Source organism: Bifidobacterium sp. LH_426, from assembly GCF_056356875.1.
This window is the reverse complement of record NZ_JBKEVB010000005.1, coordinates 115,344-230,686: the sequence shown is the minus strand read 5'-3', so window position 1 is coordinate 230,686 and position 115,343 is coordinate 115,344. Positions and strand designations below refer to the sequence as shown.

Genomic DNA, 115,343 nt, shown 5'->3' with positions numbered 1-115,343 from the left:
CGAAACGGCTTTTCAACCCGCCCAGCCTATCAAACACATCCGCAAACAGGGTCATCAGCGACGGTTAAGTGTCGCTATCAATCGGCTTTATAGCGCCGTTTCCCGACCTTGTTCAACGAGCGCTTGGCAACCGGACGAATACACGAGCGGCGAGTATACGCCGCCCGCGTCGTTCCCGCGCCGCCATGACCATATACCGGTTGCGATACCGGTTGCGATACCGGCCGCGTCCGTCCGTGCCCGCCCCGGCGAGGGCGCTCAGTCGAAGTCGGAGGAGCTCATCACGGCGAGCAGGTCGCCGGAGTGCACCTGCCACTGCTTGAACGGCTTGTCGGAGCCGAAGATCACCACGCCCGCGGTCTGGAGCCCCAGATTGAGCAGGTCGAGACGTTCCGGATCGGATTCGGAGGAGGCGAGCCACTGGCTGGCGATCGAGACGGTGGGCTCATGGCCGAGCACCATGAGCACGCGCGCCTTGTCCTTGACGTGCGTGAGCTCGTCGAACACGGCCTGCATGCCGCCGTCGTAGAGGCTCTGATGGTAGTCGACCTTGGGCTTGTCGCCGAAGGTCTTGAGCATCTTGCCCAGGGTCTGGCGGGCGCGCGTGGCGGCCGAGCAGGCGATGGCGTCGGGCACGAGCTTCATCTCGGCGAGCCCCTTGGCGACCTTCTTCGCCTGCTTGAGCCCCTTCGACGTGAGCTCGCGGCCGTAGTCGCCCTCGGCGCCGAACGGCTCCGCCTTCGCATGCCGCATGACGATCAGGATGTGGTCGTAGCCCTTGGCCCGCTTCGCGACCTTGTTCGGATTGACTCCCATCTTGGGCCTCCCAGCCTCGATGTCCACCGCCTCACGCGTCATATGCACGCGTCATATGCGTCATATGCGTGAGCGCTCACGAATACATCATTCAATTATACGTCCGCGCCCGCGCCCGCGCATCACGTCAGGCGTCGAGCGAGCCCACCTGACGGTCGAGGTCGCGCAGCACCTTGCGCAGCTTGCGGTCGGAGATGTCGCGCAGCTCGAGATCCTCCAGCTGCGCCTCGCGCTCCTCGGCGGTCATCTCGTCCACGTCGGTGACGGTGTCCTTGGCGGGGCGTTCGCGCTTCTTCAGCGCCGTGAAGCCGTCGGCCATGGCCCGCGCGACGACGAGGAATCCGGTGTGGCCGATCATCTGGTGGTCGGGGCGCACGGCGAGGCCGGCGACCTTCCAGCTGCGTTCGAGCGTCTCCTGCACGACCGGCTCCGTCCACCGCCCGGATTCGCGCAGCGCCTCGACCATGCGGCTCATCTGCGTGGTCGTGGTGATGTAGGCGACGAGCACGCCGCCGGGCGCGATCACCCGCCACGCCTGTTCGAGACGGTTCCACGGGTCGAGCATGTCGAGCATGATCCGGTCATAGTGGTGTTCGGGCAGCCCGGCCGCCACCGTGTCGAAGTCGCCGGTCCTCAGGTCCCACCACGCGGGCTTTCCGCCGTAGTAGAGCGTGGCGTTCGCCTCGGCGACGCGCGCGAAGTCGGGTCGCAGCTCGATGGTGGTGAGCCCGCCGGTCTCCCCCACCGCGTCGAGCAGGTTGACGCTCATCGCGCCCGATCCGGCGCCGGATTCGAGCACGCGGTGCCCGGAGCGGATGTCGCCGAGCTGGATGACCTGCGCGATGTCCTTCGGGTACATGATCTGCGCGCCGCGCGGCATGGACAGCACGTAGTCGGCGAGACGCGGGCGCATCACCGCGTACTGCCAGCCGCCGATCGCGCGCGCCGCCTTCCACGGCTTGCCGGCGTCACGTTCCGGGTGGAGGGCGTTGACCTGCGCCTCGCGTTTCGCGGTGACGGTGGTGACGACCACGCCTTCGGTGCGGCCGATCACGTCGTCGTGCAGGATCAGACCGTGCTCGGTCTGTGTGCTGCCTCCGGCGACGATCTGGTCGGTGATCTTCTTGCCCTTGCGGTCGGTGAACTGCACCTTCTCGCCCGCCTGAAGCGGTCCACGTCGCATGAACGGTCTCCTTAGCTGTCTGCTGTCGTTCTCGGGAAACGTCGACGGATCGTCGACGGAATACGGTCATCGTGCCCTATCGCACGGACTACCTACCTCACGGACTACCGCCTACCGCGCCGGCCGCCAACCGGTCGCGTCGGCGAGCGCGTCCAGCGCGGCGCGGTACGAGCCGTCGGCGCGCATGTCGCCGAGCGCCTCGGCGATGTCGGCGGCGAGCGTGACGGCCCCGGCCTGCACGGCGATGCCGTAGCGCACGCTCCCGTAGCGCACGCCCGTCACGCGCTCCGTGAGCGTGCCGCCTTCGTCGCGCGCGAGTCCGGCGAGCGTGACCGCGTCGCCGGCGATCGCGTCGGCGGTGCCGACCATGAGATCGGTGACGCATTGCGGATAGGTGTCGCGTTCGCGCGTCTTCGCCCGCGGCGCGACGGCGAGCAACGCGTCCTTCGCGCCGCTGCCGGCGACCGTGCAAACGGACTTGCCGGCGAGCGCGGCGACGTCGCCGATGCCTCCGGCATCGTCGGGGCGTGCGAGCAGTCCCTGCCGCGTGGTCAGGTACGGTCCGGCGTAGCTGGCGTGACTGTCGGAGACGACGCCGTTCTCGCCCGTACCGCCGTCCTTGCCGCCACTGTCCCGGCCGTCGCCGTCGTCGTTCCCGTCGCCGGCGGGCATCGGCATGCCGGCGACGACCATGTCGACGGTACCGTCGGCGAGCAGTTCGAGGCGGTTGGAGGGTTCGACCTGTTTGAAGACAATCTGCTTGTTCGCGTATCCGAGTCTCTTGGCGACGTATCGGGCGATCTCGACCTCGAATCCGCCGTAGCCGCCGTCATGCCAGCGTGACAGTCCCGGCTCGTCGGCGGCGACGCCGATCGCGATGGTGGGGCCGTCCGGCTGTCTCACCGTGGAGGGGGCGCCGCCGCAGCCCGCCGTCGCGACGAGCGCGAGCGCCGTCAGCGCGGCGGCGAGGCCCCGCGTGACGCACGTGCGCGCGCCCGGCCGGCGGCTCGCATGGTAACGCCGCGGGCGATCGGTTCGGTTGCGGATGGCTGCCATGCGGCGTCTCACTTGAACATGCGCGAACGGGTGAGGAACCAGGTGACGGCGACGGACAGCGCCACGGAGATGAGGATGATGACGGCGAAGCCCCATGATTTGTCGGTCAATGGCATGCCGAGCATGCCGTCCTGGAAGTTCATGCCGTACATGGAGAAGATGAGCGTCGGGATGGACAGCGTGATGGAGATGATCGTGAAGATGCGCATCACGTTGTTCAGGTTGTTGGACACAATCGAGGCGAACGCGTCGGTCATGTTCGCGAGAACGCCGCTGTAGATGTTGGCCATCTCGATGGCCTGCTTGTTCTCGGTGATGACGTCGTCGAGCAGGTCCTCGTCGTCCGGGTACTGCTTGATGCGCTGCAGGGTGGTGAGCTTCTCCATCACGATCTCGTTCGATTTGAGGGAGGTTGTGAAGTAGACCAACGTCTTGGAGAGCTCCATGAGCATCACGATCTCGCGGTTCTGCATGGAGTGGCGCAGTTTGAGTTCGAGCTTGTCGCTTTCGCGGTCGATGATGCGCAGGTAGCGCAGGTACATGGTGGCGTTGCGGTAGAGGATCTGCAGGATGAACCTCGAGCGCATGTACGTGTTGAACCCGCGAATCGTGCCTTCCATGAACGGGTGGAGCACGGGGGTGTCCTGCATGCACACGGTGATGATGAGATGCTCGGTGACGATGATCGACAACGGGATGGTCTCGTACCAGTCGCGTCCGCCGCGTTCCTCGACGGTCGGGATGTCGACGATGACCATCGTGTAGTCGTCCTCGACGTCGACGCGGGAGCGTTCCTCGTCATCGAGCGGCGCGCGCAGGTCGGCGAGGTCGACGCCGGTTTCGGAGGCGACGGTGGCGAGCTCCACGTCGGTGGGTTCGCTCAGGCACAGCCATGAGCCGTTCTCCGGTTTGTCGACCCGCTCCACTTGGCCGTTAATGGTGCTGAACATCCTCAACATCGTCTCTTCACCCGCCTTTCGCCATGTCCGTCCGATCGGGGCCCGCCCCGAAAACCTCGACAAGTCTAGTCCCATGTGCGGGACGTGCGCCAACGGATATCGCCATTGCGGTTGAATTCACGGTGAATTCGCGAGACGTCACGGCCGGCGCCGTCACCAGTTAATCGGCTGCCAGTCGGGCATGTGCGGGCCCCTCAATTCGGCGGGGCCGTTCTCCCAGTCGCCGAGGTTCGCGACGGCGGGACCCTGGTTGTGCTCGACGAGGTCGAACATCGGCTCGGCCGCGGGCCTCCCGTTGACCGTGTGACGTACGGCGAGACGGCTCCAGCAGGCGTTGCGCATCGAGCCGACCGCGTTCATGCCGTCCGGGTCGAGTCCGAGCAGTTCGCTGATCGTCGCGACGATCCACGAGCCGTGGCCGACGAGCATCAGCGTGACTGGCCGCTCGCCCGCATAGGCGGGGTCGGCGATGATGTCGCGCACGGCCTTCGCGCCGCGCTCCCCCACGGCACGGCGGCTTTCCACCCCGTAGGCGGTCTCGCCGCCCTCATGCCGCTTCCATGAGGCGTAGGCTTCGGCGTCCACCGCGCGCACCTCGTCGCGGGTCAGGCCCTCCCACTGGCCGAAGGAGCGTTCGCGCAGACGCGGGTCGGGCGTGACGGGAAGGCCGAGGATGTCGGCGAAGGCGTGCGCGGTCTGCATGGCGCGGAACAGGTCGGAGCTGATGACGGCCATGCGGCGGCGTGCGGCGGGGGCCTCCTCGTATTCGAACGTGCGGGTCCGTTCCCTCGCCTCGGGCCCCGGCTGCGGGATCGACGCGGGGTCGTCGGCGAGGCGGCTCACCTTCGCCCAGTAGTAGCGGGCGGCGAGCGCGAGGCCGGACTGGTCGGCCTGCCATTGGCCGACGATGTCGAGCGGGATGTCGATCTGCCCCTGCAATCGGCGTTGGAGGTTGTAGTTCGTGCGTCCGTGCCTGAGCATCACGATCTCGTCGATCATCGTCGGTCCTTTCCGTCGCCTGCGGCCGTGCCGCCATCCACGTCCCAGCTTCCCACATGCACGCCGCTGCCGCCGCTGCGACGCGCCGGACCGCCGGTACAATGGAGCGGTGTTGATTTCGGATGCCACGCGCGCCTTCGCCCGCGCGCATAGGGATGAGGACGTGCGCGACCTCGCGCTGCACGCGAAGCCGGGGCCGGACGTGGATCTCACGGCCGCGCTGGAGCAGATCGCCGGATTCCGGACGGCGCGCGTGAAGCTGCCCGGTTGGGCGGCGTGCGAGGACGTCGTCTACCCGCCGCACCTGGCGATGGAGCAGTGCTCGTCGGAGGCGACGGCGCGCTACAAGGCGGACGTCGCGCGGCGGATCATCGCGGGCGGTGACGGCGATGCGGCCGCCGGGAACGCCGCGGCGGGCGAGCCGACGACGCTGATCGATTTCACCGGCGGTTTCGGCGTTGATCTCTCGTACATGGCGCGCGCGTTCGACCGCGCGGTCTACGTGGAGCGGCAGGAGCATCTGTGCGAACTGGCCGCGCACAACCTGCCCGCGCTGGGGCTCGCGCACGCGCGCGTCGTGAACGACGACGCGGCCGTCTATCTCGCGACGCTGCCGGACGATGCGGCGACGATGGCGTTCCTCGATCCGGCGCGACGCGACGCGCACGGCGCACGCACGTACGCGATTGCCGACTGCACGCCGGACGTGCTGGGGCTCATCAATCGGCTGCTCGCCGTCGCGCCGCACGTGATGGTGAAGCTCTCCCCGATGCTCGACTGGCATAAGACGGTCGCCGATTTCGCGGGTCTCGTGCATGAGGTGCATATCGTGTCCGTCGCCAACGAATGCAAGGAGCTGCTGCTCGTCATCGGCCGCGACGCGTGCGCCGCGCCGCGGGTCCTCTGCGTGAACGACGGGCGGGTATTGGCGTTCGATGCGGATGATGACGGGAACGACGGGAACGACGCCACGGCCGGCGACGATGCGGCCGGCGACGCGGTATCGGCCGACCCCGCCGACCCCGGTTCGTGGCGGTACCTGTACGAGCCGAACGCGTCGATCATGAAGGCGGGCTGCTTCGCCCTGCTCGCACGCCGGTTCGCCGTCGCCCCGGTCGCACGCGACAGCCACCTGTTCGTCTCCGGGAATCCGGTCGAGGATTTCCCCGGCCGCGCGTTCGAGGTCGACATGGTCGCCACGATGAACAAGAAGGAGCTCAAGCGCCTGACGGACGGACTCACGCACGCGAACATCGCCACACGCAACTTCCCGCTCCCGGTCGCCGCGCTGAGGAAGAAGCTCAAACTCAAGGACGGCGGCGACGCCTACCTGTTCGCCACCACCGACGCCGCCGGCCGCCACATCGTCATCCGTTCGCACAAGCGATGATTCATTGACGCTCCATCTTCTCAATCATGTCTTTTCAATCATGTTTGTGAAGATTCCCGAGGGCTCCGACCACATTCCCCGTACGGTTTGCGTCACGACCGTCACGTTCGCGACGATGTGCATACGTAATGCTCATCATCGCCACGAGGACGGGAGCCGACATGCAAAGCGAGCACTCGGCGGCACAGTTGCCAAACTGTATCCCAAAAGATACAATCAATCATCGCCTATAAAGCAAGGCGCGCTCATGCTGCTGCTTGCCGGCGGTACGAAACGCGGGCAGCAGCGGGACATCGAGCGCGCCAAGAAAATGCTTGCATGACTCAAGGAGGATGGACAATGGTGAACGTCAGCACATGGGATGCGAGCGACTACATCAACGATGAACAGGACGCGATCGACTATCTGGACGCTGTCGCGGAAACGGGGGACCCCGCGCTGATGCAGGCGGCGCTCGGTGACATCGCCCGCGCACGTGGCATGGGACGCATCGCCGCCGAGGCGGGCGTCGGTCGGGAAAGCCTGTACAAGAGCCTGAGTCGGGACGGCAATCCAAGCTTCCAGACCATCGTCAAGGTGGTCCGCGCGCTCGGAGGCCGAATCAGCATACAACCCGTCTGATCGGCTGCGATCGGCTGCGATACGAGACAGGCCCCGGTCCGATGCGCGGAAGCGGTCATCGGCCCGGGGCCCTGCACGGAAAACGTGGGCCGGAAGGCTCAGTCCTTCTCGATGGTCTTGCCGGCGGTGGGGCCGGAGGCGAGGTTCTGGATCTCGGTGACTTCGAGCACCGGGATGACGGCCGGCTTCTTGGTGCCCTTCTCCTCGGCGACCTTCACTTGGCTCTCGTAGATGGCGTCGTCGGAGTGCAGGGTCACGGTGCCGCGGAAGCGGTAGCCCTTCTTCTCGGCGAGGTTCGCGAACGCGATGACCAGCGGGGAGCCGTCCTTGAGGTTCTCGTAGGCCTGGCCGGCGGTGCGCTCGTGGTAGGCGATGTGGTTGTCGTCGAGCACGAACAGGCTCATCTTCGGGCCGAGGTCGAGCTGGCCGTCCTTGGAGACGGTGGAAATCCAGCCCAGATTGTTCTCGATGAAGGTCTTCATCTCGGCGGTGATCGTTGCCATGACAGTGTCCTTTCGTTGCAGCGGACGGTTGTATCCGCCACCCACCTTACCCACTCCCCCGACGCGCCCGGCCGCCGTTCGCTGTGAGGATGCCCACATGGGCATGTCACGGCCGCGCGGGCCGTATCGTATGAGCGTCCGGCAACATTCGGGAAAGGAACGCACGATGGGCATGCGGATGGTCGAACGGTTCAACGCGCTGCGCAGTCGCTGGTCACGCTCGTTCCCGCCGAATCTGGCGCGCATCATGCTGCTCGCGTGCGCGGCGCTGTGGGGCGGTAGCTATCTGCTCGCCAAGGTGGCGATGACCGCGATCCCGCCGCAATGGCTGATGGCGTTGCGCATGGCGGGCGCCTGCGCGTGCATGCTCGCCCTGTTCCACCGTCATATCCTGCCTGCGCTCGACCGGTCGATCATCGTGCCGGCGCTCGTGGTGGGCGTCACCTATTGGGGCACGATGGTCACGCAGATGACGGGCCTGCAGACGATCGACCCGGGGCGCAGCGCGTTCCTGACCGCCGCCTACTGCGTGCTCACGCCGTTCGCCACGTGGATCGTCTCCCAAGTCCGGCCGAAGGCCATCAACCTGGTGGCCGGCGTGATCTGCCTCGTCGGCGTGGGATTCGTCTCGCTCAAAAACGGCATGACGCTCTCCCCGTCCGTCGGCGACTGGCTGACAATCGGCACGGCCGTCGTCTTCTCGTTCAACCTCACCTGCCTCGGCGTGTATACGAAACGCTTCGACCCGATCGCCGTCACCTTCGTGCAGTTCGCCGTGGCCGGTGTGCTGCTCGTCGCGGGCGCCGCGTTCACCGAGCCTGCACCTGACGCCGCCTGGCTCGCCCCGCCGGTGGTGGCGAGCGTCCTCTATCTGTTCCTCGGAGCCACGATGAGCGCGCAGATCATGCAGAACATCGGACTCGCGCACGTGCCCGCCTCGCAGGCGTCGATCATCATGTGCACGGAGAGTCTGTTCGCCGTCTCGTTCTCCGCCCTGTTCTGGGGCGAACGGATCACGTGGAGCTCGCTGGTCGGGTTCGCGCTGATCTTCACGGCCGTGCTGCTGTCCGTCTTCAAGCCGACGCGCCATTCGCTGCACCGCAACTGAACCACGGGCATGCCGGCGCGTCCATGTGACGCCGACATGTCGCTTGTGTGGAGATTCCCGCACACATGTAAGCATTCTGAGTCTTTCGTGGACGCCACAGACTATTCCCAGCGGTTTTGGGTACGTTCTATCTTCGTGAAGAAGTTTTTCCAAGGCATATCGATGTCGCAGATCATCGCGGGATCGCTTGCCGCCGTCACCTCGTTCCTCTTGTCCGCGAAGATCGGCATCGCGGGCTCGGTCATCGGCGCGGCGGCCAGTTACGTGATCTCCACGCTGGCTTCGAACATCTACGGCACGATCCTCAAGGCCTCCGGAGAGAAGCTCCAAGAGGTCAATCCGTTGAGCGGCAATTCCGCCGACAAGAAGGACGGCGACGCCGAGTCCGCCGCCGACTCGGCTGACGACGCCGACGACACCAAGACGAACGGCACGGCCACCGCGGAAGACGCGGACACCGCGGACACCGGCGACGAGACCGTCATCGGGCGCTTCAACGCCACCGATGTGCTCGAAGCGGGCGGGAAGGGCCGTACTCTCGGCATCGGCGACGTGCCGCTGCCGCCGGCGGCCGGCAGGACGGCGCCCGCGACGAACACCAGCACCTACAACGTGGCCGAGCTACGCGGCAAGCGCAAGATCGACCCGAAGCGCATGGCCATCATCGTCTCCGTGGTGAGCGGCCTGGTGGGCGTGGCGATCACCGCCGGCGTGGTCATGCTGTTCACCAACGGCCATGGCACCGACTCCGTGGTGCGTGACATCGTAAGCCCGTCCTCCACGTCCAAGACCACGACGGACACCGACACGACCACGCAGGAGACGCCGACGAAGCCGGAGAAGCCGAGCGACCAGTACGGCTACGACACGACCGACGGCACGGACACCGACACGACCGACGGCACCGGCAGCACGAAGTCCGGCAGCAAGTCCGGCACGTCGGGCTCGTCCTCCGGTTCGGAGTCATCCTCCGGCACGTCCGGCTCCAGCTCGTCCTCGGGCACGAGCGGCTCCTCGTCGTCCGGTTCCTCCTCGTCCGGTTCGTCGTCCTCCTCAGGTTCGAGCAGTTCGAACGGCTCGTCCTCGTCGGGCACGAGCGGCTCCGAATCGTCCGGCGGCACGTCCTCCGGCTCCGGCTCGTCGTCCTCGTCCGGTTCCAGCGGCTCGGGTACGAGCGGCTCCGAATCGTCCGGCGGCACGTCGGGTTCGTCCTCCGGTTCGACCGGATCCGGTTCGACCGACACCGGTTCCGGCGCCACGAACTGACGGTCCGTCGACATCATCGAGCGCCCTCCCAGTCCGACGTGGCCGGACCGGGAGGGCGCTCGGCGTAAGCGCCGCCGATCCTGCGACAGCATCCACACCACGCCCGGGATTTCTAAAACACCACGTTTGGTTCCTATAACCCCGATACACGGATACGCCGAAACAACACGAAGGCCCGCAGGAAACCAATCCTGCGGGCCTTCGCCGTATCTGTGGAGCTAAGGGGATTCGAACCCCTGACCCTCTCCATGCCATGGAGATGCGCTACCAGCTGCGCCATAGCCCCGTATTCATTTATCCGTGAACGCCATCATCGAAGTCATTCGAATCATCGCGTTTCGTGGAGCTAAGGGGATTCGAACCCCTGACCCTCTCCATGCCATGGAGATGCGCTACCAGCTGCGCCATAGCCCCGTATTCATTTATCAGCCCGCCGTGCGAACCTCGTATACATTACGACGAAGAACCGTTTCAGGCAAATACGCGTGTCGTCCGCGTGTCGCGCTTGCGGCACGCGGACGACAATCGCGCCACGTCAGCGTTCCTTCTCCCATTCGGGCGTGTCCGCGATGGCCGGACCATGGTTGTATTCGGCGAGACGCCAACGGAACGTGCCGTCAGGCATGTCCATCAGCGCGAGCCGCACCCAATGCGCGTTGCGCATCGAGACGACCGTGGCGAACGTGGGATCCACCTTGTCCAGCCCGAGCAGGGTCTGCAGGGTCTGCGCGATCCACGCGCCGTGGGAGAACACGAACAGGTCGGTGTCCTCCCCCGCGCGCGTGGCCCAGTCGTTCAGCGCCTCCATGCCGCGCATGCCCACGTGGCTTTTGGGTTCGGCGCCGTACTTGAGTTCGCCGCCGCCATGCATGCGCCATGAGGCGAAGTCCTCCGGGTAGCGTTCGGCGAGTTCGGCGACGGCGTGGCCGTCCCATTCGCCGAAGCTGCGTTCGCGCACGCGCTCGTCGTCATGCACTTCGACGCCCGCCCGGGGGCCGCCGAGCGCGTCGGCGAACGCCTGCGCGGTGGCGTGGGCGCGGCTCAGGTCGGAGGAGACGATGAGACGTCCGGTGACCTCCGGACGCCGGTCGACGTACAGCGACTTCAGCGCGGCCGCGGTCTGGACGACCTGCCACCGGCCGACGGCGTCGAGCGGGATGTCGACCTGCCCCTGCAGCTTGTGCGCCGCATTGTAGGAGGTGCGCCCGTGACGCACGAGGAAGACGGATCGGACGTGGCGGACCATCATTCGGCGCTTTCCGGGTGCGCGAGCTCCAGGTCGATCTGCGGGCAGTCGCGCCACAGACGCTCCAGTCCGTAGAATTCACGGGATTCCTCGTGCATCACGTGAATCACGTAGTCGCCGTAGTCGAGCAGCACCCACTGGCCTTCGGTGAGACCTTCGCGGTCGCGCGGCTTGCGCCCGTCGCACTTGAGGTAGAGATCCTTTTCGATCTCCTCGGCGACGGCGAGCACCTGGCGCTCGTTGGATGCGCCGGCGATCATCATGATGTCGGTGATGCCGAGCGGTCCGGTCACGTCGTAGGCGACGATGTCGGTCGCCTTGACGCGGTCGGCCGCCTCGGCGGCGATGCGGATGTCGTCGATGGATGACTGCAGTGCGGTCATGAATCTCCTCGTGTCTGTTGCGTGATCTGAATGGTCGGAATCGCCGGAATGGCCGGAATGGCCGATACGCCCACGAGCGCCGGTCAGCGCTCCCAGGCGGGCTTCCAGCCTTCGACGTTGTGCTGCGTGTTCTCCGAGTACACCATCGTGTCGTCGGGAACGGCGTGGCGGATGACGGATCCGGCGCCGGAGGTGACGTTGTCGCCGACCTCCACGGGCGCGACGAGCAGGTTGCCGGCGCCGATGTGGCAGCCGGCGCCGATCGTCGTGCGGTTCTTGTGCACGCCGTCGTAGTTGGCGGTGATGGTGCCGCCGCCGACGTTCGTATGGTCGCCGAGCTGCGCGTCGCCCACGTAGCTCAGGTGCGGCACCTTGGTGCCGTTGCCGATGTGCGCCTTCTTCATCTCGACGAAGGCGCCGGCCTTCGCCTCCTCGCCGAAGTCGTTGCCCTGGCGCAGGTACGTCCACGGGCCGATGTTGGTGGCGCGGCCGATGTGGGATTCCTGAACGCGGGAGCGTTCGACGACGGCCTCGGCGTCGATGGTCGCGTCGATGAGCGTCGAGTACGGTCCGACGACCGCCTCCTCGCCGATGACCGTGTGGCCTTGGAGGAACGTGCCGGGCAGGATGGTCGCGTCGCGGCCGATCTCGACGTCGTCCTCGATCCACGTGGTCTCCGGGTCGAGGATGGTGACGCCGGCACGCATCCACGCCTCGCACACGCGGCGGTTGTGCGCCTTGGCGAGCGCGGCGAGCTGCACGCGGTCGTTGACGCCTTCGACGCTCAGGGGGTCGGGGGCGGTGAACGCGCCGACCTTGCCGTCGGCGCGGGCGGTCTCCAGCGCGTCGGTGAGGTAGAACTCGCCCTGCGCGTTGTTGGACTTGAGGTCGGCGATGGCGCGAGCGAGCAGTTCGGCGTCGAACACGTACACGGAGGTGTTCACCTCCTGCACGGCGAGTTCGCTGCGGTTCGCGTCCTTCTGTTCGACGATGCGCAGCACGTTGCCTTCGCGGTCGCGGATGATGCGGCCGTAGCCGGTCGGATCGTCGAGCACGGTGGTCAGGACGGTGGCGCCGTTGCCGGATTCGTTGTGGAACGCGACGAGCTTGGCGAGCGTGTCGGAGTCGAGCAGCGGCATGTCGGAGGCGGCGATGAGCACGGGGCCGGTCAGCGGGCCGTTCTCGGCGAGCTGCGCCATCGCGCACTGCACGGCGCGGCCGGTGCCGGGGATGTCGTCCTGGTTGACGATGGTGACGTCCTCGTCATAGGAGCGGGCCGCGGCGGCGACGCGCTCGGCCTGGAAGTGGACGACCACGGCGAGCGTGTCCGGATCGAGCGCCTTGACGGAGTCCATGACGCGGTTGAGGAAGGTCCTGCCGGCGAAGGCGTGCAGCACCTTCGGCTTCTTGGAGCGCATGCGGGTGCCTTCCCCCGCGGCGAGGATGATTGCGGCGGTCACTGCCGAAGATGCCATATGCGTGTCGTTCCCTTCACTTGGCGTGTCATCTGTTCCAGCACCTAACGATAGACGGCCGCCCGGATGTGCCGGACGGCCGTCTGCGCGGTGTAGGCGTTCCCCCACCTGGATTCGAACCAAGACAAAGGGTTCCAAAGGCCCGTGTGCTGCCATTACACCATGGGGGACCGGCGGCGTTCGCCGCCAAGTGTTTATTTATACCATAAGGTCAGGCGAAAAGGAAACCCTGGCCATGGTGCTCGGGGTACGTGTCGAACAGCTCGGCCACGGAGCCGTCCTCGAACACGGCGCGGATGGCACCGGCGAGCAGCGGGGCGATGGACAGGACGGTCAGTCCGTCCCAGCGCTTCTCCTCGGGGATCGGCACGGTGTCGGTGAGGACGACCTCGCGGGCGCCGCTCTCCTTGAGGCGTTCGACGGCGGGACCGGACAGCACGCCGTGCGTGGCGACCACGGTGACGGACTTCGCACCGGCCTCGCGCAGCACCTTGCATGCGCCGGCGATCGTGCCGGCGGTGTCGATGAGGTCGTCGACGAGCACGCAGTCCTTGCCTTTGACGTCGCCGACGACGCGGTTGGCGACGGCCTGGTTCGGACGGGTGATGTCGCGGGTCTTGTGCACGAAGGCGAGCGGGCCGCCGCCGAGGCGCTGCGCCCACTGCTCGGCGACGCGGATGCGGCCGGCGTCCGGGGAGACGACGGCGACGTTGTCGAGCTGGCCCTGGAAACGGTCGCGGATGTAGTCGACGAGCACCGGCATGGCGATGAGATGGTCGACGGGGCCGTCGAAGAAGCCTTGGGACTGCGCCGCGTGCAGGTCGACGGACATGATGCGGTCGGCGCCGGCGGTCTTGAGCAGGTCGAAGATGAGACGGCAGGAGATGGGCTCGCGGCCGCGGTGCTTCTTGTCCTGGCGGGAGTAGCCGAGCAGCGGGCAGACGGCGGTGATGGAGCGGGCGGAGGCGCGCTTCAACGCGTCGATCATGATGAGCTGCTCCATGATCGCCTTGTTGATCGGCTGGTAATGGCTTTGCAGCACGAACACGTCGGCGCCGCGGACCGATTCGGTGTAGCGCACGTACATCTCGCCGTTCGCGAAGTCGTATGCGGTGGTTTCGAGCACGTCGATGCCGAGCTGGTCGGCGACGTCCTGCGCGAGTTTCGGATGAATCCTTCCCGTGACGAGAATAAGGTTCTTGTCGGGCTTCCCTTCGAGGATTGCGCTCACCGTATCTCCCAAACGTTGTTTGCAGTTATCAATGGACGAAAACCAAGTGTAATGGCCATAGCCGACCTGCTCCGCGGGCACGCGTCGCGCGGGTTCAGTGCCCGGCGGCGATCCATGCGTCGATGGACCGTCGGATGGCCTGCGCGTAGAGGTCGCCGCCGTCGGGGTGGATGCCGTCCGCGGCGAGGTGGTCGGCGTTGGCGGTGGCCATCGCGTCCCAGTCGGCGACGAGCACGTTGCCGGGGTGTCCGGCGGCGAAGTCGGCGAGGAGCTGGTTGTTCGACGGGATCCACGAGCGGTCGCCGTGCGCGTTGACGAGCACGAGCACCCGGTCGGGGCCGATCATGTCGAGGTAGCGGTCGAGCTGTTCGGGCGGGATGGGACCGTTGGTGGCGAGGCCGAGCACGACCCACTGGCGCAGCCCGTCGCCCTTGCCGGACACGATGCCGATGCCGGCGAAGCTGGAGCGCGACACCTGCGCGTCGATGTCGATGCCGGGGAACACCCGCTGCATGCCTTTGGCGCCGGCGAGCATGACGGAGTCGCCGATGGCGGTGATGTCGTCGCCGGCGGGCATGGCGTGCGCCGGTCTGCGCGGCGCGGGGGCCTGGGCGCGGCCGAGCGCCCGTTCGGCGTCGAAGCGCGCGGCCTGCCGTTCGAGCGCGATCTCGACGGAGGTCCTTTCCGGCGCGTCCCGTACGGCGTACACGCCGCCGACGATCACGGACAGGAGGACGACGCAGGAGACGACGATGCGCACGAAGCTCCTCCAGGTGACGAAGCCCAAGGGGACGACGATCGAGACGACGCCGCCGACCGCCGCGGGACGTTCGACGAGGATCCACGAGACGGCGGTGGCGAGGATGGCGACGGCGAGCGTGACCGGCAGCACCCATGGACGCATGTCCCGTCCGGGCGCGAGACGCGGCAGCGCGGCGGAGACGATGAGCCACACCGGCCAATGCCAGAGATACAGGCCGTAGGAGTAACGGCCGAGGAGGGCGAGCGGGCGGAACACGAACTGGGACTGCATCCATGAATCGGTCTGCACGGTGCCGGCGATGAGCAGCACGGCGAGCACGCTGGCGAGCGGGATGCCCCATCGGAACGCGTCGGCGTCCTGGTCGCCGCGGAAGGCCATGTCGATGAGCGCGATCGCGGCGATGAAGGCGACGGCGGGCGCGAGGACGCGCCGGGCGCGCACGATCCACGGCAGACGGTCGCCGATGGCGACGTGGCGGTTCGCGACGATCCAGGCGAGGGCGACGCCCAGCATGAAGCCGGTGGCGTGCGTGTCGGTGCCGAAGTAGACGCGCGTGGGGTCGGCGCCGGGCTCGTACAGGAGGTTCATCGACAGGGCGCTTCCCACGGCGAGGGCGAGGGGGACGAGCACGGAGCAGCGGCTGCGCCGGATGCGGTGCATGATCCATGCGAGGAGCGGCGTGACGAGGTAGAGCTGCATGAGCACGGAGACGAACCACAGGTGCCGCAGCAGCTGCGGGTTCATCTGGCCGAAGTAGCTGTTGCCGCTGGCGATGGCGTACCAGTTGTAGCACCCGAGCGCCACGGTGACGATCTGGTCGCGGATGCGGACGAGCAGGTCCCCGTCGAGCAGCCATGCGGCGGTGCAGACGGCGGGCACCATGAGCACGAGCGCCGGGTAGAGGCGCGCGAAACGTCTGGGCCAGTACTCCTCGAGGCCGAGCCCCTCCCCCGCGTTCAACCGGGTGAACATGCCGCTCACGGCCAGGAATCCGGACACGGTGAGGAACACGTCCACGCCGTAGAATCCTCCCGGCAGCCATGACTGCTCGCAGTGATACAGGATGATGGCGATGAGGGCGAGTCCCTTGATGCCGTCCAATCCGACGAAATGCCGACGTGCCACTGTTCTTCTCTACTTCTCTTGTCTCTCGTTCTTCCCGCGTCCGCCGGGTTGTTCCCGCAAACCGCGACAGTGACAGACTAGTAACACTCCCCCCGCCGACGCGCCTTTCCCGTGTCGTCGTTCACGCCACATTCAAAAAGGCCCGGAACGTCGGAAACGTTCCGGGCCCTCTCACCTCACCGGGGAATCGCAGGATGCGCGCGGAGACCGCCGTCCGAAGGCGAAGGCGTACGACGGTACGTCGAGCCCGAGGAAAGGCGGCATACGCTCCATCCCGCGATTACTCCCATTCGATGGTCGCCGGCGGCTTGGAAGTGCAGTCCAGCACGACGCGGTTGATCTGGCGGCATTCGTTGGTGATGCGGGTGGAGATGGTGGCGAGCACGTCGTAGGGGACGCGGGACCAGTCGGCGGTCATGGCGTCCTCGGAGGAGACGGGCCTGAGGACGATGGGCGAGCCGTAGGTGCGCTCGTCGCCCTGGACGCCGACGGAGTGGACGTCGGCGAGGAGGACGACGGGGCACTGCCAGATGTCGCGGTCGAGGCCGGCCTTGGTGAGCTCCTCGCGGGCGATGGCGTCGGCCTCGCGCAGGACGTCGAGGCGTTCGCGGGTGATCTCGCCGACGATGCGGATGCCGAGGCCGGGGCCGGGGAACGGCTGGCGCCAGACGATCTCGTCAGGCAGGCCGAGCTCGGTGCCGATGGCGCGGACCTCGTCCTTGAAGAGGGTGCGCAGGGGCTCGACGAGCTGGAACTTGATGTCCTTGGGCAGGCCGCCGACGTTGTGGTGGCTCTTGATGTTGGCCGCGCCGTCGCCGCCGCCGGATTCGACGACGTCCGGGTAGAGGGTGCCCTGCACGAGGAACTTCACTTCCTTGCCGCGGGCGCCGGCCTCCTCGAGGACCTGGAGCTGGGCCTTCTCGAAGGTGCGGATGAACTTCTCGCCGATGATCTTGCGCTTGCGCTCGGGCTCGGAGACGCCCTTGAGGGCGTCGAGGAAGTCGTCGGCCGCGTCGACGGTGATGAGGCGGATGCCGGTGGCCTCGACGAAGTCGTGCTTGACCTGCTCGACCTCGCCCTTCCTGAGCAGGCCGTGGTCGACGAACACGCAGGTGAGCTGGTCGCCGATGGCCTTGTGGACGAGGGCGGCGGCGACGGCGGAGTCGACGCCGCCGGACAGGCCGCAGATCACTTCGGCGTCGCCGACCTGCTCGCGGATCTTCGCGACCTGGTCCTCGATGATGGAGGAGGCGTCCCAGTCGGAGCCGAGGCCGGCGCAGTCGTGGAGGAAGGTCTCGATGAGCTGCTGTCCGAGGGGGGTGTGCTTGACCTCGGGGTGCCACTGCACGCCGTAGAGCTTGCGGGACTCGTCGGCCATGGCGGCGACGGGCGCGCCCTCGGTGTGAGCGAGGACCTCGAAGCCGGCGGGCGCGGTCTTGACGGCGACGCCGTGGCTCATCCACGTGCTCTGCTCGGCCGGGGAGCCGGCGAGGATGGCGTCGGCGTGGTCGATCGTGGTCTCGGTCTTGCCGTATTCGCCGAGGGCGGCCTTGTCGACGTCGGCGCCGAGGGCGTAGGCCATGGCCTGGAAGCCGTAGCAGATGCCGAGCACGGGCACGCCCGCCTCGAAGAGCTTCTTGTCGACGCGCGGGGCGCCGGGCTCGAAGACGGAGGCCGGGCCGCCGGAGAGGATGATCGCCTTCGGATCCTTGGCCAGCATCTCGTCGACGGGCATCGAGTGGGGCACGAGTTCGGAGTAGACGTTGGCCTCTCGGACGCGACGGGCGATGAGCTGGGCGTACTGGGCGCCGAAGTCGACGACGAGCACAGGACCTGTTGCCATGGATGTTCCCCTAACGTTTATCGGGATGTAACTTGATGACTTGCCGGACCATTATCCCCGTCCAACGAGACAAGGGGAAAAGGCCGTTTTCATGTGCGGAAAACGCACTTCCTCCACATGCCGGCACGGCCAACACGCCGGGAGTGAACATAACGAAACGAACGTGCCCCATCGCGCGAAAAGCGTTGTTTCCATTGATATTCCAACGTTTTCATTTCGTCTTGCCGCATTTTTGATGCGCACAATCGCACGGGCAATTCACACAAAACCAGCAAAAATCAAAACAATTCCGAACACACCCGCAAGAAATCGTTCAAAAGTCGTGTTGTCCTCGTACCATAACGAGTGATTGGGAGCGGAAACCGCATAACCGCAAGGCTGTACGGCACCGCGACCGAGTGGAAATAATCAATCGCGCGACGATCGCACGATCGGCGCGCAGGAGTACAGGAGTACACATGACGAGTCCTGTTATTGGCACCCCTTGGAAGAAGCTGAACGCTCCGGTTTCCGAGGAGGCCCTCGAAGGCGTTGACAAGTACTGGCGCGTTGCCAACTACCTCTCCATCGGCCAGATCTACCTGCGTAGCAACCCGCTGATGAAGGAGCCCTTCACCCGCGAGGACGTCAAGCACCGTCTGGTCGGCCACTGGGGCACCACCCCGGGCCTGAACTTCCTGATCGGCCACATCAACCGCTTCATCGCCGACCACGGCCAGAACACCGTGATCATCATGGGCCCGGGCCACGGCGGCCCGGCCGGCACCTCGCAGTCCTACCTGGACGGCACCTACACCGAGACCTTCCCGAAGATCACCAAGGACGAAGCCGGTCTTCAGAAGTTCTTCCGCCAGTTCTCCTACCCGGGCGGCATCCCGTCCCACTTCGCTCCGGAGACCCCGGGCTCCATCCACGAGGGTGGCGAGCTGGGTTACGCCCTGTCCCACGCCTACGGCGCCATCATGGACAACCCGAGCCTGTTCGTCCCGGCCATCGTCGGCGACGGTGAGGCCGAGACCGGCCCGCTGGCCACCGGCTGGCAGTCCAACAAGCTCGTGAACCCGCGCACCGACGGCATCGTGCTGCCGATCCTGCACCTCAACGGCTACAAGATCGCCAACCCGACCATCCTGTCCCGCATCTCCGACGAGGAGCTCCACGAGTTCTTCCACGGCATGGGCTACGAGCCGTACGAGTTCGTCGCCGGCTTCGACGATGAGGACCACATGTCCATCCACCGTCGCTTCGCCGAGCTCTTCGAGTCCATCTGGGACGAGATCTGCGACATCAAGTCCGCGGCCAACACCGACAACGTGCACCGTCCGTTCTACCCGATGCTGATCTTCCGCACCCCGAAGGGCTGGACCTGCCCGAAGTACATCGACGGCAAGAAGACCGAGGGCTCCTGGCGTTCCCACCAGGTGCCGCTGGCCTCCGCCCGCGACACCGAGGCCCACTTCGAGGTCCTCAAGAACTGGCTCGAGTCCTACAAGCCGGAGGAGCTGTTCGACGAGAACGGCGCCGTCAAGGACGATGTCCTCGCCTTCATGCCGAAGGGCGAGCTGCGCATCGGCGCCAACCCGAACGCCAACGGTGGTGTCATCCGCGACGACCTGAAGCTCCCGAACCTCGAAGACTACGCCGTCAAGGAAGTCGAGAAGTACGGCCACGGCTGGGGCCAGCTCGAGGCCACCCGTCGTCTGGGCGTCTACACCCGCGACATCATCAAGAACAACCCGCACGACTTCCGCATCTTCGGACCGGATGAGACCGCCTCCAACCGTCTGCAGGCCTCCTACGAGGTCACCAACAAGCAGTGGGACGCCGGCTACATCTCCGACGAGGTCGACGAGCACATGCACGTCTCCGGCCAGGTCGTCGAGCAGCTGTCCGAGCACCAGATGGAAGGCTTCCTGGAGGGCTACCTGCTCACCGGTCGCCACGGCATCTGGAGCTCCTACGAGTCCTTCGTGCACGTGATCGACTCCATGCTCAACCAGCACGCCAAGTGGCTCGAGGCCACCGTTCGTGAGATCCCGTGGCGCAAGCCGATCGCGTCCATGAACCTGCTGGTCTCCTCCCACGTCTGGCGCCAGGACCACAACGGCTTCTCGCACCAGGATCCGGGTGTCACCTCCCTGCTGCTGAACAAGTGCTTCCACAACGACCACGTCATCGGCATCTACTTCGCCACCGATGCGAACATGCTGCTGGCCATCGCCGAGAAGTGCTACAAGTCCACCAACAAGATCAACGCCATCATCGCCGGCAAGCAGCCGGCCGCCACCTGGCTGTCCCTCGACGAGGCTCGCGCCGAGCTCGAGAAGGGTGCCGCCGCTTGGGATTGGGCCTCCACCGCGAAGTCCAACGATGAGGCCGAGATCGTGCTTGCCGCCGCCGGCGATGTCCCGACCCAGGAGATCATGGCCGCCTCCGACAAGCTCAAGGCCATGGGCATCAAGTTCAAGGTCGTCAACGTGGTGGACCTGCTCGCTCTGCAGTCCGCCAAGGAGAACGACGAGGCCCTGTCCGACGAGGAGTTCGCCGACATCTTCACCGCCGACAAGCCGGTGCTGTTCGCGTACCACTCCTACGCCCACGACGTGCGCGGCCTGATCTACGATCGTCCGAACCACGACAACTTCAACGTCCACGGCTACGAGGAGGAAGGCTCCACCACCACGCCGTACGACATGGTTCGCGTGAACGAGATCGATCGTTACGAGCTGACCGCCGAGGCCCTGCGCATGATCGACGCCGACAAGTACGCCGATGAGATCAAGAAGCTCGAGGACTTCCGTCTGGAAGCCTTCCAGTTCGCGGTCGACAACGGCTACGATCACCCGGACTACACCGACTGGGTGTACTCCGGCCTGAACACCTCCGAGAAGGGCGCCATCACCGCCACCGCCGCCACCGCCGGCGACAACGAGTGACGCGCCGCCTCTCCACGAGGTGATCGCATCCCGTAAGGGCTGAATGGGGCCCGGGTTCCATACCCGGGCCCCATTCGTATATTCCGACGCATTCTCCCGCAACTTTCCGCGAATTTCACGGCAACACGTGCGTGAACGATAACAAGCGCCGCTACAATGAAGGGTGGCTACATCCGCACTGAATCATCAAAGGAGACTGACACCAGTGACCGTCACCCGTGTATACATCGCAAGCCCCGAGGGCGCCAATGGCCGCAACGTCGTCGCATACGGCGTCCTCAACGCGCTGACCTCCAAGTACAAGACGATGGTGTTCCGCCCCGCCGTGTCCAACCACGACCACTTCACCCCGGTGCTGCTCGCCGCCTCGAACGCGGGCCTCGGCGTCGCCCTGTCCACCGGACTCGACATCCACAAGGTGCGCGCCGACAAGGAGACCGCCCGCGGCGACATCGTCGGGGCCTTCAACGACGCCCTCGCCGTCTCCCGCGCGGACGCGGCGCTCATCGTCGGCACCGACAAGTCGCACGTCAACGATCCGACCACCTACGAGTTCAACGCGAACGTCGCCGCCGACCTGCAGGCCGGCGTGTTCCTCTCCATCTGCACCATCGACCGTTGGCCGGACGAGCTGGACGAGACCGTGAAGCTGTCCATCGAAGGCATGGAGGCCGCCGGCAACAAGGTGCTCGGCATCTTCGTGACCGGCTGCGAGCCGCGTCACGCGTTCTCCGTCAAGCAGACCCTCGCCAAGTACGGCCTGCCCGTGTGGACGATCCCGCAGGTGCCGTTCACCGACGAGGACAACAAGACGCTGGCGCTCGAGACCTTCCGCGCGAACGCCCCCACCGAGGAGGTGCTCGCCGCGCTCGACGTGGACGACGACTTCCCGATCACCCCCTACGCGTTCCAGTACGGCCTGATCGGCAAGGCCAAGACGAACAAGAAGACGATTGTCCTGCCTGAGGGCGAGGAGGACCGCATCATCAAGGCGGCCGACTTCCTGCTCGAGCGCGAGGCCGTGAACCTCATCATCGTCGGCGAGAAGGACGCCATCCTCGCCCGCGGCAAGGAGCTCGGGCTCAAGTACCTCGACCGCGCCCGTTTCCAGTCCATGGACGACGAGGAGATCCTCAAGCCGATGGTCGAGAAGCTGTGCGAGCTGCGCGCCAAGAAGGGCATGACCGAGGAGCAGGCCCGCAAGCAGCTCAAGGACGCCAGCTACTTCGGCACCATGCTCGTCGTGCTCGGCCAGGCCGACGGCCTGGTCTCCGGTTCCGTCAACTCCACCGCCAACACGGTGCGCCCGGCCCTGCAGGTCATCAAGACCAAGCCCGGCCAGAAGCTCGTCTCCGGCGCGTTCCTCATGTGCTTCAAGGACCACGTGGCCGTGTTCGCCGACTGCGCCATCAACCTGAACCCGACCGCCGAGCAGCTCGCCGAGATCGCCATCCAGTCGGCGGCGACCGCCAAGTCGTTCGGCATCGACCCGAAGGTCGGCATGCTCTCCTACTCCACGCTCGGCTCCGGCAAGGGCCCGGACGTCGACGTCGTCGAGGAGGCCACGAAGCTCGTCAAGGAGAAGGCCCCGGACCTGCCGGTCGTCGGCTCCATCCAGTTCGACGCCGCCTGGTCGCCCACCGTGGCCGCCACGAAGGCCAAGGGCAACGACGTCGCCGGCCACGTCAACGTGTTCGTGTTCCCCGACCTGTGCGCCGGCAACATCGCGTACAAGGCCGTGCAGCGCTCCTCCGGGGCGCTCGCCATCGGCCCGGTGCTGCAGGGCCTCAACAAGCCGGTCAACGATCTGAGCCGCGGCGCGCTGGTGCAGGACATCATCAACACCGTCGCCCTCACCGCCGTCACCGCGCAGTGATCCGATGAACGTCCCCACGGTCTTCCCGTCATTCGGCGGGAGGACCGTGTCTTGTAGCAAGCAGCGAGTAATCTAAACACTTGGAAAGCCGTGTTTCACGGTACGACAACCACAATGGAGGATGCCCACAATGGCGAAAACCGTCCTTGTCATCAATTCCGGCTCCAGCTCGATCAAGTACCAGCTGGTGGACCTCGAGACCGGCGAGGGTCTCGCTTCCGGCCTCGTCGAGAAGATCGGCGAGCCGATCGACGGCCACTACAAGCACGAGTACAACGGCGAGAAGCATGAACTCGAGGAGCCGATCCACGACCACGAGCAGGGTCTGAAGCGCGTCCTCGGCTTCTTCGAGGAGTACGGCCCGAAGCTGTCCGACGCGGGCATCGTCGCCGTCGGCCACCGTGTCGTCCAGGGCGGCTCCCTCTTCCCGAAGCCGGCCCTCGTCACCGACAAGACCATCAACCAGGTCAAGGATCTGGCCGTCCTCGCCCCGCTGCACAACGGCCCTGAGGCCAAGGGCGCCGAGGTCATGCGCTCCCTGCTGCCGGACGTGCCGCAGATCTTCGTCTTCGATTCTTCCTTCTTCTTCCAGCTGCCGAAGGCCGCCAGCACCTACGCGCTGAACAAGGAGATCGCCGACCAGTACCACATCCGCCGCTACGGCGCCCACGGCACCTCCCACGAGTTCATCTCCTCCGTGGTGCCCGAGGTCGTCGGCAAACCGGCCGAGGGTCTCAAGCAGATCGTCCTGCACATCGGCAACGGCGCCTCCGCCTCCGCCGAGGTGTCCGGCAAGCCGGTCGAGACCTCCATGGGTCTCACCCCGCTCGAGGGCCTCGTCATGGGCGGCCGCACCGGCGACATCGACCCGGCCGTGGTCTTCCACCTGATCCGCAACGCCCACATGAACGTGGACGAGCTGGACGCCCTGTTCAACAAGCGCTCCGGCATGACCGGCATGACCGGCTTCGGCGATCTGCGCGAGGTCCACCGTCTGGTGGCCGAGGGCAACGAGGACGCCAAGCTGGCCCTCGACGTCTACGTGCACCGCATCGTGAGCTACATCGGCAACTACACCTACCAGATGGGCGGCTGCGATGTCATCACCTTCACCGCCGGCGTCGGCGAGAACGACGACATCGTGCGCAAGATGGTGTGCGACAAGCTCGCCCCGTTCGGCGTGAAGCTGGACGAGGAGAAGAACGCGACCCGCTCCAAGGAGCCGCGCATCATCTCCACCCCGGATTCCTCCGTGGTCATCGCCGTCATCCCGACGAACGAGGAGCTGGCCATCGCCCGCAAGTCCGCCGCCATCGCCGAGGCCGGCGAGGACACCTACGGCAACAAGTTCGCCAAGTGAGTCCCGTCGCCTAGGCCCGTCCGACCGGTCGCCTAGACCGTGGGACGGATTGATACGGCATACGGGAAGGCCCCTGATCTCCATCATCATGGAGGTCAGGGGCCTTCCCGTATTCGATTCGCTTCCGGGCTGTCTCGACGGCTACTCCCCCAGCAGCCCCCGCCACATACCCGTGAAATCGGGCAGCGTCTTGCGCGTGGTCTCCACGTCGACGACGAGCACGCCGTGCACCGCCAATCCGATCATCGCGGCGAACGTGGCCATGCGATGGTCGGCGTAGGACTCCATCACCGCGCCGTGCAGGTCGCCGCGCGGCACCGGCGTGATCGCGATGCCGTCGGGCAGCTCCTCGGCCTCGCCGCCGATCCGCCTGATCTCGGTGACGAGCGCCTCCAGACGGTTCGTCTCATGGCCGCGCAGATGTCCGATGCCGATCATGCGCGTCGGCGCGTCGGCGAATACGAGAATCGCGGCGAGCGACGGCGCGATCTCGCCGGCCGCCGTCAGATCGAAATCGCCGAGACCGCGGATCGTGCCGTCGGACGTGACCTGGCAGTAGCGCACGCCGTCCTCCTCGGGAAAGGCGACGGTCGCACCCATGCGCTCCAGATAGCCGGGCAGGAGACCGCCCGGCTGCGTGGTCTCGACCGGCCAATGCGGCACGCGCACGGTGCCGCCGGCGATGAGCGCCGCGCCGAGGAACGGCGCCGCGTTCGACAGATCCGGCTCGACGACGACGCGCTCCGGCAGCTGCAGCGCGTGCGGCGCGACGGTCCACACGCGTGCCGCCTCGTCGGCCGAGGCCGCTCCCCCGGCGCCGTTCACGTCGGCGACGGTCATGCGGATGTGCGGCAGGCTCGGCGTCTTCTTCCCCGTATGCGTGAGCGTGAGACCGCCCGGCAGACGCGATCCGACGAGCAGCAGACCGGAGATGAACTGCGACGATCCGGACGCGTCGATGGACACGTGCGCAGCTTCGGCGGGAAGTGCGGCGGGCGGCGTGACGGTGAACGGCAGGAAGCCTTCCTCGCCATGGTATTCGACCGTCGCACCCAACTGCTCCAATCCGTCGAGCACCGGCTTCATCGGGCGTGCATACGCCTGCTCGTCGCCATCGAACCGCACCGGGGCGTCGGCGAACAGGGCGAGTCCGGGCACGAAGCGCATCACCGTGCCGGCGAGTCCGCAATACACGTCCACGTTGCCATGGAAGCGTCCGTCGGCGGGCGGCGTGACGGTGACGGTCGTCTCATTGCCCGGGGCGACGGCGCAGGTCACGCCGAGCGCCTCCAACGCGCCCATCATCAGTTCGGTGTCGCGCGAGCGCAACAGGCCGACGAGCGTGACCGGTTTCTTCCCCAATGCGGCGAGAATCAGATACCGGTTGGACAGGGATTTGCTGCCGGGAATAGTGACGACGGCATGCAACGGGCCGTCCGCCTTCGGCGCGGCCCACAGGTTCTTCTGCGATTCACTCATGCCACCATCGTATCGGCATCATGGCCGAACCGCGTGGATGCGTCCGTCTTACTTGGAGCGCTCCTCTCATACCCCTGTTTGAGCACGTCGTTGAGCTTCTGCAGCAGCGTGGACGGATTCGCGTTCTCACGCGACTGGCGCAGCTTGTCCTGGAAGTCGTTGATCGCGCCCGACGAGGCGTCGAGGTCGACCAGCTGCGCGGACAGCGTCTGGAGCTGCTGCGCCTGGTCCGAACCCGAGCTGATGGCCGAGATGTCGCCGAGCGCCTTGATCTGGTCGACCACGGCGGCCATCTGGTCGAGCGACTGGGTGAGCGTGCCGGAGAATTCGGAGACGACCTTCGCCTTCGCCTTCGCCAACGATTCCGTCGACGTACGGCAGGAGGCGATGTACTGCTCGTATTGGGCGGTGAAGTCGCTGTCGTACACGGTGCCGCTCGGCGTGTTCCCGCAGGCGTCGTTCATCGTGGACAACGCCTGGGCCGAATCCGCGAGATTGGCGGACATGTCGGCGAACCGGTTCGCCTGGCGCACATAGGAGGCGTAGGCGGCGGCGACGTCCGTGTCCCTGTTGGCCCTGAGATCGGCGAACGACGCCGCGGATTCACGCAGCTTCGCGGCCTGCGTCTTGAGTGCGCTCACCTTGTCCGCATCGTAGCCGACACCCTGCGTATAGAGGAATCCGAGCGCGTCGTCGATGGCGGCCGAGGTCTTCTCGTATTGGCGCTGCATCGCCACCGTGCGTTTCGTTCCGGCCGAATAGTCGGAGGCGCGCACCGAACCGAACGGACGGACGACGACGAGCGTGACGATCAGGGCGATGACCACGATGACCACGACGACCGCGACGGCCACGCCGATCATCGCGGCGGCCGGCGGGCGGCGACGCGGCAGTTCGACGGGAGCCACCAGCGTATCGAAATCGGGGGCTTCGAGCGGATCGCGCGGAACGTCGTCGGAAGCAGGTCCGGTGGGTTCCGCATCGCCGGTCACGGCAGGGGCCGTGGCGGGAACATCCGCGGAAACGTCCGCGGAAACGTCCGCAAGATCGCCCGTAGGTGCGTCCGCCGCGGGACCGCCCGCGGTGAAGGAACCGTTATCCGCCGCGTCCGCGCCGAGAGGCGGGATGACCGTCGTCTCCTCACCGTGGTGCTGCATGTCCTCGGAGGAGCCTTCACCCTGCTTGTCGTCGGTCATACCTTCTCCCTCTGTCTGGCGGGTGGCGGGGGACGCCGCGAAGACGCGGCGGCGCGTTCATGCGATTGCGCAAAGCAAGTGTACTGGTGAGAGAAGACGGCCATGTATCATGCGCGCCGTACATACGGACCCGCGCATGCGGCCCGTCGCGCGCCGGCGTCGTCAGCGGTCGGAAGCGATGCGGGACTCCGGCATGTCCGCCCTGCGCGCCGCCTGTTCGGCGGTCTGCGCGTGCACGAGCTCCATGGCGACGCGATCGGCCTCGATGGCGGCGATCTGCCGCGAGAACACGATAAACCAGCCGAGGAACAGCATGCCGGCGAGCGCCTCCACGTTGGTGAGCGTGTTGCGGCCGAGCATCATGTTCCCCCAGAATCCGGCGCACAGGAGCGCGGCCAGATCGGAGCCGACCATGACGACCCTGCTGATGCGGGGGGCGAGCCACGGCAGCAGGAGGAACAGGACGAGCATGACGAACGGCAGGCCCTTCGCGCAGATGTTATGCATGAGGTTGTGCGGCGTGTAGCGGAACGCGCCGATGCCGATGAACGCGAGACCGGAGACGGTGAGCAGCACGGACAGCACGGCGATGCGCACGGTGAAATGCGGGATGTCGTAGCCGCGGTTCGGATCGTCGCGCGTGCGGTCGTGCCATAGTCTCATGAGCCGTTCGGTGGTGACGAGCTCGGACACGGCGAAGTAGCTGACGATGATGACGCACACGCCGGCGAGCATGAGCGTCGAGTTGAACATCGTGGCGGCGAACGTGGTGCGGTCGCCGAGCTGGGAGAAGTTGTTGTGGTACCAGTACGGGTCGTCGGTGGTGAGTCCGGCGACGCACACGCCGGAGACGACGAAGAACGGCAGGAGCGAGGCGAGGGTCTTCGCGCTCATCATCTCCGCCTGCACGAACGTCATGTAGCCGACGACGCCGGCGAACGCGGCGCATACGGACGACATGTAGCCGACGAACAGCGTGCCCATCATCTCGTTGATGGCGCCGAGCAGCGCGAACGTGGAGAGGAACGTGGTGGCCGCGTACACGACGGACAGGGCGAGCGTCTCGAACGTGCGGCGCAGCGGCACGAGCCATCCGGCCTTGAGCGTCATCGACCGCGAATGGCTCATGTATCCGGCGCAGAAGGAGAGGACCGCGCAGGCGGCGACGATGCCGGAGCATACGGAGAAGCGGCGTTGCGTGACCTGCCAGATGGCGGAAGCGTATTCGAGATACAGGTTCATGCCGACGGCGCCGGCGAACGCGCACAGGATGAAGGCGACGAGTCCGCCCGTCTCGGCACGCTGGTGGCGGCCCATGCGCATCGTCTCCATGGCTCCTCCCGTTCGTGTCACGTCCACCTGTATTGTACAATGACTGATTGTGCCTGCTTCGGCAGAGCCACGACGGGCTGTAGCGCAGCTTGGTAGCGCGTCTGCTTTGGGAGCAGAATGTCGCAGGTTCAAATCCTGTCAGCCCGACCCGAAAGCCCTACTCCCGCTTGGGATGTAGGGCTTCTTTGTTTTGCTTCGAGGCTGCTCGTTAACATAATTCCAGTGTTAACGGATTAGCCGAATCCGCTAACACTTTTTGTTAACGTCGGACGATGCCAGTAATCCTTGTGATTCCAAGGGTTTGGGTACGATTGGCGGCATGTCCACGATGATTGACGTGTATCCAACGACGGATTACCTGCCCTTGGTCGAAGAGACGCGAAGCCGCACCCAGAAGCTCTATCAGCGACTGCTCGACCGGTACGGCATCGACAGCACCGTGGAGGTGAAGGCGTTCTATTACTGCAATCCCGACGAAGAATTACGTCGCGTGGATCCGGCCACTCGCTGGCGTACTGAAATGGATCTCTACTTCACATATGCGATTAACGGCGAGTGGCGTTCGGGGTCGTTCCCGACGCTGATGAAGCGCGCTCTGATCGAGCAATACGATATTGATGACTTCATGAACTCCGATGGGGAAAGGGGCTACCCGCCATCACGGTTGGGGGAATGCGAGCCGCTCGATGCCAATGAGTTCGACGTGCCGCTATCGGGGGAAGAAATGGGAGGTTTTTATGGATTAAATAAAAACAAGGAGTCAAGCCCGTCTCGTGTTGTGCGCGAGACGGGCTTAACTTGTGCGAGAGCCCCCGAAAGGCTATTCCGTGCCCATTCCGAATCCCTTGTTCACCGGCCCGTTGGGCTGTGGCTTTCTTCGGCGGGTTGGCGGAATCGGCCCGACGCCGGTGATTTCGGAGGATGGGCCGGTGTTGTCAGTTCCATCCTCCGACGAGTTCGAGACAGCAGTGGCCCGCCACCGAGTGTCCTCGGTAGGTGCCGACCACTTGGCTTGCGCCTTCGTATTTGCGGCCGGAGGGGTTCGGCGAGGCGATTTCCTGTTCGTCCATGATGGATGTGACGGTGAGCTTCGCTTCCCATTCGGGGATGGAGATAGTCCATCCGGTCGGGTATTTCATGCCGGTCACAGGACTTTCCCACACGTTGAAGGAGTCGTCGACCATCGGATCCACGCCGGCGGAAGATTGGGTGCCGTCCTCGTGCAGGACGCTGGCCCAGCAATGTTCGCTGCCGGTGGCCAGTTCGGTTACACCCCATAGGCTGATCACGTCGGGATCGTTGTCGAAGCAGAGGTTCATCCACAGCCATTTGCAGTTGTAGCCGTCCTTGAGGCTTCTGTCTTTGGGCATGCCGGCGAACTGACGGTCCATCCATACCATCCCCTCCACCTCGTGGCGCTGGCCGTCGAGAGTGATGACGCCTTTGGCGGCCATGTGCGGGAACGAGTATTGGTAGTTGGCCACTCCGGCGATCTGGAAGTAGCCGGTACCGAGACTGTAGAGTGGGTATCCGGTGCCGTGCAGGTCGAGGTAGATGGATCCGTCCGGCATGGCCGATGCGATGCGCATGTTGTCGAGGTCGCCTTCGATGACGTCCTTGTCGGTGTGGATGTGCAGTCCCTGGCCTGCGACTTGTCCTCGCCTGACCTTGTAAAAGCGGTCTTCGTGACGGTAGATGCGTCCGGTCTCATCGGTGATGGACAGCACGCTGTTGATCATGCGCACCGGCAGGTATTTGGAGAGCTGCAGGACGCTGACGTGGTACATGAAGTCGAGGGTGTGTCCGTCCGCCTCGAAATGGCCGACCCAGAACCATGAGTTGCCGGCTTTGTCGGTGCGGATGAAGGTGTCCCGGATGGGGTCCACCAGCGGTTCGGTGCCGTGGCGGAAGGTGCGGATGTTGTGGGTCAGCGAGTTGTTCGTGGTGTTCATCATGTCTCGTTTCGTTTTGGTTCCGTGTTGTCTGTTGATGCGCTGTCGGTTCGGTCACTGTCCGGCGAGGGTCCGTTTCGTCGCGCCACGGCGAGTCCGAGTCGTCAAGAGCGCCGTGATGAGGGCGGCCGCGAGGATGACCGCGATGGCGGCGAATGCCAGCGTCGAGCCGAGTATGGATTGCGCGTGTCCGGTGGCGGTGGGCGCGAGTGTGGTGGACAGCGCGGAGATGGACACGATGAGGGCGGTGCCCATCGAGGAGGCGATCTGTCCGACGGTGTTGGTCACGCTTTGCGCGTGTCCGATGTTTTCGTTGTCGAGCGCGTTGATGCCCCAGGTGTTCACCGGGGTCATGGCGAACATGAGTCCCGTGTAGAGCACGGTGTAGGCGCATGCCGTGAGGATAACCGAGGCGTCCGCGCCGAGCAGAGCCATGAGCACGCCGCCGATGGTCATGACCGTCAGGCCGGGCAGGGCGACCTTGCGGATGCCGTATTTGTCGAACATGCGGCCCGAGACGATGCCGCAGCATGCGCCGATGAGGGCGCCGGGAAGCATGGCGAGCCCGCTGGCGGTGGCGGATGCGCCGAGCACGGTCTGGATGAACATCGGCACCATGACGTTGCAACCCATGAGGGCCGCCTGCATGCATGCCACGATGATCACCGAATGCGCATAGGTGCGGTTGGCGAGGATTCCGACGCGCAGCATCGGTTCCTTCGCCTTGAGCTGTCGGCGCACGAACACGGCCACGAGCAGCACGCCGACGACGATCAGCGAGACGGTGAGCATCATGTTGCCGGTGGACGTGAACGTGGACAGCCCGTACAACAGGCATGCCAGACCGACCGAGGAGAGCAGCACGGAGACAAGGTCGAACGCACCCGGTTGGAAGCCGTCGAAGTTACGCAGGTAGACGGCGGCCAACGCGATGACGATCAGCGAGACTGCCGCCATGATGACGAACAGCGTGCGCCAGCCGAACGAGTCGATGATCACGCCGGAGACGGACGGGCCGAGCGCCGGGGCGAAACCGACGACGAGTCCTGTGATACCCATTGCCGTACCGCGGCTTTCCTTGGGGAACACGAGCAGGATCACCGCGGTGACCATCGGCATGATCGCGCCGGTGCACAGGGCCTGCAGCACCCGGCCGACCATGAGCAGGGGGAAGGTCGACGCGAATGCGGCGACGAGACTGCCGGCCGCGAACAATGAGATGCATCCAATGAACAGCCTGCGGGTGGAGAAGCGCCCCATGAGGAACGCGGCGAGCGGGATGACCATCGCCTCGACCAGAGAATAGCCGCTGGACAGCCACTGAACGGTGGTGGAATCCACCCCGAGGTCCTTCATGATGGACGGCAGCGCCGGCGTGACCACCGACATGTTGAGCACGGCCAGCAATGTGCCCATGAGCAGCACGATGACCATGATCCATTGTTTTCTGTTGATGCCAAGTTTCACAATAACACTCCAATAAGCAATAGTTATTGATTATTCAACGGGCATCAATTATTATCGAAACGCAACGGATGACAACCACCGATATGCGACATTTCTCGCTTATTCGACGATTCGCCTGAATCGTCGAACAACCCACGGCTTATGGGACGGAGCGGGAATGACGCTACCGGCAGAACGAAAGGAGCATGGTGACCGATCTGCGCATCATCAAAACCCGCAAGGCAATCCGCGAGGCGTTCCTGCGCCTACGGGCATCAGGAGTTCCGGTCTCGAAGGTCAAGGTCAAGGGCATCTGCGACCTTGCGCTCGTCAACCCGAGCACGTTCTACAAGCATTACCTCGACGTATACGACCTCAACGACAAGCTTGAGGACGAGACCATCGACGCGATGCTGGAGCATTACCCCGACAAGGACAAGATCCTGTCCGATCCACCCGCATTCCTCAATGGCTGGAGACCGGCCATCGACAGCCAGATCGACGATCTGCGCGTCCTGTTCGCAGGCCGCCCCGAAGCCATGTTCCGCAAAATCGAATCGACGCTCGTCGAACGTTACTCCGCCCGAGCAGCGAACGAACGCGAGCGCATCGCCGCCGTCTTCTCCATCGCCGGGGCCCTCCACTCGCTTGGCCTGCTCAAGCTGGAAGGCGGACAAAGCGACGACGAGATCATCGCGGCGGTCGTCGAAAACCTCAACGCCATCGCCGCTCGGATCCCCGACGGGCGATAACGAACACCCCCTATACGAATCAACGGCATCATCACACGGATACTCTTTAATCATCTAGTCGATCATCATGGAACAAATAACAGAACGTCATCCCATCCCCTCGTCGGCATCGAACGCACCGTGCTGGCCGCGATGGTGTTCCTGACGCTCGGCATTGTGATCCGTTCGGCATGCGGCACCATCGGACTGTGGGCCGGCACGTTCGTCATCGGTTGCTCGATCGCGGTGGGCAACGTTCTGGTGCCGGCCATAGTCAAACGCGATTACCCCGGTCACACATCACTTGCCACCGGCATGTACTCCGCATACATGACCGGCATGGCCGCGTTCGCCTCGGCCGTGACATTGCCCCTGTCCGATGCAATCGGGCGGCGGGGCACGCTCGGCATCTGAGCCATTCCCGCCGGAATCGTCACGCTGCTGTAGCTGTGGCGTTCACGGGCGAATGCGCGAAGGACGACCCCGGCTGCGAAGACCACCACCGATGCGCAGCCCCGCAGCCGACGGAGTACGGCATCGGAGACCCGACTCCGAGTCTCCATGTGGAAAAGGCCGGAGGCATGGGCCGTCACCCTGTTCATGGGGCTGCAATCCGTGAACTATTACGTGTGCGCCACCTGGCTGCCCACCATCGAGGTCTCCTTCGGCGTGCCCGCCGACCGGACCGGCTGGCATCTGGCGGTCTTCCAGCTCGTCGGCATCGTCATGGGACTGCTCATCCCCGTGCTGCTGAAGGGCGACAGCCAGGTCGCCGCCGTTGTCGTCGCCAGCGTGCCATTGGCCATCGGCGCGCTCGGACTGGCATTCGCGCCGCGGCTCGATCTGCTGTGGATCATCGTCGCCAGCATCGGCTCGGGATGCTCTCTGGTCATGGCGCTCTCATTGATCGGATTGAAGACCTCGACCACCGAGGAGACGACGCAACTGTCGGACATGGCTCAATGCGTCGGATACCTGCTCGCCGCGGTCGGTCCCATGTTGGCCGGAACAATCTACGACATCACCTCGGGATGGCGGACGGTGCTCATCATGCTGGCCATACTGGCCGTCGCACAGACCGCCATCGGCATCATCATCGGACGGAATACGGAAGCGGGGCGATGACATGCTCGGCGAAACAACCCACGACGCAATGGTACTAGCCCGGTCGGTGGGCTACTATCGCAATCGGCGGCCGATCCTTGCCGACGTGAACCTCACCATTGCCACCGGCGGACTATGGGTGCTGCTCGGACCGAACGGAGTGGGAAAATCCACACTGCTGGAAATGATCGCGATGCGCACCTACCCCAACGTCGGCGAACTGCGCGTCTTCGGGGACCGAACAGTCGCGGGCTCGGACCCGGAGCGTCGTCGCACCCGCGTGGCCATCGTCTCGGCGGCGTTCGGGCACAACATCGGGTCGGGAATGAACCCGCTCACGGTCGTCGTCTCGGGGATTCCACGAGGAACGAAGGATTCGGCCGACGAGGCATACGAGAAGGTGTACGCGATGATGCGCCGGCTCGGCATCGCATATCTGGCCGGCAAACAGTGGCGCAACCTGTCCGAAGGCGAACGCACGAGGGTGATGATCTCACGCGCGCTCGTCTCGCCGGCGGATCTCCTGATCTTCGATGAACCGACCACCGGCCTTGATCTGGGCGGCCGTGAAACGGTGTTGCGAGAACTGTCGGCGCTGGCCTCGCGAGGGGACGAGCGCACGATGCTGCTCGTCACGCATCAGGTGGAGGACATCCCCGCCGGATTCGACCATATCGCGATGATGGGCCGAATGATGGAACACGAGTGCATGACATACCTCGACACGCATCCGCGCATCTACGCCACACTTGACGGCAACACGACACCGGGAACCATCACGTTCACCGGACCACTTGACGAAGGACTTACCGACGAACGTCTCGAATCGATGTTCGGCGTCCCGCTACACGTAGAGCGAACCGGGCAGCGATGGAGGGCCTCGCACCGGCTGCGTTTCGCATGAGCGGTCCGAATGAATGCCTCGTCGCCGGCTCCAGTGCTCCTCAGTCATTATGTCGCATTCGACTGGGGAGCACTGGAACCGATGCAGACACAACCGGGACACAGCGACCGCGGAAAACAACGAAATCAGCAGCGATCAGCGAAATCTCACGAAAGTCGTCCAAACGGCGTCATTGCAACGAAAACGCACCTAATGAAGTCCTCGAAAACCAGCGAATCAACCCTTCAAAATAACAAGGGGTTGCTCATTCGTCATCAGATGAATAGGGAGCACATGTCGCTCTCTTCGACATCGCAACCAGCGAAGCAAGCGAAAGCAGACCGCAAGAGTGCTAACACAGCTTCAGAACGGCATTCGCGACACGCCGCATGATTCCGCCATTTCCAAGCTCCAAGACGCTAACATTTTGCTAACAATGACCGTCACAATTTGCCAATCGCAGCGGCCTGAACAAAGAAACTCGAAACTCAAAAATGGCTTAATTCCAAGGTTTCTGAGGTCAACCAAGACGGCTGACCCGAGCCAAGAACCCTCGAATCCTAACAGGATGTCGCAGGTTCAAATCCTGTCAGCCCGACCCGTAGCCCTTGCTCACCCACCGGTGAGCAAGGGCTTTTTCTTTCTCTCTCCCCCGCCCGCAACTCCCATGGTGCGGCAACACAAAATCTCCATATCGGCGGAAAATGGCCGTTTGCGGCAACCGCACCATGAGGGTTTCACCGCACCATGGGGTCGCGGTCCCGGCACGGCGGCACGGTGGCACGATGCCACGGCGGCACGGGGCCTATGATCCCGGCACGGCAACGTCGACAACGCGGGTATCGGGTATACGGAAAAGACCCCGGGTTCCTTGGGAACCACGGGGTCTTGCCGGTGTCCGGGATGAGACTTGAACTCACACGCCTGTATAAAATAGGCACTAGCACCTCAAGCTAGCGCGTCTACCATTCCGCCACCCGGACAGGTGTTGTCTTGGCAACGAGTGAATACATTACCAGAACATGACGAATCGTCAAATCCGCGACACGCCGGTGGAGCGGAAAGACCGCCCCGCCGGCGCGCCCGTCGGGAACATCCGTCAGAAGTTGCGCGGCTGCTTCGGCTTCTCGGCGCTCATCAGCAGCATGAAGCTACGCGACTGCGCGGTAATCGCGAATCCGGCCTCGTAGTTGAGCACGGGCCCCTTCGGATTGTGCGTGTCGACGATGAGCTTCCACTTGCGCCCATAGCGCTCGTCCGGCAGCGTGAACTGGATGGGCTCGTAGTGGGCGTTGAAGATGAGGATGAAGTCGTTGTCGACCATTGGGTTGCCGTAGTAGTCGAGCTCGGGGATGTTGGAGCCGTTGAGGTACACCATCATCGAGAACGCGTGCGTGTTCTGCCAGTCCTCCATATCCATGATGGAGCCGGTGTGGTCGAACCATTCGACCTGCGGGATCGTCTCCGTGTCCTCCCCCGGCTCACGGCCGGAGAAGAAGCGGCGGCGGTGCAGGACCGGGTGGTCGAGACGTAGGTGGATGAGCTTCGAGACGAACTCGAACATGTCCTCGCGGGTCTCGTCGAGGTCCCAGTCGGTCCACGAGATCTCGTTGTCCTGGCAGTAGGCGTTGTTGTTGCCCTGCTGCGTGCGCTCCACCTCGTCGCCGCCGCAGATCATCGGGATGCCCTGGCTGACGAGCAGCGTGGAGAGCATGTTGCGGATCTGGCGCTGGCGCAGCTCGTTGACGTCGCGGATCGTGGTCGGCCCTTCGACGCCGCAGTTCCACGAGCGGTTGTTGCTTTCGCCGTCGCGGTTGCCCTCGCCGTTCGCCTCGTTGTGCTTGCCGTTGTACGAGACGAGGTCGTTGAGGGTGAAGCCGTCGTGTGCGGTGATGAAGTTCACGGAGGCGACCGGTCGGCGCCCGTTCATCTGGTACAGGTCGGACGAGCCCATGAGTCGCGACGCGAACTCGGGCAACGTAGACGGCTGCGAGCGCCAGAAGTCGCGCACGGTGTCGCGGTAGCGGCCGTTCCATTCGGACCAGCTGGACGGGAAGCCGCCCACCTGATAGCCGCCGGAGCCGAGATCCCACGGTTCGGCGATGAGCTTGACGCGGCTGATGATCGGATCCTGCTCGACGATGTCGAAGAACGCGGACAGCTTGTCGACCTCCTGGAACTGGCGTGCCAGCGTGGCGGCAAGATCGAAGCGGAAGCCGTCGACGTGCATTTCGGACACCCAGTAGCGCAGCGAGTCGGTGATGAGCTGCAGGGCGTGCGGCGAGCGCATGAGCAGCGAGTTGCCGGTACCGGTGGTGTCGAAGTAGTGCCGCTGGTCGTTGTCGACGAGACGGTAGTAGGCGCGGTTGTCGATGCCCTTGAAGCTCAGCGTGGGGCCCATGTGGTTGCCTTCGGCGGTGTGGTTGTACACCACGTCGAGGATGACCTCCATGCCGGCCTGGTGGTACGCCTTGACCATCGACTTGAACTCGTTGACCTGCTGACCGCGCTCCCCCGCCGACGAGTACGCGTTGTGCGGGGCGAAGAAGCCGATCGTGTTGTAGCCCCAGTAGTTCGACAGGCCCTTCTCCTGGAGGAACGAGTCGTTGACGAACTGGTGGATCGGCATGAGTTCGATGGCGGTCACGCCGAGCTTCTTCAGGTATTCGATGACGGTCGGGTAGGCGAGACCCGCGTAGGTGCCGCGGATGTCCGGCGGCACGTCGCGGTTGAGGTTGGTCATGCCGCGCACGTGCGCCTCGTAGATCACGGAATCGTGGTACGGGATGCGCGGGTGCTGGTCGTTGCCCCAGTCGAAGTACGGGTTGACGACCACGGATTTCATGGTGTGGGCGGCGGAGTCCATGTCGTTGAGCACGCCGTCGTTGTCCGGGTCGGAGAAACGGTAGGAGAACAGGCTCTCGTCGCCGTCGATGTTGCCTTCGATGGCCTTGGCGTAGGGGTCGAGGAGCAGCTTGGCGGGGTTGCACCTGAGGCCCTGGCCGGGGTCGTAGGGGCCGTGCACGCGGTAGCCGTAGCGCTGTCCCGGCTGGATGCCCGGGATGTAGTTGTGCCAGACGTACGAGTTCTGCTCGGTCATCGTGATGCGCGTCTCGTTGTCGTCATCGTCGAACAGGCACAGTTCGACGCTGTCGGCCACTTGGGAGAACAGCGCGAAGTTCACGCCGGCGCCGTCGTAGCTCGCGCCGTACGGATAGGTCAAACCTGGTCGTATCTGCATATTCACCAGTATCGCACCTCCATGTGTGGTGAATCGTCACCGTATATGAACAGTCGGTGATGGGTTGGGTCGCCGCCGTCGAATCGTGGCGATCCGCGATTCGGCGGCGCTCGTCGGCGGTCATGGGCCGCCGGAAGTCGTCAGTCGTGTGCGGTCAGTCGCCGTATCGTCTCGTGTTGGATGGCGATGATCGAATTGGACGCGGTGATGCGGGTGGCGAGAAGCTCCTCCCAGCCGACCCACGCGGATTCGACGTGCTCGTCCGGGTCGAAGTGCCGGGGCACGTTCCTCCACGCGTCCAGATGGATGACCATGATGTGGGCGAGTTCGTCGGTCATCCCCTCCGACGAATAGTAGTCGCCGACATGGTCGATGCGCATCGCCTCGTCGGAGGCGGGGGCGACGCCGGTCTCCTCGGCGAGTTCGCGCAGCGCCGCGGCGCGCACGTCCTCGCCCTCGTCCATGAGCCCGGCGGGCAGCCCGTACGCGAAGATGTCGCTGCCCGCGCGGTACTCGCGTTCGATGAGGTAGCGGTCCGTGGTCACGTCGTGCACGAGCATGACGACGCAGGGGGCGTGACGCAATACCTGCCGGCGGATCGGCACGACACCGCCGCCGTTCGTGGTCAGTCCGATGGTCATGTCCTCCACGTGGAAGATGGCGCCGCGGTAGACCTCGCGGCGTTCGATCACCTTCGCCGGCACGTTCATGTCGATGCCGTCGGAGCTGGCGTCGAGCACGGCGCGTTCGTCCGTCATCGTCTCACTCCCCTTCCGTCGTCATGTCCGTCGTCGCGTCAGCGCTCCGGTGGAGCGAAAGCGTCCACGGATCCGTGTCGCGGCGGATCCAGTTCGTTTCAGGGCGTTCGCCGAAACGCCGTTCGAGCGCGTCGGCGATGTCGCCGACGGCGTAACGGAACCACATCGATTCGATGGCCGAGTGCGGCGTGTTGACGAGGCACGGGCGCGCGTGCGCGTCGCCCGTGCCGAGCGTGACGCCCGCCGCGCGCATCGACGCCTCGTATCGCGCCTGTTCGATGGCGTCGGTGGCCGGATGATGGCGCAGGTCGCTGGTCACGTACACGTCGACGCCGGCGGCGCGCACCTCGTCGAACAGGGAGTCGCCGGAGCCGGGCAGCACGGCGACGGTCTCGACGGGCGTATCCGGGTCGCCGCACGCCTGCACGCCGAGCGCGGTGTCGATGGGCAGCGCGTCGCACACGCGTCGCGCGAACTCGCGCAGCGTGACGGGCTCCGGCAGGCGTCCGACGCGGCCGAGTCCGACGGGACCGGCCGCGCCCGGATCGTCGATCGGCACAAGCGCGCGCTGGTCGACGAGGCCGAAGCCGTCGGCCGCGGCCTGTCCGACGCCTCGCACCGCGCAGTCCGCGTTGGTGTGTCCCACCCACAGCGCGCATCCGGAGCGGCTGAGACGGTTCACGATCATGCCGCGCGCGCCCAGCCCGGACACCTGATGCACGGAACGGAAGAACAGCGGATGATGCGCGACGAGCAGGTCCGCGCCCCATTCCAGCGCCTCGTCGATCACGGCCATGGTCGGGTCGCAGGCGAACGCGATACGCGTCACCGGCGCCGTGAGGTCGCCGACGATGAGGCCGGGCGCGTCCCAGCTTTCCGCATATTTGAGCGGATACAGCGTTTCGAGCGTGTCGACGGCCTGGTTGAGGTTCGTCATCCTTCTCTCCTTTCCTTTCCGACGGCGGCCGGCCGGTGCTGGTCGGATGCGGGTCAGTGCGCGGCGAGTTGCCAGTCGTCGCCGATGCCGGTGGACACGTCCAGCGGCACGTCGAGCGCGACGGCGTGCTCCATCGCGTCCCTGACGAGTGCGGTCGCCCGCTCGGCCTCGCCGGGCGCGATCTCGACGACGAGTTCGTCGTGGATCTGCAGGATGATGCGGCTCTTCAGCCCGCCGTCCCGCAACGCCGAATCGGCGCGGATCATCGCGATCTTCATGATGTCGGCGGCCGTGCCCTGGATGGGCGCGTTGAGCGCGGCGCGTTCGGCGGCGTCGCGCACGGTGCGGCTGGTCGACTTCAGTCCCGGGAAGTAGCGGCGGCGGCCGAACATCGTCTCCGTGTAGCCTTTGCGGCGCGCCTCGGCGACGCATGATTCGAGATAGTCGTGCACCTTGCCGAACGTGGCGAAGTACTTGTTCTTGAGGCCCTCCGCCTCGCCGGGGCTGATCTTGAGCTGCTGGGACAGGCCGTACGTGCTCAGTCCGTAGGCGAGGCCGTAGCTCATGGCCTTCACGTGGCTGCGCTGGTCGGCGCTGATCTCGTCGACGGGCAGCTGGTAGACGAGGCTCGCCACGTAGCGGTGGAAGTCGGCGCCGCTGCGGAACGCCTCGATGAGCGCCTCGTCGCCGGACAGATGCGCCATGATGCGCAGTTCGACCTGCGAATAGTCGCAGCTCATCAGCGATTCGAAGCCCTCCCCCGGCACGAACGCGGAGCGGATCTCGCGTCCGGCCGCATTGCGGTTGGGGATGTTCTGCAGGTTCGGGTCGACCGAGCTCAGACGCCCGGTGGCGGCCACGGTCTGCTCGAACGTGGTGTGGATGCGCCCGTCGGCCGGGTTGACCGCGTCGATCAGCGTGGCGACGATCTGCTTCAACTTGTTGGTCTCGCGGTGGCGCAGAAGCGCGCCGAGGAAGCCGCTGGCCCGATCGTCGTCCGCGTTGCGCACGTACAGGGTCTGCAACGCGTCCGCGTTCGTCGTGTACGAACCGGATTTGGTGCGTTTCGTGGGCTTCAGGCCCATGTCCTCGAACAGGACCTTGGCGAGCTGCTTGGGGCTCTGCAGGTTGACGCGCGAACCGGCGTTCTCCCAGGCGATGCGCTGCGCCTGCTCGGCGTCGGCCGCGAAGCCGGCGCGCATGTCCTCCAGGCGGCGTTCGTCGACCTTCGCGCCTTCCGCCTCCAGCCCGTACAGGACGCGGGAGACGGGCAGCTCGATGTCGGTCAGGAGCTTCGACTGGTCGTCCGCGGCGATGCGCGGCCTGAGCTCGCGGGCGAGCGCGGCGACGATGGCCGCGTCGCGCAACGTGCCCTGATCGGGTTCCGCGCCGTCGTTCGCGCCGTCCACCGCGGCGCCGCCGGTCTCGTCGGCGTCGCCCGCGTCAAGGTCGAGCAGACCCTGCGTCGCCTCCTCGTGCTCCTCCAGATGGAGGTCGAGGAACTGGGCGGCGGCCTGTTCGAGCGAATCCGCGTGGAAGTCGGGTTTGACGAGGTAGCCGGCGAGCTTCGTGTCGAACGCGGGGGTCGGCAATGCGACGCCGGCGGCGGCGAGCAGATGCAGATGCTCCTTGTATCCGTGGACGGTCATCGTGCCCGCGTGGGCGGCCACCACGTCGCGCAGTGTGTCGACGATTCCGTCGTCCGCCAGCGCCGGCTTGTCGACGACGATGGCCTCGCCGCCGGCGAGCAGCACGACGGCGTCGACCGCGGCGCGGCCCGGACGCGCGTCTCCGGACGCGTACAGCACCCAATCGGGCTGATCGTCGGCCGTTCCGTCGGACGTTCCGTCGGCTGTTCCGTCGGCCGCGGGCAGATGGCGCTCCGCCCACGCACGCAGGGACGCGGCGTCCGCCGCACGTTCCGCATGCGGCATGTCGAGCGTCGGGGAATCGTCGGCGGCCGTCGACGCGCCGGACGGGAGCACGGGCGCGACGCCGTTGTTGAACGTCTTCATCAGACGGCTCTTGGTGCGCGCGCCGAATTCGAGCTTGGTGAAGAGGGCGTCGAGACGTCCCGCGTCGATGCCGGAGAACGTGAGGTCGTCGACGGTCACGCCGAGGTCGACGTCACGCACGAGCGCGTTGACCTTGCGGTTGAGCATCACCTGGTCGATGTTGGCGCGCAGCGCCTCGCCCTTCTTGCCGCCGATCTCGTCCGCATGCTCGCGGATCGCGTCGAGGGAGCCGTACTGGTTGATCCATTTGGCGGCGAAGCCGTCACCCACGCCGGGCACGCCGGGGATGTTGTCCGCCGTCTCGCCGCGCAGGGCCGCGAGATCCGGGTACTGCTGCGGCGTCACCTTGTATTTGGCGACGACCGCGTCCGGCGTCATGTGCTTGAGGTCCTTGAAATGGTGGCCCGGGTAGAGCACGGTGACGTTGTCGTCGATGAGCTGGAACGCGTCGCGGTCGCCGGACAGGACGAGCGTATGGTAGCCGGCCTTCTCGCCCATCGTGGCGAGCGTGCCGATCACGTCGTCGCCCTCGTAGCCGGGCTTCTCGATGTAGGTGACGCCCAGCGCGGCGAGCATCTCCTGGATGAGCGGCAGCTGGGTGAGCAGCTCCTCGGGGGCCGCGTCGCGCGTGCCCTTGTACTGGGGCAGCAGCTCGTTGCGGAAGGTGCCGCCCTTCACGTCGAAGGCGACGGCGAGATGGTCGGGCTTCTCCGAATCGACGACTTGCGAGAGCATCGAGGCGAAGCCCCAGACGGCGTTCGTGGCCTGTCCGGAGGAGGTGGAGAAGTTGTCGACCGGTAGAGCGAAGAACGCGCGGAACGCCAGCGAATGGCCGTCTACGACCAGCAGCGTTCCGCGCGTCGGCGTGGATTCTTGTTGCGCCATGTATCCGTGAACGTCCGTTCCGTTCGGCCCGTCTCAGCGCTCGTTGCGTTCCGGCTTCGGGTCGCCGTACTTGGCGATGATGGCCATGGCGAGACGCTTCTTCGGGATGCGCTGGTCCATCGAGGTCTTCTGGATCCAACGGAACGCGCCCTGCTCGGAGAAGTCCGCCTTGTCCATGAGCAGACCCTTCGCGCGGTCGACGAGCTTGCGCTCCTCCAGCGTGTCCTGCGCCTTCTGGAGGTCGGCCTGCGCCTTGGCGAGCTCCTCCTTGGTCTCCTTGAGCTTCGCCTCGCTGCGCTCGACGTTGTCGAGTAGGTCGTTGATCTCGGCGAAGCGGCCCATGGCGACCTCGAGGGCCGGGATGAGCTTGGACTCCTCGTACGGCTTGGTCACGTAGGCCATGGCACCGGCGCCCGTGGACTTCTTGACGAGGTCCGGCTGGGAGAAGGCGGTGAGCATGACCACGGGGGCGATGTTCTCGTCGCAGATCAGGCCGGCGGCGGTGATGCCGTCCATGCGCGGCATCTTGACGTCCATGCACACCACGTCCGGGCGCTTGGCACGCGTCAGTTCGACGGCCTCCTCGCCGTTGGCGGCCTCGCCGACGACCTCATAGCCGTTGTCCTCGAGCATGCCGACGAGGTCCATGCGGTTCACGGATTCGTCCTCGGCGACCACGACGGTGCGCTTGCGGTTCTCGTCCGCCTCCGCCGGGGCGGCCTCCTCACGGGGAGCGGCGGCCTCCTGCGCGACGGCCTCCAGCTCCTCCTCGGTCAGCACGGGCTCCATCTTCGGAGTCTGATCATCGGCGTTCTTAGCAGCCATGCCAGTCCTTTCCTCATATGCTTACAAAGTCATCCTTGGCGATTTTAACGCATAATCCCAGTGCCCGCCCGCACGACGTGCCCTCCCCTGAACGAAATCGCCACGCGGGACGCGCATCATGTGCGCCGCATCGCGCCGATGTGCTATATTGTCACGAGTGCCTTACGGCATCGTCGATAACCGGATACGCCCCCGTATCCCAATTGGTAGAGGAAGCAGCCTCAAAATCTGCGCAGTGTGGGTTCGAGTCCCACCGGGGGCACGGCTGAAATCCCCGCAATCTTCATGGTTGCGGGGATTTTCTGTATTCGTTCGGGCACAGTGGGCATACGTGGGCATAAAGGAAGGGTCCCTTATCAGCTATCAGCCGTGACGCTGATAGCTGATAAGGGACCCTTTCGCCGGCTCGTTCCGGCTTACGCCGGGAATTCGCCTATCGGCTCATTTCCGCGCTGATGGAATCAGTCGCAGGCGCCCACGGTGTGGACGTAGATGGAGTCGGTGCTGCCCGGCTGGTGCTCGCCCTGGGCGGAGCTCAGGATGACGATCTTGTCGCCGTCGACGACCTTGCCGGCGTCGCGCAGCAGCTTGTCGGTGAAGACCATGAGGTCCTTGCGGGACTTGTCATGGTAGTCCTCTTCGAGCAGGAAGGCCTCGGTGCCCCAGGAGAGGGCCAGCCAGTGGTAGGTGTGCTCGTTGTTGGTGATGCCGTAGATCGGGGCGGCCGGACGCTCGCGGGAGACGCGGTGCACGGTGTTGCCGGTCTGGGTGTAGGCGACGATGGCCTTGGCATTGAGCTTGTCGGCCAGGTCGACGGCGGCGGAGGAGACGGCGCCGGTGGAGGACATGTCGAGGTTCTTCAGGGCCGGGATGCGGTCGAAGCCGTGCTCGGTGGCGAAGCCGGAGATGCGGGACATGGTGGCGACGGTGACGGCCGGGTACTCGCCGACGGCGGTCTCGTTGGAGGTCATGGTGGCGTCGGCGCCGTCGAGCACGGCGTTGGCGCAGTCGGAGGCCTCGGCGCGGGACGGGACCGGGGAGTGGACCATGGAGCCCAGGACCTCGGTGGCCACGATGACCGGCTTGGCGTAGTGGCGGGACAGCTCGATGATGCGCTTGGTGGCCAGCGGGACCTCCTCGAGCGGGCACTCGACGGCCATGTCACCACGGGCGGCCATGATGCCGTCGAAGGTCTTGACGATGTCCTCGAGGTTCTCGAGGGCCTGCGGCTTCTCGATCTTGGCGACGATCGGGATGCGGCGGCCTTCCTCGTCCATGATCTCGTGGGCGCGGTCGATGTCGGTGGCGAAACGCACGAAGGACATGGCGATGATGTCGGCGCCGGTGCGGATGGCCCAGCGCAGATCCTCTTCGTCCTTCTCGGTCAGGGCCGGCAGGGAGACGGCGACGCCCGGCAGGTTGATGCCCTTGTGGGAGGACACCGGACCGGCCACGACGACCTTGGTGTACACGTTGTTGCCCTCGACCTTGGTGACCTCGAGACGGACCTTGCCGTCGTCGATGAGAATCGGGTCGCCCGGGTGGCAGTCGCCCGGCAGGCCCTTGAAGGTGGTGGAGGTGATGTGCTCGTCGCCCTCGACGTCGTCGGTGGTGATGACGAACTCCTGGCCTTCCTTGAGCTCGACCTTGTCCTCGCCCTCGGCGTTCTTCTTGAACCAGCCGCAGCGAATCTTCGGGCCCTGGAGGTCGACCAGCACGGCCACGTTGCGGCCGGCGGCCTTCGAGGCCTGACGCACGTTGTTGTAGACCTTGAGGTGGTCCTCCGGGGTGCCGTGCGAACGGTTCAGACGGGCCACATCCATGCCGGCCTCGACGAGGCTGGTGATGCCCTCGAGGGATTCGGTGGCGGGACCGATGGTGTCGACGATCTTGGCTTTGCGCATGTTGCCTATTCCTAACTATTGCAAGGGACGCAGGCCGGACGACCTACGTTTTCCACGGAACAGTGTACTAGCTTTCGCCCGTTCCTTCCAGTTTTCCCATCGGTGTGTTGTTAACGCTCACAGCCCAATCGCCGCAATACAAAGAACGCCCACGGAAAATCCCCTTTCAGGGAATTCCGTGAGCGTTCTCGTAGAATTCACCGGGCCGACGGATCATCCGCCGGCCGTCGGCCCCGATCGGCCGTCACGCCGACGTCACTCGCCGTCCGCGCCGGACTCCACGGCGGGCTTCGATCCCTTGCCCGCGTCCATCGCTTTCATCTTGACGACCGACGCGAGAGCCGCGCCGCCGATCGCGACGACGATCACGGCGAGCGACAGCCATGTGGGCACCTCGGGCACCCAGTGGACGCCCTCGCCGCCGTTGATGAACGGCAGCGTGTTGCCGTGCAGCGCCTCCATCACCAGCTTCACGCCGATGAACCCGAGCACGACGGACAGGCCGAGCGGCAGGTAGACGAGCTTGTCGAGCAGGGCTCCGAGCAGGAAGTAGAGCTGCTGCAGACCCAGCAGGGCGAACACGTTCGACGTGAACACGAGGAACGGGTCCTTCGTCAGACCGAAGATGGCCGGAATCGAATCGAACGCGAACATCACGTCGGTGGTGCCGATGGTAAGGAACACGATGAGCATCGGCGTCCAGTAGCGCATGCCGTTATGGGTGGTCCTGAGCTTCTCGCCGTCGTATTCGTCGGTGATGCGGATCACCTTGCGCAGCGTGCGGATGATTCCGTTCTCCTGGTACTCCTCGTCGTCATCGCCGCCGATGACCAGCTTGACGGCCGTATAGATGAGGAACGCGCCGAAGATGAAGAACACCCACGTGAAACGGCTGACGAGCGCCGCGCCGATGAGGATGAACACGCCGCGGAAGAGCAGCGCGATCGTGATGCCCACGGACAGCACGTACTTCTGAATCTGCTTCGGCACGGCGAAGTTCGACATGATGATGACGAACACGAACAGGTTGTCGATGGACAGCGAATACTCGGTGAGCCATCCGGAGTAGAACTCGATCGCGGGCTTGGAACCGGCGAAATACCAGATGCAGCCGCCGAAGATCAACGCCATGACCACGAAGAAGGCGATGTGCTGGACGCATTCCTTCGTGGAGGGCACGTGCGGCCTGCGTCCGATGACGAACAGGTCGACGATGAAGAACAACGCAAGCACCACGAACGTGGCGATTTCAAATGCAAGAGGGGTTTCGGCCATGATTCCCTACCCTAACGCATCTCTATGACCGCTCTTCCCCGTTGCCGTGGCTCACTCGTTCGCCTTCGCTTTCCCTGCGACGCTCGCGACGCTATCGCTGCTCGCTGCTACGAAGGCTCACTCGTTCGCCTTCGTCATCTGACGCAGCTCCTTCTTCAGATCGCGGATCTCATCGCGCAGACGGGCGGCGAGTTCGAACTGGAGCTGTTCGGCGGCGGTGTGCATCTGCTCGCTCAGCTGGCGGATCAGATCGGCGAGGTCCTGGGCGGGCAGTCCGGCCTTGAGGATCTCCTCATGGCGCTTGTCCGCCTCGGCGGCGTCGAACGCGGGCACGCCCAGATGCGTGTTGCCCGCCTTGCCGGCGTTGCGGTAGCCGCCTTCGAGCAGGGTGGCCGTGTCCACGTCCTCCTTGGCGAGCATGTCGTTGACGTCGCTGATCTTCTTGATGAGCGGCTTCGGGTCGATGCCGTGCTCCTTGTTGTACGCGATCTGCTTCTCACGGCGGCGTTCGGTCTCGTCGATGGCCTGCCGCATCGCCTCGGTGACCTCGTCCGCGTACATGATGACCGTGCCGGACACGTTGCGCGCCGCGCGGCCGATCGTCTGGATGAGCGAACGGTAGGAGCGCAGGAAGCCCTCCTTGTCGGCGTCGAGGATCGCGACGAGCGACACCTCGGGCAGGTCGAGGCCCTCGCGCAACAGGTTGATGCCGACGATCACGTCGATCTTGCCTTCGCGCAGCATGCGCAGCAGCTCGACGCGGCGCAGCGTGTCCACGTCGGAGTGCAGGTATTCGACCTTGATGCCCCGTTCGAGCAGATAGTCGGTGAGGTCCTCGGCCATCTTCTTGGTGAGCGTGGTGACCAGGGCGCGCTCACCCTTGGCGACGCGGTCCTTGATCTCGGCGAGCAGGTCGTCGATCTGCCCCTCCGTGGGACGCACCTCGACCTTCGGGTCCAGCAGTCCGGTCGGACGGATGATCTGCTCGACCACCCCGTCGGACAACCCTAGCTCGTAGTCGCCGGGCGTGGCGGACAGGTACACGGTCTGGCCGACGCGTTCAAGGAACTCCGGCCATTTGAGCGGCCGGTTGTCCATCGCGGAGGGCAGGCGGAAGCCGTGTTCGACGAGCGTGCGCTTGCGCGACGCGTCGCCCTCGTACATGGCGCCGATCTGCGGGACGGTCACGTGCGACTCGTCGATGACGAGCAGGAAGTCGTCGGGGAAGAAGTCGAGCAGCGTGTGCGGCGGCGTGCCGGGCGCACGGCCGTCGAAATGTCGTGAATAGTTCTCGACGCCGGAGCACACGCCCACCTGGGTGAGCATCTCGAGGTCGTAGGTGGTGCGCATGGTGAGGCGCTGCGCCTCCAGCTCCTTGCCCTGCTTCCTGAGTTCGGCGACGCGCTCGTCGAGCTCCTCGCGGATCGTCTTCAACGCGCGTTCCATACGCTCCGGCCCGGCCACGTAATGCGAGGCGGGGAAGATGTGCACCTCGTTCTCCTCGGCGATCTCGTCGCCGGTCAACGGGTGGAGCGTGGAGATGCGGTCGATCTCGTCGCCGAAGAACTCGATGCGCACGGCGAGCTCCTCGTACACGGGGATGATCTCCACCGTGTCGCCGCGTACGCGGAACGTGCCGCGCGTGAACGCGATGTCGTTGCGCTTGTACTGCATGGCGACGAACTTCCGCAGCAGCTGGTCACGGTCGATCTGCTGGCCGACCTTGAGCAGCAGCATGCGGCCCGCGTATTCCTCCGGCGTGCCGAGGCCGTAGATGCACGACACGGTGGCGACGACCACGCAGTCGCGTCGCGTGAGCAGGTTGGCGGTGGCCTGGTGGCGCAGACGCTCCACATCGTCGTTGATGTTGGAGTCCTTCTCGATGTACGTGTCGGTCTGCGGGATGTACGCCTCGGGCTGGTAGTAGTCGTAGTAGGAGACGAAATAGCTCACCGCATTGTCCGGCATGAGCTCGCGGAATTCGGCGCACAGCTGCGCGGCGAGCGTCTTGTTCGGCTCGATGATGAGCGTCGGCCGCTGCAGCCGTTCGATGAGCCAGGCGGTGGTGGCGGTCTTGCCGGTGCCGGTCGCGCCCATGAGCACGACGTCGTTCTCGCCGTTCTCGATGCGTGTGGCGAGCTCGTCGATGGCCTGCGGCTGGTCGCCGCTCGGCCGGTACGGCGATTTGACGACGAACGGCCTGTCCTCGCGCTGGATGTTGAACCCCATCACTGCTCCTTCCATTCGGCGACCAGTCTATCAACCTGCTCGAACATGCGTTCGAGCGGCTGTGTGGCGTCGATGACGGCGTCGGCGATCGCCTCGCGCTCCGACCGCGTCGACTGGTGGCGGATGCGTGCCTCGGCCTGCTCACGCGTCATGCCGCGCGTCGCGACCATGCGTTCGATCCGCGTCTCGACGGGTGCCTCGACCGTGACGATATGGTCGAAGCGGAACGGGATGTCGCCGATCACCTCGGCGAGCAACGGCACGTCGTGCACGACGATGGCCGCGGCCGGATGCATGCGTTCCATGCGCGCCGCCGCGGCGTAGATCAGCGGATGCTCGATCGCGTCGAGCCGCTCCCGCGCGCCGGGTTCGGCGTCGCGCCCGAACACGTGGTCGGCGACCCATGCACGGTCCAACGTGCCGTCCGCCGCGACGGCGTCGTCGCCGAACTCACGCGCGATGGCCGGCAACGCCGCGCCTCCCGGCGCCACGACCTCGCGCGCCAACGCGTCATAGTCGATGTGCAGCGCGCCGTCCTCGCGCATCCGCGCCGCCACCGTGCTCTTCCCCGCCGCGATGCCCCCGGTCAATCCAATCCGAATCACGAAAACGCTCCTCCCCTTCTCTCCATCTCCCCATTTCCCATGGTGCGGTGAAACCCCCATGGTGCGGTAGGCGAAAACGACTTGATTCCGCCGTTATGAAGAAAGTGTGTTGCCGCACCATGGGAGAGATGGCCGATGATACGACGAAACCCGGCCCATCGGGACCGGGTTTCGTTTCAGGCGTTACGCCGTGAGCTCATGCCGTGAGGCGGAACTCACTTGCCGAGCAGCTGGTCGCGCAGGGCGGCGAGCTGATCGGAGTCGGCGAGCGTGCCGGTGGAGGTGTTGTCGGAAGAGTAGTTGGACACCTCTTCGACCTTCTCCTCCTTCGGGCCCTGGCCGTCGGCGGCAGCGGACTCCTCCGCGTGCTCGAGCTCCTTGGCCACGAACTCCTTGTGCTCCTCCCACAGCTGGTGGGCGGCCGCGTACTGGGACTCCCACTCCTCGCGCTGCTTCTCGTAGCCCGCGATCCACTCGTTGGTGTTCGGGTCGAAGCCTTCGGGGTACTTGTAGTTGCCCTGCTCGTCGTACTCGGCCGGCATGCCGTAGATGGCCGGATCGAAGTCCTCGGAGGCCGGGTCGACGGAGTCGTTGGCCTGCTTGAGGGACAGGGAGATGCGGCGACGATCGAGATCGACGTCGATCACCTTGACGAACACGGTCTCGCCCGGCTTGACCACGGTCTCCGGGTTCTCGACGTGACGGTTGGCGAGCTCGGAGATGTGCACCAGGCCCTCGATGCCGTCCTCGACGGAGATGAACACGCCGAACTGCACGATCTTGGTGACCTTGCCCTTGACGATCTGGCCGGGGACGTGGGTGCGGGCGAAGCGCTGCCACGGATCCTCCTGGGTGGCCTTGAGCGACAGGGAGATGCGCTCGCGGTCCAGATCGACGTCCAGCACCTCGACGGTGACCTTGTCGCCGACCTTGACGACCTCGGACGGGTGGTCGATGTGCTTCCAGGACAGCTCGGAGACGTGGATGAGGCCGTCCACACCGCCGAGATCGACGAACGCGCCGAAGTTGACGATGGAGGAGACGACACCCTCGCGGATCTGGCCCTTCTTGAGCTGCGAGAGGAAGGTCTCGCGCACTTCGGACTGGGTCTCCTCGAGGTACTGGCGACGGGACAGGACCACGTTGTTGCGGTTCTTGTCGAGCTCGAGGATCTTGGCCTGGATCTTCTGGCCGATGTACGGGGTGAGGTCGCGGACGCGACGCATCTCGACCAGGGAGGCCGGCAGGAAGCCACGCAGGCCGATGTCCACGATGAGGCCGCCCTTGACGGCTTCGATGACGGTGCCCTCGACGACGCCGTCCGCTTCCTTGATCTTCTCGATGTCGCCCCAGGCGCGCTCGTACTGGGCGCGCTTCTTGGACAGAATCAGACGGCCTTCCTTGTCTTCCTTCGTGACGACAAGGGCCTCGACGGTGTCGCCGACCTCGACGACCTCGTCCGGATCGACGTCCTTCTTGATGGAAAGCTCGCGGGAGGGGATCACACCCTCGGTCTTGTAGCCGATATCCAGGAGGACCTCGTCGTGATCGATCTTGACGACGGTACCCTCGACCAGATCACCATCGTCGAAGTTCTTGATGGTGGAATCGACTGCCTTGATGAAGTCCTCTTCGGTGCCGATGTCGTTGATGGCGACCTTGGTGACCTCAGTGTTGTTCTCTGCCATGTAGGTAATGGTTTCTCAATAGTTGGATGGATAATTACTCGATATTCAGTTATGGATGTGCCCATTGGACACGCGACTTTCCACAATACAGTCAGCCATGCCCAAAATCCCGGGCGTGTCGCCGTCGGTCAGGCCTCGCCTCCGGCCTTCGCCTGGCGCTCGGCCATCTCCACGACGTTGGCGAGGAGCATGGCGCGGGTCATCGGGCCGACACCGCCCGGGTTGGGCGAGTAGGCGGACGTCTTGTCATGGGCGGCCTTGTCGACGTCGCCCCTGACGCGCCAACGGCCCGCCTCCTCGTCGTAGACGCGCGAGACGCCCACGTCGAGCAGCACGGCGCCGTCCTTGACCATGTCGGGCTTGACGAATCCGGCGGAGCCCATCGCGGCGACGACCACGTCGGCGCGGCGGATGTGGTCGACGACGTCGCGCGTGCCGGTGTGGCACAGCGTGACGGTCGCGTTGACGGCGCGGCGGGTGAGCATGAGGCCGATCGTGCGGCCGATCGTGATGCCGCGGCCGAGCACGCACACCTCCTTGCCGTCCAGGTCGATGTCGTACGCCTTGAGCAGTTCGATGCAGCCGCGCGGCGTGCACGGCAGCGGCGTGTCGATGTCACCCTTGACGTGGAGCACGAGCTCGCCGAGGTTGTACGGGTGCATGCCGTCGGCGTCCTTGGCCGGGTCGATGAGGTCGATGATCGCGTTCTGGTCGATGCCCTTCGGCAACGGCAGCTGCACGATGTAGCCGGTGCACGCCGGATCCTCGTTCATCTCGCGCACCACGGCGGCGATGTCGTCGAAGGTCGCGTCGGCGGGTAGCTCGTGCTTGATGGAGCGGATGCCCACCTCGGCGCAGTCGGCGTGCTTGCCGGCCACATACTTGACCGAACCGGGGTCGCTGCCGACCAGCAGCGTGCCGAGGCCGGGTTCGACGCCCACGGCCTTGAGACGCTCCACGCGCTCCTTCAAATCCTGCTTGATCTGCGCGGCCACGGCCTTGCCGTCGAGTTTCACGGGCATGTCGACTCCTTCTGTCCTAACGTGTCGTGGGATGCGGTGGACGCTACTACGATTAGGTAACATGTCGGTTTCGCCGAAGACGGATATGGACGCGCGGCGAGGAGCGGAAGGGTTCGGACGATGAGTGTGGGACATTTGGGACGGCGAGCGGGACGACGGTTCGGGAGCGTGCGGCGCGTCGCGGCTTCGGTCGTCGCTACCGCGCTCACCCTCGCCTGCGCCGCCTGCGGCACGGCGGCGGGCGACGGCGGGACGGCCACGGGCGCGCAGACGACGCAGGAGACGAAGACCGGCGTCATCAAGGTGGTCTCCTCGGTGAACCAGTGGGGGTCGCTCGCCAAGGAGATCGGCGGCGACGCGGTCGACGTCACATCGATCCTCTCCTCCACGGGCGTGGACGCGCACGACTTCGAACCGAAGACCTCCGATCTGGCGAAACTGAGCCGCGCCGAGATCGTCGTCGCGAACGGCGCCGGATACGACACGTGGGCCACGAAGTCGCGCGGACCGGACTCGACGCTCGTCTCCGCCGCGCAGATCGTGGGCGCGATGGACGGCGACAACCCGCATCTGTGGTTCTCGAAGGACGCGCGCGCCGGCATGGCCAAGGAGCTGGCCGACGCGTTCTCGAAGGCGCGGCCGAAGAAGCGCAAGACGTTCGCAGCCAATCTCAAGGCCTGGCAGTCGCGCGAGAAGGAGCTCGACGCGCGCATGGCCGACTTCGCCGACGCGCACAAGGACCTCACCTATGGCGCGACCGAGGCGGTCGTCTACTATCTGATGAGCGACATGTCGTTCGACGACGCCACCCCGAAGGGCTACGCGCAGGCGGTCGCCAACGGCGGCGAGGTCGCGCCGGCGGACCTGCAGACCTTCCAGGAGGCCATCGAGAAGAAGAAGGTCGACGTGCTGGTCAACAACACGCAGGAGGCCTCCGACGCGACGAACATGCTCATCGGCACGGCCGGGCGCTCCGACGTGCCGGTCGTCGACGTGAGCGAGCAGATGCCGAAGCGGTACGACACCCTCGTCGACTGGATCGGCGCGCTGGCCGACGAGATCTTCACCGCCGTCGACCCGGACTACGGCAAGGACGACACGGCCGACGATACCGAATCGTCCTCTTCCGATTCCTCTGATTCCTCTGGCTCCTCCGACGACTCCTCCAACGACTCGGATTCCGCCGGGACCGCCGCAGGCGACGCCCAACCCGACCCCGGCAAGTAACGGCGCGGACGACGGGTCCTTATCGACGCGCCCGTAATTGAGAACGGTTGTCAACATCATTTGCGATAATCCTGCGGTAGATTCGTGAATCCCAATCCATGACCACAGGAGGCCCGACCATGGGCGAACCGCTTCAGGACGCAATCGTCTTCCGCGACGCGGCGATCAGGCGCGGCGACCGCGTCATCTGGCAGCACGGCGACTTCGCCATCCCCGCCGGATCGGTCACCGCGATCGTCGGCACCAACGGCGCCGGCAAGACCACGATGATGAAGGCCGAGCTGGGACTGCTGCCGCTCTCGCACGGCTCTCTCACCGTCTTCGGCAAGCCGGCCGGCGAGGCGAACGGCGTCATCGGCTACGTCCCGCAAAGCTACACGTCGGACATCGACTCGAACCTCACCGCCGAACAGTCGGTGCTGCTCGGCCTGACCGGCACGCGGTTCGGCATCCACCCGGTCACGCGCGCGCAACGCGCCAAGGCGCACGAGGCGATGGCGTTCGTCGGCATCGACAACAAGGCACGATACCGGCTGTCCGAACTGTCCGGAGGCCTGCGCCAACGCGTCGCCATCGCGCAGGCGATCGTCTCCGACCCGAAACTGCTCATGCTCGACGAGCCGCTCGCCAACCTCGACCTCGCATCCCAGCGCGCCGTCGCGCACCTGCTCGCACGCCTCAACCAGGAGCTCGGCATGACGATCCAGATCGTCGCACACGACCTCAACATGCTGCTGCCGATCCTCACCGGCGCCGTCTACCTGCTCGACGGGCACCCGCACTACGCGGACATGCGCAAGGTGCTCGACTCGAAGCTCCTCACCCACCTGTACGGCACGAACGTGCAGGTCGTGACCACGCCGCAGGGCGACATGTTCGTCACCCCCTCCCCCGACGAGCCGAAGGACCAGCTGATGGACATGCACACGGCCGCCGAGGTGGCGGAGCTGCACCATCACGCGCACACCGACGACATGCACGCGCACGACGCCTCCACGATTCAAGGAGCGAGGAAATGAGCCACATCGATTTCAGCTTCGACCCCAACTGGATGGACACGCTGACCGCGCCGTTCATGGCCAACGCGTTCCTCGCCGGCCTGTGCATCGCGTTCGCGGCCGGCGTGATGGGCTACTTCACCATCGCCCGGCATTCCACGTTCGCCGCGCACGCGCTCGCCCACATCGGCCTGCCCGGCGCGACCGGGGCCGTGCTGCTCGGACTGCCCGTCTCGCTCGGCCTCGGCGTGTTCGCGCTGGGCGGCGCGCTCGTGATCGGCGCGCTCGGCAAGCGCGTCTCCGAACGCGAGATCGCCACCGGCACGGTGCTCGCCTTCGCGACGGGCCTCGGCCTGTTCTTCGCCCGGTTGTCGAGTTCGGCCTCGCAGCATATGCAGTCAATCCTGTTCGGTTCGATCCTGACGATCACCACCGCGCAGATCGTCGGATTCGCGATCTTCGACGTGGTGCTGCTGGCGGTGCTGTCGATCATCTACCGGCCGCTGCTGTTCAGCTCGCTCGACGAGCAGGTGGCGCAGGCCAAGGGCGTGCCAATCGGCTGGATGAACGTCGCGTTCATGGCGATCGTGGCCGGTGTGATCACGATCGCCGTGCCCGCGGTGGGCACGCTGCTCATCTTCGCATTGGTCATCACGCCGGCGGCCGCGGCGAACATCATCGCCTCCTCGCCGCTCAGGGCGATGGTCGCGGCCGGGGCGATCTGCCTCGTCTCGATCTGGGGTGGCCTCGTGCTCTCCGCGATGTTCCCAGCTCCCCCGAGCTTCATCATCGTGACGATCTCCACCCTGTTCTGGGCCGCCGCCAAAGCCGTGGAGGCGCTACGGCGGCGGTGACTCTATTTATAAAGAAGTCCCGCCCATCGTCGCCCCATCCATCGGCCGTCCGTTCACGCGCCCAGTCAGCGCCCGGCTTCCTCGACCAGGGCCGTGGCGATGGCGGCGAGGCCTTCGCCGCGGCCGGTGAAGCCCATATGGTCCGTGGTGGTGGCGGTGACGGACACCGGGCACCCGACGGCCTCGGAGAGCGCGACGGCAGCCTCGTCACGGCGACGTCCGATCTTCGGCCGGTTGCCGATGATGGCGACCGACGCCGACGCCGGAGCGAAGCCGCGTTCCCGAAGATACGCGACGGTCTCGCGCAGCATGTCCGCGCCGTGCATGCCGGTGCCGTGTGCCTCCGCGCCGACGCCGAACAGCGCACCGATGTCGCCCAGTCCGGCGGCCGCCAGCAATGCGTCGATCAGCGCGTGCGCGGCCACGTCGCCGTCGGAGTCGCCCTCGATGCCGCTGCCCTCGCCGTCCCAGCGAAGCCCCGCGAGCCACAATTCGCGGGAGTCGTCTTCAGAGGCGAAACGATGGGCGTCGAATCCCTGTCCTATACGCATAGTGCTCCTCCCGATATGCGAAGGCCCCCATTGGCGGGGGCCTTGCGGATGTCGATCGTCGAATCGCGTCAAACCGCGGCTCAGCGCTTGCGGCTCTTCTTCTTCTCGGCGTCGAGACGCGCCATCGTGTCGGAGGCGGCCTCCTCGGGCGCCTCGGTGTGATGCTTCTCGTCACCGGGCTTCGGCTCGCTGTAGCCGAGGTTCACGTCGAGCAGGCGCTGCGCCTCCTCCTCGTCGATCTTCTCGGACAGGGCGATCTCCGAGGTGAGGATGGAACGCGCCTTGGTGAGCATGCGCTTCTCGCCGGCGGACAGTCCGTGCTCGTCGACGTCGCGCTGGGCGAGGTCGCGCACGACCTCGGCGATCTTGTTGACGTCGCCGGTCGCGATCTTCTCGACGTTCAGCTTGTAGCGCCGCGACCAGTTCATCTCCTTCTCGACGATCGGAGTGCGCAGGATCTCGAACACCTTCGCCACCTCGTTCGCGTCGACGATGTCGCGCACGCCGACCTTCTTCGCATTGTCGACCGGGACGTTGATCACCAGGCCGTCGGAGGACAGCACCGACAGCTGCAGGTACTCGCGGGTGACCCCCCTCACGGTCCGCTCGGTGACCGCCTCGACCCTCGCCGCGCCGTGGCGCGGATAGACGACCATATCGCCGACCTTGTAACCCATGAAACCTCCGCTGAAAGCAGACCCACAAAAAACCTGAAAAAGTATGCCATCACCCCCGGACACGCCGGCAGGTCGCCGACCGCGGCTCGCGCGACGCGCCAAAGCCGCGATGATAACGTTTGTAGCCGTACACTATGGGCATGGCTACAAACACGAACATCAATGAAGATACCGTCGCCGTTCCCGTCAACCAGGGTGACCTCGACAAAGTCAGCAACGCCGAGTTCTACAACCCGCACGCCATCCTCGGCGCGCACATGGCGAACTACCCGCATGCCGACCAGACCACGATCCGCGTGCTGCGCCCGATGGCGAAGACCGTCGCCATCGTCACGCAGGACGGCGAATACCCGGCCGAGCATGAATACAACGGCGTGTTCATCGCCGTCGTGCCCTCCGCCAGGACCGAGCACGGCTACAGCGTGCCCGACTACCGCGTGAAGGTCTCCTACGAGGGCGGCGAGCCGTTCGTCGAGGACGACCCGTACCGCTACCTGCCCACCGTCGGCGAGATGGACACCTACCTGTTCGGCGAGGGCCGCCACGAACGCCTGTGGGAGGCGCTGGGCGCGCACGTGCGCCGCTACTCCGACCCGATGGGCGACGTGACCGGCGTCTCCTTCGCCGTGTGGGCGCCGAACGCGCACGCCGTGCGCGTCATCGGCAACTTCAACTCGTGGGACGGCCGCCGCCACGCGATGCGCGCGCTCGGCTCCTCCGGCGTGTGGGAGATCTTCATCCCCGGCATCGGCGCGGGCGAGGTGTACAAGTACCAGATCCTCAACGCCAACTACGAGTGGGTCGACAAGGCCGACCCGATGGAGCGCTCCCACGAGGTGCCGCCGGCGAACGCCTCCGTCGTCGTCGAGTCGACGCACGAGTGGCAGGACGACGAGTGGATGGAGAAGCGCGCCAAGACCAACCCGATGGACAGGCCGGTCGCCATCTACGAGATGAACGCGCTGAGCTGGCGCAAGGACGTGAACAGCTACCGCGAGCTGGCCGACAAGCTCGTGCCGTACATCGAGAAGATGGGCTTCACCCACGTCGAGTTCATGCCGCTCGCCGAATACCCGTTCACCGGCTCCTGGGGCTACCAGGTCACCGGCTACTACGCGGTCGACTCCCGTCTCGGCGGCCCGGACGACTTCAAGTACCTCGTCGACCGTCTGCACGAGGCCGGCATCGGCGTGATCATGGACTGGGTGCCCGCGCACTTCCCGAAGGACGCGTTCGCGCTCGGCCGCTTCGACGGCACGCCGCTGTACGAGGACCCGGACCCGACCCGCGGCGAGCATCCGGACTGGGGCACGTACATCTTCAACTTCGGCCGTCACGAGGTGCGCAACTTCCTCGTCGCCAACGCCTGCTTCTGGCTCGGCGAATACCACATCGACGGCCTGCGCGTCGACGCGGTCAGCTCGATGCTGTACCTCGACTACAGCCGCGAGCCCGGCCAGTGGCATCCGAACATCTACGGCGGCCGCGAGAACCTCGAGGCCATCGACTTCCTCAAGGAGGCGAACGCCACCGCGTACAAGAACAACCCGGGCATCATGATGATCGCCGAGGAGTCCACCGCGTACGCGGGCATCACCGCCCCCACCGACCAGGGCGGCGTCGGCTTCGGCCTCAAGTGGAACATGGGCTGGATGCACGACACGCTCGAGTACCTGCACGAGGAGCCCATCAACCGCAAGTGGCACCACAACGAGATCACCTTCTCGATGGTGTACGCCTACTCGGAACACTATGTGCTGCCGCTGAGCCACGACGAGGTCGTGTACGGCAAGGGTTCCCTGTACGGCAAGATGCCGGGCGACGGCTGGCAGAAGTACGCCGGCGTGCGCGCCCTGTTCGCCTACCAGTGGGCGCATCCGGGCAAGAAGCTCACGTTCATGGGCAACGAGCTCGCGCAATGGGGCGAGTGGGACCACAACAACTCGATCGACTGGGCGTGCCTCGACTGGGAGGACCACCGCGAGGTGCAGTCCATGGTCGCCGACCTCAACAAGCTGTACAAGGAGACGCCGGCCATCTGGAGCCAGGACTTCACGCCCGACGGCTTCCAGTGGCTCACCAGCGACGACGCCGACCACAACACGCTGAGCTTCATGCGCATCGGCTCCAAGGGCGAGACCGTCGTCGTGGTCGTGAACTTCTCCGGCGAGGCGTGGTCCGACTACCAGGTGCCGCTGCCGAAGGAGGGCAAGTGGACCGAGGTGTTCACCACCGACGCCAAGAAGTACGGCGGCTCCGACATCAAGAACGGCACGTTCGAGGCGGACGCCGGCGAATACCATTCGCGTCCGGCCTCGGCGAAACTCACCATTCCGGCGCTCGGCGCTGTATTCTTGAAGCCAGAAGAGTGACGAAAGGCGAACACCCCCTACCTACCGGCTGAAAGGCGGCAAGAACAACCATGCTCAATACCACGGCACGCCAACAGACCACACCGCGCACGGTGCTGGTCGTGGAGGACGAACCGACGCTGGCCACGGCCATCGCGCAGCGCATCACCGCCGAGGGGTGGACGGCGCGCGTGGCCGGCGACGGCGCCAGCGCCGTGCAGGCGGCCACGCAGTTGAAGCCGGATCTGGTGATCATGGACATCATGTTGCCGGTGATGGACGGCCTCGAGGCGACGAAACGCATCGTGGCCGCCCGTCCGGTGCCGGTGCTCATCCTCACCGCCCGCGACGACGAGGCGGACAAGGTGATCGGTCTGGGGGCGGGAGCCGACGACTACATGACCAAGCCGTTCTCGATGCGCGAGCTCATCGCCCGCTGCAAGGCGCTGCTGCGCCGCGTCGAGCGCGCGAAGGTCATCGCCAAGAACGCCGAGAACGAGAAGATCCTCGACTTCGGCACACTGGTCATCGACCCGGCGCAGCGCACGGTGAGCGTGAACGGCGAGTACGTACACCTCACCCCCACCGAGTTCGATCTGCTCGCCACGCTGGCGCGCAAACCCAAGTCTGTGCTCACCCGCGAGAAGCTGCTCGAGGAGGTGTGGGACTGGGTGGACGCGTCCGGCACCCGCACGGTCGACAGCCATGTGAAGGCGCTGCGCCACAAGCTGGGACCGGACATGATCCGCACGGTGCACGGCGTCGGATACGCGTTCGAGCCCCCATCGGGCGAGTGAGCCGGAGACGACCGGAACATGGGACGACCGATGACGCCGATGACCAAGTCCATCGACTCCCGCCGGGCGGGCGCATGCCGTGAACGCATGCGCCCGCTCGGCGTATTCTCCTCGCTCAAGCTCGAATTGTGCGCGCTGCTCGTCTTCGCCACGGCGATCGCGTTCACGATGTGCTGGTTCCTGCTCAAATTCGGCTGGAGCGGCTGGCTCGCCATGCCGTTCACCCTCGTGGTGGCGCTCGGCATCACGTATTTCTTCTCACGCGGTCTCACCGCGCGTCTGCGCCAGCTGCGCGACGCCGCCGAGGCGATGGCCGACGGCGACTACACGGTGCGCGTGCCGATGGACGAGTCCAGCCACGACGAGGTCGGCCAGCTCGCGCGTTCGTTCAACGAGATGGCCGCGGAGCTCCAGCACGCCGACCAGATGCGCCGCGACATGATCGCCAACGTCAGCCACGAGCTGCGCACGCCCGTCTCCGCGCTGCAGGCGCAGGTGGAGAACATGGCCGACGGCGTCACCGAACCGACGCCCGCGAATCTGGAGGGCATCCTCGACCAGACGCAGCGGCTAAGCGACCTCATCGCGTTCCTGCTCGACCTGAGCCGCATGGAGGCCGGCGCCGCGAGCCTCGAGATCGAACGCTTCGATTTCCGCGAATTCCTCGACGACACGATCGAACCGTTGGAGATCGCCGACGGCGGCCATGCGCACGACATCCGCATGCAGGCCGCCGAGGGCATCATGATGGAGGGCGACCAGGACCGTCTGCGCCAATTGTTCACCAACATCATCGGCAACGCGTTGAAGCACTCCCCCGACGGGACGAGCGTGCTCGTCGAAGTGCATGAGGACGAGACGCACGACACCGTGGTGACGAACGTCGTGAACTTCGGCTCGCAGATCGCCCCCGAGGCCCGTTCGGACATCTTCCGCCGCTTCGTCAAAGGCAAGTCCGGTCCGGGCACCGAATCGGGCGGCACCGGGCTCGGCCTGTCGATCGCGCGCTGGGCGGCGCAGCTGCACGGCGGCGACGTGCGCGTCGTCGACGACATGCGCGGCGCCGACTTCGAGATCACGTTGCCGAAGCATCATACCGTGGCGTAGCGGTCAGGGCGAGACAGGCGACGACCTGCGCGCCCGCCTCCTCCAACGCGGCCACGCAGGCGCGCATCGTCGCGCCGGTGGTGACGATGTCGTCGACGAGGACCACGCGCCGCCCGTCGACGCGCCGGGGCCGCGGCACCGTGATGACGGAACCGCCCACCCTCGCCGCGCGTCCGCTCCTGCCCTTCGTCTCCACCGACTTGCCTCCCGTGACGCGCGACGTCAGCACGTTGCCGGCGTGCGCACGGACGCCCCGCGCACGGCACCATGAGGCGAGTGCGCGCGCGGGCGGCATCATATGCCGCCTGCCGCGGCGCCTCGCCGAACGCGCCGATGACGGCGCCGGCACGATGAGCAGCCCGTCGTCACCGTCATGACCGGCGTCCACGCCTCTCGTCACCATGTCGCTCGCCACCGTGCCGTCGGACGTCGTGACGCCGATCGCGTCCGGGACGCGCGAGGCGAGCGTGCACAACGCCTGGGAGAACAGACGATCGCACTCCTCGTCGCCATGATCCTTCCATGCCAGCACGGCGCGTCTCACCGTCCCCTCGTACACCGAACACGCGTATGCCGGCACGTGCGTCGCCTCCGACGGCACGATCACCACCTGCGAGAACAAGGCCCGGCATGCGGGGCACAGCACCTCGTCGGGCATGTCGCATCCCGCACAGCCGCGCGGCAGCAGCAGGCCCATCATGTCCGAGGCCACGGTGCCGGCGCGCATGATACGCCTCCTACCGTCCCGCGGCGGGCTTCGGCAGGCGCTCCAGCAGGCCGTCGATGAGTTCGACGGTGTCGGCCGGGCTGGAGACGGCGATGCCCATCGCCCCGGCCTGCACCGCCGGATAGTCGTTGCCGCCGGGCTCCATGCGGTCGCCGACGAACGCGATCCGGTCCACCTCGACGCCGAGATGACGGGCGAGCTCGCGCACCGCGAACGCCTTGTCGATGCCCCGGTCGGCCACGTCGATGCTCGTGTAGCCGCCCGCGTGCACCTTGAGGTCGGGCAGGTCGGCGGCGACGGCCTCGGCGAGCCGCGCCTTCACCTCGTTGGTCGGGTCGAACGCCTGCTTGGCCTCCAATGGCGCCTGCTGGCCGAGCACGGACAGGGTGATCTGGGATCCGCGGTCCTCGATGCGTTCGCCCCACACCTTCTCGAACCAGACGCCCTGCTCGCGGGCCCGGCGCTCCAGGCTCTCACGGGCGCGGGAACGCTGGTCGTCGTCGAGGTCGTGGCTGAAGACCTTGGCCCATGTACCATGCTCCCAGCGCCGATAGCAGGTTCCGGACGTGGGCATGAGGTGAAGGCGGGCGAGATCGGCGCCGGGGTCGAGCACGTCGAGGATCTGGCTGACGACGAGCCCGTAGCGTCCTCCGGTGATGACGGCCACATCGATGCGGCGGGTGAGTTCGCTGAACCGTCGCGCCATCGCGGGGACCATGGGTTTCTTCGAGTTGGCGAGCGTGTTGTCCAGATCGAAGCCGATCAATCGCATGCGGGCGCAGAGCATGTCGAGATCCCAGTCGTCCCACGGTCTGATCATCGTCGTCTCCTGTCCGTCGCATGCGGCGATCGCATGCGCACTATCCTAGCCGCCATGCCTGTGCCGGCCGCGTCCTCGCGGTTGCCGCCGGCATGGCCTACAGTGGGTGCCATGCTTGAAGCCCCTTGGAATGAACGAGTATACCGCAATCGTCATGGCCGTGGCATGCGTACGCCGATGTTCGGCACACGTCTGCCACGGTACCGCACCCGTTCGGGCATGTTCGACGATCTGGTGGCCGCGCACATCCGCCGTCTGGCCGAGGCGTGGCCCCAACTGGTCAAGCCGGTGCAGTTCGCGGTGGAGGACGTGCCGCCCTCCGATCCGGCGCCGTGGGAGTCGGAGCCGAGCATCAACTCCCGCCTGTTCCCCGCCGACCACGGCATGCCCGCGCGCATCGTGCTGTACCGCATGCCGTTGCAGTCGCATACGCGGGGCCGCGAGGAGCTCCAGTGGGCGATCCGCGACGAGCTCGTCATCCGTCTGGGCGAACTGTACGGCCGTCGCCCCGAGGAGCTCGACCCGGATTTCGAGTGGTGAGCCCGGCGGCCGCACGGTTCAGCGCACGATCGACGCGTCGGGCGTCGCCCTGACGAGCTCCTCGCGCACCGCGAGCGTGGTGGGCGCGACCACCGACAGCCCGGCGGTCTTGTCGGAGTCGAGTCCGCCGCCGATGCGCGCGCCCCACGAGACGGCCTTGGCCTCGTCCGAGACGATGGCGGCGACGCCCTCCCCTTTCACGGTGGTCGCGTCATGCGCCTTGACGGTCACCTCGCGTTCGTCGCCGGCCTTGCCGGTGTCGTCCATGAATGTGAGCTTGACGGTGGCGTCATCGTCGCCGGCGTTGACGAACGTGAGCGTCGTATCGACGCCGTCCGCAATCGCCATGCCGGAGGAGACTGCGGGAGCCGAGGCCTGGAGCAACGCGAAGTCCTCCTGTCCGTCGGAGCCGGATCTCGTGGCCTTGGCCGAGGCGACGAAGGCCTTCCCGCCGCCGGAGACGACGATTCCGCGCGCGCCCTTGGGCGCCTTGCCCAGATCGATGACGGCGACGCGGTCCGCCTTCACCTGCTCCTTGCGGATGTCCTTCGCACCGTTCTCGGTGGCCCAGGAAAGGGAGACCTCGCCGGCGCTCTTGCCGTACAGGTAGAGGCTCACGCGGTCGCCCTCGGCCACGCCGGGAATCACGCTCGTGGCCGTGGCGTCCGCGGCGGGCATCGCGAAATCGGAGCCCTTCGGCGTCAATCCGCTGCTCGCCGTGGTGCGCACGACGGCGCCCACCGGCGTGGCGCCGCTGTCCACGGTGACGTAGACGCCGTCCTGTCCGGAAGCGGCCGCCGACAGGTCGACGACGGTCTCCCCCTCGGCGGCGACGGTGGCGCTGCCCGCCGTGGACAGGCCGAGCCGTCCCGAGGCCTTGCTGCCCACCACCGTGATGGACACGGTGGTCGCCTTGGACGAGGGATTGGCGAGCACGAGCTGCTGCCGCGTGCCGGTGGCCGTGGAGGTGAGCAGGAACGACTGGCTCATCGCTGGGGTGACGCAGGTGGCGGCGGAGATGCCGCGCAGGTCGCCGTCCGCGGCGTGCGACACGGTGACGCCGGCGTGGCCGGAACCGTCGCCGGCCTTGAGCAGGTTCGTGTCGAGCAGGCGGGAGTAGCCGCCGTCGTCCCTCGACACCATCGCGTCACGGCTGACCGGCTTGTCCGGGGCCTTGAGCGAGACGGTCTTCGCGTCGCCGGTCAGGTCGAGCGGCGTGGACGTGGAGGCGTACACGGAGCCGAACGCGGCGAGCGCGGTGGAGGTCGTCATGTCGCCGGCGGATGCACGGTACTCGCTGTCCCCCCAATCGGTGGAGTCGGGCAGTTCCATGCGGGCCGGGCAATACGCCTGCAGACGCTCCTGGACGATGCGGTGCGACGATCCGAGCGTGCCCGAGGCGGAATCCACCATCACGTCGGGCATTCTGACGACAGCCAGCACGGCGAACGCCGCGATGAGCAGCACGCTGGTGACGACCGCCACGATGACGCGCAGCACGCGCATCGGTGTTCCCTGCCTGTTCATGCGGTTTCACCCTCCTCTTCGCGTTCGGCGCGCGCGTCCTCGTCGACCGGCTGCCCGCGCCGTCGCCGTGGCGCGGCGACGAGCACGTACAGCAGGCATGTCACGCCCAGCAGGACCAGCCAAACATAGCGCCACGGACTGTGCGCCATGGCGCGTTCACGCGTGGCGTCGACGCCGACGCCGGTGCCCTCGGCCGCGGTCAGACGGTAGTAGGTGCCCGAGTCGGAGGTCACGACGGACTGGGTGCCGTCGGACGCGGTGATGTTCGTGGCGAGCTGGTCGGATCCGGATTGTCCGGAGACGACGAACACGCCGCCGAACCCGAGACCCACGAGCGCGGAGATGGCCGCGTCGTCGCTGTTCGACAGGAGCCTCGCGGACAGCTCGCCGATGCGCCCATCGGCGTCGTCCGTCTGGCCGGCGGCCTGGCGGGCACGCCATGCGGGCGAGGAATCGACGAGATCGCCCACCGAGGTGTCCATGACCGCGTAGGAGACGTTGGAACGGGAGTCGGCCTCGAGGGCGAGGATGCGTTGGCCGGGCTGGCCTTCGAGCATGTCCGTCGCCACCATCGGCAATCCGGAGCCCGAGACGGCGACGGACCCCTCGACGTGACGGGCCGTGGAGAATCCGGTCCAGGCGACCACGCCCACGGACAATGCGACACACAGCAGCACACGTCCCGCGATCACGGCCCGGTGCCATGCGCGTCCGGAGGCGGCGCCGGAATCCGACCGGCCGCCCGGAGCGCGCAGGGCGACGAAGCGGCGGACGGCGCCGCCGGCCATCAGGCATACGCACGACAGCGCGCCGAGCATGGCGAGCAGAAGTCCGGGAAGCACCGATCCGGCCACGGCGCCGTCGGCGTCCAACGCGATGGCGACCCGTGCCGAGCCGAGGCTCAGCGCGCCGCCCGCGACGATCGTCACCCACATCATGCGCGAGGCGCGCAGGGCGAACGGCAGGACCAACGAGACGACGGCCAGCACGGTCACGGCGAGCAGCATGCACAGGGTGGCGATGCCGAATCCGGAGGTGAGGAACTGCGTGAAGCCGCCGGTCTCGTCGAATCCGAACGCGCGGATGACCACCTCGGTCAGGTTGAGCGCCGCCGGACGGCCGTTGGCCGACGCGACGGGGACGGTCATGTCGCCGAACAGCTGACGCCATTCGCCGCGGGAGGCGTAACGCACGGACGCGACGAGCGTCGGCGCCGCGAGCAGCGCGGCGGGCAGCGGCATGAGCAGCAGCATGGCGCGATGCCGGGGCACGAAGACGAGGAAGACGAGGAACGTGACGACGAGGGGCAGCAGCAGCTGGGGCTCGGCGGCCACGACCGGCATGTAGCACAGCGAGGCGGCGGCGGACGCCTGCACCGAGGGGCGCGGACGGACCGGATCCTCGGTATGGTAGAGCCCCACCGCGCGGAACGTGAACGCGAACGCCGCGGGCATGAGCACCATCACGGTGAGCATCGGCAGGTCGGCGGTCGAGAACAGTCCCATGGCGAGGCCGAGGGAGACCCACAGCAATCCCGAGATGACGCGCACCGCGTCGGAACGGGTGAATACGCCGGCGAGCGCCCAGAACGACAATGCGGCGCACGGCGCGGCGAGGAAGAACATGAGGACCGTCGCGGCGGCCACATGCCCGCCGGTGAGGAGGGAGACGAGCAGCAGCACCCACAGCCACGGGGCCGGTGGGGCGGCGACGCCCACGCCGACGCCCCACGTCCACTGCGTGGTGGCGGCCGATGCGAGCTGGGCGAGGGAGGCGCCGGTGGGCAGCCATTGCGCCGAGACGAGCGATCCGCCGGACAGCGCCGTGCGGAACAATGACCAGTCGAGCGCGAGCACCGCGACGAACGCGGCCGCGGCCATCGCGGCGGCGAGCCCCCAGCGGCGCACGGCGCGCATGCGCAGATGCGCGCGCACCAGCGGCCCCAGCAGCACGGTGCCGCGCTGGTCGGCGAGGGCGTGCGAACGTTCCCTCCACTGCGTGAGCTGGCCGCGCGTGGCGGTGAGCAGCGCCAGTCGCCGCCGGTCCACCTTCGTCTGACGTGCGACCGCCCGGCGCGCCCGCAACGCCCCGGGCAGGGATGCGAGCGCACGCCAGGGCATGCACAGCTCGCACCATGCCTCATAGGGCTGCTTGGCGACGAGACGGGCCAGTGCGAGCCCGATGGCGGCGACGAGCGAGACGAGCCAGACGAGGGGCCAGCGGGGCATGGCGATGTCCGTGCACCGGTAGCGGCGCCATGCGGTCATCACGCGCATGGACGGATTGACCGCGTCCTCCGGGTCCAATCCTTCGCCGCCGTGCGAGCGCACGCCTTCGAAGCGGGCGCGGCGATGGGCGATGCGCGCGCGGGGGACGACGACCACGCGTCCGCCACCGCGGCAGATCCTGCGGCATAGGTCGGTTCCCTCGGCGTAGGTGGTGAACCACGGGTCGGTCCCGCCGAACGCGCGATAGGTCTCCATGGGTACGAGCGCGCCGGCCAGCGACACGGCGAAGACGTCGGCGCGGGCGTCGTACTGCTCCTGGTCGGGTTCGTCGTCGACGACCAGCGTGTTGACGACGTGGCCGGTCGCGTAGGCGCCCACGCCATGCAGCCGCGTGCCCTCCCAGTCGAGCTGCTTCGCGCCGAGCAGGGAGGCGCCCGGCGTATTGCGCCACGCCTCGACGAGGCGTTCCAGACAGTGGGCGTCGGCGGGACGGGAGTCGTCGTGCAGCAGCCACAGGGCGCGTGCCGTGCCGTCCAGGCCGGCGTAGTCCATGGCCTTGGCGACCGCGGCGCCGAAGGACGAGGCCCCTTGGGCGCGCACCAGCCACACGTCGACCGACAGGGTGCGCGGTTCACGGCCCAGCAGCGGGTCGGTGGGCGTCACGGTCACGTCGAACGAGGTGCGCAGCGGCTGCGCGGTGTCGCCGGTGCAGTCGGCCACGACGATCGCGCCGGGCAGCACGGTCTGTCCGAGCAGCGATCCGAGCGTGTCCGGAAGGAATCTCAGATCGTCCTCGACGGTCACGACGGCGGCGACGCCGGTCTCGACGCCGCGCGCCCGTGAACGCGGACGGGCGGCCAATGCGTCGGACAGGATCCGGCGCACGCCGCCCGTGGTGGGAAATTGTTCGATGTCTGCAGTCACGCCTGCTCCTTGCGTGTTTTCTTGTACCGTCGGCGTTCCCTCTCGCTCATGCCGCCCCAGATGCCGAACCGCTCATCATGCTCGATGGCCCATTCGAGGCACTGCCGGCGCACTTCGCACTGCGCGCACACGCGTTTCGCATCGCGCGTCGACCCACCCTTCTCCGGGAAGAACGCCTCCGGATCGGTCTGCGAGCACAGCGCCTTGCGCTGCCATGACACATCGCCGTCCGGGGAGAACAGCCCCCATAACAGCTCCTCCAGCGGCTCGTCGGCGGAATCTTCGGCAATGCCCCACATGTGCATGACCTCCCTTGCCTGATTCGAGCCTGTTCCTTCGTGTCTAGATTACACACATGCGGTTTGGCTTTTGTCAAGTGGAGCCGTGTCAATGCCACAGTTCGGACGTCCGATGTGGTATAAGCCCGTTCCCTTGGTTTTCCAACGGAACGGCGTCCGTCCCTCCCCGTCTTCAGGATGCTTTTCGTCCGCATGCCGTACAATCGAGAGGATTTTTGTCTCCGACAGGAAGGTTTGCGTCCGTGGGCTCGAAGAGATCCGGCAACGATATCCCCAACGTGAACGGATGGGGAGACCGCTCCCCCCGTCATAGCGTGGCGTTCCGCATCCAGCACAAGCTGCGCGACACCGTGATCTGCGTGGTCGTGGCGGTGCTCGTGTTCGCGGGCACCGCGGCCGGCGCGACGCTGCTGGACATCAACGGCACGATCGCCGACCAGGCGGTCGGCGTGATCCCGCAGAACGGCAACTCCGCGTCGAACTCCGTCGTCGACCCGAACGCCGGCAAGTCGCTGGAGATCCTCATCCTGGGTCAGGACACGCGCGACGGCGGCAACAGCGCCATCGGCGGCTCCGGCGGCGACCTGGACGGCACGCACAACGCGGACACGACGATGGTCATGCAGATCTCGGCGGACCGCAAGTACATCAATCTCGTGTCCATCCCGCGCGACTCGCTCGTCGACGTGCCGAGCTGCGAGACCTCGAACGGCACGGTGGGCGCCCAGTACAACGTGATGTTCAACTCGATCTTCGCCTCCGGCTACAGCCAGGGCGGCGACCTCGCCTCGGCGGCCAGCTGCACGATGAACGCGGTGAACTCGCTGACCGGCCTCAACATCCAGAACTTCATCGTCGTCGACTTCAACGGCCTCAAGAGCATGATCGACGCGGTCGACGGCGTGGACCTGTGCATCCCCTCGGACATCTCCGACGACTACACGGGCACGTACCTGAACAAGGGCTGGCAGCATCTCGACGGACTGGCCGCGACCCAGTACGCCCGCATGCGCCACGGCGCCGGCGACGGCTCCGACGTGCAGCGCACCACCCGCCAGCAGTACCTCGTCAAGCAGCTGCTCAACCAGGCGCTGCAGAAGAACATGCTCACCCAGTCCGGGCAGCTCTACCAGCTCGCGAAGGCCGCGCTGAAGTCCCTCAACATCTCCAAGGGACTGGCGAACACGACGACGCTCGCCGGTCTCGCCATGAGCCTCAAGGACCTCAAGGTCTCCAACTTCTACACGCGTACCGTGCCCGTCGTCGAGGCCCCGACCGACGCCAACCGCGTGGTGTGGGGCGACGACGCGGACGCGCTGTGGGCCAAGATGCGCAACGGCGAGCCGTTCGTCTCCCAGACCACGGAGACCTCCACGGACTCCGGCTCCACCGGTTCCGCCGACTCCGGCCAGTCCGGTCAGTCCAACGGATCGTCCGCCGACCAGGGCGCGGCCGCTCAGGGCTCCACGGACCAGCAGGGCACCGAGCAGCAGGGCACCGAGCAGACCCAGTCCGCCAACACGAAGGTCGCCGACGGCGTCGAGCAGGACGCCTCGGGCCAGTACATCGACACCGCCACCGGCGGCGTCATCGACACGGAGACCGGCATCATCAAGGACGCGGCCAGCGGCCAGGTGATCGGCATCTCCGAGGCCTACCTCAACAACGTGGCCTGCCCCGTCAAGCAGTAGCCCACGGCGGGACCGGCGTGTTCCGGCGAAAGGCCCCGCGGCGCGATGCGCGTCGCGGGGCCTTTCGCATGTGCCGGAAATGAGAAAATACCAGACGCCCGGCCCCCATCCGCGCCACGATGTGCAACAGTGTCATAGGTTCAGACAACAATCATCCGATCAGGCACGGGGAGGCGGCATGACGCAGGAAGACGAGGGCTCACGTTCCCAAGGGGTTCCTCCGAGCTTCATCCCCGCCGCCTCCCGCCGCCGCCCGGCGGCCGAAGGCGTCCAGGGATTCGCCGCCAAGCCCGCGTCGTTCACGCCGACGGCCGCCGCCTCGTTCACGCCGGCCGCGTCGTTCGCACCGGCCTCGTCCGGCGGCACGCCGCCGAGCTTCACGCCGGTCCCGTCGCGCGCCGAGGCGCGTCATGCGCAGCCCCGGCAGTCCCAGCATCCGACGCCCGCCTCGTTCACCCCGCGTTCCAGCGCATCGGCGTCCGTGTCCTCGCTCGGGTCGTCGGCCGCGCCGTCACGGGTCCCGCGGTCGGCGGCCGCGCCGCGATCGACGTCATCGGCCGCCGCCTCCGGCCACGATTATGAGCAGTCCCCGCGCAGCTTCTCCCCCGCGCCGGCGCGCGCCGCACGCCGGTCGACGGGTTCCAGCAGCGTCGCCGGTACACGCCGTCCGGGCGAGGGCGCGGCACGCGCCGCACGAACGGATTGCCCCTCGTCCATGAGACGGGACGCGGGAGGCCGCGACGGTCTGCAGCACGCGGGGAACGCACGGACCATGCGGGCCATGCGCCGCCGACGCCATCGCGCCCCGCACATCATCCTCGGCGCGCTCGCCGCGCTCGTCATCGCGCTCATCCTCTCCGTATTCGGCGCATGGCATTGGGTGGACTCCCGCCTCACCAAGGAGAACGGGTGGCTCACCTCGGCCGCGAACACGTCGGCGACGACATGGCTGATTCTCGGCTCCGACGAACGCGACGGCACCGCCGGCGGCAGCGCCGACGACACGCCGGGCTTCCGCACGGACACGATCCTGGTGCTCACCAAACCGAAGAACGGCCCCAGCTCGCTCATCTCCATCCCGCGCGACTCGCTCACCCAGGTGGACGGCACCTACATGAAGATCAACGCCGTCGCGCAGCTCAGCGGCAACCAGGCGCTCGTGAGCACCGTCGAGCAGATCACCGGTCAGAAGATCGACCACATCGCCAAGATCAAGTTCGGAGGCCTCACGACCGTGGTCGACGCGGCCGGCGGCGTGAACCTGTGCTACGACGAGACGGTCCAGGACCCGTACTCCGGACTGAACTGGCAAGCCGGATGCCATGTGGCGGACGGCACGACGGCGCTCGCGTTCTCCCGCATGCGCTACTCGGACGCGAACGGCGACTTCGGACGCGCCCAACGCCAACGTCAGGTGATCTCGGCGATCGTCTCGAAGATCTCCTCCAAGGAGGTGCTGGGCAATCCCGCCAAGGCGATGAAGGTCGCGGACGCGGGCCTCGCCGCGGTGACCTTCGATTCGAAGACCTCCCCCGCCACGCTGATCGACATGGCGCTGACGTTCAAGGCGGCCACGGGCTCCGACGGCGTGACCGGCAGCGTCTATTGGACCGACCCCGACTATCAGGTCGACGGCGTCGGCTCATCGGTCCTGCTGGACGACTCGAAGAACCTCGAACTGTTCTCCGAACTCGCGGGAGGCACACACAAGGCCGGAACGGTCGGCACCCTCGCGGAGGCGGAGAACGGCTGACGGTTCCCGCACGACGAATCGCTCTTGCCACCTCTCTCCCCGCCCCTCGTCCCCGGATTTGTGAAGATTTCCGGGGGCTCCATCCACATTGCCCGTGGAGGTTGCACGCGACGCGCCCGCCCCCGGACACTGGGGGCATGACACGGAGAACCCCATCGCGCGGCAGGGCGGCCGACGATCCCGCGCGCCGCGAGGAGCGCCTGACCATGGTGGCGACGGCGGCGCCGCTCGCCGCCCAGATCGTCATGCTCGCCGTGCTGCTGGCCATGCGCCGCTGGATGTTCGCGCTGATGCTGGCGCCGTCGATCATCGGATGCGTCGCCGTGCTGCTCGTCCAGTACGCGCGGAACCGGAACCGGGACCGCGACCCGTCGGGCATCGGCGCCGACGACCGCGCACGGCGCGAGGCAATCGACGACGGCACGGAGCTGGACCAGCTCGAACCGGTGCCGCTGGAAGGCCTGCTCGCGCTGCTTCCGTCCGACGACGCGTTGCCCTGGCGGACGATCGCACGGCGATGGCTGGAACCGTGCACGCTGGACGTGCCGGTCGGCGTATGCGCCGACGGCGTGTTCCGGTTGGATCTGGAACGGCAGGGGCCGCACGCGCTGGTGGCGGGCACCACGGGCTCGGGCAAGTCGGTGCTGCTGCAGAGCTGGTGTCTGGCGCTCGCCTGCCGCAACACGCCGGATGACCTGCGGTTCGTGTTCCTGGATTTCAAGGGAGGGACGGCGTTCAAGGAGCTGGAACGGCTCCCTCACTGCATCGGCAGCGTCTGCGACCTGGACCTGAAGCACGCCACGCGCGCCCTGCACGCCATCGAGGCGGAGCTCAGACGCCGCGAACGCCTCGTCTCGGACGCGCACGCGCAGGACGTCGAATCCATGGGGACCGACGCGCCGCCCCGCATCGTCATCGTGGCGGACGAGTTCCACGCATTGAAGGACCAGCTGCCGGACATGGTGGACCGGCTGGTGCGCATCGCCTCGCTCGGCAGGGCGCTCGGCATGCACGTGATCGCCTGCACGCAGCATCCGGCCGGACAGGTGTCCGCCGACATGAAGGCGAACATGTCGCTGGGACTGTGCCTGCGCGTGCGCGACGGCGTGCAGTCGACGGAGATCATCGGCTCGACGAAGGCCGCACGCATCCCGCCGTCGCTGCCCGGCGTGGCGTACTGCAGCGACGGCGAGGCGGTCGTCCCGTGGCGTTGCGCCGCCGCGCGGGACATCCCGCGGATCGTGGACGCGGTGGACGCCGCCGCGCGTCTGCACGGTTCGATCCCGCCGCCCGCGCTCTTCACCGCGCCGTTGCCGCGGCGCGTGGATGCGCTCGCCGCGTCCCCCGGCGGCGGCGTGCCGTTCGCCCTGCGCGACGACGGCGTGTCGCTCCACGTCGCCCGTCTGCCGTTGGACCGCGGCAACATCGGCGTGATCGGGCAACATGGCCGCGGCAAGACGAATCTGCTCGACGTGGTCCGGCTTCGTCTCCTCGCGGACACCGGAGCCGACGCGCCGGCCGTGCGCCTCACCGTGCGCGACGGGGACGGCCATCGCAGCCGGATGCTGCGTGGGGACGCCCGCGGGACAGGCCCCGCCCTTCCCCGGTCCGCCCGCCCCCGGCTCGTCTGGATTGTCGATGACGCCGGCCCCCTGTTCGACCCGTTCGGCGATGACCCGCTGTGCGCCGAGCTGCGCGGGGCGCTGACGGACCACCATGTCACCGTGGTGTTCGCGGCCGATACCAGCCGGCACATCCGCATCCCGGAGCATTGCGCGATCCGCGTGGTGTTCCCCACCGGCGACCGCGCCACCGACCAGATGAACGGCATTCCCGGCGACCTGTGGACGTCGTTCGACCATGACGACATGGTGCTGCCCGGGCGCGCGGTCCTCATCGACCACGCGCGCGCCGCGCCGGTGCAATGCGTGCTGGCCGGCGGCTGACGGGCGCGCCGCGCCGCCGGGCGCCGCCGTTCCTTCATCTCTTTGGCGAAAAGTCTTGAAAATGACGTGCGAACGTGCTTATGTATATGAAGACAGGATGTAGAGGGCTCGGACAGGAGTGTAACGACGATGAGCAGTGCTTACGATTGGCGCGCCAAGGCCGCGTGCCGCGACAAGGATCCGGAGTTGTTCTTCCCGGTGGGCAACACGGGTGCCGCATACCAGCAGATCGAGGAGGCCAAGGCCGTGTGCCGCACCTGCAAGGTGATCGACGCATGCCTCAAGTGCGCGCTCGACACGAACCAGGATTATGGTGTCTGGGGCGGCCTGAGCGAGGACGAGCGTCGCCAGCTCAAGCGCAAGGCGATGCGTCTGCGCCGCTCGCAGGCCATGCAGATGCAGATCTGAGGTCCGCATCTCCCCCGTGGTTCCCGCGTCATGGCGGAGCCGCGGCTTTCCGCTTGCATAATGATGAGGCCCGGCCCCCTGTGGAGCCGGGCCTCGTCATATGTCCGGACCGTCGCCCGTCGCCCGAACGTCACTCGGTCTGGGCGGCGCGCAGCTTCATGTCGAGCACCACGCGGGTGCCGCCGTCGCGACGCGGCTCCCAGCGCACGGTGCCGCCGAAGTCGTTCGTCACGAACGTGTTGATGATCTGCGTGCCCAGGCCCGAGCCCGAGGAACGCGCCATGCCGCCCTGGGCCTCCGTGTCGATGCCGGTGCCGTCGTCCTCGACGATGACGCTCAGGTTCGAGCCGGAACGTCCCACCGAGATGGTGATGTGGCCTTCCTTGCGTCCCTCGAAACCATGCTCGACGGAATTCGTGATCAGCTCGGTGAGCACGAGCGACAGCGGGGTCGCGTCCTGGGCGGGCATCATGCCGAACTTGCCGACGAAGTCGATGTCGATGTGCTGGTCGCGCATCGTGGCGACGTCGACGGCCATCTTGAGCAGGCTGGCGATCACCTTGTCGAAGTCGACGACCTCGTCGACGGTCTGGCTCAGGCCCTCGTGCACCATGGCGATGGTCTGCACGCGGCGCTGCGCCTCCTTGAGCTCCTTCTTGACTTCCTCTGACTTGGTCTTGCGCGCCTGGAGGCGCAGCAGGGCGGAGACGGCCTGCAGGTTGTTCTTCACGCGGTGGTGGATCTCGGAGATCGCCGCGTCCTTGGTCTGCAGCTCCTGTTCGCGGCGGCGCAGCTCGGTGACGTCGCGGCACAGGACGATGCCGCCGGTGCGGCCGTTCATGTCGTACAGGGGCAGCGAGCGCACCGACACGGCGGAACGGTCCGTGGTGATTTCGGAGTCGACGGCGGCCTTGCCGCTGAGCACGAGCGGCAGCTGCTCGTCGACCTGCTCGTTCTGTTCGCGCAGCAGGTCGGCGCCGAGCTCGCTCAGGTAATGGCCCTGCATGGTGGTGAGCAGGCCGAGGCGACGGAAGCAGCTGATCGCGTTCGGCGAGGCGTAGCGGACGATGCCGTCCATCGTGAGCACGATGAAGCCGTCGGCGACACGGGCCATATGGCGCTGGCTCATCACCGAATCGGAGTACGGGAACTGGCCGCGCGGGATCATCTCGTACAGCTGCTTGCCGGCGTTGATGCTTTCGGACTCGTAGCGGCCGTTGGATTCGCGCGTCGCCATGTTGGTCTCGCGCACGACGAGGCCGAGCGTCTTGCCGTTGTGGCGCACGGGCGCGTACACGTTGCACACGGTGGACTTGCCGACGGTCCTCAGCACGGTGGACCGGAACACGACGGCCGACTGCATGGCGGCATCGAGCTCGCCGGTCATCGCCTCGGGCATGATGTCGCCGACGACGTCGTCGGTGCGCAGCGTCATCACGGTGGAGGGACGGCATTGTTCGGCCACGACGTAGCGGCCGTCGCCGTTCTGCATGATGAGCAGGAGGTCGGCGAAGCTCAGGTCGGCGATCACCTGCCAGTCGGCGACGAGCTGGTGCAGCCATTCCCTGTCCCTGTCGTCGAGGTCCGGCCGCGTTGCGAGTATCTGGGAGAAATCTGCCATGGCCCCCATCATACGCAACGCCGCGTCCTTCGCGACGCCGGCCTTCCGCCCCGGCAAGGCTTGACTTCGCCGTAACCTACGCTATCGTAGGTTACGGTAACGTAAGTACCGGATACGTCAATACATGAAGGGGCCGGAGGCGGCATGGCATACACGGGGAAGCTGACGGACGAACAACTCAGGGAGAAACGGCAGGCGGTCGTCGACGCCCGCGAGCAGGCGTTGAAGGCGCGCGCCGACGCGGCACGCAGCAAGGCCGAGCTCAAGGCGCAGGAGATCCGGCTCAAAGCGGAGGCGAAGGCCAAGCACGTCATCGCCAAGGGCGAGGCCAAAGCGTTGAGGCTGGAAGGCATCGCGCCGGCCGAGGTCGAACGCAAGATCCGCCTCGACGTGCATGGACGCCCGAAGCCGGCCATGCGCGGCTGGATCCACGCGGTCGCCTCGCCGCTGTCGCTGGCCGCAGGCATCGTGCTCATCTGCCTCGCGCAGGGGGCGGGCCTCAAATGGGCGTGCGCCGTGTTCATGACGGCCTCGCTCGTGCTGTTCACGAACTCCGCCTGCTACCATCTGGGCGATTGGAGCCCGCACGTCACCGACGTGCTGCGCCGCATCGACCATGTGAACATCTTCCTGCTCATCGCCGGCACCTACACGCCGGTCTCGTTCGCGCTCCAGCCGTTCTGGCGCAACTTCATCATCATCTCGATGTGGACGTGCACGGCCGTGGCGATGATCATCCACGTGATCTGGATCTCCGCGCCGCGATGGCTGTACACGATCGTCTACATCGTCTTCGGCATCTACGGACTCGCGTTCATGGCGCTGTTCTGGCGGTCGCCGTACGCGGGTCCCGCGGTCGTGATCCTGCTGTGCGCGGGCGGTGCCTGCTACATCCTCGGCGCAATCGTCTACGCGCTGCGCAAGCCGGATCCGTGGCCGCGCGTGTTCGGCTTCCACGAGATCTTCCACTGCGGCACCGTCGCCGGGTACGCCTGCCACATGGTCGCCATCTACATGGTGATCGTCGCACTGTGGGTCTGAGGCCTCGGAACGGATACGGGAAAGGCCCTCCGGCTCCCGATTGGATTGGGGGCCGGAGGGCCTTTCCGTATGCGCGCGTATGCACATACGCGCATATGTATCGTCACGCTCACACGAGCGGCTTGGACTCCTTGATGGTCACGGAGATCTCGCGGCCGTTCGGCGCCTTGTAGCTCACTGTGTCGCCGGCGGAGGCGCCGTTGATGGCGGCGCCGATCGGGGATTCGGGGCTGATGATGTCGTGGTCGGTGGCGATCGACAGGTCGCGCGTGCCGAGCACGAACACCTTCTCACGGCCCATGATGTCGAGCGTGACGAGGGAGCCGTCGCCCACCTTGCCGGCCGGCGGGGCGGTGAGGATCTTCGCGTGACGCAGCTTGACGGTGAGCTCGTCGATGCGGCCCTGGTTGACGCGCTGCGCCTCGCGGGCAGCCTGGTAGCCGCCGTTCTCGCTCAGATCGCCCTCCGCGCGCGCGGCGGACACCTTGGCGAGGATCTCGTCGCGGTACTCGCCCTCACGCCAGGCGAGCTCCTCCTTCATCTTGTCGTACGCCTCCTGCGTAAGCAGGATGTCCTTGTCGTCTTCTGCCATGTCGCTTCCTTATCCTCCCCGGCGCGCGTCACGCGCACGGGGATGCTGTGAATGTCTGTCGTGGATATGCGAAAGCGCCGGTCATCCCCGGCGCTTCCTGAAGAATCCGCTGCCGCCGTACTCAGCGCGTGGAGATGATGTCGATCACGAACACGAGCGTGTCGCCGCCGCCGATGCCGGCCTGCGGGACGCCGCGCGAACCGTAGCCGTACTCCGGCGGGATGGAGACGATGAGACGGGAGCCGACGTTGTGGCCCGGCACGGTCTGGTCCCAACCCTTGATGACCTGGCCGACGCCGATGCCGAAGCTGGCCGGCTGGTGGCGGTTGAAGCTGGAGTCGAACGGCTCGCTCTTGCCCCACACGACGCCGTGGTAGTTCACGGTGACGGTGTCGCCGCGGCGGACAATCGGACCGTCGCCCTCCACGACCTCGACGACCTTGAGACCGGCCGGCGCCTCGGCGGTCGGGAACTCGATGACGGGCGTGGTGCCGAACTCGGCCTGCACGGTGGGCATATCAGCCATGGGCTGCCTCCTATCTCACGGGGCGCGCGTCCCACACGACGCACGCCCGCATACGGAACATCATCCTCAATCGGACACAATGCCGACCATACTAGCACCACCGGCGCGCGGCAATCGGCATTCGCCCACTTCGGCGGTCGACGTTCGACCGTCTCAGCATTCGACCACGTTGACGGCGAGGCCGCCCTTCGAAGTCTCCTTGTACTTGGCCATCATGTCCTCGCCGGTCTCCTTCATCGTGCGGATCGCCTGGTCGAGGCTCACGATGTGCGAACCGTCGCCGAGCATGGCCATGCGCACCGCGTTGATGGCCGTGTTCGCCGCCATCGCGTTGCGTTCGATGCAGGGAATCTGCACGAGGCCGCCGACCGGGTCGCAGGTCAGTCCCAGATTATGCTCGATGCCGATCTCGGCCGCGTTCTCCACCTGTTCGGGGGTGCCGCCCATCACGGCGGCGAGTCCGGCGGCGGCCATCGAGCAGGCGGAACCCACCTCGCCCTGGCAACCGACCTCCGCGCCGGAGATCGACGCGTTGCGCTTGAACAGGTAGCCGATCGCGCCGGCGGTGAGCAGGAACGTCACGACGCCCTGCTCGTTCGCGTCGTCGACGAAATGCCAGTAATAGTGGAGCACGGCGGGGATGATGCCGGCCGAGCCGTTGGTGGGGGCGGTCACGATGCGCCCTCCCCCGGCGTTCTCCTCGGAGACGGCGAGCGCGAACAGGTCCACCCACGCGGCGTCGGAGCTTTCGAGCACGGCGTCATGGCGCTGCCGGTCACGGCGCAGCACGTCGGCGTTGGAGGCGAGACGCGCGTACATCTTCGGCGCGCGGCGGGGCACGTCGAGGCCACCGGGCAGCACGGGCTCGGTGGACGAGCAGCCGTGGTTCACGCATTCGCGCATGACGCGCCACACGTTGTCGATGGCGGTGCGCACCTGCACGCCGGAGCGTGTGGCGGTCTCGTTGGCCCACACGAGTTCGGCGATGCTCAGATGGCGTTCACGGCACAGGTCGACGAGTTCGGCGCAGGAGGAGAACGGGTAGGGCGCGTCCGGGCCGAAGTCGGTGGACACGGACTCGTCCTCGTCGGCGAACGCGGTGCCCTCCGGCGGCCGCTCGTGGATGCCGATCATCAGGTCGTCCGGGTGCCCTTGGCGGATGAATCCCCCGCCGATCGAATACCAGACCTGCTCGTCGACGAGGCTGCCGGCCGCGTCGAACGCCTGGAAGCGCATGCCGTTGGGATGCGCCGCCATGCGCTTCCACTGCTCGAAGACCATGTCCTTGTCGTAGTGGAATCCGATGCGCTTCTCCCCGGCGAGGTTGAGCGTGTCGTCGAGCGCGCAGGTCTCGCGGATGCGCAGCATGTGCTGCGTGTCGACGGTGGCGGGCACGTTGCCTTCGAGTCCGGCCATGACGGCGCGGTCGGTGCCGTGGCCGAGTCCGGTGAGCGCGAGCGAGCCGTACAGGGTGACCTTGATCCGGTCCGTGCGTTCGATGAGCCCGTCGTCGCGCATCGAGGCGACGAACGCGTGCGCGGCGGACATCGGCCCCACGGTGTGCGACGAGCTGGGGCCCACGCCGATGGAGAACATGTCGAGGACGCTGAACATGGGGTTCCTCCTATCTGCCTTGTCTGGCTGTCTGGCCCGCCCGGCTACCTGCCGAGTGCGGAGAACATCATCACCGCGCACACGAGGCCAAGGGCGGCGAGCGCGATCTGCGCGACGAGCAGGCCGATCGCGGCCTTGCGCCTGGCGGCGAGCTTCGGACCGTGCGTCTGGCCGAGCATGGTGGCGACGAAGCCGAACACCGCGTAGTTGACGGCGACGGCGGCCACGTCCCCGTTGGAGAGCACGACGCCGTTGAGCGGCTGGTCGAGCGAGTTCATCACCGAGGTCATCACGAACAGGCCCCAGATGCCGTAGCCGATCGCGCCGATGACGCCGTAGGCGATGGGCTTGAACTTGTCGCGCATGCGCAGGGTGAACGATTCGACGCACCACAGGATCGCGAAGCCGACGACGTACGTGTAGGCGACGGCGACGAACGTGACGACGAGCGCCCACGGCACGAGCGAGGCGACGTTGCCGATCATCGTGAGGTAGAAGCCCGAGCAGGCGATCGCGCCGACGGTGAGCGCGGCACCGACGATGATGTTCTGCGCGAGCATGATCGGCAGTCCGGTCGTGGTGTCCTTGTCGACGTGGCTCCAGCTGGACGGCATGACGTTCCTCTCCTTCACGGGTGCATTGTGGTCGGGACGGGGAACGAGCCTAGCCGCCGTATGTTTCGGCGGTTTGTTTCCGGATGATGACGAACGATGGCGGACGATGGAAGTGCCCCCGCAGGGATTCGAGCATATCGAGCTTCAGACAACAGACACCGCCAAGCTCCATACTCGCAGCCAGACAGATGTACTCACACTGACCGGCAACATCCTGCCATTCGGTTTCCTGACCATCATTATTCGTAAACCCAGTCGTCAGTAAGGTAGTCACCTTTTCCTGTGGTGCTGGCGGGGAGGTCCCCGCTTTTTCTTTTCTCTAAATCATTCCTGGTCTTGCAGAGGCGTACGTGAAGTAGCGCAACACGGGAATACCGAAGGAACTTGTAATGGAAAAGCATGTAGGCGCATTTTTAGGTGCACAAGCCGACACGGGCAAAAGCACCCCCGAGGTGGGCAATAGGCTTAGGTCCAATCGGCCAGTCAGAGCTACAAGGAGGAGGAACTCCACCCGCGCGGGACGGACCCGGAGCAAATGGGGATCGGTCATAGCAAGACTGGATTCTGACGGACAACTGTATGCGTGGCAGGTCCGGTATAAGAACCCGATCGACCCTAGTAAGAAAGTACAACGTCAGTTCAAACCGGAATTCAAAGCGGAGGCATATCGATGACTTGATGAGGAGCATGAGCTCGTCATCAAGCATGAGAAGGGCATCAAGCAATGGGTTCATCCGACCGAACGGGCTAAAGCCGAAGCCGCGCTTCAGATTACATTCGGTGATTTTATCCGCAACGAATTCACCCCCGGATACCGTAAATCCGATGGAACGCCTTTGGCCGGGTCATCGAAACGGAACCTGAGAGCGGATTGCTGATCTGTTGGCTTTCGATTTCCTTCCCGATCAGCATGATGCTTACGTGTTGCAACAGGCCATTCTGGAAATCGCCATGCAGACTTCGAAGCTGGAAGAATCCAAGATTGAACTGGAGAGAGCCTTGGCTCTGGCAGAATCCTCTCATGCCTTCCCCATATTGGTCAAGGACGGAGCATAAGAAACAATCCCGCTTCCTATTCCAGATGTCACGGAAGTGCCCGCCCACTTGGCACGGGCACTTCCAACCAGTTTCCTTCGCGGACTAGTTCACTTGGCTTTTGACCAGCCCGGTTCCGTACGGGAACAGTACCGTGTTGGGATCGATATATTTCTTGGCGATGTTGTTGGCGTCTTTCGGCCAGGTAGTCGTCAGGTGCCCGCTGAAGTCCCGATCTGCGGACAGCAGCACATCGGCCACGCCCTCTCCTTCGGAACCGGGGAACCCGGCCATGATCACCGCATCCACCTGCTTGAGCTGGTCGGTGATGGTCAGTGCTCGGCCCGTGGTCAGTATCAGGATGATGGGCAGGTTCGGATGCGTTTTGCGGATGCTGGAGATCGTATTGATATCCTTCTGCTGTAGTGTCAGTTGATCCGCAGTGCGGTCGCCGGCGTATTCCGCGTATGGGCTCTCCCCGGCGACGACGATGGCCGCATCATAGTTTCCGGTGAATGAACCGTCTTCCTTGAGATCGACGGTTTGGCCGTTCTCTTTGCCGGCCGTCTTGAGGCCCTCATAGATGGTGGTGCCGCTGGTGATGTCGCCAGCCGACCCCTGCCAGGTGATCGTCCATCCACCGGACTGCATGCCGATGTCGTTGGCGGACGACCCCGCCACGACGATGCGCTTCATGGACGGCAAGTCGTTCATCAACGTGGAGCCATCATCGGTCGACCTGTTCTTGAGTAGCGTCAATGATTGCGCGACGGCCTCGCGGGCCACGGCGCGATGTGCCTCGCCGCCGAATTGCGCTAGCAGTTCCTTATTTGAGTAGGCCAGCTGTGGGTTCTCCAGCAGACCCATCTCATCCTTCACGTTGAGGATACGGGTCACCGCATCATCGACGCGCGCCATGGCGATATCCCCGGAGTTCACGCCGTCGATGACGGCCTGGCGTGCCGCGATCCACTTGGGTTGGGTTCCCTCGTGTTCGTCCACCATGAGCATGTCTACGCCGGCGTTCACGGCCTTCGCCACTTTCTGGGCGTAGTTCAGGTTGCCCTCAATCTGGTCGATGCCGTTGTAGTCGGTTATGACGATGCCGGTGAATCCGAGTCCTCGTTTCAACACGTTGGTGAGCAGGTCGGCGTTGCCGTGGCATTTTACACCGCCGATGGAGTTATAGGAGACCATCACCGATCTGACGTTCGCGTCCTGGACGGCCGCCCGGTAGGGTACCAGCAGTTCGCTGTCGAGAATCTTCCGGAATGCTTCGCTGTTGTAGTCGAGAGGCACATCACCTTGGTTGACGCCGTCTTTGGTGATGCCCTCGCCGATGAAATGCTTCGCGGTGGCGATGGCGGAGTCCGAGCCGGCCAGCCCGCTGCCGCTTTCGCCCGCCTGCGAGCCTTCGATATAGGCGGCGCCGAGTTTGGCCGAGAGATCTGCGTTCTCACCGTATGCCTCATAGGTGCGGCCCCATCGTTCGTTTTTGGGCAGTCCCAGCGTGGGCGTGAATACCCAGTTGGAGCCGGTGGCTCGTACCTCGCTTGCCGTGATCGCTCCGATCTGCTTCACGAGTTCGGCGTTTCCGGTTTGGCCGAGGTTGACGTTGTGCGGGAACAGTGTGGCGTCGGCGACGTTGTTGTGGCCGTGTACCGCGTCCACGCCGTACAGCAGCGGGATGCCGGTCTCGTTGATGACGGCGTGCTGGTAGGAATCGGCGCGGTTCGCCCAATCGGATGCGCTGTTGCCTGATTCCGGGGCGGCACCGCCGCCGCTCAGTATGGAGCCGATATGGTATTCAGCGGCCTGCTGCGGCGTGATGTGCCGGGTGTCCGGCTGCATCATCTGACCGACTTTATCTTCCAAGGACATCGAGGCCAGTAATCGTGCGACGCGATCGTTCCGGGCGGTCACCATGGTGGCGGCTGGTTCCGTATGTGAAGATGCGGGTTTCCGATGCGGGTTTCCGTCGTCGTTTGCCGAGGCCATCGGCACTGCGGCAAACACCAGTGATGCTGAGATCGCCATCGAAAGCAATGTGGTCGCCACTGCATTGCGGCGTCGAATACGGTTGTGCATGGTCGTTCCTTGTTCCTTATTCATAGAACGTTTGGATATTCATATTGAGGTTGGATGCGGCTCATGGCCGCGGCTGAAGGGAACGCCCGGAGACCTGTATTCTTACAGGTCTCCGGGCGCCCGTTTCCCTATCAGCGACGGCGGCTGCGGGCGCGCTTGGCGAGCAGAAGCGCCACGCCACCACAAACGAGTGCGAGGGCGACGGCCAAGGCGACACCGATGGCCGCGCCAGTCTTGCTCAGCGCTGTGTTCGTCTTGCGATCCGAGGACGCACCGTTGCCGCTGGACGGAATGACTTCCTGTTTCAGCCCGTCGATGGCCTGTTGGAGGGCGGATTTTGCCGCCTCGACCTGTTCCTTTGTGGCGTTATCCGAGTCAAGGATGGACTTCGCGGCGGCGATGGCCTTATCGAGGTTCGTCTTTGACGCGGCGGTGAAACGCTTGCCGTCATCTGGCTTCAGCGATTCGGCCTTTTCGACCAGTGCTTCGAGCGCGGACTTGTCGACGGTCGGCTTGGTGGGCTTGTCCTCCTCCTTCAGTCCGTCGAGCGCGGACTGCAATACCCGTGCCGCGTCGTCCACGGTCTGCTGGGCGGCCGTGCCGTCGGCGGAGACTTTGAGCGCGTTGGATAGTGCTTCATCCAGCGCGGCCTTCGATTCGGCGGTGAACTGCTTGCCGTCGGCGGGCTTACGGTTCTGGGCCTGTTCGATCAGCTTGTTGAGCTGGGTCTTGTCCACTGTCGGCGGCATGGGTTGGTCTGCGCTTTGGAGCGTGAGATTGGCGTACCGGTAGTTGACCGCGCCTCCCCTGGCCACGATGCGGAGCAGATGTTCGCCTTCGGTGAGCGGGACCTTCTTCAATGCGGTGGTGGCGTAGCTGTCCCAACCGTATTGGGGTACGTCCAGCGCGGCCAGCTCGGTGCTTTTGCCGTCCGCTGCGACCTCTTCAATCACGGCCGATGCGTTCTGGTCGTTGGTGGCGGCGTTGAGGCTGAACTGGTAGGTTCCACCCTGCTTGGCGTTGATGGAGAACTCTTGGTAGGAATTTTCCTCGCCCCATCCGACGTTACGCGTGTTGCCGGTTCCTTGCAGACCCCAGGCCTTGTCGTCGGAGCCGCCAATGATCGCATCGGTGGCGAGTCTCACCTGGCCGGAGGTTCCGGTTGCAGTGCCGACGTCCGTGGCATGGACTTTGGTGAGTCGCAGATCCCAGATGCTGGCGTCATCGGCGGTCAGTGCCACGCGCAGCGTCTGCTCGCCTGCGGCGAGGCGGATCCGCGTACGTCTTTCTCCGGTGTTCGCCACATCCCAGGTGTTCGGCAAGCTCACCGATACCGATTCCAATCCGGAGCCGGAGATCCTGATCGCGTTCGGCACGGCTTTGGCGTTCACCCAAAAGCCGTAGGTCAGCGTATAGTCGCCTTCCTCGGCGACGTTCAGCGTGTATTCCGCATAGTTGCCGTTCTTCTGGTTGTTGCTGAGGCTGCCGTTGGAGTCGGAGGCCTTGTCTTCGTTCAGGGAGACGGTGTCACCACCGACGGCGATGGGCGTTATCGCCTTGGACAGGGTGAGCTTCAGGCTGCGGTAGTTGAGACTGGTCCCCTTGGTGAGCACGCGGATGCGGTGTTCGCCCTGGGTCAGCTGCACGGTGGCGGTCTGCGTCTTGTAATTGTCCCAGCCGGTGTTCGGCACGTTGAGCTGCGTTAGATCGGTCGCCGTGGAGCCATCGACTGTTTGTATGTGTGCAACGGCGCCGTCGGATCCGGTGGCCGCGTCGAGGGTGACGACGTACGTGCCGGTCTTGGCGACGTCCACCAGGTAATCCTGATAGGAGTCGGCCTCGCCCCATCCGATGTTGCTCGGGTTGGAGCCTTGGATGGCCCATGCCTTGTCAGTGGAACCGTTGATGACATTTGAGGGTGCCAGTGTAGCCGGGGAATCGGCGTTCGTCTTCACTGCGTTCGCTTTGGCGATGCGGATGTTCCATAGGCTCGCGCCCTCGGCGTTGAGCTCGAAGCGCAGCGTCTGTCCGCCCGCCTTGAGGTGCAGGCCCGTTTTGTATTCGCCGGTGCCGTTGTACATGTTCGGCAGCGAGATGCTGGCGAGGTTGTCGGTGGCGAAACCGGTGCCGCCGGAGAGTTTGATGGCGTTCGGTACGGCGCCGTTGTCCCATACGCCGAAGGTGATGGTGTAGTCGCCTTCCTCGGTCACGTTCAGGTAGTAGTCCTGATAGTCGCCCTTTTTCTGGTTGTCGCTCAGCGATTCGACGCCGCGATATGGTCTGGCGTTCTCGCCGCCAAGCGTCACCTCCTGATCGCCAACCGTGATGCCGGCGGGCATGTCGTTGGTGCCGTTGAAGGTCAGGTCGGCGGACAAAGCGCCTTGGCCGTCGCTGTCGTCGTATCCGTTCGCCGCGACCGTCAAGCTGCCGGAGGTGCCGCCGTACAGCGTTTTCCCGGTCCAGTCGAGGGTCAGGGTGATGGTGTGGGCGTCTTTGCGTTCGGCTTTTGTCAGCGTCGCGTATGCGGCGATATCGCCGGTGAGCGAGACCACACCGTCGTCGGCGACGTGGTCGTTGAAGGTGCCTCCCGTGATGGTCACGTCCACGGATTTGGCCTGGTAACCGATCTCGCCTGCGGAGAGCGATTCGGGATCGTTCACTGCGGTGAACGTGACCGGCGCACTGATTGCGGTGCCTGCCGTACCGGAGTACTGGCTGGCATCCACGTTCAGCGTGGCGGTCATGTCGCTATCGAAGTCGACGTCCGATTCCGTAGTGAAGGTGACGCGCGCCGTGGTGTCGTTTACGCGATCGACGGTGTATGCGATGCCGTGGGGCGCGTCGTCGAACGTCCATTTCGCGGGATCAAACGTCTGGACGAATTGGCCGTCGGCCAGTGCAAGGGTAACGCTTTTGCCGGTGAGCGATCCTTCGGTCAGCTGCTCCCGTTCGGCCGTGATGGCGTTGCCGATGACCATCGCCGAGAACGATTGCGCGGCGCGGTCGAGCTTGATGCGCAGGGTGGCGGTGCCCTTGGCGAGCTGGACAGTGGCCTTTGTTCCGTAGACGTAGTCGCCGAGCTTGGTCTCCGTGCCATTGCCGTCCACGGAGTACAGGCTCACGTCGGCCGTGGTGGTATCGGCTGCGGTACGTACATGCCCAGCGACCACGTCCGTGGGTGTGGCGACGTATGCGGATTCGTGAACGGTGGAGCCGTTGTCGCGCGACGGTTCTTCAGACTCATCGCCCGTGTTCGGCTCGGTGGGATTGGCGGCGTTGCCGTCTTTCTGGTTCGTGCCGTTCTTCGATGAATCCTCATCAGGCGTTCCGTCACCGGGTTCTTGCCGGGTGGAATCGCCGCCTGTCTCGGTCTTGAAGTCCGCGCCGGCATCGCCCGCATCGGGGACGGCTTCTGCATCGTTCCCTGAAACGTTCGCGCCGGTGCCGCTGACCATGACGTCATAGGTGCCGGTCTTCTGCACGTTCACTGCGTAATCGAGATGATCGCCGTCGGCTATCGCGACAGCCTTGCCGTCGGCGATGCGTACTCCGTCACGATCGGTGTAGTTCGTCGCGTCGAGTCGTCCGGGAATGCCTACGGTGTCCTGTGTCTTGGTGAAGGCGATGCCGGCATAGTTCACGCCGCCTTCGGGGAAGGCCACACGTAGGATCTGGATGCCTTTGCCGAGTGTCACCGTGGTCTGGGCGGTGGAGGTGACGGCGTTGTCGGACGAGTAGTGTGCCGTGCCGAGTTCGTTGCCTCCGGAGGACAGCGTGACTGGCGTGTTGCGTGTCGAACCGCTCGCGGCGGAGAGGGCGTACGTCACCTTGTACGTGCCGGCTCTGCGAACGTTCACCAAGTATTCCACGGTGCTGGTTTTGTCGAGCCCGGTGATGGCGGTGTCATTTTTGGTGCCGGCGCCGTCGAGGGTGGCGTCGGCCAAGGTCAGGGCGGCGGTCACGTCCTTCACTTTGGTCTGGTCGATGGGCTGCCACCGGTAGGTGGCGACGTTCTTGGCTGGCACGCTGGACACGAACTGTGCACCATTGTTGACGACCTTGAATTTCTGTTCTTTGTCGGTTCGATTGACGACCACCATGGAGACCTCACCGGTCTTGGGGTTCTTGAACGCCACATTGGTGAGCGTGTCCGGGGAGCCGGCGGTGCTGTCCACACGTACGTCGCCCGGACGAATGTACCGGCTGAACTGGCTGATGAGGTTCACTTCAGGCGTGTTGACCACGTCATCGGGGTTCTTCGCGTTCTGCACGAAGGTGGTGGGATCGGGAGTGCCGACCCAGTGGTGGGTCTTGCCTTCGCTGTCGAGCATGGAGACCCAGCTGTTGTAGCTCTGAGAGCCGTTGCGGAACCAGTCGATCATCCAGTTCGCTCCGGTGGTGCCCCACCAAGAGCGTTCGGTCAGGTGGATGGACTTGTCCGGGTTGGCCTGGCTCAGTGCTCCCATCGTGCTGGGGTTGCCGCCGTAAGGATGGAAGGCGATACCGTCCACGTTGGCCCAGTCCTCGGGGCTTTGCTTCATTTCGCTTACGTAGGCGTCGGCACCGTCGAAGTTGTGGTCGAACGCCCAGACCTGAACCTGTTTCTCAGCATCATTCAACACGGTGCTGGCCGCAAGCTGTCTTTTGATGGCGGTGGCGAGCTTGGCTTCCTGCGTGCCGGTCATATGGCAACTCGGATAATCGATTTCCAGCAAGGGCTCGTTCTGCAATGTGAGTGCGGAGACTGGGATGCCTTCCTTCTGGTATTCCTCGATGTAGCGCACCAGGTACTTGGCGTAGTCGTCGATATGTTCGCTGTTGAAATCACCTCCCTTGAGCAGCAGATTATTGTCCGCATAGGATGCGCTGGAGCTGGTCGGGGTCTTCATCCACCCTGGCGGGCTCCACGGTGAGGCGAAGAAGCTGATGTCGACGCCGAGGTTCTTGGCTTCGGATTGGAGCGCATGCACGAAGTCGATGATGTGTTCGTCGCGGTCCTTCTGAATGCTGAATCCGGTCACACCGTCGCCGTCCCAGTTGGGTTCCGCGCCGTTCAATGTGGCATTCGGGGCATCGTAGTAGGTGTAGAAGTCTTTGTCGGTGAAGTCGGCGGCTCCGATAGTCAGGCGGAACGAGGTCAGTCCCATGCCGTTGACCGGGTCAAGCAGCGTCCTGATGAATTCGGCGCGTTTGGATTCACTCATTTTCCACCAGTTGCCCACAGTGGAGCCATCCACGGAGGTACCGATACCAGTGATGGTCTGGTAGGTTTTCGTGTCATCCACTGAGATGTCGGTGATGTTCTCATCGGTGGTGTCGGTGACGTTGGTCAGGTCGATGGCGTCCTTGGCCGATACCGCGTTGCTGACTGTCCAGTTGGGTTTGGATGCGTTCTTATCCGTCAGGTTCCAGAACCAGCCTGACTCCTGCGAGTGTTCCGTCGAGGACATCGTGACCTGGACTCCGCTGTTGCGGATGACGGTGCCAGTATCGGCCGCCGACGCGGCATTCATTGGGACCAGCATGGTCATCGAGACCGTAAGTCCCGTCAATGCGAGGCCGATTCGCCTTCGTTGTTTCATCATTCTCCTTCGAACTTCCTGTTTTCCATTGCGAGTCATCGAACACGTCGTCGTTGAAACACTCCAATGTGTGGATACGCTTCACCGCCTCACCATGACACGCATTTCATGCGCATGAAATTAAAACATTCGCATGAATACCGCCATCCTATCGCAAAGCAATCAGAATGTCAAAATTCATTCGAATGAAATTTGGGCGGATGTCGCGCAAGCGACTGACAATATTTCACAGCAGGCACTGCAGTTGCGCGGTCGTTTGCGTCGCGGAATGCCAAGCACCGACAATACAGGTCACGAGTACAACAACCGTCGTGGCTGCGGATATGAAGACGGCCGGTACTCCACGCTTATCGTAGAGTACCGGCCGAAAACGGTTCCCGTGAGTATTGGTCATCTAGTCGACTCTCGCCAGATCGGCAGCTCCGATAATGCCTGCCTTGCCGCCGGCCTTGGCTTCCAGGATGTTGGCGTGCTGGCGGTACATGCTGGCCTGTAGGTATCGGTTGAATGCGGTGCTGGCGGGGCCGAGCAGCATGCTGCCGACCTCAGCCACACCTCCGCCGATGACGAAGGTGTCGGGATCCAGTACGGCGGACAGATTGGCCATGAGCCGGCCGAGCCAGTCGCCTAGGCGTTCGAACGCTTCGGTGGCGGTGGGGTCCCCCTGTTGGGCGGCGTCACGCACCATGGGGCCTATAAGTTTACTGCGGTCGTATTCGCATGTTTCGAGCAGGTGCTGTGACTGGTTGGGTTGGCGTCTGGCGGCCGACCATGCGAACCGTTCCAACGCCGAACCGGAGGCGTATTGCTCCGCGCAGCCGAACAGGCCGCATCCGCAGGCCTCGCCATCGGGGACCATGACCATGTGGCCGATCTCGCCGGCCATGCCGAACGCGCCCCTGGCCAGATGGCCGTCGACGATGATGGCTCCGCCGACACCGGTGCCCACGGTGATCATGATCATGTCCCGGGAGTCACAGCCGGCGCCGAAGCGGTATTCACCCCATCCGGCGGCGTTGGCGTCGTTCTCGACAACCACCTTGACCCCGTTCCCGATCAGATCTTCGATGGCGTCGGCGAGCGGGTACTGGTTCCATGCCGGCAGGTTCGCCGCGAAGCTGACGGTGCGTCGGTCGGATGCCACGTTGCCGGCGGCCGAAATGCCGATGGCCTTGATGTCGCCCTCTTTTTTGCACTGTTGGTAGATGTCGGCCACGACGGCGTTGATGTCGGCGGCGTCCTCCGGTGTGGGCACACGCTGCAGGCAGCGGATGTTGCCTTCCTCGTCGCAGATGCCTCCGGCGATCTTTGTACCGCCGATATCAATGCCGAGCGTTTCCATGGCTGATTTTCCTTGCTGTCGAAATAGTTGTTGAAAGCTAACCGCCACTCAGTGGTTGCGGATGGCGTTGCGCAGGGGCAGGACGCTGGTGGGCGAGACGGACAGTTCGTCGAGTCCTATTTCAAGGAACGTGTCGGTCAGGCTCAGGTCCGCGCCGAGTTCGCCGCAGATGCCACACCAGATGCCGTGGCGATGGGCGGCCTCGGTGGCCATGCGGATCATGCGCAGCACTGCGGGCGAGTGCGGGTCGGCGAAGCGTCCGAGGTTCGGGTTCTGCCGGTCGCAGGCCAGCGTGTACTGGGTCAGGTCGTTGGTGCCGATGGAGAAGAAGTCGACTTCGGCGGCCAGTTCGTCGGCCATGATGACCGAGGCGGGCGTCTCGATCATGATGCCGACCTGGATGTGTTCGTTGAAGTCGATGTGCCCGCCGCGCAGCTCGCTCTTGACCTCGTCGAGGATCTTCTTGGCGTCGCGCACCTCCTGGACCGAGGTGATCATGGGCAGCATGATGGCGATGTTGCCGTACACGGAGGCGCGCAGCAGGGCGCGCAATTGCACCTTGAAGATCTCCGGACGGGTCAGGCAGATGCGGATGGCGCGGTAGCCGAGGGCGGGGTTGTCCTCGTGCTCTAGGTTGAAGTAGCCGACCTGCTTGTCCGCGCCGATGTCGAGCGTGCGGATGACGACCAGACGGTCGCCCATCTTTTGCGCGACTTCCTTGTAGGCTTCGAACTGGAATTCCTCGGTCGGGTAGTCCTCGCTCTCCAGGTACAGGAACTCGCTGCGGAACAGGCCGATACCCTCGGCGTCGTTGGCCAGTACGGCGGTCACGTCCGAGGGGCGGCCGATGTTGGCGTACAGGCGCACCTGCTGGCCGGACTTGGTCTCGGTGGGCTTGCCCTTGAGCTCCTGCAGCAGGCGCAGGTGTTCCTCGTACTTGGCCTTCTTGCCTTGGTATTCGGCCAGCGTGGCCTCGTCCGGGTCGACGAACGCCAAGCCGCTGGTGCCGTCGATCACGGCGGTGTGGCCGTCGTCGTCCGGGTCGAAGGCGTCGCCGATGCCGATGATGGCGGGCAGGCCCATCGTGCGGGCCAGGATCGCGGTGTGCGAGTTCGCGGAACCCTTGGCGGTCACGAAGCCCAGCACCTTGGCGCGGTCGAGCTGCACGGTTTCGCTGGGGGCCAGGTCCTCGGCGAGGATGATGTGACTGTCGCCGTCGCCGTCCTGCGCTCCGCCGCCGCGTTTGCCTTCGAGTACGTTGATCACGCGGCGGGAGACGTCCTTGACGTCGGCGGCGCGCGCCTGCATGTAGGAGTTGTCCATTGCTGCGAACATGGCGGCGAACTGTTCGGCGGTGCTGTTGACCGCGAACTCGGCGTTCACCTTGCTCGATGTGATCAGGTCCTCGATGCTTTCCACGTAGTCCGGGTCCTGGAGCATGAGCTGGTGGGTGTCGAACAGTTCGGCCTTGCCTTCGCCGAACTCGGCGGCTGTCTTGTCACGGAGCTGCTTGAGCTGGTTGACGGCCGTATCACGGGCCGCACGGAAGCGTTCCACCTCGGCCTTCGGGTCGTCGACCACGCGGCGTTCCACGGCGTGGTCGGCGGTGTCGAGCACGCGGATCGCGCCGATGGCGATGCCGGCGGAGACTCCAACGCCTTGTATCGTTCTCATCACAGGTTCTCCTTGAGGAACTGCTCGAATTCGGCGGCGGCCTTGACCTCGTCGTTGCCCTGCACCTTGACGGTGACCTCGTCGCCCTGCTTGACGCCGAGTCCCATGACGCCGAAGATGCGTTTGGCGTCCACGGATTTTCCGTCGCGGGTGACGATGATGCTCGACTGGTATTCCTGGGCCTTGGCGACCAGCAGGCCTGCGGGGCGGGCGTGCATGCCCTCGGGGTCGGATACGGTGAACGTGAATTCCTGAGACATGATGATTCCTTTATGCGTTTGATGTGTTGCGCTTGAAGCGCCTTGTATACGTGCTGTGGTTTACAGCTGTTCGCCGTTGGTGGCGATGACCTTCTGGTACCAGCCGAAGGATTTCTTGCGGCGGCGTTCGAAGGTGCCGTGTCCTTCGTCGTCGGCGTCGACGTAGATCAGCCCGTAGCGTTTCTTGAATTCGCCGGTGCCGAAGCTGACCACGTCGATGCAGCCCCACACGGTGTAGCCCATGACCTCCACGCCGTCGAGGTCGATGGCCTTGCCGACCTGTTCGATGTGGGCGCGCAGGTAGTCGATGCGGTCGTCGTCGTCGATGGTGCCATCCGGGTTGACGGTGTCGTATGCGCCGTAGCCGTTCTCCACGATGAAGATCGGCTTGCGGTAGCGTTCGTACAGGACGCTCAGCGCGTAGCGCAGGCCGACGGGGTCGATCTGCCAGCCCCATTTGGTGGCGGGGATATACGTGTTGCGCACCACGCCGGCGATGCCGGAGTCGAAGTCGCCGGGGGTGGAGTCGTCGGCGGACAGGGCCATCGACATGTAATAGCTGATGGAGATGAAGTCGACCGTGCCTTCGGCGATGACCGTCTCGTCTCCCGGCTCCATGTGAGGGGCGATGTCCTCGCGGGCCCACATGTTCCTCGCGTAGTTCGGGTATTCGCCGTTGACGTACACGTCGCCGAACACGAGCCGGTCGCGCATGGCGACTTCGGCGCGCATCACGTCGTCGGGGTTGCAGGTGGCCGGGTAGATCGGCACGATGGCCAGCATGCATCCGATCTGGAAGTCGGGGTTGATCTCATGGCCGCGCTTGACGACCAGGGCGCTGGCGACGAACTCGTTGTGCACGGCCTGCCAGACCTTGCGCTTGCGCTCGTGGATCGTGTCCGTCTCGGAGAACCGGATACCGGAGTCGGTGTAGGCGAAGATCGGGTTGTCGAGGTTCATCTGGTTGTTGACCTCGTTGAAGGTCAGCCAGTACTTCACCTTGGTCTTGTAGCGTTCCATGACGGTGAGCGCGAACTTGACGAACAGGTCGATGAGCCTGCGGTCGGTGAACCCTCCGTATTTGAGGCTCAGGTTCAACGGCATCTCGAAGTGCGAGAGCGTCACGACCGGTTCCATGCCCTTGGCCTTGAGGTCGTCGAACAGGTCGTCGTAGAACCTCAGACCCGCCTCGTTGGGCTCGTCCTCCTCGCCGTTAGGGAAGATGCGCGACCAGGCGATGGAGGTGCGGAAGCATTTGAAGCCCATCTCCTGGAACAGCGAGTCGTCGCCGCGGAAGCGGTGGTAGTAGTCGTTGCCCCAGTGGTTCGGGTAGATCTTGCCGGTCTCGACGCTATCGGTGATCTGCCGGGGCACGCCGTGCGCGCCCGCGGTCATCACGTCGGCGATGGATACGCCCTTGCCGTCTTCGTTCCACGCACCTTCGAGCTGGTGGGCGGCCACTGCGCCGCCCCACAGAAAGTTGCTTGGGAAACCCATGTTGTGTTCCTTTTCCTGATAGGTCCTGTGGGTCAGTTGATCTTCTTGTACAGCGCGATGAGCTCGTTGACTAGCAGTTTGACGGTCTCCGCGGCCATCATCTGGTCCTCGACGTGCGTCATGAGCAGGCTGACCTCGATCTTCTCGCCGGACGCCTCGCGCTGCACGAGGTTGGTGTGCAGGTCGTGGCCGGTCGCGAAGCTCTGGTCGCCGCTCTTGATGAGCTCGTCGGCCTTGTCGTATTTGCCGGCCTTGGCCGCCTGCAACGCCTCGATGTAGTCGGATTTGGCGCTCCCCGCGGCCGTAATCATCTGGAAGCAGAGGGTCTCCCAGTCGAAGTCCTTGTTGTCTTCTGCCATTGTTACCACCCTTGGTTCGTTCGTTTGGTTGTGTTGTCTGTCTGTTTGGTGTCGGTTACTTGGAGGCGATGGCGATGGCGTGTTCGAGCACCTTGTCGCCGCGCACCATGCCGTAGTCCTGCGGGTTGATGGCCTCGACCGGCTTGCCGGGCAGCAGCTTCTTGACGTGGTCGAGCTCGTAGCGTACCTGCGGTCCGAGCAGCACGGCGTCGGCGTTCGCGGCCTTCTCCTCGACCTCGGAGATCGGGTAGGCGTCGATTTCGGCCTCGATGCCCTTGGCCTCGGCGGCGGCGCGCATCTTCTTGACCAGCATGCTGGTGGACATTCCGGCGTTGCAGCACAGTACGATCTTCATGGTGTTTTCCTTTCAGTGGGCCCCATACCGATCGTGGGGCGGTTGGTTGTTATGGGTGTATTGAGTGTTGATTAAGGAGGGGGCCCGGCAAGGGTGGTTGCTCGTACCGGGCTCCCATGTCATCCGACCATTGCCGATCGGAAGAGTCGGGCCGTTCGATGCGGCGTCTCAGGCCTTGGCCGCGGCGGCGGCCGTCTCGATGTCGGCGTCGTTGGCGGCCTGTTCGGCGACCCATGCCTGGTCCTGCTTCTTGACGAACGGCAGGTAGACGACCACGGAGATCACGAGGATGATGAGCTGGATGAGCGCTGCCTTCCAGCCGCCCAGCAGGAAGCCGGAGATGATCACCGGGGTGGTCCACGGCACCTGGACGGCACCGAACGGGGGCAGGAAGCCGATGTACATCGCGCCGTAGGTGATGATCATGGCGATCAGCGGGACGACGATGAACGGAATCAGGAAGAACGGGTTGAACACGATCGGCAGGCCGAAGATGACCGGCTCGTTGATGTTGAACAGGCCGGGCACGACGGACAGCTTCGACATTTCCTTCATCTGGCTGGACTTGGCCACGATCAGGCCGGCGATGAGCAGGCCGAGGGTGATGCCGGTGCCGCCGAACTTGACGAAGCAGTCGACGATCTGCGGGGTGAGGATGTGGCCGCCGTCGGCGGTGGTCACGGCCTTGCCGGCATCCATGAGGGCCTGGTTGGCCACGGAGTTGGCGGTCAGCAGCGGGGCCATGATGCCCATGACGACGTTCGGGCCGTGGATGCCGCACCAGAAGAGGATGGAGATGAGCAGGGTGATGATGATCGCGCCGGCCCAGTTGTCGGTGAGGTTCTGCATCGGGGTCTGCAGGATCTTGAAGATGAGTTCGGTGAAGCTCACGCCGCCGAACAGCTGGCACAGGTGGTAGATGACGGCGGAGCCGAGCACCACGAAGAAGCCGGGGATCATGGCGGAGAACGCGTTGGACACGCCTTCGGGCACGGAGTCGGGCAGTTTGATCTTGAGGTTGTGCTTCATGCACTTGACGAACACCAGGCCGGACAGCAGGCCGACGATGATGGCGGTGATCACGCCGTTGCCGCCGGTCCATGAGGTGGAGATTGCGCCGGACACGGAGGCGGTGGTGCCCTCCTTGATCGCGTCGACGGTGCTGTGGTCGATGCTCACCGAGGACGGCGAGAGGATGAAGAAGGCGACCAGGGCTAGCAGACCGGAGGAGATACCATCTTCCTTCTCGTTGCGCGCGTAGGCGTAGCCGATGCCGACCGCGATGATGACGGCCAGGATATTGAACGTTCCAGCGGACACCTGGCTCAGGCCGATGTTCCACTTGTCGGTCAGCAGGTTGTTCATGAAGTCCGTGTAGCCCTCGAACGGCAGGTTCGCGAGCAGCAGGAACAGCGATCCCACCAGGGTGGCCGGCATCGTGAGCACGAAGCCGTCCTTCAGAGCGATGACCGCTTTGGTCGTCGCGAATTTCATGAAGCCGTTGAGCAGTTTGTTGCCGAACTCCTTCATTCTCGTCCTCCTTTGGACTGGTTGACGTCCCCGGGCCGGTGTCCTTGTCGCCGGTCCGATTCCTCTTGTTCAGTATCAAGTCATTCGGATGAATAGGCGTAATCCGAATGACTTGACTACAATATACAAGTTTCATTCGGCTGTGTCAAATTCATTCGAATGATTTTTGGATACGGCGTGTCGCCTCCCCGAGGGAATACCGCGAAGCGGCGCCTCCCCCACCGGCGACGCCGCCTCACGCATATAAGGGACTACTTCAGGTCGGCGAAATTAAAAAACGTGGCCTTCTTATAGTGGTAGTAGACCGTGCCGGCGTTGAACATGCGGCCGCTGGCCAGATAGGCGTCGTCCTCGACCACCAGGGCGGGATCCCCAGCCGACAGGCCAAGAAGGTCGGCCCGGCCATGATCCAGCTCTCGCGCGTATATCAGCTTGTCTGCAAATCCCGTACTCAGCCCCAGGTCCTCGCGAATGTACGCGTAAATGGAGCCACTGGCGATCTCCTCGCTGAGATACGGCACGAACTCCTTGAGATACAGGGCGTACTCGATGGCGAACGGTTCGTCATCCAACAGACGCAGGCGCGAGACGCTATAGACTTTGGCGTCGACGGCGCACTTGAGGCGCGCGGAATCCGCGCCCGCCTCGCGCTGCTCCAGCTTGATCAGCTTGGAGGACACGGAATGGCCGGGAAACTCCGAAGTCATGCCTCTCGTGCCGTTGATGTTGAGGCAACCCTCACGCCTGTTCTCCCGGACGAACATGCCGCTGCCCTGCACCGGATACACATCGCCAAGCTCGACCAACATGGCAATGGCGTTACGCACGCAGTACCGGGTCGCGCCGAACCGCTCCATGAGCTCGGGCTCGGTGGGCAGCTTTCCCGCGTCGTGGTATTTGCCCTTGTCGATCTCCACCTTGAGAATCTTCGCCAGTTCACGGTATTTCATACACCCTCCAAAATCACATCATTCAGCCGCGCCACATCGCCGCAGCACACATAATCCATATTATCGCATGACTCATATTCATTCGAATTACAGACACACCATCACCCACAATTGCATGATTCATTCGAATGAATTATTCTTAGGAAACACCATCTACAGTTCAGACGCTGATGTCGGCATTCCATAGGAGAACACGCGCATGAGCATATCCAAACTAGTATTTATTGATATCGACGGCACACTGCTGGACAGCAGCCACCGCATTCCCGAATCGGCTCGCGAGCAGTGCCGCCGAGCGCAGCAGGCCGGTCACCGGCTGTTCATCTGTTCGGGCCGTGCGGCGCTGGACATCGATCCACCGGTGCTCGAACTTGGGTTCGACGGCATCGTATCCGACGGCGGCGCATGCGCCGAGCTCGACGGTGAGACCATCATCGACGAGCGCATGCCCGCTGAATCCGTCCGCATGGCGACCTCGTTCTTCACCGCGCACGCCATGCCGTATGCCTGGCACTGCCCCGACGGCATGCACGCCACCGAACGCTACCTGCACCGGCTCGGCATCTGGCGAAAACTGCTGCGGCATCCGCAGATGCGCGACTCCTGGCACACCATCACCGACCATTCCGCCCCTCTGCCTCCAGTCCGCAAAGGAACGTTCTACGTCCCCGAGAACGGCAGTCTTACCGTGGAAGACGTGCGTCGCGAGCTCGCTGACTACGCGACCATTATCCACGGATCAATCAACGCTTCCAGCGACGACAACGGCGAGATCCTTATCCCCGGAGTAGACAAGGGCACGGCGCTCATGAAAGTCTCTCAACGGCTCGGAGTTCCACTGTCCGACACGATCGCCATCGGCGACAGCGACAACGACCTTGAGATGATACAGACTGCCGGCATCGGCGTGGCGATGGGCAACGGCACCGAAGCCGTCAAATCAGTCGCCGACATGATTGCGCCAAACGTCGACAACAACGGTCTCGCGGCGGTACTGCACCGGCTGCTCCGTTAACATGCCACCCCGCCTCAGAAGAGAATGCTCCAGACGGGGCTGTTCGACACACTCTCCTTCATCGGCGTGGGAACACGGCCCCGAGCCATGCGCTCCGTCTTCGCTTCCTGCGCCGTGTCCCGTGCCGCTCCCGGGCCGCCACCCAACAGCCGCATGATTCCAACGCAATCGCAACATCGCCTATCGTCGGAAATACAAAACCCGGCCCACGATATTTCGTGAGGCCGGGTGATGAAGTGCCCCCGGCGGGACTCGAACCCGCAAGCCGAAGCGATCGATTTTAAGTCGACTGCGTCTACCGATTTCGCCACGGGGGCCTGTGGTCGGCGGGAACCGACCGTGTCATTGTACTATGCGGCGCGCCCGTGCGTCGGGTCGCGGCGCATAGCCGTGTCACGCGGGAACGCCATGTGGATCGCGTCGAGGGACGTCACGCAGCGAGCAGGCGCCGTCCGTAGTCGAGGACGATGCCGTCGAGCAGCCCGTGCTCGCTCGCCACGTACGAGTCGATGGCCTCGCCGTGGTCGAGCCGCGCGGCCTCGCTCACCTTGGCGAGCACGCGGTTCCAGACGACGGCGCCGCCGCCCACCACGTCGATGCGTCCGGGATGGATCGTCTTGTAGGCGCGGCGCTGTTCGCGCGTCATCCTGAGGAACAGGTCGTCGATGCTTGTCGCGTCGGCGATGGACAGGCGGTGGCCGTCGACGATGGAGTGGTCGTATTCCTTCAGTCCGATGGCGAGCGCGGTCATCGTGGTCACGGTGCCGGACACGCCGATGATGGTGCGCGCCTTGCCGGCGGGCACGGTACGGAACGCCTCGTCGATATGCGCGTCGATGTCCTCGACGGCCTCGGCGATCTCCTCCTCGGTGGGCGGATCGGTCTTGAGATGCCGTTCGGTCATGCGCACCGATCCGATGTTCATCGAATACGCGGCCTGCACCTGCGTGGCGGGCGCGGTCTCGCCGTCGCCGCCGATGACGAGTTCGGTGGAGCCGCCGCCCAGGTCGACGACCAGATAGGGCGGTTTGAGGTCGCCGCGGTCGACGACCGACGTGGCGCCGAGAAAGCTCAGGTCGGCCTCCTCCGTGCCCGGGATGACCTCGGGGCGCACGCCGAGGATCGACTCGATGCCGTCCTCGAACTCCTCGCGGTTCCCGGCGTCGCGCGTGGCGGAGGTGGCGACGAAGCGGATGCCGTCGACCGGATGCTCGGCGAGGATGCCGGCGAACTCGCGCGCCGCCGCGTAGGCGCGTTCCAGCGCCTCGTCGGCGAACCGGTGCGTCTTGTCGACGTCCTGGCCGAGCCGGATGACGCGCAGCTGGCGCGGCACGATCTCGGTCATGCCGTGCTCGTCGACGCGCGCGATCTTCAGTCGGATGGAATTGGTGCCGCAGTCGATTCCCGCGACGGTCACCGCCTTGCCCATGATGGTTCCTTTCCTTGGCATTGAGCGCCTGTCTCCTTGGGCTCCCCTTGCCAGGGGAGCTGTCCGCGAAGCGGACTGAGGGGTAGTCCGCCTTGTCAGTCCAGCACGCTGCACCGGCACACGGCCGGGTCGAACTCGTCCTTCACGCGGTCGAGCACCATGTCGCCGATCGGGTTGGCGCCGCGGCCCATGACGAGCGACTGCGCGATCAGCGCGTGCAGGCACTTGACGCGCACGGGCATGCCGCCGGCCGACGTGCCTTCGATATGCTCCTCGGTGTCGCCGAGCTTGACGGCGATCTCGTGGCGGAACGCGAGATACAGCTCGTGGGCGCGCGCGTAGGCGGCCTTCACGTCCTCGTCCTCGGCGACGAGACGGCTGTACTCCTGCATCACGCCGTCGGCCTCCACATGCGAGGCGGCCTTGACGGCCTCCGGGCTGGTGAGATAGCAGGTGGTGGGGAACGGCACGCCGCCGGGCAGCAGCGGACGGGTGACGACGGCGAGCGGGCGGCCGCACACGCAACGCGCGCCGACGGCGGCCATGCCGCGCGGGTAGCGTCCGAGCTGGTGCTCGACGATGGCGATGTCGGCTTCGTTGGCCGGATGGTCGAGGATCTGGTCGGCCAGTGCGGTCGGGTCGATGGTGGTGGTCACTGTTGGTCCTTCTTGGTCGTGGTCGTGTCCGTCGAGGCGGAGCCGGAATCCTGCCGGTTCTTCTGCGTCCCGTCCTTCCCCTGCGTGCCCGTGGAGTTCTTGGACACCGGTTCGTCGGCCTTCTTGAACGCGTACGAGAGCTCACTGTACCAAGGCAGTTGCTTCGACGTGTCCGTCTCGGCGTCGGTCTTCGTCCCGCCGCCGCTGCCGTCGCCGGTCACCGCCTGCGGGTTCTGCACGCGCACCGCGGTCTCGCCGGGGAAGACGAAGCCGAGACGTTCGCGCGCCTGCGCGGCAACGTAGTTCTTGTCGTTCCAGCGGGAGATGTCGTTCTCCAGCTCCTGCTTCTGGGCGACGAGCGCCGCCTCCTCGCGCTTGAGACTGTTCAGGTGGGCGAGGTCGGCCGCGTATGTGTTGAACGTGGAGACGAGCTGGATGGTGCCGACCGCGATGATGAACAGGGAGACGAAGAAGGCGATCGGGCCGGAGTTGCCGGAACGGCGGTTCTTCTTCGCCTTCGCGGCGGACTTGGCGTCCCCCGCGCGTGGTGTCCGGTTCCGTGTGGTCATGGGCAACAAAATACCCGTCGCGTTCGACGGAACGCGACGGGCATTCGTTGCTGCGCTATGGCCGCCCCGTATGGGGCGACGCCTCAGCACGCCGGCGAAGCGGCATCAACTCACTTGTTGATGTACTTCTTGCAGGCCTTGAAGGCGCTGTAGCCGGCGTACTTCGCGGTGGAGCCGAGCTCCTCCTCGATCTCGAGCAGGCGGTTGTACTTGGCGACGCGCTCGCCACGGGCCGGGGCACCGGTCTTGATCTGGCGGGTGTTCTTGGCGACGGCCAGGTCGGAGATGGTGGTGTCCGGGGTCTCGCCGGAACGGTGGGAGACCATGGAGGTGTAGCCGTTGGCGGTGGCCAGCTCGATGGCGTCGAGGGTCTCGGTCACGGTGCCGATCTGGTTCAGCTTGACCAGCAGGGAGTTGGCGGCGCCGAGCTCGATGGCCTTGGCCAGGCGAGCCGGGTTGGTCACGAGCAGGTCGTCACCGACGAACTGCAGGCGGTCGCCGAGCAGCTTGGTGATGGCGGTCCAGTCTTCCCAGCCCTCCTCGTTGAACGGATCCTCGATGGAGACGATCGGGTACTCCTCGATGAGCTGCTCGTAGAAGTCGAGCATGTACTGGGAGTCGCGCTCGTCGCCCTCGAAGTGGTACTTGCCGGTCTCCTTGTTGTAGAACTCGGAGGAGGCGACGTCGAGGGAGATGCCGATCTGCTTGCCCGGCTCGTAGCCGGCGGCGGAGATGGCGTCCATGATGTAGTTGAGGGAGTCCTTGTTGGACTTCATCTTCGGAGCGAAGCCGCCCTCGTCGCCGAGGCCCGTGTTCAGGCCTTCCTTCTTGAGGACGTTCTTCAGGGTGTGGTAGACCTCGACGCCGGCCTGGAGGGCCTCGGAGTAGGTGTCGAAGCCGTACGGGGAGATCATGTACTCCTGGATGTCGGTGGCGAAGTCCGCGTGGGCGCCGCCGTTCATGATGTTCATGTTCGGCACCGGCAGGATGTGGCCGTTGGTGCCGCCGATGTAGCGGTACAGTGGCTCGTCGGCGGACTCGGCGGCGGCGTACAGGGCGGCCAGGGAGACGCCGAGGATGGCGTTGGCGCCCAGACGGCCCTTGTTCGGGGTGCCGTCGAGCTCGATCATCAGGTCGTCGAGGGCGCGCTGGTCGGAGGCATCCATGCCGATGACCTTCGGAGCGATCTCCTCGTTGACGGCCTTGACCGCGTTCAGAACGCCCTTGCCGCCGTAGACGGACTTGTCGCCGTCGCGACGCTCCCAGGCCTCGGCCTCACCGGTGGAGGCACCGGACGGGACCAGACCCAGACCGCGGGCGCCGTCCTCGGTGTCCAGAACGACCTGGACGGTCGGGTTGCCGCGGGAATCGAGAATCTGACGCGCGTAGACGCTTTCAATTGCTGCCACAACTACTCCTTTAACGTTAGGTTGTGATGACATCGTCAAGAATAGTGTGATTGATGGACTACGCGCAAGGGTTGCGCATTGCGTGTTGTGAGCGTTCACATCCCACTGTTCACCGATATTTCAACGTTGTTTCACGCCCCGTTCGACTCCCGTCGACGTTCCACGGTCCGGACAGGCACCACATCCGCCGACTAGACTGGGCCCGCATGAACGACATGCACATCCGCCGCGCCGAGAAGCGCGACATCCCCGAACTCCACCGCCTGCTGCGGCAGGTGGCGGACGTCCATCACGCCGGCCGCCCCGACCTGTTCAAGGCGGACGCGACGAAATACACCGACGACGAACTCGCGGGAATCCTCGCCGACGACGAACGCCCGGTCTTCGGCGCGTTCTCGGACGCGGACGACGCGACGCTCTACGGCTACGCGTTCTGCGTGTTCGAGCGGCATCCGGGCAACCACGTGCTCACCGACGTGACGACGCTCTACATCGACGACATCTGCGTCGACGAGGCGGCGCGCGGGCGGCACGTGGGTACCGCCGTCTACCGGCACGTGCTCGATTTCGCCCGCGGCGCCGGCTGCTACAACGTGACGCTCAACGTGTGGTCGTGCAATCCTGGCGCGCAGGCGTTCTACGAGCGAATGGGCCTCAAGCCCTACAAGATCGGCATGGAGACGATCCTGTAGGGCCTTGCAGGGTCCGCGCCCCGCCCCGCTCCCCCGCCGCTCGGCTACCGGCGTTTGCCCGGCACGTAGGCCAGGTCGTTGAGCAGGTCGGACACCCAGTCCATCACCTGCTCGCCGGGCATCGGCCCCTTGCCGAGGGAGCCGCCGAACGGCGTGGGGATGATCATCTGGTGCGTGACCGGCCGGTACTGGAACCCCTTGTAGATGCGCGACATGCGCATGAGCATCGACTCGGGCGGGTCGACGCGGCCGACGCGCAGACGGTTCGACTGGGCGAGGATCTCGGAGATGCCAAGCTTCCTGGCCCTGAACTTGAGGCGCGCCACGCCGAACAGCATCTCGAACTCCTCCGGCAGCGGGCCGTAGCGGTCGGCGAGCTCCTCGGCGAGGTCCTTGAGGTCGTTCTCGTCGCGGGCGGCGGCGAGCTTGCGGTACGCCTCGAGGCGCAGCTTGTCCGAGTCGATGTAGTCCACCGGGATCGACGCCTCGACCGGCAGGTCGATCGACACGTTCGCCGGTTCGGCGGCCTTGTCCGGCTCCTTGTACTTCTCGACGGCCTCGGAGACCATGCGCACGTACAGGTCGAAGCCGACGCCCTCGATGTGGCCGGACTGCTGGTCGCCGAGCAGGTTGCCGGTGCCCCTGAGCTCCAGGTCCTTCATCGCCACGTCGAAGCCGGAGCCCAACGCCGTGTTCTGCGCGATCGTCGCGAGCCTGTCGTGCGACTGCTGGGTCATCGGCTTGGACGGATCGTACAGGAAGTACGCGTACGCGCGTTCTCGGCCGCGGCCGACGCGTCCGCGCAGCTGGTGGAGCTGCGAGAGGCCGAAACGGTCCGCATGGTCGACGATCAGCGTGTTCGCGTTCGAGATATCGAGGCCCGTCTCGATGATCGTCGTGCACACGAGCACGTCGATGTCGCGGTGCCAGAAGTCGCGGATGATCTGGTCGAGCTGCTTCTCGCCCATCTTGCCGTGCGCGACGCCGACCTTCGCCTCCGGCACGAGCGTGTGGATCCTGTCGGCGATGTGCGCGATGTCCTCCACGCGGTTGTGCACGTAGAACACCTGTCCGCCGCGCAACAGCTCGCGGCGCACCGCGGCCGTGACCTGCGCGTCCTCGTAGGCGCCCACGTAGGTGAGCACCGGCAGACGGTCCTCCGGCGGGGTGGCGAGCGTCGACATCTCGCGGATGCCGGTGACGGCCATCTCCAGCGTGCGCGGGATCGGCGTCGCGGAGAGGGACAGGACGTCCACGTTGGTGCGCAAGGCCTTGAGCGTCTCCTTGTGTTCGACGCCGAAACGCTGTTCTTCGTCGATAATGACGAGGCCCAGGTCCTTGAACCTGATCTTCGGGTTGAGCAGCTTGTGCGTGCCGATGACCACGTCCACGGTGCCGGCCGCCAGCCCCTCGATGGTCTCCTTGATCTCCTTGGGTTTCTGGAAGCGGCTCATCGCCGCCACGTTGACCGGGAAGCCCTCGTAGCGTTCGGTGAACGTCTCGTAGTGCTGCTGGACGAGCAGCGTGGTGGGCACGAGCACGGCCACCTGCTTGCCGTCCTGGATGGCCTTGAACGCGGCGCGCACCGCGATCTCGGTCTTGCCGAAGCCCACGTCGCCGCAGATGAGGCGGTCCATCGGGCGGGGCTGCTCCATGTCGTGCTTGACCTCGTCGATGGTGGTGAGCTGGTCGGCGGTCTCCTGGTAGGGGAACGCGTCCTCCAGCTCCTTCTGCCACGGGGTGTCCGGGCTGAACGCGAAGCCGGGCGTGCGCTGGCGGGCCGAATACAGCTTCACCAGGTCGTCGGCGATCTCCTTGACGTGCTTGCGCGCCTTCGCCTTGGTGGCCGCCCAGTCGGATCCGCCCAGCTTGTTGAGCTTGGGCGCTTCGGCGCCGATGTACTTGCTCACCTGGTCGAGCTGGTCGGTGGGGATGAACAGCTTGTCCGGCGGGGCGCCCCGCTTGCTCGGCGCGTATTCGATGACGAGGTATTCGCGCGTGGTGCGGTTCGCGCCGGTGCCGATGGTGCGCTGGCGCATCTCGACGAACCGGCCGATGCCGTGCTGCTCGTGCACCACGTAGTCGCCGGCCTTGAGCTCCATGAGATCAATGGCCTTGCGGCGGCGCTTCGGGGTCTTCGCCTGCGCCATCGCCGAGGTGCGGCCGGTCAGGTCGCGTTCGGTGAGCAGGGCGGTCTTCGCCTGCCTGTCGACGAAGCCGTCGACGGCCTGCGAGCGGATCGCGTCGAACCGCGTGATGCCGGTCGCGTTGACGGCGCGCTTGAGTCGTGCGAGCGTGCCCTTGGCCGCCGCGGTGATGGCGACGTCGAATCCGGCGTCGATGAGGCCTTCGATGCCGGCGGCGGCCTTCGACTCGTCGCCGCGGTACTCCCCCGGATTCGTCGCGTCGACCTGCACGCGTCCCGGGCGCGAACCGTCGACGGTGAAGCTGGTGAGGCGGATCACGTCGTGCTTCGAGTTCTCGAGCGCGGATATCGCCTCGTCATAGTCGATGAAGCTCGCCTGGTCGAAGGTGATGGGCGCGCCGGCGCCGTGGCCGGACGCGGCGACGTGCCAGCTGGCGGCGAGGAACTCGTTCGCCGTCTTGGCGAGGTCCTCGGCGGAGCGGCGCAGCTTCTCCGGGTCGCTCAGCAGGATGACGGCGTTCCCGGGCAGCAGGCCGGCGACCGGCTCCATGTCGTCGATGAGCGCAGGCATCAGCGATTCCATGCCTTCGACGGGGACGGCGTTCGCGATGGATTCGAGCATGTCGTCGGCGTTCGGGATGGAGCCGATCAGCGATTTCGCGCGGGCGCGCACCCGGTCGGTGAGCTGCAGCTCGCGGCATGGCGTCGCCCAGATGGTCGTAAGGCCGTCGCCGTAGGTGCGCTGGTCGGAGGCGTGGAATTCCCTGATGCCGTCGATCTCGTCGCCAAAGAACTCGATGCGCACCGGGTGGGGCGCGGTAGGCGGGAACACGTCGAGGATGCCGCCGCGCACCGCGAACTCGCCGCGGTCCATGACGAGCTCGACGCGCGTGTACGCGTTCTCGACGAGACGGTCCGCCGCCTCGTCGAGCGGCAGGTCCTCGCCCCGCGTGAACACGAGCGGTTCGACGTCGGCGAGGCCGGCGACGATCGGCTGGATGAGCGAGCGCACCGGCATGACGAGGATGCGGATGCGGCCGAACATCGGATCGGCGTCGCTCGGATGCTTCAGGCGACGGAACACGGCCATGCGGCTGGCGACCGTGTCGGCGCGGGGGCTGAGCCGCTCGTGCGGCAGCGTCTCCCATGCCTCCAATTGGGCGATGTCGTCCGGATTCCCGTCATACCAGGAGCGTAGCGCGCCGACGGTCTCCTCGGCCTCGCGCCCGGAGGCGACGACGAGCACGACCGGCTTGCCGGCCTTGCCTGTTGTGCCGTCTGTGCCGCCCACACCCTGTGCGATGGCGGCGGCGAGCGCCGGGCGCATGCCTTCGGGCAGGCCGACGACGATCGCGTCGTCGACGCCCTCCGGCGGTTCGATGTCGCCGGACGCGACCTTGCGGAACGCGGGATCGCCGTCCGCGAGCCGTTCGAGCAGCCCGGCGAGCGAGCCGTCGACGAGGCCGAGTTCGGACGTGACGGACGCGGGCGTCTCCTTGGCGTCAGCGGCCATTGAACTTCTCCTGGGTCTTGGCGAGTCCCTTGAAGATGATGTCCTCGGCGGCGTCCGCGCCGTCCATGAGGAATTCGGGCAGCTGCTTGCGCTGGTCGGGGCCGAAGCCGCCGAGCACCCAGTTGATGGTGTTGTCGTGCGCGTTGGCGCCGCGGCGGGCATGGCCGACGCCCATGCGCACGCGCGCGTACTTCGGCGTGCCCAGCGACTTGTCGATGGATTTGATGCCGTTGTGGCCGCCGGCGGAGCCGCCGGCCTTGACCTTGATGCGGCCGAAGTCGAGGTCCATGTCGTCGTGGATGACAATGACGTGGTCGGGCTGGATCTGGTAGTAGGAGCAGATCGAGGCGACCGCGTTGCCGGACTCGTTCATGTAGGTGAGCGGCTTGGCGAGGAAGAACTTGACGGCGCGGCCGTCGAGGTGCATCGCGCCCTTGCCGAGCATGGCGAGCCCCTTGTGGTCGGAGAAGGCGACCGACCAGCGTTCCGCGAGCACGTCGGCGGTCATGAAGCCCATGTTGTGCCGCGTGTCCTCATACTTCTTGCCCGGGTTGCCCAGTCCCGCGATCAGCCAGAAATCCGATGCCATATGCGTTGCTCCTTACTGCGCCTTACTCGTTTTCGACCGAACAGATTGTACCCACCGCCTCAGTCAAGGGCGCGGACGCGCAGGTGCCGGCGCCGGCGCCCCGGTCACAGGTCGAGGTACCAGTAGGACATGTCGTGCATGACGCCGGTCGCGTCGGTGGCGGCGGCGGGGAGGAGACCGAACCGAGTGAAGCCGAAGCGGCGCATCAGGGCGGTCGATCCGGCGTTGTCGGCGAAGATGATGCCGATGGCCTTGCGCATGCGGCGGGCCCTCGCCTCGTCGAGCAGGTGGTCGAGCAGGAACGTGCCGATGCCGCGATGCCGCCACTGCGGCGCGATGTAGTAGGCGAGGTCGGTGACGCCGTCGTAGCCGGCGCGGTCGTAGAACACGGACAGCGCGCCGAAGGCGACGACCTTGCGGGGACGAGCGCCGTCGCGATCCCCCTGAACGGTCTCCACGCCGTCGCGTGCGACCTCTTCGTCACCACGGGAGGCATCGTCACCGTCGTCCGTCGCCTCGACGACGAACACCCCGTAGGGCGGCTGGTGCGATTCCACCCATGCGCGGCGTTGGTCGAGGGTGCGGGGCGCGAGGTCGGCGGTGGCGCCGCCTTCGACGACGGACGCGTTGTAGATGTCGGTGATGGCCTGGAGATCGGATGCGGTCGCGGCCCGGAACAGATAGGACATGCCGACAGCCTAGCACCCGGCGCAAGAAATCCCGGAGAACGTCCCCATCGCCCGGGAATCCTTGCGCTGACGGCATCTCAGCACAACATATCCCGGAAGATACAGCCCTTTCCCGGGAATCCTTGCGCCGGGAAGGACTCAGCACTAACAATCCCGGAAATCGCCACTGTCGTCCGGGAAAAGTCGCACTGACGATGGGTCAATGCAGGAAATCCCGGAGAATCGCAACGATTCCCGGGATTTCTTGTGCTATGCGGTGGCCTGGGGATGTATTGGAGGCGTCGGCTACGGGGTTTCCGATGCCCTCGCTCCCGAAACTACTGTTCCAGTTCGATGGCCTTGTTCAACGCGTCCTCGAGGGCCTTCTGGGCTTCGCCATAGGCGGTCCAGTCGCCGTTCCTCATGGCGTCCTGGCTGTCCTTCATCGCCTGGGCGGCGTCGTCGAGCGCCTGCTTGAGCTCAGGGCTGCGCGCGGCGGACGAACCCGACGAACCCGACGAACCCGACGACGAACCGGAATCCTTACCGTCACCTGAACCGGAACCGCCCTTCGACGTGTCACCCGACGAACCGGACGAACCCGCCGAGCCGGAACCGCCCGAACCGCCCGCGACGTTCGCCGCGTCGCCGGCGGACGCGCCGGAGTCGCCGCCGAACACCTGGTCGAGCGCCTCGTCGAGCGTGTCGGCGAACCCGACCTGGTCGCCGAACGCGACGAGCACCTTCTTGAGCAGCGGGAACGACGTGGCGCCCGAGGACTTCACGTACACGGGCTGCACGTAGACGAGGCCGCCGCCCAACGGCAGGGTCAGCAGGTTGCCGCGCACCACGTTCGTGGAGCCGGACTGCAGGAGGTTCAGCTCCTTGGACACGTCGGCGTCGGCGTTGAAGTTGTTCTGCGCCTGTCCGGGGCCGGGCACGTTCGAATCCTTCGGCAGCTCCTGCAATCTGAGGGTGCCGTAGTTCGGCCCGATCTCGCCCTTCGTCGAGCCCGCGTCCGAGTCGACGGAGAGGAATCCGGTGAGGATCTCGCGCGTCGACGTGCCGGCGGGGATGTACGAGGAGGTCAGCGAGAACACCGGCTCCTTGGTGCCGCCGGTCTGGAGGGTCAGATAGTAGGGCGGCTGGAGGATGTCCTGGTCCTGCGCCTGCTGCGATTCGGTCGGGTCGACCGGCGTCTGCCAGAAGTCCTCGCCCGAATAGTACTGGCTGGCGGAGGTCACGTGGTACTTGGCGAGCAGTTCGCGCTGCACCTTGAACAGGTTCTCCGGATAGCGCATGTGGCTCATCAGGTCGCCGCTGATCTCGCCCAGCTGGTGGTACTGGCCGGGGAAGATCTGCTCCCACGCCTTGATGACCGGATCGGACTTGTCCCACACGTACAGGTCGACGGAACCGTCATACGCGTCGACGGTGGCCTTCACCGAGTTGCGGATGTAGTTCGCCTGCTGCGTGCCGAGTCCGGTCACGGTGGACGACGAGACGGTGGTGGAGTCCTTGGTCGCCGACCCGAGGTCGGTCATCTGCGAGTACGGGTAGGCGTCGGACGTGGTGTAGCCGTCGACGATCCACTTGACGCGGCCGTCGACCACCGCCGGGTAGACGCGCCCGTCGAGCGTCAGATACGGGGCGACCTTGGCGACGCGCTCGCGCGGCGACCGGTCGTAGAGGATCTGCGAGGCGGAGGTCACGCGGTCGGAGAAGAGGATCTGGTCGGAGCCGAAGCGGATCGCGTACAGGAGACGCGCGAACAGGTTGCCGACGGACGGGCCGCCGTTCCCCTTGAACGTGTTGGTCGCGCCCTTCGACCCGGTCGGATAGTCGAACTCCCATGCGGCGGTGCCCTCCGGCGCGCCGACGATCGAGTATTCGCCCATGTTCGGCGAGAAATAGATGCGCGGCTCGTACTTCTCGGATTCGGTGAGCTTGCCCTGCGTGGGGATGCCGGATTCGAAGAACTCGGGCTGGCCGTCGGCGGTCACCTTGTTGCCGTAGGCGGCGACGACGCCGTAGCCGTGCGTGTACACGGTGTGGTCGTTCACCCAGTTGCGGTTGTCGTTGCCGGCGAGGTCGAGCTCGCGGGCAGCAATCACCGTGTCCTGGCTCTTGCCGTCGATTTCGTACTTGTCGACGGCGAGCGTGTCGGCGAACGTGTAGTACTGCTTGGACTGCTGGAGCTGCTTGAACGTCGGGGAGACCACCTGCGGGTCGAGCAGTCGGATCTGCGCCGTGGTCTCGCCCTCCGAGCTCAACGCGCCGGATTCGCCCTTCGTCGTGGCCTTGTAGTTCTCGGTCTTGAGCTTGTCGAGGCCGTAGGCGGCGCGCGTGGCGTCGATGTTGCGCTGGATGTACGTGGATTCCATCTCCTGCGCGTTCGGGTTGACGCGGAAGCGCTGCAGCACCGCCGGCCACACGATGGTCAGGACCATGGAGACGACGACCACGACGGCGATGGCGACGATCGGGGTGCGCCACGCCTTCAAGGCGGCGGAGGCGCGCACGCCGAGCGGCTGCGCGCCCTCCAGCGCGTGCGAGCGCATGAGCCACACGCCGAGCACGACGCCGAGAATCGCGATGAGCGCGGCCATGATGAACGTGACCGGGATGGTCGCGTTGACGGTGGTGTACGTGGCGCCGGTGATGCGCGAACCCTGCTGGGTCAGGTGTGCGAACACGCCGAGCGCGGTGGACGCGGCGAGCGCGAACATGTTGAGCATGAGCCACACGGCGATCTGGCGACGGGCCCGCTTCGTGATGGCGAACAGGCCACGGCCGTTCACCGGCATGGTCAGGCGGATGCCGCCCATCATCACGTGCGTGGCGACGGAGAAGACGATGCCGACGAGCAGCAGCATCGACACGGCGGACATGACGAGCCTCAGGCCGGGCAGCACGAACACGTAGAAGCCGTTGTCGAGACCGAACTGCGGGTCCTCGACGCCGAAGCTCTGCGCGTGGAACATGAGCAGCACGTCGGCCCAGTTCGCGTTGAACTGCGCGCCGAACACGGCGCCCACGATCACGGAGATGACGGCGGCGACGCGTCGCGCGGTCTTCGAGCTGACGGTCTGTTTCACCTCGACCACGTCGCCGTTGACGCGTACGCGCGAGCCGTCGGCCGCGTCGGGACGGGCGCGGATCGCCAGCCATGCGGACAGGAATCCGACGAGTCCCATGAGCAGCGCGTACGCGACCCACAGGCCGACCTTCACGCCGAGCTGCGTCCAGACGACGGATTGGAAGCCGAGCTGCCCGTACCACATGAGGTCGGTGAGGAACCGGGCGAGGCCGAAGAACAGGCCGACGAGGATGGCGAGCGCCGCGACCACGCCGATGAGGATCTTCGTGCCGCGGTCCGGGCCGCCATGCGGGCCTTTGCCCGGACGCGAGGGTCTGCGCGTGATGCGCGGGAATCCGGGGCCGAACGGGGGTCGTCCCGCTCCCCCGCCGTGTCGCGCTCCGGAGCCGGCGGCACCGGCGCCCGCTCCCGCGCCCGACGGCCTTGCGTCGTCGCCGTCCGTCTCGACGTCGATGATGATCGGATCGTCGTCGGAGCGTTCCGCCCGCACCCGCGATCCGTTCCGACCGGACCGCCCGCGATCGCCGCGCGGGTCGAAATCGGGGTCGAACATACCGAATATATCTGCGAATGACATGTTCCCAGCCTACAAACAGGTGGGGAATGTCAATTCGCGTCCGTTCGCCGGGAGCCGAGCCGTGCCGGCGTGTATTCTCGTGCGCGGATACGGACGGCCATCGGATATCCGATGGCCGGTGGCCGATGACCGATATCGATGACGGAAAATGATGGAAAGGGGACGTCTGTGCTCACGGGGAATCGTCGGGACGGTGGTGCGACGAGGCGCGGAGGCGCGATGCCGACGCTCGTGACGGCCGTCGCCGCGGCGCTCGCGGTCGTGCTGGTCGTCGTGCTGGTGGTCCTGCCGCGGGTGCGCGACGCCCGGCATCCGGCGGCTCCGTCGGGCCGGACCGCGCACATGTCGCGTTCGGCCGTCCCCACGCCCGGGGATCCGACGTCGATGCGGGCGCGGCGAATCGTCGACGGCATGGATGTGGAGGAACGCGTCGGCCAGCTGGTGATGGCGCCGTTGTTCGCCGGCAGCGAGCCGTCCGCGTTGAAGGACGCGATCGCCGACCGTCACGTCGGTTCGGTGCTGCTCATCGGCAACTGGCGTTCCGGCGTGTCCGGCGTGCGTAAGGCGGTCGACGGGCTGCAATCCTATGTGGGGGACGGTTCGCGGCTGATCGTCGCCACCGATCAGGAGGGCGGCCAGGTGCAGCATCTGACCGGTTCCGGGTTCGACGCGATGCCGAGCGCGGTCGAGCAGGGCGCGATGACGTCCGACCAGCTGCGCGCGTCGGCGGCCGGTTGGGGTGGTCAGTTGGCGGCGGCCGGCGTCAACGTCGATCTCGCGCCGGTCACGGACACGGTTCCCGGCGACCGCAAGCAGAACGATCCGATCGGCGCGTTGGACCGTGATTTCGGTCTCGACGCCGCCGGCAACGCGGCGCATGCGGCGGCGTTCGTCGCGGGGATGCGCGACGCGGGCGTGCAGTCGTCGATCAAGCATTATCCGGGTCTGGGCGCGGTCAAGGGGAACACGGATTTCACGGCGGACGGCATCCTCGACACGACGACCACGGCAGACGGCGCGGAGATCGGCGCGTTCCACACGGTGATCGCGCAGGCGCGGCCGGCGATGGTGATGATGTCGCTCGCCACGTACCAGCGGATCGACGCGGATAATCCGGCCGCGTTCTCCTCCACGATCGTGGACGGCGTGCTGCGCGGCAGGCAGGGCTATGACGGCGTGGTCACGTCGGATTCGCTGTCGGCGGCCGCGGTGAGCGGCACGCCGACCGACCAGTTGGGCGTGCGGTTCGTCGAGGCGGGCGGCGATCTCGTATGCATCGGCCAGAGCGCCTATGTCACGCCGATCCTCGACGGGTTGGCGGCGAAGGCGAAGTCGGATGACGCGTTCGCGGCCAAGGTGGAGCGTTCGGCGGAGCGCGTCGTGCGGCTCAAGCTCGAGATGGGGCTGATGGACTAGCGATACAGGCCGTGCTTGCCGATGTATTGGACGACGCCGTCGGGCACGAGATACCAGACGGGCTCGTCGTGTTCGGCGCGGCGCCGCACGTCGGTGGAGCTGATCGCCAACGCGGGGATCTCCAGCGTGTCCACCTTGCCTTCGGGCAGCCTCACGCCTTCGGGCGACGAGTAGCCGGGTCGGGTGACGGCGACGAAGTGGGCGAGGTCCCACATCTTCTCCGCGTCCTTCCACTGCATGATCTCGGCGACCGCGTCCGCGCCGGTGATGAAGAACAGTTCCGCGTCGGGGCGTTGCGCGCGGATGTCGCGCAGCGTGTCGATCGTGTAGGTGACGCCCGGGCGGTCGATGTCGACGCGGCTGACGGTGAACTTCGGGTTGGAGGCGGTGGCGATCACCGTCATCAGATACCGGTCCTCGGCGTTGGTGACGTGCTTGTCGAGCTTGAACACGGGCCGTCCGGTGGGCACGAAGATCACCTCGTCGAGGTCGTACACCCACGCCACTTCGCTGGCGGCGACCAGGTGGCCGTTGTGGATCGGGTCGAACGTGCCGCCCATGATGCCGATGCGCGGCGTCGCATGCCAGTTGCCGCGCGCCGACCGGCGGACGGCCGCCCCGTGCCGCGCGGCGGCGGGGCCGGATTCGGAACCGCCGGTGCCGGGCGCGCCGGCGTTGGCCACGTTGGCGGTCGCCTCCACCGAGTCGACGGACAGGTCGGACATCCGCCGTTCGCCGGCGGTCATTCCCTCCGCATCGATGCCGGCCGTGTTCACGCGCGTCCCTCCGCCTTGCGTTCGGCCGCCTCCTCGCGCAGTTCGACGTGCTCGGCCTGCTCGGTCTCCTGTTCGATCTCCATGGCGGTGGGGCTGCCGTCCTTCGGGTCAATCTTGCCCATGTCCTCGTCCCATTCGTCCTGCACGACACGACGGATCTCCGCGAACGTGGGCAGCGGGAAGTCGGGCTGGTAGAGGCGGCGCACCTCGGCGACGCGTTCGGTCACGCGGATGAGCGTGTCGGTCATGCCGTCCACGTCGCCTTCGCGTTCGAGCGTGGAGAAACGCGCGATGTAGCTTTCCATGAGGGTCATGTGCTCGCGCACCGCGTGCAGCTGCGCGTCGTCCAGGTCCGCCACGTCCGGCGCGTGCTCGTCGGGCCAGCCGATGAGCACGGCGTCCGCGTATTCGAGCGAGGCGCGTTGGGACGCGGAGGCGATGCCGTCCTCGATCTGCACGAGGAACACGTAGCGCACGATGCTGAGGCGTTCGGCGGCGATCTTGAGCCCGCAGCGCGGGTCGTCCAGGTCGAGGTCGTCGCGCAGTTCGGTGATCGGCACGCTCATGCCGTCGTTCGCGGTCTTCTCGTCGGTCGTCTCGTTCATGTCGCTCATGCGCGCACCTGCCCCCTGCCGTATCCGATCCATTTCGTGGTGGTCATCTCCCTCAGGCCCATCGGCCCGCGCGCGTGCATCTTCTGCGTGGAGATGCCGAGTTCGGCGCCGAAGCCGAACACGCCGCCGTCGGTGAACCGCGTGGACGCGTTGACCATGACGACGGCCGAGTCGATGCGCGCGGTGAACTCTTCGACGGCCGTGTAGTCCTCGGCGACGATCGCCTCGGTATGGCCGGTGGAGTGCGCGTTGATGTGGTCGACGGCCTCGTCGAGCGAGTCGACGACCTTGATCCCCATTTCAAGCGCGAGGTACTCGGTGTCCCAGTCCTCGGCGGTCGCGTGCGTGAGCAGCCCGTCCGCCGCGGCCTGCGGCGCGGCGGCGTCGATGATCGCGTAGGCGCGTTCGTCCGCGTGGAGCGTCACGCCCGCGTCGAGCAGCGCGGCGGCCGCCACGGGAAGGAACGCCGCGGCGACGCGCTCGTGCACGAGCAGCTTCTCGGCGGCGTTGCACACGCCGACGCGCTGCGTCTTCGCGTTGATGATGATGGGGATCGCCTTGGCCGGGTCGCCGGAGGCGTCCATGTAGATGTGCACGTTGCCGGCGCCCGTCTCGATGACCGGCACCTTCGAGTTCTCGACGACGGCGCGGATGAGGCCCTTGCCTCCGCGCGGCACGAGCAGGTCGATGTGGCCGCGCGCCTCCATCATCGCGGTCGCGCCGTCGCGTCCGAAATCGTCGACGGTGGCGACGAGCGACGGGTCGAAGCCTTCCGCGCGCAGCGCGTCGCCGATCACGGCGAGCGTGGCGGCGTTCGTGCGTTCGGCCGCGTGACCGCCTCGCAGGATCGCCGCGTTGCCGGATTTGAGGCACAGGGACGCGACGTCGACGGTGACGTTCGGACGCGCCTCGTAGATCATGCCGATGACGCCGATCGGCACACGCGTCTGGGTCAGGCGCATGCCGTTGGGCAGATTGTAGCCGCGCACGATCTCGCCGACCGGATCGGGCAGGGAGGCGACGTGACGCACGCCGTCGGCGGCGGCCTTGACACGCGGGGCGTCGAAGAGCAGGCGGTCGAGCTTGCCGGCGTCCATGCCGGCCTCGCGCGACACGTCCATGTCGGCGGCGTTGGCCGTCTCGATCTCGCCGGCGCGGGCGTCGAGCGCGTCGGCGATGGCGTGCAGCAGACGGTTCTTGGCGTCCGTGTCCGCGCGCGCGAGCGCCCGCTGCGCGCGTGCGGCGGCGTCGGCGCGGACGCACACGGCATCGAAGACGGCTCCCGCGACCGCGGTTTCCTCGTTGTTCGTCATAACCACCCACCTTACCGCAACACGTGCGCAAAGTCCGGAATACGAAAAGGCTCCCCCGCCGGGCGAGGGAGCCGATATGGACCGATCAGTGGATCTGGTCGAGGTCCGGGTAGAGCGGGAAGTCCTCGACGAGCTTGTCGACGCGGGCCTTGAGGGATTCGACGTCGGCGGACGGGCCGGCGGCGAGCGCGGTGCCGATGATGTCGGCGACCTCCTCGTACTCCTTCGGTCCGAAGCCGCGGGTGGCGAGCGCGGAAGCGCCGATGCGAAGGCCGGAGGCGACGGAGGCGGGACGCGGGTCGAACGGCACGGTGTTGCGGTTGATGGTGATGCCGCACTGGGCGAGCAGGTCCTCGCCCTGCTTGCCGTCCATCTCGCTGTTGCGCAGGTCGACCATCACCAGGTGCACGTCGGTGCCGCCGGTGAGCACGCTGATGCCGTTGGCCTTGACGTCGTCGGCGAGGAGGCGCTCGGCGATGATCTTCGCGCCTTCGAGCGTGCGCTCCATGCGGTTCCTGAACTCCGGAGTGCCGGCGACCTTGAAGCTGACGGCCTTGCCGGCGACCACGTGCATGAGCGGACCGCCCTGCTGGCCGGGGAACACGGAGGAGTTGAGCTTCTTGGCGTACTCCTGCCTGGCGAGGATGAAGCCGGAACGCGGGCCGCCGAGGGTCTTGTGGGCGGTGGAGGAGACGACGTCCGCGTACGGGACGGGGCTCGGATGCAGGCCGGCGGCGACGAGGCCGGCGAAGTGGGCCATGTCGACCCAGAACTTGGCGCCGACCTCGTCGGCGATCTCCTTGATGGCCTTGAAGTCCTCGATGCGCGGGTAGGCGGACCAGCCGCCGATGATCATGGCCGGGTGGGTCTCGAGGGCGCGCTGGCGGATGATCTCCGGGTCGATGCGGAAGGTCTCCGGGTTCACGCCGTAGGCTTCGGCGTGGTAGAACTTGCCGGAGAAGTTGATCTTCATGCCGTGGGTGAGGTGGCCGCCGTGGTCGAGGGCGAGGCCGAGCACGGTGTCGCCGGGCTTGACGAGCGCCTGGTAGACGGCGGCGTTGGCCTGGGCGCCGGAGTGGGGCTGGACGTTCACGTATTCGGCGCCGAACA

The 115,343-nt window shown here is 65.7% G+C and carries 91 protein-coding genes and 7 tRNA genes (1 of these 98 only partly in view); 30 read left to right on the top strand and 68 right to left on the bottom strand.

What is annotated here, in order from left to right; genetic code table 11:
- Nucleotides 1-258: 258 nt before the first annotated feature.
- The 5 genes from AC1AYD_RS07165 to AC1AYD_RS07145 form a co-directional block, all read right to left on the bottom strand.
- Complete coding sequence (locus AC1AYD_RS07165; RefSeq protein WP_476502194.1) at nucleotides 259-816, bottom strand: SixA phosphatase family protein; 558 nt, start codon at nucleotides 814-816, stop codon at nucleotides 259-261.
- Between the two features lie 127 nt (nucleotides 817-943).
- Complete coding sequence (locus AC1AYD_RS07160) at nucleotides 944-1,999, bottom strand: tRNA (adenine-N1)-methyltransferase (protein ID WP_476544879.1); 1,056 nt, start codon at nucleotides 1,997-1,999, stop codon at nucleotides 944-946.
- A gap of 111 nt (nucleotides 2,000-2,110) precedes the next feature.
- The gene (locus AC1AYD_RS07155) at nucleotides 2,111-3,055 is read right to left on the bottom strand and encodes a transporter substrate-binding domain-containing protein (RefSeq protein WP_476544878.1); all 945 of its coding nucleotides are present in this window, start codon (nucleotides 3,053-3,055) and stop codon (nucleotides 2,111-2,113) included.
- A gap of 8 nt (nucleotides 3,056-3,063) precedes the next feature.
- Entirely contained in the window at nucleotides 3,064-4,014 is a 951-nt protein-coding gene (locus tag AC1AYD_RS07150; RefSeq protein ID WP_476544877.1) for a magnesium transporter CorA family protein, read from the bottom strand.
- A 153-nt stretch (nucleotides 4,015-4,167) separates the two neighbouring features.
- Complete coding sequence (locus tag AC1AYD_RS07145) at nucleotides 4,168-5,013, bottom strand: histidine phosphatase family protein (protein WP_034527999.1); 846 nt, start codon at nucleotides 5,011-5,013, stop codon at nucleotides 4,168-4,170.
- A gap of 109 nt (nucleotides 5,014-5,122) precedes the next feature.
- On the opposite strand from AC1AYD_RS07145, the gene AC1AYD_RS07140 reads away from it, so the two are divergent.
- From AC1AYD_RS07140 to AC1AYD_RS07130, 3 genes are read left to right on the top strand one after another with little or no spacing between them, the layout of a single operon-like run.
- On the top strand, nucleotides 5,123-6,403 hold the full coding sequence (locus AC1AYD_RS07140) for a THUMP-like domain-containing protein (protein WP_476544876.1): 1,281 nt from the start codon (nucleotides 5,123-5,125) through the stop codon (nucleotides 6,401-6,403).
- A 40-nt stretch (nucleotides 6,404-6,443) separates the two neighbouring features.
- Nucleotides 6,444-6,725 (top strand): hypothetical protein, encoded by a 282-nt coding sequence (locus AC1AYD_RS07135; protein WP_476544875.1) that lies wholly within the window; start codon nucleotides 6,444-6,446, stop codon nucleotides 6,723-6,725.
- Nucleotides 6,726-6,742: 17 nt separating this feature from the next.
- Nucleotides 6,743-7,024: an addiction module antidote protein gene (locus AC1AYD_RS07130; protein WP_476502188.1), complete on the top strand. Its 282-nt coding sequence runs from the start codon at nucleotides 6,743-6,745 to the stop codon at nucleotides 7,022-7,024.
- Between the two features lie 98 nt (nucleotides 7,025-7,122).
- Here the strand turns inward: AC1AYD_RS07130 and AC1AYD_RS07125 are convergent, their stop codons facing one another.
- Complete coding sequence (locus tag AC1AYD_RS07125; protein WP_476502187.1) at nucleotides 7,123-7,527, bottom strand: pyridoxamine 5'-phosphate oxidase family protein; 405 nt, start codon at nucleotides 7,525-7,527, stop codon at nucleotides 7,123-7,125.
- 172 nt (nucleotides 7,528-7,699) lie between these two features.
- Between AC1AYD_RS07125 and AC1AYD_RS07120 the strand changes: the two genes are divergently transcribed.
- Nucleotides 7,700-8,635 carry a DMT family transporter gene (locus tag AC1AYD_RS07120; protein ID WP_476544882.1) on the top strand — a complete coding sequence of 312 codons (936 nt, stop codon included), beginning with the start codon at nucleotides 7,700-7,702 and terminating at the stop codon, nucleotides 8,633-8,635.
- 162 nt (nucleotides 8,636-8,797) lie between these two features.
- Nucleotides 8,798-9,901: a hypothetical protein gene (locus tag AC1AYD_RS07115; RefSeq protein WP_476502186.1), complete on the top strand. Its 1,104-nt coding sequence runs from the start codon at nucleotides 8,798-8,800 to the stop codon at nucleotides 9,899-9,901.
- 213 nt (nucleotides 9,902-10,114) lie between these two features.
- On the opposite strand, the gene AC1AYD_RS07110 is transcribed toward AC1AYD_RS07115, so the two are convergent.
- From AC1AYD_RS07110 to guaA, 9 genes are all read right to left on the bottom strand, one after another.
- Nucleotides 10,115-10,187 (bottom strand) — tRNA-Ala (locus tag AC1AYD_RS07110).
- 55 nt (nucleotides 10,188-10,242) lie between these two features.
- Nucleotides 10,243-10,315 (bottom strand) — tRNA-Ala (locus AC1AYD_RS07105).
- 121 nt (nucleotides 10,316-10,436) lie between these two features.
- On the bottom strand, nucleotides 10,437-11,147 hold the full coding sequence (locus AC1AYD_RS07100) for a histidine phosphatase family protein (RefSeq protein ID WP_476502208.1): 711 nt from the start codon (nucleotides 11,145-11,147) through the stop codon (nucleotides 10,437-10,439).
- Complete coding sequence (gene rsfS, locus AC1AYD_RS07095; RefSeq protein WP_034526502.1) at nucleotides 11,147-11,530, bottom strand: ribosome silencing factor; 384 nt, start codon at nucleotides 11,528-11,530, stop codon at nucleotides 11,147-11,149. The genes AC1AYD_RS07100 and rsfS overlap by 1 nt, the downstream gene beginning before the upstream one ends.
- Before the next feature lie 83 nt (nucleotides 11,531-11,613).
- Nucleotides 11,614-13,005 carry a bifunctional UDP-N-acetylglucosamine diphosphorylase/glucosamine-1-phosphate N-acetyltransferase GlmU gene (gene glmU / locus AC1AYD_RS07090; RefSeq protein WP_476502185.1) on the bottom strand — a complete coding sequence of 464 codons (1,392 nt, stop codon included), beginning with the start codon at nucleotides 13,003-13,005 and terminating at the stop codon, nucleotides 11,614-11,616.
- Between the two features lie 99 nt (nucleotides 13,006-13,104).
- A tRNA-Gln gene (locus AC1AYD_RS07085) sits at nucleotides 13,105-13,175 on the bottom strand.
- 41 nt (nucleotides 13,176-13,216) lie between these two features.
- On the bottom strand, nucleotides 13,217-14,236 hold the full coding sequence (locus tag AC1AYD_RS07080) for a ribose-phosphate diphosphokinase (RefSeq protein ID WP_476502184.1): 1,020 nt from the start codon (nucleotides 14,234-14,236) through the stop codon (nucleotides 13,217-13,219).
- Between the two features lie 94 nt (nucleotides 14,237-14,330).
- A complete protein-coding gene (locus tag AC1AYD_RS07075; RefSeq protein ID WP_476502183.1) occupies nucleotides 14,331-16,124 on the bottom strand; it encodes an acyltransferase family protein in 1,794 nt (597 codons plus the stop codon).
- A 280-nt stretch (nucleotides 16,125-16,404) separates the two neighbouring features.
- Nucleotides 16,405-17,967 carry a glutamine-hydrolyzing GMP synthase gene (guaA, locus tag AC1AYD_RS07070; RefSeq protein ID WP_476502182.1) on the bottom strand — a complete coding sequence of 521 codons (1,563 nt, stop codon included), beginning with the start codon at nucleotides 17,965-17,967 and terminating at the stop codon, nucleotides 16,405-16,407.
- A 458-nt stretch (nucleotides 17,968-18,425) separates the two neighbouring features.
- Here guaA and AC1AYD_RS07065 point away from each other — a divergent pair, with 458 nt between their 5' ends.
- From AC1AYD_RS07065 to AC1AYD_RS07055, 3 genes are all read left to right on the top strand, one after another.
- Nucleotides 18,426-20,903: a phosphoketolase gene (locus AC1AYD_RS07065; protein ID WP_034526492.1), complete on the top strand. Its 2,478-nt coding sequence runs from the start codon at nucleotides 18,426-18,428 to the stop codon at nucleotides 20,901-20,903.
- Nucleotides 20,904-21,108: 205 nt separating this feature from the next.
- Nucleotides 21,109-22,779: a phosphate acetyltransferase gene (pta, locus tag AC1AYD_RS07060; RefSeq protein WP_476502181.1), complete on the top strand. Its 1,671-nt coding sequence runs from the start codon at nucleotides 21,109-21,111 to the stop codon at nucleotides 22,777-22,779.
- A 130-nt stretch (nucleotides 22,780-22,909) separates the two neighbouring features.
- Nucleotides 22,910-24,139, top strand: a complete 1,230-nt coding sequence (locus AC1AYD_RS07055; RefSeq protein ID WP_163197983.1) for an acetate/propionate family kinase — start codon at nucleotides 22,910-22,912, stop codon at nucleotides 24,137-24,139.
- 141 nt (nucleotides 24,140-24,280) lie between these two features.
- On the opposite strand, the gene aroA is transcribed toward AC1AYD_RS07055, so the two are convergent.
- The 3 genes from aroA to AC1AYD_RS07040 form a co-directional block, all read right to left on the bottom strand.
- Nucleotides 24,281-25,618, bottom strand: a complete 1,338-nt coding sequence (aroA, locus tag AC1AYD_RS07050; RefSeq protein WP_476502180.1) for a 3-phosphoshikimate 1-carboxyvinyltransferase — start codon at nucleotides 25,616-25,618, stop codon at nucleotides 24,281-24,283.
- Complete coding sequence (locus AC1AYD_RS07045; protein WP_476544874.1) at nucleotides 25,615-26,814, bottom strand: hypothetical protein; 1,200 nt, start codon at nucleotides 26,812-26,814, stop codon at nucleotides 25,615-25,617. Before AC1AYD_RS07045 ends, aroA begins: the two co-directional genes overlap by 4 nt.
- Nucleotides 26,815-26,976: 162 nt before the next feature.
- Nucleotides 26,977-28,167: an ABC transporter permease gene (locus AC1AYD_RS07040; protein WP_476544873.1), complete on the bottom strand. Its 1,191-nt coding sequence runs from the start codon at nucleotides 28,165-28,167 to the stop codon at nucleotides 26,977-26,979.
- A 52-nt stretch (nucleotides 28,168-28,219) separates the two neighbouring features.
- Here AC1AYD_RS07040 and AC1AYD_RS07035 point away from each other — a divergent pair.
- Nucleotides 28,220-28,293: transfer RNA gene (locus AC1AYD_RS07035), tRNA-Pro, on the top strand.
- A gap of 788 nt (nucleotides 28,294-29,081) precedes the next feature.
- Here the strand turns inward: AC1AYD_RS07035 and AC1AYD_RS07030 are convergent.
- Both AC1AYD_RS07030 and AC1AYD_RS07025 read right to left on the bottom strand, forming a co-directional pair.
- On the bottom strand, nucleotides 29,082-30,101 hold the full coding sequence (locus AC1AYD_RS07030; RefSeq protein ID WP_476502177.1) for a lipocalin-like domain-containing protein: 1,020 nt from the start codon (nucleotides 30,099-30,101) through the stop codon (nucleotides 29,082-29,084).
- A gap of 51 nt (nucleotides 30,102-30,152) precedes the next feature.
- Nucleotides 30,153-31,532 carry a DHA2 family efflux MFS transporter permease subunit gene (locus tag AC1AYD_RS07025; RefSeq protein WP_476544872.1) on the bottom strand — a complete coding sequence of 460 codons (1,380 nt, stop codon included), beginning with the start codon at nucleotides 31,530-31,532 and terminating at the stop codon, nucleotides 30,153-30,155.
- A 218-nt stretch (nucleotides 31,533-31,750) separates the two neighbouring features.
- On the opposite strand from AC1AYD_RS07025, the gene AC1AYD_RS07020 reads away from it, so the two are divergent.
- From AC1AYD_RS07020 to AC1AYD_RS07005, 4 genes are all read left to right on the top strand, one after another.
- The gene (locus AC1AYD_RS07020) at nucleotides 31,751-32,296 is read left to right on the top strand and encodes a hypothetical protein (RefSeq protein ID WP_476502175.1); all 546 of its coding nucleotides are present in this window, start codon (nucleotides 31,751-31,753) and stop codon (nucleotides 32,294-32,296) included.
- A gap of 120 nt (nucleotides 32,297-32,416) precedes the next feature.
- A complete protein-coding gene (locus AC1AYD_RS07015; protein ID WP_476502174.1) occupies nucleotides 32,417-32,689 on the top strand; it encodes a hypothetical protein in 273 nt (90 codons plus the stop codon).
- A 33-nt stretch (nucleotides 32,690-32,722) separates the two neighbouring features.
- The gene (locus AC1AYD_RS07010) at nucleotides 32,723-33,400 is read left to right on the top strand and encodes an MFS transporter (RefSeq protein WP_476502207.1); all 678 of its coding nucleotides are present in this window, start codon (nucleotides 32,723-32,725) and stop codon (nucleotides 33,398-33,400) included.
- 1 nt (nucleotide 33,401) lies between these two features.
- Nucleotides 33,402-34,283 carry an ABC transporter ATP-binding protein gene (locus AC1AYD_RS07005; protein ID WP_476502173.1) on the top strand — a complete coding sequence of 294 codons (882 nt, stop codon included), beginning with the start codon at nucleotides 33,402-33,404 and terminating at the stop codon, nucleotides 34,281-34,283.
- 874 nt (nucleotides 34,284-35,157) lie between these two features.
- On the opposite strand, the gene AC1AYD_RS07000 is transcribed toward AC1AYD_RS07005, so the two are convergent.
- From AC1AYD_RS07000 to AC1AYD_RS06975, 6 genes are all read right to left on the bottom strand, one after another.
- Nucleotides 35,158-35,245, bottom strand: a tRNA-Leu gene (locus tag AC1AYD_RS07000).
- A gap of 116 nt (nucleotides 35,246-35,361) precedes the next feature.
- A complete protein-coding gene (gene glgX / locus AC1AYD_RS06995; RefSeq protein ID WP_476502206.1) occupies nucleotides 35,362-37,503 on the bottom strand; it encodes a glycogen debranching protein GlgX in 2,142 nt (713 codons plus the stop codon).
- Between the two features lie 140 nt (nucleotides 37,504-37,643).
- Nucleotides 37,644-38,261, bottom strand: a complete 618-nt coding sequence (locus AC1AYD_RS06990) for an NUDIX hydrolase (protein WP_476502172.1) — start codon at nucleotides 38,259-38,261, stop codon at nucleotides 37,644-37,646.
- 4 nt (nucleotides 38,262-38,265) lie between these two features.
- Nucleotides 38,266-39,198 carry a Nif3-like dinuclear metal center hexameric protein gene (locus tag AC1AYD_RS06985; protein ID WP_476502171.1) on the bottom strand — a complete coding sequence of 311 codons (933 nt, stop codon included), beginning with the start codon at nucleotides 39,196-39,198 and terminating at the stop codon, nucleotides 38,266-38,268.
- Nucleotides 39,199-39,251: 53 nt separating this feature from the next.
- Nucleotides 39,252-42,098 carry a DNA polymerase I gene (polA, locus tag AC1AYD_RS06980; protein WP_476502170.1) on the bottom strand — a complete coding sequence of 949 codons (2,847 nt, stop codon included), beginning with the start codon at nucleotides 42,096-42,098 and terminating at the stop codon, nucleotides 39,252-39,254.
- A gap of 33 nt (nucleotides 42,099-42,131) precedes the next feature.
- A complete protein-coding gene (locus AC1AYD_RS06975) occupies nucleotides 42,132-42,923 on the bottom strand; it encodes an ANTAR domain-containing response regulator (RefSeq protein ID WP_476502169.1) in 792 nt (263 codons plus the stop codon).
- Nucleotides 42,924-43,111: 188 nt separating this feature from the next.
- On the opposite strand from AC1AYD_RS06975, the gene AC1AYD_RS06970 reads away from it, so the two are divergent.
- Nucleotides 43,112-43,185, top strand: a tRNA-Leu gene (locus AC1AYD_RS06970).
- A gap of 199 nt (nucleotides 43,186-43,384) precedes the next feature.
- On the opposite strand, the gene pyk is transcribed toward AC1AYD_RS06970, so the two are convergent.
- From pyk to AC1AYD_RS06940, 6 genes are all read right to left on the bottom strand, one after another.
- Nucleotides 43,385-44,827 carry a pyruvate kinase gene (gene pyk / locus AC1AYD_RS06965; protein WP_476502168.1) on the bottom strand — a complete coding sequence of 481 codons (1,443 nt, stop codon included), beginning with the start codon at nucleotides 44,825-44,827 and terminating at the stop codon, nucleotides 43,385-43,387.
- 255 nt (nucleotides 44,828-45,082) lie between these two features.
- On the bottom strand, nucleotides 45,083-46,102 hold the full coding sequence (locus AC1AYD_RS06960) for a TerC family protein (protein WP_476532767.1): 1,020 nt from the start codon (nucleotides 46,100-46,102) through the stop codon (nucleotides 45,083-45,085).
- A 117-nt stretch (nucleotides 46,103-46,219) separates the two neighbouring features.
- Nucleotides 46,220-48,331, bottom strand: a complete 2,112-nt coding sequence (gene uvrB / locus AC1AYD_RS06955; RefSeq protein ID WP_476502166.1) for an excinuclease ABC subunit UvrB — start codon at nucleotides 48,329-48,331, stop codon at nucleotides 46,220-46,222.
- Nucleotides 48,331-48,996, bottom strand: a complete 666-nt coding sequence (gene coaE / locus AC1AYD_RS06950; RefSeq protein ID WP_476502165.1) for a dephospho-CoA kinase — start codon at nucleotides 48,994-48,996, stop codon at nucleotides 48,331-48,333. The genes uvrB and coaE overlap by 1 nt, the downstream gene beginning before the upstream one ends.
- A gap of 155 nt (nucleotides 48,997-49,151) precedes the next feature.
- A complete protein-coding gene (gene rpsA, locus AC1AYD_RS06945) occupies nucleotides 49,152-50,624 on the bottom strand; it encodes a 30S ribosomal protein S1 (RefSeq protein ID WP_476502164.1) in 1,473 nt (490 codons plus the stop codon).
- 128 nt (nucleotides 50,625-50,752) lie between these two features.
- Nucleotides 50,753-51,646 carry a bifunctional methylenetetrahydrofolate dehydrogenase/methenyltetrahydrofolate cyclohydrolase gene (locus tag AC1AYD_RS06940; RefSeq protein WP_476502163.1) on the bottom strand — a complete coding sequence of 298 codons (894 nt, stop codon included), beginning with the start codon at nucleotides 51,644-51,646 and terminating at the stop codon, nucleotides 50,753-50,755.
- 120 nt (nucleotides 51,647-51,766) lie between these two features.
- Between AC1AYD_RS06940 and AC1AYD_RS06935 the strand changes: the two genes are divergently transcribed.
- The 3 genes from AC1AYD_RS06935 to AC1AYD_RS06925 all read left to right on the top strand — a co-directional run bounded on the left by AC1AYD_RS06935 (nucleotide 51,767) and on the right by AC1AYD_RS06925 (nucleotide 54,725).
- On the top strand, nucleotides 51,767-52,873 hold the full coding sequence (locus AC1AYD_RS06935; protein WP_476502162.1) for a metal ABC transporter solute-binding protein, Zn/Mn family: 1,107 nt from the start codon (nucleotides 51,767-51,769) through the stop codon (nucleotides 52,871-52,873).
- 119 nt (nucleotides 52,874-52,992) lie between these two features.
- Nucleotides 52,993-53,892 (top strand): ABC transporter ATP-binding protein, encoded by a 900-nt coding sequence (locus AC1AYD_RS06930; protein WP_476502161.1) that lies wholly within the window; start codon nucleotides 52,993-52,995, stop codon nucleotides 53,890-53,892.
- Nucleotides 53,889-54,725 (top strand): metal ABC transporter permease, encoded by an 837-nt coding sequence (locus tag AC1AYD_RS06925; RefSeq protein WP_476544871.1) that lies wholly within the window; start codon nucleotides 53,889-53,891, stop codon nucleotides 54,723-54,725. The genes AC1AYD_RS06930 and AC1AYD_RS06925 overlap by 4 nt, the downstream gene beginning before the upstream one ends.
- Nucleotides 54,726-54,790: 65 nt before the next feature.
- Here AC1AYD_RS06925 and ispF read toward each other — a convergent pair whose 3' ends face one another.
- Nucleotides 54,791-55,276: a 2-C-methyl-D-erythritol 2,4-cyclodiphosphate synthase gene (gene ispF / locus AC1AYD_RS06920; protein WP_476502159.1), complete on the bottom strand. Its 486-nt coding sequence runs from the start codon at nucleotides 55,274-55,276 to the stop codon at nucleotides 54,791-54,793.
- Nucleotides 55,277-55,356: 80 nt separating this feature from the next.
- Nucleotides 55,357-55,953, bottom strand: coding sequence for a CarD family transcriptional regulator (locus AC1AYD_RS06915; RefSeq protein WP_034526438.1), 597 nt, complete (start codon nucleotides 55,951-55,953; stop codon nucleotides 55,357-55,359).
- A gap of 140 nt (nucleotides 55,954-56,093) precedes the next feature.
- On the opposite strand from AC1AYD_RS06915, the gene glgB reads away from it, so the two are divergent.
- The 3 genes from glgB to AC1AYD_RS06900 are packed head-to-tail and all read left to right on the top strand — an operon-like array spanning nucleotide 56,094 to nucleotide 60,208.
- Nucleotides 56,094-58,325: a 1,4-alpha-glucan branching protein GlgB gene (gene glgB, locus AC1AYD_RS06910; protein WP_476502158.1), complete on the top strand. Its 2,232-nt coding sequence runs from the start codon at nucleotides 56,094-56,096 to the stop codon at nucleotides 58,323-58,325.
- A gap of 50 nt (nucleotides 58,326-58,375) precedes the next feature.
- On the top strand, nucleotides 58,376-59,101 hold the full coding sequence (locus AC1AYD_RS06905; protein WP_476502157.1) for a response regulator transcription factor: 726 nt from the start codon (nucleotides 58,376-58,378) through the stop codon (nucleotides 59,099-59,101).
- A gap of 39 nt (nucleotides 59,102-59,140) precedes the next feature.
- Nucleotides 59,141-60,208 carry a sensor histidine kinase gene (locus AC1AYD_RS06900; RefSeq protein ID WP_476502205.1) on the top strand — a complete coding sequence of 356 codons (1,068 nt, stop codon included), beginning with the start codon at nucleotides 59,141-59,143 and terminating at the stop codon, nucleotides 60,206-60,208.
- On the opposite strand, the gene AC1AYD_RS06895 is transcribed toward AC1AYD_RS06900, so the two are convergent.
- Together AC1AYD_RS06895 and AC1AYD_RS06890 are read right to left on the bottom strand one after the other, a co-directional pair.
- The gene (locus tag AC1AYD_RS06895; protein WP_476502156.1) at nucleotides 60,177-60,935 is read right to left on the bottom strand and encodes a ComF family protein; all 759 of its coding nucleotides are present in this window, start codon (nucleotides 60,933-60,935) and stop codon (nucleotides 60,177-60,179) included. The two genes, AC1AYD_RS06900 and AC1AYD_RS06895, sit on opposite strands and share 32 nt — an antisense overlap.
- A 10-nt stretch (nucleotides 60,936-60,945) precedes the next feature.
- On the bottom strand, nucleotides 60,946-61,755 hold the full coding sequence (locus AC1AYD_RS06890) for an HAD-IIB family hydrolase (RefSeq protein WP_476544870.1): 810 nt from the start codon (nucleotides 61,753-61,755) through the stop codon (nucleotides 60,946-60,948).
- Nucleotides 61,756-61,866: 111 nt separating this feature from the next.
- Here AC1AYD_RS06890 and AC1AYD_RS06885 point away from each other — a divergent pair, with 111 nt between their 5' ends.
- Nucleotides 61,867-62,295: a metallopeptidase family protein gene (locus tag AC1AYD_RS06885; protein ID WP_476544869.1), complete on the top strand. Its 429-nt coding sequence runs from the start codon at nucleotides 61,867-61,869 to the stop codon at nucleotides 62,293-62,295.
- Nucleotides 62,296-62,313: 18 nt separating this feature from the next.
- On the opposite strand, the gene AC1AYD_RS06880 is transcribed toward AC1AYD_RS06885, so the two are convergent.
- Genes AC1AYD_RS06880 through AC1AYD_RS06870 form a run of 3 tightly spaced genes read right to left on the bottom strand, consistent with a single transcriptional unit; the run spans nucleotide 62,314 to nucleotide 67,273 of the window.
- Nucleotides 62,314-63,822 carry a DUF5719 family protein gene (locus tag AC1AYD_RS06880; protein WP_476502153.1) on the bottom strand — a complete coding sequence of 503 codons (1,509 nt, stop codon included), beginning with the start codon at nucleotides 63,820-63,822 and terminating at the stop codon, nucleotides 62,314-62,316.
- Nucleotides 63,819-66,974, bottom strand: coding sequence for a glycosyltransferase family 2 protein (locus AC1AYD_RS06875; RefSeq protein WP_476502152.1), 3,156 nt, complete (start codon nucleotides 66,972-66,974; stop codon nucleotides 63,819-63,821). The genes AC1AYD_RS06880 and AC1AYD_RS06875 overlap by 4 nt, the downstream gene beginning before the upstream one ends.
- A complete protein-coding gene (locus AC1AYD_RS06870) occupies nucleotides 66,971-67,273 on the bottom strand; it encodes a WhiB family transcriptional regulator (protein WP_476502151.1) in 303 nt (100 codons plus the stop codon). The genes AC1AYD_RS06875 and AC1AYD_RS06870 overlap by 4 nt, the downstream gene beginning before the upstream one ends.
- A gap of 242 nt (nucleotides 67,274-67,515) precedes the next feature.
- Between AC1AYD_RS06870 and AC1AYD_RS06865 the strand changes: the two genes are divergently transcribed.
- The 4 genes from AC1AYD_RS06865 to AC1AYD_RS06850 all read left to right on the top strand — a co-directional run bounded on the left by AC1AYD_RS06865 (nucleotide 67,516) and on the right by AC1AYD_RS06850 (nucleotide 73,071).
- Complete coding sequence (locus tag AC1AYD_RS06865) at nucleotides 67,516-68,964, top strand: LCP family protein (RefSeq protein ID WP_476502150.1); 1,449 nt, start codon at nucleotides 67,516-67,518, stop codon at nucleotides 68,962-68,964.
- A gap of 178 nt (nucleotides 68,965-69,142) precedes the next feature.
- The gene (locus tag AC1AYD_RS06860; protein WP_476502149.1) at nucleotides 69,143-70,717 is read left to right on the top strand and encodes an LCP family protein; all 1,575 of its coding nucleotides are present in this window, start codon (nucleotides 69,143-69,145) and stop codon (nucleotides 70,715-70,717) included.
- Between the two features lie 137 nt (nucleotides 70,718-70,854).
- The gene (locus AC1AYD_RS06855; protein ID WP_476502148.1) at nucleotides 70,855-72,663 is read left to right on the top strand and encodes an FtsK/SpoIIIE domain-containing protein; all 1,809 of its coding nucleotides are present in this window, start codon (nucleotides 70,855-70,857) and stop codon (nucleotides 72,661-72,663) included.
- 129 nt (nucleotides 72,664-72,792) lie between these two features.
- Complete coding sequence (locus AC1AYD_RS06850) at nucleotides 72,793-73,071, top strand: WhiB family transcriptional regulator (RefSeq protein WP_034526413.1); 279 nt, start codon at nucleotides 72,793-72,795, stop codon at nucleotides 73,069-73,071.
- Between the two features lie 130 nt (nucleotides 73,072-73,201).
- Here AC1AYD_RS06850 and AC1AYD_RS06845 read toward each other — a convergent pair whose 3' ends face one another.
- Nucleotides 73,202-74,692: a sensor histidine kinase gene (locus AC1AYD_RS06845; protein ID WP_476502147.1), complete on the bottom strand. Its 1,491-nt coding sequence runs from the start codon at nucleotides 74,690-74,692 to the stop codon at nucleotides 73,202-73,204.
- A 144-nt stretch (nucleotides 74,693-74,836) separates the two neighbouring features.
- Between AC1AYD_RS06845 and trhA the strand changes: the two genes are divergently transcribed.
- Nucleotides 74,837-75,733, top strand: a complete 897-nt coding sequence (gene trhA, locus AC1AYD_RS06840) for a PAQR family membrane homeostasis protein TrhA (protein WP_476502146.1) — start codon at nucleotides 74,837-74,839, stop codon at nucleotides 75,731-75,733.
- 109 nt (nucleotides 75,734-75,842) lie between these two features.
- Here the strand turns inward: trhA and AC1AYD_RS06835 are convergent, their stop codons facing one another.
- The 5 genes from AC1AYD_RS06835 to AC1AYD_RS06815 form a co-directional block, all read right to left on the bottom strand.
- The gene (locus AC1AYD_RS06835; RefSeq protein ID WP_476502145.1) at nucleotides 75,843-76,325 is read right to left on the bottom strand and encodes a GreA/GreB family elongation factor; all 483 of its coding nucleotides are present in this window, start codon (nucleotides 76,323-76,325) and stop codon (nucleotides 75,843-75,845) included.
- A gap of 121 nt (nucleotides 76,326-76,446) precedes the next feature.
- Nucleotides 76,447-76,851 carry an FKBP-type peptidyl-prolyl cis-trans isomerase gene (locus tag AC1AYD_RS06830; protein ID WP_476502144.1) on the bottom strand — a complete coding sequence of 135 codons (405 nt, stop codon included), beginning with the start codon at nucleotides 76,849-76,851 and terminating at the stop codon, nucleotides 76,447-76,449.
- Between the two features lie 153 nt (nucleotides 76,852-77,004).
- Nucleotides 77,005-78,465 carry an L-serine ammonia-lyase gene (locus tag AC1AYD_RS06825; protein WP_476544868.1) on the bottom strand — a complete coding sequence of 487 codons (1,461 nt, stop codon included), beginning with the start codon at nucleotides 78,463-78,465 and terminating at the stop codon, nucleotides 77,005-77,007.
- Between the two features lie 44 nt (nucleotides 78,466-78,509).
- The gene (locus AC1AYD_RS06820) at nucleotides 78,510-79,097 is read right to left on the bottom strand and encodes a cadmium transporter (protein ID WP_476544867.1); all 588 of its coding nucleotides are present in this window, start codon (nucleotides 79,095-79,097) and stop codon (nucleotides 78,510-78,512) included.
- A gap of 31 nt (nucleotides 79,098-79,128) precedes the next feature.
- Nucleotides 79,129-79,353, bottom strand: coding sequence for a hypothetical protein (locus AC1AYD_RS06815; protein ID WP_476532785.1), 225 nt, complete (start codon nucleotides 79,351-79,353; stop codon nucleotides 79,129-79,131).
- A gap of 608 nt (nucleotides 79,354-79,961) precedes the next feature.
- On the opposite strand from AC1AYD_RS06815, the gene AC1AYD_RS06810 reads away from it, so the two are divergent.
- The gene (locus AC1AYD_RS06810) at nucleotides 79,962-80,135 is read left to right on the top strand and encodes a hypothetical protein (RefSeq protein WP_476532787.1); all 174 of its coding nucleotides are present in this window, start codon (nucleotides 79,962-79,964) and stop codon (nucleotides 80,133-80,135) included.
- A gap of 84 nt (nucleotides 80,136-80,219) precedes the next feature.
- On the opposite strand, the gene AC1AYD_RS06805 is transcribed toward AC1AYD_RS06810, so the two are convergent.
- The 10 genes from AC1AYD_RS06805 to AC1AYD_RS06760 all read right to left on the bottom strand — a co-directional run bounded on the left by AC1AYD_RS06805 (nucleotide 80,220) and on the right by AC1AYD_RS06760 (nucleotide 95,751).
- A complete protein-coding gene (locus tag AC1AYD_RS06805; RefSeq protein ID WP_476502139.1) occupies nucleotides 80,220-82,202 on the bottom strand; it encodes a glycoside hydrolase family 3 protein in 1,983 nt (660 codons plus the stop codon).
- 131 nt (nucleotides 82,203-82,333) lie between these two features.
- Nucleotides 82,334-87,787, bottom strand: coding sequence for a carbohydrate-binding protein (locus tag AC1AYD_RS06800; protein WP_476502138.1), 5,454 nt, complete (start codon nucleotides 87,785-87,787; stop codon nucleotides 82,334-82,336).
- Between the two features lie 391 nt (nucleotides 87,788-88,178).
- Nucleotides 88,179-89,126 carry an ROK family glucokinase gene (locus AC1AYD_RS06795; protein WP_476502137.1) on the bottom strand — a complete coding sequence of 316 codons (948 nt, stop codon included), beginning with the start codon at nucleotides 89,124-89,126 and terminating at the stop codon, nucleotides 88,179-88,181.
- Nucleotides 89,127-89,174: 48 nt separating this feature from the next.
- Nucleotides 89,175-90,800 (bottom strand): phosphoenolpyruvate--protein phosphotransferase, encoded by a 1,626-nt coding sequence (gene ptsP, locus AC1AYD_RS06790; RefSeq protein WP_476502136.1) that lies wholly within the window; start codon nucleotides 90,798-90,800, stop codon nucleotides 89,175-89,177.
- The gene (locus AC1AYD_RS06785) at nucleotides 90,800-91,060 is read right to left on the bottom strand and encodes an HPr family phosphocarrier protein (protein ID WP_100513134.1); all 261 of its coding nucleotides are present in this window, start codon (nucleotides 91,058-91,060) and stop codon (nucleotides 90,800-90,802) included. Before AC1AYD_RS06785 ends, ptsP begins: the two co-directional genes overlap by 1 nt.
- 60 nt (nucleotides 91,061-91,120) lie before the next feature.
- Complete coding sequence (locus AC1AYD_RS06780; protein ID WP_476502135.1) at nucleotides 91,121-92,557, bottom strand: 6-phospho-beta-glucosidase; 1,437 nt, start codon at nucleotides 92,555-92,557, stop codon at nucleotides 91,121-91,123.
- 32 nt (nucleotides 92,558-92,589) lie between these two features.
- On the bottom strand, nucleotides 92,590-92,916 hold the full coding sequence (locus tag AC1AYD_RS06775) for a PTS sugar transporter subunit IIA (RefSeq protein WP_033889656.1): 327 nt from the start codon (nucleotides 92,914-92,916) through the stop codon (nucleotides 92,590-92,592).
- A 55-nt stretch (nucleotides 92,917-92,971) separates the two neighbouring features.
- Nucleotides 92,972-93,271: a PTS sugar transporter subunit IIB gene (locus tag AC1AYD_RS06770; RefSeq protein WP_100494382.1), complete on the bottom strand. Its 300-nt coding sequence runs from the start codon at nucleotides 93,269-93,271 to the stop codon at nucleotides 92,972-92,974.
- A gap of 168 nt (nucleotides 93,272-93,439) precedes the next feature.
- Nucleotides 93,440-94,801, bottom strand: a complete 1,362-nt coding sequence (locus tag AC1AYD_RS06765) for a PTS sugar transporter subunit IIC (protein WP_476502134.1) — start codon at nucleotides 94,799-94,801, stop codon at nucleotides 93,440-93,442.
- A 251-nt stretch (nucleotides 94,802-95,052) separates the two neighbouring features.
- Nucleotides 95,053-95,751: a GntR family transcriptional regulator gene (locus tag AC1AYD_RS06760; protein ID WP_476502133.1), complete on the bottom strand. Its 699-nt coding sequence runs from the start codon at nucleotides 95,749-95,751 to the stop codon at nucleotides 95,053-95,055.
- Between the two features lie 199 nt (nucleotides 95,752-95,950).
- On the opposite strand from AC1AYD_RS06760, the gene AC1AYD_RS06755 reads away from it, so the two are divergent.
- Nucleotides 95,951-96,766 carry an HAD family hydrolase gene (locus tag AC1AYD_RS06755; protein ID WP_476502132.1) on the top strand — a complete coding sequence of 272 codons (816 nt, stop codon included), beginning with the start codon at nucleotides 95,951-95,953 and terminating at the stop codon, nucleotides 96,764-96,766.
- A 237-nt stretch (nucleotides 96,767-97,003) separates the two neighbouring features.
- On the opposite strand, the gene AC1AYD_RS06750 is transcribed toward AC1AYD_RS06755, so the two are convergent.
- The 5 genes from AC1AYD_RS06750 to eno all read right to left on the bottom strand — a co-directional run bounded on the left by AC1AYD_RS06750 (nucleotide 97,004) and on the right by eno (nucleotide 100,829).
- Nucleotides 97,004-97,083: transfer RNA gene (locus tag AC1AYD_RS06750), tRNA-Leu, on the bottom strand.
- A gap of 113 nt (nucleotides 97,084-97,196) precedes the next feature.
- Nucleotides 97,197-98,195 (bottom strand): Ppx/GppA phosphatase family protein, encoded by a 999-nt coding sequence (locus AC1AYD_RS06745; protein ID WP_476502204.1) that lies wholly within the window; start codon nucleotides 98,193-98,195, stop codon nucleotides 97,197-97,199.
- A 95-nt stretch (nucleotides 98,196-98,290) separates the two neighbouring features.
- A complete protein-coding gene (locus AC1AYD_RS06740) occupies nucleotides 98,291-98,851 on the bottom strand; it encodes a DUF501 domain-containing protein (protein WP_476502131.1) in 561 nt (186 codons plus the stop codon).
- Nucleotides 98,848-99,420, bottom strand: a complete 573-nt coding sequence (locus AC1AYD_RS06735; protein ID WP_476502130.1) for an FtsB family cell division protein — start codon at nucleotides 99,418-99,420, stop codon at nucleotides 98,848-98,850. The genes AC1AYD_RS06740 and AC1AYD_RS06735 overlap by 4 nt, the downstream gene beginning before the upstream one ends.
- 110 nt (nucleotides 99,421-99,530) lie before the next feature.
- On the bottom strand, nucleotides 99,531-100,829 hold the full coding sequence (gene eno, locus AC1AYD_RS06730; RefSeq protein ID WP_034526353.1) for a phosphopyruvate hydratase: 1,299 nt from the start codon (nucleotides 100,827-100,829) through the stop codon (nucleotides 99,531-99,533).
- A gap of 206 nt (nucleotides 100,830-101,035) precedes the next feature.
- Between eno and AC1AYD_RS06725 the strand changes: the two genes are divergently transcribed.
- Nucleotides 101,036-101,521, top strand: coding sequence for an N-acetyltransferase family protein (locus tag AC1AYD_RS06725; RefSeq protein WP_476502129.1), 486 nt, complete (start codon nucleotides 101,036-101,038; stop codon nucleotides 101,519-101,521).
- A gap of 44 nt (nucleotides 101,522-101,565) precedes the next feature.
- Here the strand turns inward: AC1AYD_RS06725 and mfd are convergent, their stop codons facing one another.
- The 4 genes from mfd to AC1AYD_RS06705 form a co-directional block, all read right to left on the bottom strand.
- A complete protein-coding gene (mfd, locus tag AC1AYD_RS06720) occupies nucleotides 101,566-105,180 on the bottom strand; it encodes a transcription-repair coupling factor (RefSeq protein ID WP_476502128.1) in 3,615 nt (1,204 codons plus the stop codon).
- Nucleotides 105,170-105,769 carry an aminoacyl-tRNA hydrolase gene (gene pth / locus AC1AYD_RS06715; RefSeq protein WP_476502127.1) on the bottom strand — a complete coding sequence of 200 codons (600 nt, stop codon included), beginning with the start codon at nucleotides 105,767-105,769 and terminating at the stop codon, nucleotides 105,170-105,172. Before pth ends, mfd begins: the two co-directional genes overlap by 11 nt.
- A gap of 104 nt (nucleotides 105,770-105,873) precedes the next feature.
- Entirely contained in the window at nucleotides 105,874-106,458 is a 585-nt protein-coding gene (locus AC1AYD_RS06710; RefSeq protein WP_476502126.1) for an N-acetyltransferase family protein, read from the bottom strand.
- Between the two features lie 317 nt (nucleotides 106,459-106,775).
- The gene (locus AC1AYD_RS06705) at nucleotides 106,776-110,114 is read right to left on the bottom strand and encodes a UPF0182 family membrane protein (RefSeq protein WP_476502125.1); all 3,339 of its coding nucleotides are present in this window, start codon (nucleotides 110,112-110,114) and stop codon (nucleotides 106,776-106,778) included.
- Nucleotides 110,115-110,333: 219 nt separating this feature from the next.
- On the opposite strand from AC1AYD_RS06705, the gene AC1AYD_RS06700 reads away from it, so the two are divergent.
- Nucleotides 110,334-111,530, top strand: a complete 1,197-nt coding sequence (locus tag AC1AYD_RS06700) for a glycoside hydrolase family 3 N-terminal domain-containing protein (RefSeq protein WP_476502124.1) — start codon at nucleotides 110,334-110,336, stop codon at nucleotides 111,528-111,530.
- Here AC1AYD_RS06700 and nadD read toward each other — a convergent pair.
- The 4 genes from nadD to glyA form a co-directional block, all read right to left on the bottom strand.
- Complete coding sequence (gene nadD / locus AC1AYD_RS06695) at nucleotides 111,527-112,276, bottom strand: nicotinate-nucleotide adenylyltransferase (protein WP_476502203.1); 750 nt, start codon at nucleotides 112,274-112,276, stop codon at nucleotides 111,527-111,529. The two genes, AC1AYD_RS06700 and nadD, sit on opposite strands and share 4 nt — an antisense overlap.
- 26 nt (nucleotides 112,277-112,302) lie before the next feature.
- A complete protein-coding gene (locus AC1AYD_RS06690; protein ID WP_476502202.1) occupies nucleotides 112,303-112,911 on the bottom strand; it encodes a phosphoribosylglycinamide synthetase in 609 nt (202 codons plus the stop codon).
- A 5-nt stretch (nucleotides 112,912-112,916) separates the two neighbouring features.
- Entirely contained in the window at nucleotides 112,917-114,233 is a 1,317-nt protein-coding gene (locus AC1AYD_RS06685) for a glutamate-5-semialdehyde dehydrogenase (protein WP_476502123.1), read from the bottom strand.
- Nucleotides 114,234-114,318: 85 nt separating this feature from the next.
- Nucleotides 114,319-115,343 carry the 3' portion of a serine hydroxymethyltransferase gene (gene glyA / locus AC1AYD_RS06680; protein ID WP_476502122.1) on the bottom strand. It continues 283 nt past the right edge of the window, so 1,025 of the gene's 1,308 nt are visible here — the last part of the coding sequence; the start codon falls outside the window, past its right edge; its stop codon occupies nucleotides 114,319-114,321.

Coding starts and splice junctions, on each gene's coding strand:
- AC1AYD_RS07165 (WP_476502194.1), bottom strand. CDS start 816: ATGGGAGTCAATCCGAACAAGGTCGCGAAGCGGGCCAAGGGCTACGAC.
- AC1AYD_RS07160 (WP_476544879.1), bottom strand. CDS start 1,999: ATGCGACGTGGACCGCTTCAGGCGGGCGAGAAGGTGCAGTTCACCGAC.
- AC1AYD_RS07155 (WP_476544878.1), bottom strand. CDS start 3,055: ATGGCAGCCATCCGCAACCGAACCGATCGCCCGCGGCGTTACCATGCG.
- AC1AYD_RS07150 (WP_476544877.1), bottom strand. CDS start 4,014: ATGTTGAGGATGTTCAGCACCATTAACGGCCAAGTGGAGCGGGTCGAC.
- AC1AYD_RS07145 (WP_034527999.1), bottom strand. CDS start 5,013: ATGATCGACGAGATCGTGATGCTCAGGCACGGACGCACGAACTACAAC.
- AC1AYD_RS07135 (WP_476544875.1), top strand. CDS start 6,444: ATGTTTGTGAAGATTCCCGAGGGCTCCGACCACATTCCCCGTACGGTT.
- AC1AYD_RS07130 (WP_476502188.1), top strand. CDS start 6,743: ATGGTGAACGTCAGCACATGGGATGCGAGCGACTACATCAACGATGAA.
- AC1AYD_RS07125 (WP_476502187.1), bottom strand. CDS start 7,527: ATGGCAACGATCACCGCCGAGATGAAGACCTTCATCGAGAACAATCTG.
- AC1AYD_RS07120 (WP_476544882.1), top strand. CDS start 7,700: ATGCGGATGGTCGAACGGTTCAACGCGCTGCGCAGTCGCTGGTCACGC.
- AC1AYD_RS07115 (WP_476502186.1), top strand. CDS start 8,798: ATGTCGCAGATCATCGCGGGATCGCTTGCCGCCGTCACCTCGTTCCTC.
- AC1AYD_RS07100 (WP_476502208.1), bottom strand. CDS start 11,147: ATGGTCCGCCACGTCCGATCCGTCTTCCTCGTGCGTCACGGGCGCACC.
- rsfS (WP_034526502.1), bottom strand. CDS start 11,530: ATGACCGCACTGCAGTCATCCATCGACGACATCCGCATCGCCGCCGAG.
- glmU (WP_476502185.1), bottom strand. CDS start 13,005: ATGGCATCTTCGGCAGTGACCGCCGCAATCATCCTCGCCGCGGGGGAA.
- guaA (WP_476502182.1), bottom strand. CDS start 17,967: ATGGCAACAGGTCCTGTGCTCGTCGTCGACTTCGGCGCCCAGTACGCC.
- AC1AYD_RS07065 (WP_034526492.1), top strand. CDS start 18,426: ATGACGAGTCCTGTTATTGGCACCCCTTGGAAGAAGCTGAACGCTCCG.
- AC1AYD_RS07055 (WP_163197983.1), top strand. CDS start 22,910: ATGGCGAAAACCGTCCTTGTCATCAATTCCGGCTCCAGCTCGATCAAG.
- aroA (WP_476502180.1), bottom strand. CDS start 25,618: ATGAGTGAATCGCAGAAGAACCTGTGGGCCGCGCCGAAGGCGGACGGC.
- AC1AYD_RS07045 (WP_476544874.1), bottom strand. CDS start 26,814: ATGACCGACGACAAGCAGGGTGAAGGCTCCTCCGAGGACATGCAGCAC.
- AC1AYD_RS07030 (WP_476502177.1), bottom strand. CDS start 30,101: ATGATGAACACCACGAACAACTCGCTGACCCACAACATCCGCACCTTC.
- AC1AYD_RS07025 (WP_476544872.1), bottom strand. CDS start 31,532: ATGGTCATCGTGCTGCTCATGGGCACATTGCTGGCCGTGCTCAACATG.
- AC1AYD_RS07020 (WP_476502175.1), top strand. CDS start 31,751: ATGGTGACCGATCTGCGCATCATCAAAACCCGCAAGGCAATCCGCGAG.
- AC1AYD_RS07005 (WP_476502173.1), top strand. CDS start 33,402: ATGCTCGGCGAAACAACCCACGACGCAATGGTACTAGCCCGGTCGGTG.
- glgX (WP_476502206.1), bottom strand. CDS start 37,503: ATGCAGATACGACCAGGTTTGACCTATCCGTACGGCGCGAGCTACGAC.
- AC1AYD_RS06990 (WP_476502172.1), bottom strand. CDS start 38,261: ATGACGGACGAACGCGCCGTGCTCGACGCCAGCTCCGACGGCATCGAC.
- AC1AYD_RS06985 (WP_476502171.1), bottom strand. CDS start 39,198: ATGACGAACCTCAACCAGGCCGTCGACACGCTCGAAACGCTGTATCCG.
- polA (WP_476502170.1), bottom strand. CDS start 42,098: ATGGCGCAACAAGAATCCACGCCGACGCGCGGAACGCTGCTGGTCGTA.
- AC1AYD_RS06975 (WP_476502169.1), bottom strand. CDS start 42,923: ATGGCTGCTAAGAACGCCGATGATCAGACTCCGAAGATGGAGCCCGTG.
- pyk (WP_476502168.1), bottom strand. CDS start 44,827: ATGCGCAAAGCCAAGATCGTCGACACCATCGGTCCCGCCACCGAATCC.
- AC1AYD_RS06960 (WP_476532767.1), bottom strand. CDS start 46,102: ATGGCCGAAACCCCTCTTGCATTTGAAATCGCCACGTTCGTGGTGCTT.
- uvrB (WP_476502166.1), bottom strand. CDS start 48,331: ATGGGGTTCAACATCCAGCGCGAGGACAGGCCGTTCGTCGTCAAATCG.
- coaE (WP_476502165.1), bottom strand. CDS start 48,996: ATGGGGGTTTCACCGCACCATGGGAAATGGGGAGATGGAGAGAAGGGG.
- rpsA (WP_476502164.1), bottom strand. CDS start 50,624: ATGGCAGAGAACAACACTGAGGTCACCAAGGTCGCCATCAACGACATC.
- AC1AYD_RS06940 (WP_476502163.1), bottom strand. CDS start 51,646: ATGCCCGTGAAACTCGACGGCAAGGCCGTGGCCGCGCAGATCAAGCAG.
- AC1AYD_RS06935 (WP_476502162.1), top strand. CDS start 51,767: ATGAGTGTGGGACATTTGGGACGGCGAGCGGGACGACGGTTCGGGAGC.
- AC1AYD_RS06930 (WP_476502161.1), top strand. CDS start 52,993: ATGGGCGAACCGCTTCAGGACGCAATCGTCTTCCGCGACGCGGCGATC.
- AC1AYD_RS06925 (WP_476544871.1), top strand. CDS start 53,889: ATGAGCCACATCGATTTCAGCTTCGACCCCAACTGGATGGACACGCTG.
- ispF (WP_476502159.1), bottom strand. CDS start 55,276: ATGCGTATAGGACAGGGATTCGACGCCCATCGTTTCGCCTCTGAAGAC.
- AC1AYD_RS06915 (WP_034526438.1), bottom strand. CDS start 55,953: ATGGGTTACAAGGTCGGCGATATGGTCGTCTATCCGCGCCACGGCGCG.
- glgB (WP_476502158.1), top strand. CDS start 56,094: ATGGCTACAAACACGAACATCAATGAAGATACCGTCGCCGTTCCCGTC.
- AC1AYD_RS06905 (WP_476502157.1), top strand. CDS start 58,376: ATGCTCAATACCACGGCACGCCAACAGACCACACCGCGCACGGTGCTG.
- AC1AYD_RS06900 (WP_476502205.1), top strand. CDS start 59,141: ATGACCAAGTCCATCGACTCCCGCCGGGCGGGCGCATGCCGTGAACGC.
- AC1AYD_RS06895 (WP_476502156.1), bottom strand. CDS start 60,935: ATGCGCGCCGGCACCGTGGCCTCGGACATGATGGGCCTGCTGCTGCCG.
- AC1AYD_RS06890 (WP_476544870.1), bottom strand. CDS start 61,755: ATGATCAGACCGTGGGACGACTGGGATCTCGACATGCTCTGCGCCCGC.
- AC1AYD_RS06885 (WP_476544869.1), top strand. CDS start 61,867: ATGCTTGAAGCCCCTTGGAATGAACGAGTATACCGCAATCGTCATGGC.
- AC1AYD_RS06880 (WP_476502153.1), bottom strand. CDS start 63,822: ATGAACAGGCAGGGAACACCGATGCGCGTGCTGCGCGTCATCGTGGCG.
- AC1AYD_RS06870 (WP_476502151.1), bottom strand. CDS start 67,273: ATGTGGGGCATTGCCGAAGATTCCGCCGACGAGCCGCTGGAGGAGCTG.
- AC1AYD_RS06860 (WP_476502149.1), top strand. CDS start 69,143: ATGACGCAGGAAGACGAGGGCTCACGTTCCCAAGGGGTTCCTCCGAGC.
- AC1AYD_RS06855 (WP_476502148.1), top strand. CDS start 70,855: ATGACACGGAGAACCCCATCGCGCGGCAGGGCGGCCGACGATCCCGCG.
- AC1AYD_RS06850 (WP_034526413.1), top strand. CDS start 72,793: ATGAGCAGTGCTTACGATTGGCGCGCCAAGGCCGCGTGCCGCGACAAG.
- AC1AYD_RS06845 (WP_476502147.1), bottom strand. CDS start 74,692: ATGGCAGATTTCTCCCAGATACTCGCAACGCGGCCGGACCTCGACGAC.
- trhA (WP_476502146.1), top strand. CDS start 74,837: ATGGCATACACGGGGAAGCTGACGGACGAACAACTCAGGGAGAAACGG.
- AC1AYD_RS06835 (WP_476502145.1), bottom strand. CDS start 76,325: ATGGCAGAAGACGACAAGGACATCCTGCTTACGCAGGAGGCGTACGAC.
- AC1AYD_RS06830 (WP_476502144.1), bottom strand. CDS start 76,851: ATGGCTGATATGCCCACCGTGCAGGCCGAGTTCGGCACCACGCCCGTC.
- AC1AYD_RS06825 (WP_476544868.1), bottom strand. CDS start 78,465: ATGTTCAGCGTCCTCGACATGTTCTCCATCGGCGTGGGCCCCAGCTCG.
- AC1AYD_RS06805 (WP_476502139.1), bottom strand. CDS start 82,202: ATGCACAACCGTATTCGACGCCGCAATGCAGTGGCGACCACATTGCTT.
- AC1AYD_RS06800 (WP_476502138.1), bottom strand. CDS start 87,787: ATGATGAAACAACGAAGGCGAATCGGCCTCGCATTGACGGGACTTACG.
- AC1AYD_RS06795 (WP_476502137.1), bottom strand. CDS start 89,126: ATGGAAACGCTCGGCATTGATATCGGCGGTACAAAGATCGCCGGAGGC.
- ptsP (WP_476502136.1), bottom strand. CDS start 90,800: ATGAGAACGATACAAGGCGTTGGAGTCTCCGCCGGCATCGCCATCGGC.
- AC1AYD_RS06785 (WP_100513134.1), bottom strand. CDS start 91,060: ATGTCTCAGGAATTCACGTTCACCGTATCCGACCCCGAGGGCATGCAC.
- AC1AYD_RS06780 (WP_476502135.1), bottom strand. CDS start 92,557: ATGGGTTTCCCAAGCAACTTTCTGTGGGGCGGCGCAGTGGCCGCCCAC.
- AC1AYD_RS06775 (WP_033889656.1), bottom strand. CDS start 92,916: ATGGCAGAAGACAACAAGGACTTCGACTGGGAGACCCTCTGCTTCCAG.
- AC1AYD_RS06770 (WP_100494382.1), bottom strand. CDS start 93,271: ATGAAGATCGTACTGTGCTGCAACGCCGGAATGTCCACCAGCATGCTG.
- AC1AYD_RS06765 (WP_476502134.1), bottom strand. CDS start 94,801: ATGAAGGAGTTCGGCAACAAACTGCTCAACGGCTTCATGAAATTCGCG.
- AC1AYD_RS06760 (WP_476502133.1), bottom strand. CDS start 95,751: ATGAAATACCGTGAACTGGCGAAGATTCTCAAGGTGGAGATCGACAAG.
- AC1AYD_RS06755 (WP_476502132.1), top strand. CDS start 95,951: ATGAGCATATCCAAACTAGTATTTATTGATATCGACGGCACACTGCTG.
- AC1AYD_RS06745 (WP_476502204.1), bottom strand. CDS start 98,195: ATGGGCAAGGCGGTGACCGTCGCGGGAATCGACTGCGGCACCAATTCC.
- AC1AYD_RS06735 (WP_476502130.1), bottom strand. CDS start 99,420: ATGACCACACGGAACCGGACACCACGCGCGGGGGACGCCAAGTCCGCC.
- AC1AYD_RS06725 (WP_476502129.1), top strand. CDS start 101,036: ATGAACGACATGCACATCCGCCGCGCCGAGAAGCGCGACATCCCCGAA.
- mfd (WP_476502128.1), bottom strand. CDS start 105,180: ATGGCCGCTGACGCCAAGGAGACGCCCGCGTCCGTCACGTCCGAACTC.
- pth (WP_476502127.1), bottom strand. CDS start 105,769: ATGGCATCGGATTTCTGGCTGATCGCGGGACTGGGCAACCCGGGCAAG.
- AC1AYD_RS06710 (WP_476502126.1), bottom strand. CDS start 106,458: ATGTCCTATCTGTTCCGGGCCGCGACCGCATCCGATCTCCAGGCCATC.
- AC1AYD_RS06705 (WP_476502125.1), bottom strand. CDS start 110,114: ATGTCATTCGCAGATATATTCGGTATGTTCGACCCCGATTTCGACCCG.
- AC1AYD_RS06700 (WP_476502124.1), top strand. CDS start 110,334: ATGCCGACGCTCGTGACGGCCGTCGCCGCGGCGCTCGCGGTCGTGCTG.
- nadD (WP_476502203.1), bottom strand. CDS start 112,276: ATGACCGCCGGCGAACGGCGGATGTCCGACCTGTCCGTCGACTCGGTG.
- AC1AYD_RS06690 (WP_476502202.1), bottom strand. CDS start 112,911: ATGAACGAGACGACCGACGAGAAGACCGCGAACGACGGCATGAGCGTG.
- AC1AYD_RS06685 (WP_476502123.1), bottom strand. CDS start 114,233: ATGACGAACAACGAGGAAACCGCGGTCGCGGGAGCCGTCTTCGATGCC.